Genomic DNA, 100,519 nt, shown 5'->3' with positions numbered 1-100,519 from the left:
CTAGGTGTGTGAGAAGCTTTTTCTTTGGTTATCTTAGGAAATTTATTAATCTTTATAAGAACATTTTAAGAAAATAAAAAAGCTTGTAGAGAAAAACACCCACTTTCTCTACAAGCTGAATAGATCTAAATAGTTTACACTATTTAGATCTATCGTTCTGTATTTTTTTGAGTCGGTCGAAATCGATCATATGCCTTTTTTAATTGGCACAAATAAATCGACCTTGCATTTCCCTTCCGGGTCATCCTCGGGATTGTTCATATTAAATTCAAGATTATATCTATCATAGTCTGCATCATAATCACTATTTGGCAGCCATTGTTCAAATATGAATTGATATGCAAGATTTAATTTTTCAGGTGTATCATAAAATTGATATAAAGCATACAGCCCACTATCTATCATTTTATATTGCATATCATTATGTTTCTTTTTATCAAAATCCTCAGGAATTGTAACACAAGCATCGTGACGACAATTGTAACCTTCCACTAATTTTGGATTGTCTAAAGATATTCCTATAAAACGTTGATTCGGCGGAAAAAGTCCATTATTTACTGCCCAATATATCAATTTCTCCCAATGTTCTTGTGGTTCAAAGTAACTTCCAACACGTCTAATAAATGCTACCTCGCATTCAGGTAACTCTCTTATTGAAATATTTATTTTTCTCAACTCCCCGAATAGATATAACCAATCATCATTTGCTATTCATGTTAATTCGCCATATATATTAAAATCCCTTCTAATCTTCCTTTTTCATATCACCAAAAATATTTTTAAGTACTTCTAAGATTCCTTTAGAATAATCTGATTGTGTCACCTTAGGATGTAAATTCTTAGCTTCTGCAGTTGCATTTGCTAATAAATAGCCATGTTGAACCGTTTTTAGCATGTCTACATCATTACCACTATCGCCAAAAGCAATTGTGTTAGTGATTGGAACTTTGTAATGGTTCATCATAAACTTTACTACCTCTTTTTTACCTGTATACTTAGGAATAAAGTCAACATCAAATGCATCTTCTGGGTCACCTGCATTTGGATTACAACGGTTTATATTTAATCCAATGCCATTTATTTTTGCTAAATGCCTAATTATATTTAAATCATGTTGAGTTTGTGTCTGGGAGCTCATATAGTAGTAATAGTTGAATTTGTAACGCTTTTGACCTAATTGTGTTTGCTCTACAAGTTTTATTCTAAATTGATGATTAAGTTCTCTCACTAACTCCGTTATCTTGTTGCTTGTAAAACTAGAATTCTGTAATCTGCTTACCCATTCTTTATTAGCAATTAATTGACCATTTTCTCTTACATCATAAACTTCAGTTCCTAGGTTACTTGCGATAAAATGAGGACTATAAACCATTTTTGTTCGATTCACTTTATGATCAATCTGATAAAGATCACTACCAGTTATCCATCCAATTTTGACGGCCTGTTCTTTGGAAAGTTTGTTTAGGTACTCCTCTAGCTCATATAAACTGTTCAGTTGCTCTTTTGTACAAGCATGAGGATAATACGTTTCATCAAAATCAAAAAAGATTAAATACTTGATCTCATTAGAAACAGAAAAAGATTTATTAAGTTTAAAATTCATCGTTAACACCCCTATCATTTACGTATTAAAAAGATAAATGATGGGAGCGGTCCCAGGTCAATATTTTTTTTCCGAGGTGCATAATGGTAACTATATATGATATCGCGCGATTAAGCGGTGTTTCAAAATCTACAGTTTCAAGAGTGCTTAATAACCATCCTTACGTTTCAACTGAAAATAGAATGAAGGTCGAAAAAGTTATTGAAGAGTTAAATTATGTACCTAATTCTATTGCTAAGCAATTTCGTCAAAAGCAAACAAAGTGTGTAGGAATCCTCGTCCCTGATATAAATCACCCCTATTTTAGCCAACTAGTTGGTTCCATTTCTTCGGAATGCAACAGAAGAGGATTTAAAACGGTAGTACATCAAACCTTTTTAAGCAAAAAATTAGAAAGAGAAGTCTATACCCAACTTCGGAATAGGGAGTTGGATGGGATTATTTTGACATCTTCGCTTTTTTCAGAAGAAGAGATTGTTGAATGTATACAGAAGGATTTACTTGTTGCTTGTAATGAAGATTTTTCAGGAAACTATTTTGACGTCTTTTGCTTGAACGAGGAAAACGTAACCTTTGAAGCCACTACATATCTTCTTAATAAAGGCTTAACAAAGGTAGGATTCTGCTCAGATAATATCGATACTCCTTCTCAACAAGCGAGATTAAGGGGTTTTATTCTTGCTCATGATAAAAAAGGTATAAATCACACTAAAGATTATCTATTTAATCAAATTTCAACTATAGAAAATGGAATCACATTAGGTGAACGACTTTTCAGAAATCGTTTAGAAATTGAGGGGATGATCGCTGGAAGTGATTTTGTAGCTGCAGGATTAATAAAATCTGCAGAAATACATGACATAAAAATACCACAAGATTTTTCAGTTATCGGTTTTGACAATCATCCTATATCATTGGCTACTACTCCACAAGTTTCTACTATCTGTAATCGCATAAAGGATATGTCTAAAGACTTAGTAGATCATATGGCAAATAAGATGAATGGTTTAAAACAAATTCCTGTCAAAAAAATCTATAACGGAAAAATTATTATTAGGGAATCTAATTAACAAATTGATTAAATTTGCAAGTAATAGATTTACAAATAAATTGGCAGCTACTATTGGAGCATTCATGTTTAATACACTCATAGTATTACATAAGTATATTTTCAACTTTACTTCCTACTTCTTTAACCGTCTACCCATGAAAAAGAGCGCTATTGGCTGCGCTCTTTTTGGAGCTTGCCTTCTATTACACCTAGCACTCTTTTTAACCATCATTATTTGGCAGCATCCTCTGTGAATGTTGTGTGTTCTAAATATTTTTTTCGATAATTCTTTCCCCACTCGTACATTGACTCTAAGATCGGCATTAAGGTCTTCCCTTGTTCGGTTAAAGAGTATTCCACTTTCGGAGGTACAACAGCGTATACTTCACGATGGACGATTAAGTCTTCTTCGAGTTCTCTTAACTGATTGACTAACATACGTTGAGTGATTCCTGGAATCAATGATTTTAATTGGTTGAAGCGCAGTGTTCCATCCTTTCCTAAATGCCACATGATCAGCATTTTCCACTTTCCGCCAATCACTTGTAAGGTTAGTTCTTTTTCACAATTAAATATCTTCTCATCAAAACGGCTCATGGGTTCCTCCTTCGTATACTCAATAGCAGTTAGTATACTTTTATATACTATATGATTTAAAAGTGCGTACTTTTAGTTTTGAACAATTCTAATATAATTGATACTGTAAGAAAACACAAACAGTCGAGGTTAAGGAGGAAATAAGATGAAACTACAACTAGCATTAGATTTAGTTAATATTGAAGAAGCAAAACAAGTGGTGAGTGAAGTTCAGGAATTTATAGATATTGTTGAAATTGGTACACCAGTCGTTATTAACGAAGGATTAAGAGCGGTAAAAGAAGTAAAAGAAGCATTTCCAGACCTTACAGTATTAGCAGATTTAAAGGTAATGGATGCCGGGGGCTATGAAGTGATGAAAGCTTCTGAAGCAGGTGCCGGAATTGTCACAATTCTTGGTGCTACAGATGATGCGACAATTAAAGGTGCGATTGAGGAAGCGAAAAAGCACGGAACAAAAATTCTCGTTGATATGATTAATGTAAAAGATATTGAACAACGTGCAAAAGAAATTGATGGTCTTGGTGTTGATTACATTTGTGTACATACCGGATATGATCTGCAGGCTGAGGGTGAGAATTCTTTTGAACAACTACGCACAATTAAACGCGTTGTATCCAATGCAAAGACTGCTGTAGCTGGCGGTATTAAATTAGAAACACTACCAGAAGTTATTGCAGCCGGGCCTGATTTAGTGATTGTTGGCGGCGGGATCACAGGGAAAGATGATAAGAAAGCTGTCGCATCTGAAATGCAAAAATTAGTAAAAGAAGCTACTTTAGTCTAATCGGGTCAGAATATGGAGACGTCTTATTATCTCTCAAAAGTAGTGGAAGAATTAAACCATTCTGTTCAATATATCACGGATGCTGATGCCGAGAGTTTAGTTCAAGCCATTAGATCCGCAAATAAAGTGTTTGTTGCCGGTGCTGGCCGTTCAGGTTTTATGGGGAAATCATTTGCCATGAGAATGATGCATATGGGGATCGATTCATATGTTGTCGGCGAAACAGTTACCGCTAATATTGCAGAAAATGATTTACTTATTATTGCATCTGGATCAGGAGAAACAAAAAGCTTAGTGTCGATGGCTGAGAAAGCAATAGGTTATGGAGCTAAAGTTTCTGTTGTTACTATCAATCCTGAATCCACTATTGGAAAACTAGCGGATATTGTTGTCAAAATGCCCGGTTCACCTAAAGACCAGGAAACGAGCGAGTATCAAACCATTCAACCAATGGCATCCCTTTTTGAACAAACTTTGTTACTGTTTTTCGATAGTTTAATATTAAGATATATGGAACTAGAAGGATTAACTTCTTCGTCTATGTTTAGTAAACATGCTAATCTCGAATAGCAGAATGTTTTTATAAGCAGAAAGGTAAAGATATCCTACCTTTCTGCACAAAAACATCCTCAATCAAAATGTCTCGCTTTTCTCCTTTTGGAAACAGGCATCTAGCAACTGTCGCTCTTTTTCACGCGATATCCCTGTTTTTCGTTTTGAATCTTGTCTCTCTCTTTCCCATTGATACACATCACGTATGGTTTCTTCAAGGGAACGGAAGGATAGCCCGGCGTCTAAAGCTTTTTTTATGCTAATACTCATTTTCCACGGTTCAGTTTCTCCTTCTAACGGGAAATGTTCTGGGATCCATAACGGCATTTCCGACCACGGTTGTACTTTGTGATCAGATGCAAATTGTTCATCTACCCAGACAAATTCAGCATCTCTGTTTGCCACCGCTTTACACGTGTTTAAAAGCTCTTCCATCGACAATTCATAATCAGGGCCAGTCACATTAAACGTTCCAGCTTTCTTTTTTTGCACCATATCGAACACCCATGTGGCAATATCTCTTACGTCGAGCAGTTGAATTGGACGTTCCGGTCTTCCCGGTACCACGATCTTTCCACCTTCTGCCACTCGCTGAACCCAGTACGGAAGCCTATCCGTATAGTCAAACGGTCCGACAAGCTGCCCTGCTCTGATATGCAACACACGCCCCGGCCAGTATTTCTCTGCCTCTGCTTCACACAGTACTTTTAACGCTCCGTAATGCTCATAAGGAGACATTCTCCCTTCCTCAACGTCTTTCAATATATCTTTCAATCGATCATGTGGGATGGACTGTAAATGATAGTCCTCCGATATATTAGACGGAACCCAATCTTTATAAACAGAGATGCTAGAAATATATGTATAATGGTCAATTGTTTTCCCTAGCACCGCTGCAATCTTTTTCATTTGGTGGGGAGCGAATCCACATGTATCCATAACGACATCCCATTTCCTGTTTTCGAGTTGTGATACATCTCCGTCTCTATCACCGATGAGCTGCTCCACTTCGGAAAACACCTCTTTATTGTTCCCGCGATTAAATAGAGTGATTTCATGCCCTCTTTTTAATCCTTCTTCTACCAATGCTTTTCCTAAAAAACGAGTTCCTCCTAATATAAGAACCTTCATCATTTCCCTCCATTCCTTTCATTGCCTAAAAAATATATTCGTTTTATCTAACGTTTATCCTTCTTATAAGGTTTTTTAAATAACGTTTTTTAGATTAAGGACTGAAATCTAAAGCACTCGCTTGCTGGGAATGCACAAAACATAGAATAAATAGAATCTTGTGACAATTAGCAATTAATGGTTAAATGGAAGTATCATCAATTTTTAATAAATCGACGCTTCATTGGGAGGGGAATCTATTTGAAATCTTTTGAAAAACTACATCCATTATTAAAAAGCTTTGTCGAAAAAGGTCCTGCCGGATGTGCCTGTTCCGTTACCTATCAAGGGCAAACAGTATTTGAAGATTATATTGGCTATGCTGACCTTGAAATGAAAAAACCAATTTTACCAGATACGATTTATAGAATTTATTCAAACACCAAAGTGGTCACATGTGTGGCTGCCCTTATTTTATATGAACGGGGGATGTTTTTGCTGAACGATCCTCTTGAAGAGTATCTTCCTGAATTCAAAGAACTAAAAGTTTACCATAGAAATCAGAACGGAGAGTTGGCTATCATTCCCTCTTCAAAATCAATCAGGATTAAAGATCTTTTCATGATGACCTCTGGTTTAACCTATGGAGGGGAAGGAAATGAAACCGAACGTCAGGTTACATTAGCACTTAATAACTATAACAACGACAAGGGGTCTGAGAATTTAGATGTAAGAACCCTCTCCAAAATACTAAGCGATATTCCACTATCCTTTGAACCGGGAACAAAATGGCACTATGGTTATAGTCATGACGTATTGGGAGCACTAATTGAAGTATTATCCGGTAAATCATTTGGAACGTTTTTAAAAGATGAAATTTTTGATCCCCTGGAAATGAAGGATACATTTTTCAAGGTTCCCGAGGAGAAAAAAGAACGTCTTAGCAGCCTTTATAATCGTAATGAAAATGGGGAGCTAACAATAAATTCTTTAATGGATGGGAATTATCAGCCAGAAGCCAAGTTTGAAAGCGGTGGCGGTGGTTTGCTGTCTACGTTAGGCGACTATAGTCGATTTGCCCATATGTTGGCAAACGGAGGTGAGCTTAACAATGTCAAGATTTTAAGTAGGAAGACGATTGAACTAATGTCCACCAATCATCTACAGCCAGAAGTGTTACCATCCTATAATTGGGACTATCTGAAGGGCTATGGGTATGGATTGGGTGTTAGAGTCATGATCGATCCGGCGTTAGCTGGCAGTAACAGTTCAATCGGAGAATTCGGATGGTGTGGTTTAGCTGGCACGTGGGTCATGATCGATCCAAAAGAAAAGCTTTCTGCTGTGTATATGCAGCAAATGCTCCCTAACTTTGAGGCTTACCATCATCCACGGCTTCGCTCGGTTATTTATAGTTCGATTTGAAAAAAAACGACTTCCCACACTTTTATTGATGAAAAATGAAAATTAACTCCATATGAAGGTGAAGAACGGGCCTCCAACTAAAATCGGAAGCCCGTGTATTTTTTAGGATTATTCTTTCTCCATAAATTTCCAATAATCCATATTCAATAAGTTGGTCTCCCCTTCTCCTTTAAAGATGAAGAAGATATTGCGTGTGCCGCTAACATGTTTGACATTTGTCTCCATCAATTGCCATTCCTGGTCTCCACCAGTCGGGTTAACGTCGAGCGTTCCGATCACCTCACCAACTGGGCTGTCTACGCGAATTTCAATTTCACCGCCGACAGTTGAGGCAATATTTGCTTCAAAAGAGGCAGCACCATTTTTACCGAAATCCGCTTGGGAGACTGCAACCCAATCTCCATTATGGATATCTGTTACATTAAGGTTAATGCTTTCAACCATACTGCCAGGTGCTTGGGATTTCTCAGTTTTAATACCTGCATTCCAGCCGATTGTTTCACCCTCGTTCCGCTTATACGGGTCAAGGTTGGCCACCTGGGATACACCTTTCATATCTGCTTTGACATCTTTCATCTTGCCATTCTCATCATATTCGACCTTATTAATATGAGGAGAACGATAACCTTTCGCTTTGTTCATGGCTTTAGCTACTGTTTGGGCATGGTATGTGATATACGTTTGACCCTTGAACTCAAAGAAATCTTGATGGTTATTTCCTCCGACACCGAAGAAAACCCATGGATTCCTAAGTGCTGTACCCTCATACGTCCACGGTCCCATTGGAGAATCACTTGTCATATACGCAATTTCACCTGTTCCCGGATCATCTTCCTGTCGCACACCAGAGAAGTTCGTACTATAAGAGTAATAGTATTGACCATTTTTCTTGTGCATACCTGATGCTTCGAACAAGAATGGGGCATCAATGACTTGTGGTTCCCCTACGGTATGAATCATGTCATCACTAAGTTTAATGACTCTTGCAGTTGCGGGGTGTTCGGCTTGCTCCTGTGTAGGCGGATTGCCTGGTACTCCTCCACCATAGTACAAATAAGCTTGACCATCGTCATCGACAAAGCCAGCCGGATCAAATAGCCAGGCAACACCTTGAGCTGCAGGATCATTCCGGCCGATTAACGGTTTGCCCAGCGGATCTGTCCAAGGTCCAATTGGGCTATCGGATGTAAGAACACCAATGCCTGATGCGTTATTTGAAAAGTAGAGGAAGAATTTATCTTTTCCATCAATCTCTTTATGTTCAGTGGATACTGCCCATGATTGGGTTGCCCACTTTGCCGCACCATTAGGACCTGCAACTGGAATCGCACCGTGGTCCGTCCAGTTAATCATATCATCAGAAGAGATGACATTAACCGTGTTGATTTTGCTATAAGTATTATCTATGAGATTTAAGTTTGCATCATATTCGAATTCATCGTTGGTCATATAAATATAAACTCGACCATCATAGACCATCGCATGTGGATCAGCACCAAATTTATGGCTCATCAGCGAATTGGCATAACCAGGAATTTTTGCAATCGCATCTGTATCCAATTGTTTCAACCCAATGTTGGCCACTGCTTCATCTACGGAATAGACAATATCCTTGCCATTTCTACTTTCGGCTGTAATAGAATTGGTTCGGATAACATCGGTCCGGTCGGATGTCACAAAATCTTTTACTTTTAATTTGATTGTTGCGAATAAATCTGACCCTTTATGCGCAAAACTCACATTCCCACCCTTAACTTGAAGATTTAAATTGTCCTTTGAATACGTATAAGAACTGGCTCCCCCCATAATGTTCTTCGAATTGAACTCTACCCCAGTAACAGTTAGACTATCAGGAATATGAAAAGATGCATGTAATGATGTGTATTTTCCTTTTGCCAGTTCATCTAATTTCACTTGAACTTCTAGTTCTATATTTGGTGCCCCAATGACTTCAGGAACATCATCCAACACAGCATTCATGATTTGTTCCGCTGAATTTGTACTTGCCAGCTTATTTTCAACATGACTTTCATTTTGCTGCGCCGATGCAATCGACCCATTACTTGGCACAACGTTTAATAGCATGGAAGAAGCCGCAGTAAGGGCTAACAATTTTTTATACACCATTATACATCTCCTTCATTAATATTTAAAAACCTTATCCATATAGCTGCGGTTGTATTTCAAACCGCTGTCAACTCCTGAGTCCCTTATATACTCATTTAACAATCTACCTTTTATCTTTGGGAACACCTCCTAAAAGTCAGCATATTGTAAAAGCAGTTGATTGCTGACTTGCCTTGTTTAGAAGAACAATTATTTACTTAATTTCTCTTGAAAAGACTTGAACACTTTAGAATTATAAAGCGTTTACATTTGAATAAAAATGGAAAATATTTAGAATAAACTATAAATTTCTTTGGATGAAATAAAGAATCTAGTAAGATAAGTAGAGAATATTTAGAAAAAATTGTGTTTTTTTATGCTTTATAAAATTCATCTTAACGGACAAGTTTAGTGATAAAAATAATTTATCTGGCAAAGCCACTGTTAAAGACTACAATTATTTAACTATAAAACATAAATAAAGTCTGGATCATTTAGTGAACCAGACTCTTTTTCATGTATGAACTTAAGTACTTTTATTTATCTCCTGTATGTGTTTTTAATTTGAATAACTTTTTTAAAAACAAAAATCAGCGCATGTATATTGGCGATCAATTCTTCTTTCTCTCCAGAATCTTTTCCACCATTTACTTGATTGATTACCATCATACAGGTTTCTAATTCTATAATAGATAGATTTATTTTGTTTTGATGTAAGTATTCATATGAACGTGAAACATGATGTTTTACTTGGTTTTGAATCTCGCTATTTTCTATTTTTTCCGCTAACGATGTGACATACTTACTATTTTCTACTAAATGATCAAACCCGAGCAATTCAATTTGAGAAAGAGAAGTTACATTTGATCCGGCATTATCAATGAGTTCAAATCGATAGTGTGAAAAAGCACCTGGATTTTCGATTGTAAAAGCTTTTGTGTATCTCCTCCATTTAAACTGAACATGTTCTTTTCTATCAAGAACTTCCCAATCTTCCCCATCATTTGAACCCAGTAACAACCAGCTTTTAGGGTCTTGATTTTCTTCCAGCCCGGATGTCAGGGTATATAGTAGAGCTTCCTTCTTTCCATCCTCAAATTCGTATTGTATCCAGGCTTTATTATGATTTATTTTCAATTGAGTAAGCGAGTTATTATCAAAGGCATTGAGTGCAGGACCAAGATCAGAATGATAGGCTTTCCCTTTCATACCATCTGTTAGATCGTTTAAACGAGTTGATGAGATAGAAGTTCCGTTAGTTGAAATTGGTGTTAAAGAAGCTGGTAAAGCATGAATACCCGATCCCCAATCAGATGGACAATCTCCCATTTCAAACTCTAATGTTGCTCCATTTGTAAGTATGTCATGATCGATTGTTACCTTATCATATGGAATTCCATTTACTTTAAGGCTTTGAATATATTTATTTTCATGACTGACATTAGGTGCAAGAATCGTTATTTTATGACCATTTTCAAGATGTATGATCATTTTTTTAAAATACGGTGCTCCGATCGTATAATATGGTGCGCCCATTTGTAATGGATAAAAACCGGCTGCACTAAATAAGTACCAGGCAGACATCTCACCATTATCTTCATCACCAGGATACCCTTGGCCGATTTCGCTTCCTATATACAATCTTGATAATACTTCCCGTAGTTTTTCCTGTGCTTTTGCTGGCTGCCCGACATAATTATACATATACAAAATATGATGGGAAGGTTGATTACTATGTGCATACATCCCCATCCTCATATCACGCGCCTCACGCATCTCATGGATAATTTGGGAATAATGCCCTTTGTATAAGCCTGTTTCAGGAATGGAGAATAAAGCATCCAGCTTTTTTGCTAATTCTTTTCGGCCACCATATAGATTTGCTAACCCTTGACCATCATGTGGTACATGAAAAGCCATATTCCATGCGTTTGTTTCCGTATAATCTCCACCCCATTCTTCAGAATGGAAGAAATCAGCAGAAGTACGCCATTCTCCGGAAGGTTTTTTCCCCATAAAAAACTTTACATCAGGGTGAAACATTTCCACATAATTTTGAGCTCGTTCTTTATAATAAATGGCATCTGTACAGTATTGGGAGTGCATTGGATCTTTTGGATCTGTTTGTAATGCCAACACATTTGCGAGATTTGCAATAGCAAAGTCATTGATATAACCATCCAACGCCCATGACAACCCTTCTTCAACGGAATTGTTAGTAAATCGGTCAAAAATGGATGTTGTTAACCCTTTTCTTCCAACACTTTCATCTTCACTTGCGACAGCTGCGTTTTTAATGGCGGATTCATAAAAAGCGGTCACATCAAAGTTGGATACTCCTTTTAAATAGGCATCTGCAAAGGCAACATCTGAACTTGTTCCGACCATTAAATTAGCATAGCCCGGAGAAGACCATCTTGATATCCAACCTCCGTCTTTATATTGTTGAATAAATCCATCGATCATTTCTCCAGCATGTGTTGGATTAAATAAAACGTATGCCGGCCACGCTGTTCGATATGTGTCCCAAAATCCGTTATTGATATAAGGTTTTCCTTCTAATAAATTTGCTCCAGTTTTTACAGGAGTATCTTTGCCTTTTGGTTTTGAAAAAGGACTTGCATACATAAATGTCGGAGCATCAACTGTACCTGTATTTTCATAGCCGACATTTGGGTACAAAAACAATCGATAAAGATTTGAATAAAGTGTTATTAATTCTTCTTCACTTGCGCCTTCCACCTCGATAATGGACAGTTTTTCTTCCCATGCATGTTTCGCTTTGTTTTTTACGATCTCAAATGTATCTTCTTGCTTTATCTCCTGATGCAAATTTCTTTTTGCTTGTTCAACACTAATTAAGGATGTAGCTATAGTCATCGTAACGGTTTTATCTGATCCCTCTGTATTAAAGGAAATAAAACCTGCAACATGATCCCTGTTTTCGCCGGTGAACTTGCCGCTTGTCATCATCTTTTTATCAAAAGTTGCATAAATAAACATTCTTGTTGCACCAACTGATAAGTTGCTTTTCACATCAGAATAGCCTGTAATGATGTTCTCTTCAGGTAGTATGGTTAACCCTCCAAGATCATTCACATTGTCGAAAATGAGACTTGATACATCATCCACAAACGTAAACCTAAACATTGCTGCACGGTTTGTAGGAGTAAATTCGGTCTTGATTCCATTTTCAAATACCACTTTATAATAATGAGGTTTTGCCACTTCATTTTTATGCTGAAACGGAAGTGCTCTTTGTTTTCGATTCACACTCGGACTACTGGATCCAGAAGGCATCACCTGAAATGTTTGTCGATCTCCCATCCATGGACTTGTTTGGTGACTTAATGAAAAAGCTTGTAATTCAGGTAAATTATCTGTGTTATTATGTTGTTGATATGAGTATAGCCAGCTTGTAGAACTAGCGTCTGTAACAGGCGTCCAAAAGTTAAATCCATGTGGTACGGATACAGCTGGAAAATTATTTCCTCTTGAGAAAGTAGAATTTGAATTTGTGCCTCTTAAAATGCTCACATAATCGATAGGGCTTTTAGAAACTTTTTCACCTGTATTCTCAGTGATACGAATATCATCTATACTCCCTCTAAAAATACCTGGCCCTTTTGGTTGGTCATATGCTACTAATATGCGCAGAATTTTTTTACCGCTTGCTACAAGACCGATTTTAGATCGTTTATAATTCCATTGATTCGGATATAACGTATTCGAATCACCTTGGGCAATTGGACTCAAACGATTTCCGTGCTGATCGACTGCTTCAAGATCACTTAAATAGGTTCCATCACTAAAAGCAAGATCAAGACTTACATACGTGCTTGAGTAATCTCTCTCTTCTTCATCAGCAAACTCCGGATGGATCAAATAAGAGAGTGTAGTAGCAGGAGTAACATCTATTTCCACTTCAAAAATTTTATTAAAGGAATAACCTCTGTTGCTTGAAACATGATGACCCGAGTAACTCAGTGCTTTTTGACCTGACCATCCCACATTTGTTTTACCTGTATAACTATTACAAGGTCCTGAGTCTACTTCCGTTTTCATCATACCGATTTCTACGTTTTGATCAGAATATACACCTGAAGATAATCTCGTGCCATTAACCTTTACTTCTACTGAATTTTCCCAATGCGGCTGTTCTTCTATCGTTTCAAATGAGGAAAAGAAATGAATCTTATCTCTATCATCTGAAACTTGAAGCACCTTTTTAATGTCAGCTGTTTTATCATTCATGAATGCTTATAACTCCCTAATTAATATTTATTTAAACACTCTGATTGAATGCAGATATGAAAATCCACATTCAACCAGGCATCAGATGCTTAATAACTCTCTATCTCATTTTCTGAATGTTTACGAAAACTCTAAAGCTCTGATATAAAATTACGTTCTTTTTCCTTTCTATCTTGACTCCCTGTTGATTCAACGGGAGCCAGCATTTTGATGAATAGCCCTCCAACAACCGAACGATTTTGAAAGTTCATTTGCTTTCCGGAAACTGTATCATACCAATCTGTAAAAGGAACACGGCTTTCTGTTTCATGTAAAAACCTCCAAAGAGGAGCGATCATTTTTTCAAAATCCTCTTTTTCATTTGCCATTGCAGCAGACCAAACAAGCCAATCGGCCTTTGTATATGTGTTTCTGTTATCAAGGGGTGTTCCATATTTATTTTGTTTTGAAAGATAATAAGGTATTTCCTTCTGAATAATTTCTTTTGAGAACAAATTCAACCCAAATAGGGTATCCCAAATTAAATTGTATTTTAAACTCCAAGTTTCATTTAAACTATCAAATGTTAGGTTGTAATGAGTATTGGCCGAAGCCATCTCTTCCCATTGCCGGGCCATTTCTTTAGCCGTTTGATAGTAGGTTTCGCCATTCTTTTCGTCTAGCATATTACACATAATTGAATACGCTCCAATTCCAAGGATGGCTTTTACAGATAAATTGGCATTATGTGCAAGATGTCCGGCAAAGTCATCTGTACACAGCTGGTTTTCCGGATCAAGCCCGTTTTCCATTAAATAAGTGGCCCATTTTGATAAATGTGTCCAATGATCACGTGCAAAATTTGTATCATTTTCATATAAACATATGGCTGCTGCCATAATAAGCATGTTTCCACATTCTTCAATCGGCATCTGGTATTCTAGTTTATTTTCTCCGTATACCTGACCATTTGCTTTCGGATAACATCCAACATCATGTGGAGCAAAGTCAAACTGCCATTCCTCACTTTCAGCATAACGAAAGATCGGGCGCATCATTCCTTTGACCATCTCAGGGTTGTAAAGCAGGAAAAGCGGAATGGATGGATAACTAACATCTACCGTCGCTATACAACCGTTGCTAAAGTTTTCTTTTGATAAAAATAATAGATGACCATCTTCATCAACAACTGTTTTATGTGCAGCAATTGCCTGCCTATATGCTAATGAAAGCAAATCTTTATATGTTTCCCCGCTTATATCCGTACTTTCGTTTATTAATAATTGATTAAATTGATCACAGCGTATTTGAATTTGATCATATTGATCAAAGGCTGTTGAAAGCATCTCTTCAAAGGACTGACCATCTTTACGCCAATAGGCTTTTAACTGCTCTCCAAAGTATTCAATAGAACGAATATCATCATAAGCAACAGCTAAAAAACAAGAAAATTGTTCCTCCCTAATTTCACCTATATCTATGACAGCTGCCATAACTGGCACATCTAAGCCATCCCCTTCACCACTCGATAAACTTCCAGTCTCTAAGAATCGTTTACGTACTTGATAGGATTGGATGCTCGTTGATAGGTTTTCAGATTGAGGAGCAGCTAAATAGCAATATCCCCAGTCAATTCTTGTATCATCACCAACACGTTTTAATATTGGTTGTTCCTTCGTTCCCATATGCATGGCAACTATTTTATTTTGTATATGTGTCGTAGCACCTTCAACATCTTGATCGAATGAGTGTACACATAATTCTTTTGACACATCAATGTATAATTTGACGCTATGGCTCGTTCCATCAATCGAACGTACTCCAAACGTTACATAGGAAACCGGTTTAGACAATAACTCGACATCATCGAGCAGTAAAGGCGTCGTAAATTTAACCTCTAATTCAATTCCTTCTCCTTCAAATAGATATGTAGTCGTTAAAGGTTCGACTTTCACGTTTTTTTGCTCTAGAAAATCAGGCTCATGATACGTAGTCGTGTCATCCAATTCAACTTTCCCCATAAACCTTCGCGGTTTGCCATCGACTAAAAGTAAGCCGACCATACTATTTCGTTTATTCGTCCAATGAACAGTATGTTCATCATATAAATGATCTGAAGGTGACCATACGCTGAAATATGGATCTACTGTAATAAGTGGTACTGATGGCGGTCTTAATGATTGAGTCATTATTTTACATCTCCTTTGGTTTTCGTTGACTAATTTGATCCTCTAAGAAAAGGGAGAGACGATGACTCTCCCTCTTTTATTTGTAAGTGTTCACTCTGTTTTTATGATCAATTTTAATTCGAAGTACGATATCTCATAAACTCTGTACCGTCTTTTGCTTGTTTCGCTATTTCATTATCAACCTCTTCAATCCCTGCACTTTTTAAGGCCTCCTGAGATTCTTTAATTAATTTCTTCGCTTCTTCTTCTGATTTAGAGTGAATAGCCTGCAGCACAACATCACCTAATGTATCGAAAATAGGTTGGATTTGTTCATAATTTGCGTGTTTTTGAAAAACAGTATAAGGGTCTTTCCCTTCAACCGGTGTAATACCATTTGGAGACATTATTTGTTTAAACTCTTCTTCTATTTTATATCTTGGATCGTATTGGTAACCAAACGAACCACCGGCTAATGAAACGGCACGATGCATTCCGGCTAAAGTTCCGTAAGAAGAGTCAATCCCTTCATTGACCAATGTTTTTGGGTCATCCTTTAATTTGTCTACCCATTCTTTTTTGGCCTGCACTTTGCCATCAACCTTGTCATAATGAACACCTTCAACTCCATATTTTGTTAATAAGAAGCCTTCATCAGACGCTAAATAATTCAACATTTCCATAATGGTATCTAATTTCTCTTTAGGAACTGATGTCGGTACAGCGATAAGCTGAGAACCTGTTACATTTACCTCTGTTCGATGTGGATCTCCTGTAGCATCATTTAATGGTCCCAGTGGAACGTATTTGTCTTGTAAACCAGCTTTTGATAATCCCGTCCATAATCCCGGGAATTGGTTAGGAACTACAGCATAACGCCCCTGCATCAACTTCTCCTCTGCAATTGCACCTGTTTGTGTATACGCTTCCGGATCTAGCAATCCATCATTCAGCAGTTTTTGCATGTATAAAATATAGTCTTCATATTCGCTTGTTAAAAAGTTTAATTTGGTTTCCCCATTGTCATCAATCATCCAGCTTGCAGAGCCCGCAACAGGAACGAACATTTCAGATAATATATCTAATGGCCATCCATTCCCATTTGCACCTAATGGAAAGACAGGATTTCCATTTGATTCAAGGTTCGCATCTTTAACTGCTGTTAGAAAATTGTATAGGTCATCAGGTGTATGAACAGATTGAGGATCAATTCCTACTTGATCGGCAATCTCCTTATTCACATATAAGCCATATAACCAGTTAATCACATCATCTTCAGTTGCCGGATACCCGGCATGCAGCATGAATTGACCACCCTGCTGTTGACTAATGATATTGTCATATAATGATGGAGAAATATTTTCTTTTTTTACTAGATTGGCAAGATTCGGATATTTCTCGATATACTCAGTCAAGTCATGTAGCTGACCTTCATTTGCAGCTTTTAGTAATGTTTCACTTTCTTTTCCCCAAGCAGGTCCTGTATATAAATCAGGAAATTCACCTGTTGAAAATACTTGAGTAATTTTTTCTACTTCACTTAAACCTGTTGGATAATCAAATGCCAGTTTTACCCCTGTTTCTTCTAAAATTTTCTTAGCAACAGGATTATTTTCAACATCTTTAGGTGCATTACCTTCAGATCCTGCCCAGTTATGAAGTACTTTAACGGTTATTTCACCGTTTTCCCCTTCTTGCGATTCACTGCCGGCTTCTTCATTATTCGTACAGGCTGCTAATAATGTAAGTGTAAGAACCAGCATCATTGTCAGGAATAGCTTAAACTTCTTTTGCATGTTAATCCCCCTTGTAGATTTGTTTTTATGTGATAAACTTCTTAAAGTAAGAAGAATCATCCCTTTACAGAACCAATCATGACACCTTTTACAAAGTATTTTTGCAAAAATGGATAAACAAAAAGAATAGGTAATGTTGCTACCATTAATGTTGCCATACGCAACGATTCAGGAGTTGTCTGTGCAATAGTTTGTAATCCCACTGAAGTACCTGATTGGGAAGCATTTTTCGCAGCATCTGCTTGTGCAATTGATTGATTTAACAGATCATTTAATAAGGTCTGTACTGGTAGTAAATCTTTGCTAGTTACGAAATACGTACCTGTGAACCAGTCATTCCAATGAAAAACTCCATTAAATAAGCCAATTGTGGCAAGTACTGGCATGGATAAAGGTAAAATAATTTTTATAAAGATTTTAAAGTCACCACAGCCATCCATTTTAGCTGATTCTTCAAGTGAACTCGGAATTTGCATGAAGAAAGTTCTCAGCACAATGATGTTGAAAAAATTATATAAAAACGGGATGACATATACCCAAAACGAATCAATCAACCCCAAATCTCGATACAAGACAAATGTTGGGATCATTCCTCCGCTAAATAGTGTGGGAATAAAGATGAAGAAGGTAAAAAAGCTCCTTCCCGGTAGGGTTTTTTTCGTTAATGCATAGGCAAATAACGCACATAAAAACACATGTAAGGCAGTACCAATTACCGTTCGAAGAATCGTAATCTTATAAGCATCTAAAAATTTCGTATCTTGGAATATTTGAATATAATTTTCAAACGTAAACCCTCTCGGAAAAAAATAGATTGGGTTTTTCATTGCCTCTACACCATCACTAAGTGAATACGCTAAAATGTAAATAAACGGGTAGAGAGTAGTGAAAGCGAATATAGCTAACACGGTATAGTTAACGATAGAAAACATCGACCATTTTTTTCTTTTCACTTGTGACTTCCCTCCTTACCATAAAGATGTATCATTCACTTTTTTACTCACCTGGTTAGCCGTAATGATGAGGATTAATCCAATGATTCCTTGAAATAAACCGACTGCCGTTGCATAACTAAATCGTCCTTGTTCTAAACCGGCTTGTATGACGTATACATCTAAAACTGTCCCGATCTTCGCTGTTGCTGGCGTATTTAATAGTAGTAACTGCTCATAACCTGCAGACATGATGCCACCACAAGCAAGAATAAATAACAGGACCATGACTCCTCTAATGGATGGTAATGTTACATGCCAAATTTGCCTAAAACGATTAGCTCCATCAATTTTTGCCGCTTCATATAGTTGCGGGTCAACGCCTGAAATGGCGGCTAAATAAATGATGGCTCCCCATCCTATCCCTTTCCAAATATCTGAAGCAATGATGACTTGGTAAAAATAATTGATATTTCCTAAGAACTGCACCTTGTCAACTCCTAATGTTGACAGAAGCTCATTGACCGGCCCCCCATATGGCGTTAACATTCTTTGCAAAAGTGTCACAACGACTACCCAAGAAATAAAATGAGGCAGATAGGAAATGGTTTGTACCGTTCTTTTGAATTTCGTTACCCTCACTTCATTTAACATTAATGCTAAAATAATCGGCATCGGAAACCCAATTAACAATTTCATCAAACTAATGATTAAGGTATTCCTTATAATTTCTCCTGCTTGATAATAATTAAAAAACTGTTCAAAGTATTTTAATCCTGCCCATGGACTCCCAAGAATTCCTTTCACAAAGTTAAAGTCTTTAAATGCAATCGTAATGCCGTACATCGGAATATACGCAAAGATAAAAAACCAAATAATACCCGGAAGTAAGAACAGATAAAACACCCTGTGCTGCCATATTCTAAACCAAATACTTTTTTTATTTGTCTTTATGATCAATTCTTGGTGGGAAGCTATCTTCACTTCAGAGTCACCTTTCATTTCCATCCACTCCCCTTAAATCGTGACATTCACTTAAAAAGTTCACGACCATTTCACTGAAATTTTCGTTGAATCTGTTGAACTATGAGAATATTGGACAAATATTGTTTTCGATTCTTCATGCCAATTCCATTCGATTGGTGTCCTTTTACGGCCAATGACAAGACTTGCTTGAACCGGCTTTTTAGGACAATATATACGGGCTACTGCCCTTATTTTTTCTGGACCTTTTACAACCATTTCAAATCCGGAATCATGATTTATGACATCTTCTATCCTTGATGAGGCTGCAATGACTTTCATCTCTGTTTCAGAAATGTCATCGTCTAAATCGTATAATAGAGTCATATCTTCAGGACCTAGTTGAAGTTGAGTGATAACTGGTAAAGCTGGATCAAATAAATCAACGAAATGTCCATTCAATTTCAACGGTGCAGCAGAAATTGATTCATCCATAACTGCCGCGATTCGATAAGGCCCTCTTTTAACCATAAAATAATTCTTCTCTTTCAACTCAACTTGGTGATTGTTCGTGTTCAAGCATGTCGTAATTAAGTCTCTATACATGTCTGAGCTTTTTCTGTTATTTGCACAATCCTCTGGAGAAATGTTCAAAAATCCCAGTACCCCTTTATCAATTTCATATATGCTTTGTTCCTTTTCATTTGATATTCCTAAGATTTCGAACAAATGTTCTCTTGTAACATCATATTTTATCTTTCCGGTATTCCACCATTCTCTTACATGATGGTATGGATCTTGATCATTCCCTACATAAATCAAAACTCCACCTTCTCTTACCCATTTAGCAAGTGCCATATGTAAATCAGGGTACTCCGGTTTTTGAAATTCATAGCTTAAAATTAAAAGGCAATAATCATTTAGGTAATTTGAAAACCGTCGAACATTATCAAATTGAACAGGTCTAACCATAATTCCCCTCTTTAATAGCGGTAGCGTTAATCCATAAAAATGAGAGAAATTTAAAAGGTCAATGTCATCTTCATTTGTCACCGTATTCGTGTCAGTGCCATCATAGCGTTCGGATGAATCCTTATCATCGGTATGGAAATTTTTACGTTGATACATCATAGAATCTGAAACAAGAACCCCGATTTTTTCTGCCATTCCGTATTCTTTAACATCATCTTGATTCATATCCCCGAGGGTGTGCATAATCGTTAACAATGTTGTCGCATAATCTTCAGGAATTGCCTCCTTACCTGTTCCCTCTTCATTTGGATACTTTCCATCAAAAATCCGTTTTGGCCATGGAGATATTTCGTATTGAGAAATTTCAGGGTGTAATAATGAAGCAACAACCGTTTTAAGGTAATTTTTTTTATAATCAGACCAAGTGTATCTAGGATTATCTTCAATAGGATCATGCAAAAACCACATGTTCCGATCTGTTCCGCTTACTAACTCCTGCATCATCCCATACTCTAATAAAGCGGTTTCAAACGTTCGTTCCTTTCTGACACCTTCATATACATTTTTGGTACGTGAGGTACCAGTCCAAATTTGTGCAATGTACCCATCAATAGCCGGCAGGTCAAGAAGCATCGATTCCGGACTTACAATTCGCCATTGTGTATAATTTATTAAGCTATGAGTCGGAACGTAAAATCGTAAAAAACGATTGTATTTTACAAGGGCGTATTCTTTTAACTCACTGCAAAGTCGATCTAAACTGCGTTTGTATAAATAAGCTTTTAGATGTGAAGCACGGTATTGGGCGTCAACCGAAACATGTGGCGGCTGCCATGGTTCTTTGTAATAGATTTGCCATTCTCTTTTAAAGCTTTCTGAATATCCTCCATCAACCCAAAACTCCGGTTCCTCTAAATGAATGGCTTCAACTCCAGCATCTACCGCAAGTTTAATGCGACTTGTCAAATACTGTGTAAAAGCAACCGTTGGGACCATGTAAGGAATATCTTTTCCATGAAGGATATGTGATCCTTGTTTATTTTTTTGAGCTTCATCCCAATGTTCGCGACCATCAAATTTTCCATATAAATAATCTTGATATTCTCCCCATGCTATCCCTGTCATTAAATGAACAACATACCCCTTGTTCTTCCATTCTTGAATTCGCCTTGGCATTGATTCATCTATGCCGTATACCATGACAAAATCGGATTGTAAATCATAGGTAGCCTTGTAAGGAGCTGACTCTTGGAAACCTGTCCTTTCTTCTTTGCGATCCCTTATGTTCATTTCTTTTTGAAGCCTCCCCTTTTTTCCTATTATTTGATTTGGATAGAACCTCTAAAATTTATTGAGGTTCTACCCTTTCATTTCATGCAGGAATCTTGATTATTTTTTCGGCAATCCGTTTGCTTCGCGGATTAAATCAAAGTATTGATCTCCTCGAACAACTTCATATTCAGGTCCTAAAGAATTCACAATTTCCTGAATATGGGATGGTGTGACAGACCAGGATAACATCCCCATTGATAAAAATAGTGGTGATTCTCCATCCCAATTTGCCGCTGCCTCTGCAATCGCTTCTTTCGTTTCATACACACTTCCAACACCTCTTAAAATAGATATCGGAAGTTTTCCATTCAAAATGGATGTTCCAGTATAATTTTCCCAACTATAAAGAATACCTCTAGGTTTGATATATTTGACATAATCATTCACTTCAGATTCAGTTAAAGGTACATTTTGTTCATTTACACGATTAAGCGCATAAATAATATCCATTCCTGTTAATTTCATATATTTGTTTGTTTGCTTTGCAAAAAGAGGAAACGTATCATCCGGCCAAGGTGTTGGATAAATATATCCAGCTCCTGATGGTCCGACAACTAATAAATCATTCTCTGTAGCGGTTTGTTGATAGAAACTAAGCATCGCCGGTGCTGCATCATAGAGTAATGGAGTCGTAGACCAGTTAATTGGAACAGACCCTCTCGCTTCATCATCCCAAAGCTGTCGTAATTTATGCTGATTATATTGGAGATTGTCTCCTTCACCTAATGTAAAGGTCACATAGATTTTATTTTCCAGTTTTGGTGCAGGAAGTGCAGCCTGTTTTTCCATTTTCCCTATCGTCCCGGAAAAGACGGTCATGTTATTGAACCAGTCAGCCGCAAGAACATAGACACTATGCTCTGAAGCCAGTTCAGTTGAACTAAATTCACCAGCAACATCATTGCTGAACCAACCTAAATATGGAGTATTTGGTTCAACATCAGATAATATTTGTTCAAATAATTCTTTTTCTTCAGGTACATTCGTTTCTAACCAAAAGACCATTGCTTTGTTTGCGACTGCATAATCTCGTAAAAATCCATATGGTTCTTTCACTTCTGAAGATAGAGGTTTCACATTTGATGCAGAAACTTTAAATTGATTCCACATATCAACCGAAACTTGTAAATCTTCTGTCCCGGCAGGTGGTGTAAACTTATAGACGAAGTAATTACCGTTATCTGCCCAACGGTGACCACCAAAACGATCATCCGAATTTGAATTATTACGATCATATAAATAAGGTTCTTCCTCACTTGTACCAGGTATAAACTGGGCAATGATTTCGCCATCAGCTTTAACAGTTACTTCATGAACAGCTGGACCCCACCCGTCATTCGTGAATGCATCTTGAAAACGTAGGTAAACATCACCTTCACCGAGATAGTTCGACAAATCGAGATCATAAATATCTTGATTAGAACTGTCTCTAATCTGTTGCTCCTCCTCTAGAATCGTATCAAAATCATCCCAGTTATCTTTTGGTAACTCCACGCTTTTGTTTGGGTTTAACCCAACCAGCATCCGGTGAGTTGTCTTTGGCCAAAGATGTTCAAATTGCCATTTATATGCCTCAAGTCCATTTTCAAATTTGCCTCGTAAATCTTCAATCACCTTAAAACCGTATGGTGCCTGTTTAAGCTTCTCAGCAAGCTCAGGACTTACTACTACTGCATTTTCCAACCCTGCCATTGTCGTGGCTACGTTTATGGTATCCTCTACTTCAGGGTCATAAATAATCATGCCGGATACGAATTTTTTGTACTTTTTCACTAAGTCCCAAGGATCGTCAATCATAGAATAAGGAACATTAATATCGTTTAACCACGTATAATTTCCTTCTTCATAATTAGATTCAATCAGATAGATCGAGTTTTTTTCTCGATTAACATTTCCTTGGAGTGTTGTAAGAAGAAGTTTTTCATCACCTGAACGATCTCTCAAATCAACTACATCAAGATGCTTTGCTTTCGGAAATGTTGGTAGTGCCTGATTTTTTGGCCATGTAACATTTCCATTTTTCACCTTATTTGAATCAAGATTTTTCGCACTAACAGATGTTACTGATAAAATAAGGGCCAGTGCTAAACAGATTTGAATTAGTTTTCGAACCACCATTATTCCTCCCTATAGTAGCTAATCGTTTTTCTTTGATTCAGACTTCTAAAAGGCCATGAAATATAAACAATTTAACTATGTATCTACTCAACTATCACCTCCTAAAATATCGTAGATTAGTAAATGTTAGCGCTTACTTTTTGTTTTTTAATGCAGTTAAATGTGAAAATTAGTTCGTTTCATTGCGCTCCAGACACTCCATGCGCCGGGGAGGAAGCTGAGCCTCCTCGGCTTCGCCTGTGGGGTCTCAGCCTTTCCTCACTTCCCGCAGGAGTCGAGTGTCTTCCGCTCCATTCCACTATGGATTTAAAATATTATTCAAAGCAACAATCTTTGCGAAAGCAGTCTTAAAAAAGAATAATGTGGCACTTTGTGAAAGTGTTTAGATTGGTGAATAGAGTTCTTAATTCTCGCTATCTGTTGATTGAGCGATGAAACAGTCTGTGCATAGCCTCTATACGGAAAACCGATTATTTACGTATAACGATTATGGCAAATACGTAATTCTTTTAGAAAAATTGATGAGTAAGGAAGTAATTATGTTATTTAAGTAGAAAGTAGTGTCAATCTTAGAAGGAATAAATATGGGTAAATATGCAGAAAGCAACATTTGATATATTTAATTATATTATATAATTCATTTATGTCAATAATGCTTTTTGAATTTTTTATACTTTTTAAGAGCGAACAACCTGAATGTATTTTATAGATTATTAACATAATTAAAGCCTGGATCATTAAATGATCCAGGCTCTTTAACCTTATCTCTTACTTAAGGTTTTGTTAAAACCCCAGTCGTTTCTTTTATGATTAGTTTAGGAGTAAGATTTACTTTTTGATACCCCGGGTTAATCGTATGAGTTTGTTGATTCGCAAGCAATTGAAGTAATATTTTTGCTGCTTCTTGACCCATCATGTATTCAGATTGCGAAATATGAGTGTACACCCCAAAATCATCATATCCAGATGAAGGATCGTCATAAGTGAGAATTGAAATATCCTCAGGGACTTTAAGTCCCAGTCTTTTTGATAAGCTTGATATATACAAGCCCAATTTTGCATTAAGTGTAATAAACGCAGTAGCAGATCTCTTTTCCATGAGTTGATATAAAGGGTGGTCCGGCTCAAATTTATCGTAATCCACTCTAAAATCCGAGAGAATGAGGGTTGGATCAATCATCGCCCCCTTCTCCTTCAACGCATCCATATAGCCTTTTATTCTCAGCTCAACAGAAACTGTCGGTAATGCTGAATCGGAGCATATCGCAATATTCCGATGTCCCAAATCCCAAAGATGAGAAACGGCAAGCTTTGCTCCGAGAACATTATCAGAATTCACATAATTCGTTTCAACGCCGGGTAAATACCGATCAATTAGAACAAAAGGAAAATGGCGAACCTTTAATTCCAAAATATCATCATTATATATTTCAGCATCAACCGGGAAAATAAGTAAGCCTTCAGCATACATGTTCATTAGTTCTCTAATGGCTTCACGCTCTTTTTCCTTTGAATTTTGACTAAGTAAAATAACCAGATAATACTCTGATTCTTGTAAAACTTTATTAATTCCATTGATTAATCGGATAGCAAAAAAATCATTAATACCAGGCATAATCAGTCCGATCATTTTACGTTTCTTTTGCCCTTCCATCACTAATTCAGTTGAGGTATGGGCCAGATCCTGATTTTGTACAGTAACATTTGTTAATTGATGAACATCCTCACTAACAAAACTCCCCTTGCCAGGCACACGGTATATCCATCCCTCTTTTGCTAATTCTGTTAAGGCATTTGCAACCGTTATCCTACTCACATTAAACATTTCCATTATTTCACGTTCTGTAGGAATTTTTTCATTTGGCGATAATCGTTTCGTTACTATTTCATTTTTAAAATAATCTTGAATTTGCAAATATAACGGAGACCTTGATTGATTTTGCATTCGAAAAACCCCTTCTTTAAACCTATATGTATTTATTATATCAAATATATCATTTAGTGCAATAAAAGGGTTTCTTAAAAACCATTAATTAAATGTGCAGGCTACTCATTTTGAATGTCATCATCACTTCTATATTCTAAAATATCTCCAGGCTGACAATCTAAAGCCTTACAAATTGCCTCTAATGTTGAAAATCTGACTGCTTTTGCCTTGCCATTTTTTAAGATCGAAAGGTTGGCCATCGTAATTCCAACTCTCTCCGATAGTTCTGTTACGCTCATTTTCCGCTTTGCCAACATCACATCAATATTAATTATAATAGCCATGTTTTCACCTCAGACCGTAAAGTCATTTTCTGATTTAATGTCAATCGCCACTTGCAAAAGCCTTTGGAGAACAGCCGCAAACACGGCAATGACCATTGAAGCAAAGATAATGACCAAACCAATGACAATAATTCCCGGGGCATCGTCTACTTCTGCCATTAAATAAAAGAGTGGCATCCCTGCTGCATAGAAGATACTGATCGTAAATGCACAAAGTTTTATCTTTTTTAAAGCATTTACAGAAATTTGTGAGAACGCATTGTTTCTGTCAATATAGTTCAAAAGTTTAAAAGCCTGATACAGCGCAAAGTAAAATGGTATCGCTGATGCATACAAATCGATTAAAACGAGATATTTGATATAACCAAAATCCGGAAACAATTCGGCTGCAAAATTTGCAATCTCAGGAACCAAAAATATGCAAATGGCGAAAACCGGGATTCCAATTAGAATAACAGCTATTTTTAAAAATAATGTTGTTCCGCGATTCATACATAGCACCTCTCCTCATTATTGTCAGTATGATTTTAACCTAAAATTTATTGTTTTTCAATAAATAATTATTAATAAAGGACATTTTTATGTTTTTCAATAAAAAAAGCATTTTTCCAATGAAAAAATGCTTTTTGTGATACTTGCTATGACTTACTCTTTATCAAACCAAAGCTTTTCTTTGTCATCTACATCACCGTTATAGTTAATGAGAATTTCATCTCCAGCTTTTATATCCGTGTATGCATAGAAATCAAATGTATGATTGTCAAAATTAATTTCGTATATAGCATTTGGTTCATAGGAATGATTGAATAACATTCCATACCCAAGAAGAATAGCTGTATGATTTATCCCGTACTCAAATGCGTAATCAGCAAGCAGGGTTTTCTCTATGTATTTATGTTCATCATTCGGATATGCAATAACAGGTGCTTCATGTAAAAGTTGTCCTTTTTTTATATCACTTGTAGCAAATACACCCCTATTAAATTCTCCATCGCTTAGTTGCGAATTTTTTACCTCAATCATATTAGTCGCCTTCTTACCTTTAAAGTTATTGTATTCACTATAACATTAATGTAAGCATTTAGCTCTACTTTCAAACGTTTTTCGCAAACTTTGATGTTTTTTGTTTTGATTGGTAAAGAAAACTACTTCTTACTCTTATAATTATCTATGTTGATCTATAAGAATGAGATTACCATCGGGATCTTTCATTGTAAGACTAGCAGGACCTTCGGTTGTTTCATCTGCTTCTGACGTTAAATTCATTCCATTTGCTTTAAGCTGTTTTTGGATATCTCGAATGTCAGTAAACGTATCGAGGTTTTCAGCATTTTGATTCCATCCCGGATTAAAGGTGAGAATATTTTCTTCAAACATTCCTTGAAAAAGACCAATTACACAGCTTTCATTCTTCATAATGAGCCAGTTTTGCGTCATATCTCCTCCCAAAACTTCAAATCCCAGTTTTTCGTAAAATGATTTTGATTTGTTAATATCTTTTACACTTAAACTTACAGAGAATGCTCCAAGTTTCATGTTTTTCCTCCTAAAAATTTTTTCCTATTTGTACGTCTTTGTCTTGAATGTTTATCCACTATACACCATATAAATTTATTGAAAGGTGGTGATTACGTGTATAAGACAATCACAAAAAAGACAAAAGCTGTTGTAAAGTATTGTCCACAATGTAACAAAGATAACCCTTATTCAATCAATTATGTATCCGGCTCTGTTTTCTGTGAAAAATGTGGATATTGCCATTCCTCACAACATTGATACTTACATAATAGAATCCATTTAGTTACGTTTCTTTCATTATTTTTCTATCAATCATTTTTGGTAACATATAATGAAAATAGAAGACTCTTCCGCTAGCGTTGAGCTATTAATAATTAATGGGACGGTTGATTGGTACTCCAATCAACCTATTAAATGTTTTTAGATATTATAAAAGTTCATACCTCACAAAAGCAATTTGTTTGCTATCTGGTGACCAGGAATTCACATTGATCGTCCCTTGTCCTCCAAACAGTTTAAGAAGCAAGCGGGATTCACCACCGGAACTTGACATGATGCGTAACTCAACATCCTTATTTGGGGGATGATCCCCGGGTTCCACGTCTCCTTTACGATAAGAAAGATAGACTACTTTTTCACCATTTGGTGACACGTCCGGAAACCAGTTATTGCTTTCTTCAAATGTCATTTGCGTCTGATCACTGCCCATAGCATTCATGCGCCAAATTTGCATAAGGCCTGAACGTGTTGAATTAAACCAGATATGCCTGCCGTCAGGAGAATATTCCGGACCATCATCAAGTCCTGGCAGATCTGTTAACTGTTTTTCAACCCCACCGCTTGTTGGGATAGTATAGATATCATACTGTCCGTTCCGTTCAGCACAGTAAGCCAATGTATTACCATCTTGAGACCAGCCGTGCAAATAAGAAGGTGCCATCGGTGTAATGAGAGTCGGATTACCACCGTTTATTGGCATAATATAGATGCGAGATTGACGATCTTCCACAGTATGATGACTAACCGCAATGTGAGATTCGTCCGGAGACAACACATGGTCGTTATTACAAAAACAAGCAAACCCCGAATCAATTACACTCCATTCAGTCGTATGAATGTCAAAGGAGTAAATCCGTCCCCCACTGTTATAAATAAGCCTGTTATCACGAGTCCAATTGGGTGCTTCTATCACTTGATCAAAGGTTGCCAGTGTTTCTCTTTCACCCGTTTCTACATGTATGATTTCAAGAAAACTTTTTGTATTTTCCCGTACTGGAAAATCAAATGGTTCTTTAAGTGTATCCATCTTTATTCTCCCCCTTTTTCAAAAAACTCCTATATAATGAAAAATCATTATATGCTTCACCTAATCTATTACATACTATTCACCTTTAAAGACATTAATCCTCCTTTAAAAATACAATAAACACTAATCCTTAAATAAAACTGTCCCCTTTGTAAAAAATATATTAAAAACCGCCAGCAATCTTTATATCAGCTGGTGATCATTCAAATAAGGTTCTTTAGTATCTCAACAAAATAGGTTTCGAATCACTTGCATAAGGGTAAAAATGATGGTGCCTCTCCTGTTGGCATGAGACGTAAACATTGAATTAGAGTAATGACCTTTGGGAAGGATACATTTACGTCATTACGTATTTAAAAGTGAGGAGGTGTGAGCGGTTTTGATAAAGTTCAATAATGTTTCGAAAACATTTCAGGATGGCTTTAAGGCGCTTACGGATATTTCATTTGAGGTAAAAGAAGGAGAACTACTTGTTCTTATCGGACCCAGTGGCTCTGGTAAAACAACAACAATGAGAATGATAAACCGTCTAATCGAACCAACAGGTGGCACAATTACAATTGAAGGAAAGGATATTTCAAAAGAGGATCCCGTAAAGCTACGAAGGACAATTGGATATGTGATTCAGCAAATAGGTTTGTTACCCCATATGACAATTAAAGAAAATGTCTCCCTAGTACCACGATTGTTAAAGTGGAATAAAGAAAAGTATGTTGACAAAGTAGATGAACTTATGAAAATGGTTGGATTAGATCCTAGTACATTTGGAGATCGCTATCCTACTGAGCTAAGTGGTGGACAGCAGCAGCGGATTGGGGTTATCCGAGCATTGGCAGCAGACCCTAAAATTATTCTCATGGATGAGCCCTTTAGTGCACTAGATCCTATTAGTCGTGAACAGCTTCAGGATGAATTGATTCGCCTGCAACAAGAGATTCACAAAACGATTGTATTCGTGACACACGATATGGATGAAGCCTTAAAAATTGCGGATCGAATTTGCATTATGAAAGATGGAGAGGTTGTACAAATTGATCGACCTGAGAACATCATTCGCCGTCCTGCAAATGAATTTGTTCGTAGTTTTATTGGAGAAGATCGACTACAGGATAATGAGGCTCTTTCGCTTCCAAGTTTAAAAAAGCTGATTGTTCCACCTGTTACGGGATATAGAACAAGAGGGCTTGCTGAATCGTTAAAGCTAATGAGAAGAAGACGAGTTGATAGCCTTGTAGTGGTTGATAACAAAGATACCTTCCTTGGTATTGCGACAGTTTGGGAAGTCCAAAGGCGCTATAAAGAAGAGGAATTAACTTTAGCAGATGTAATGGATACAGACGTATTAAGACTACATATCAACGACTCTGGAGAAACTGCATTTCAGCATGTAAATAACTCGAAATATGGGTTTGTTCCAGTGCTTGATGAACAAAATAAGGTTCTTGGAATTGTGACCCGTGCTAGCCTCGTTGAACATGTTGTCGATCAAATTATTGAATAGGAGGTGTAAAAGATGAACATTATCCAAAGTACGATAGATGTATTTGTAAACAGATGGCCAACGATTTGGAGTTTAATTTTAGAACATATGTATCTTTCTCTTATCTCGATTGCCATTGCCATCTTAATATCGGTTCCACTGGGTATCTATCTAACCCGCCATAGGAAAATAGCGGACACTATTATCGGAATTGCTGGTGTCTTTCAAACGATCCCCAGTTTAGCCTTACTTGTCTTTCTTGTTCCGTTTATTGGAACAGGACAGCTTCCAGCAATTATTGCGTTAACGGTATATGGCTTACTCCCTATTTTAAGAAACACGTACTTAGGAATTACAGGTGTTGAGCAATCTGCCATTAATGCAGGTGTTGGTATGGGTATGACGAATCGTCAAGTTTTGTGGATGGTTGAATTGCCATTATCTCTAAGTGTGATTATGGGGGGAATTCGTACCGCAACCGTTTTAATTATTGGAGTCGCCACTATTGCTGGTCTTATCGGAGCAGGTGGACTTGGTGATTTAATTTTTCGCGGATTACAAACATATAACACCGGTCTCATTTTAGCAGGTGCCATTCCTTCCGCCCTTTTAGCGATAATTTTTGACTATTTAATTAAATTACTTGAAACCGATGTAACACCTCGAGGCATTCAGGAGACGAAAACAAACCCAAACGTTTCCCGTGTTCGGAAATGGGTTGTTGTTGGATTAATTTTGCTGATCCCAATCTCAACATTTGTCTCCCAAATAGGCGCTGAAAATGGTGGCAAAAATACGATTACGATTACCGGGAAAAACTTTACAGAACAGGAAATCTTGGTTTATATTATGGGACATTTAATTGAAGAGCACACAGACCTAAATGTAGAATATGAATCATTTCTTGGTGGAACAGCTCCTGCTTTTGATGGACTGAATGGCGGAGATTATGATCTATACATGGAGTATACAGGAACAGGACTCTTAAGCATTTTAAAAGAAGAAATGGTAAGTGATCCAGATGAAGTTTATGACATTGTCAAAAAACGGTTTAAAGAAGAATATGATATTGTTTGGTTAGAACCATTTGGCTTTAACAACACGTATACGTTAACAGTCCGGGAAGAAGATGCTAAAAATTGGGGTGTTTCAACCATTTCCGATTTAAAAAAGAAAGCATCTGAACTAACACTCGGGTCAGAGCCAGAATTTTTAGAACGACCGGATGGATACCCAGGTCTTGTTGACACTTACAACATTCAATTTGGCGGAACTAAGGGTATGGATTCCGGAATCATGTATAGTGCGATAAAAAATGGTGAAGTAGATGTCATCGACGCCTTTTCAACTGATGGACGTATTCCCGCCTTTAATCTAAAAGTCCTAGAAGATGATAAGAACTTCTTTCCTCCCTATTATGCGACCCCAATCATTCGCGCAGATACATTGGAAAAATATCCTGAAATTGAAGAAGTACTTGGTATGCTAGTCGGTAAAATTGACAATGAAAAAATGCAAGAACTTAATGCCCGAGTAGATATTGATAAACAACAATATGAAGATGTAGCAATTGATTTCCTAAAAGAAGAAGGACTTATTGAGTAAGGGCATGGTAACATGCCCTTCAAACATTCACTTATAGTCTAGGTATTTCATGACCAATACTGCCGCAATTAATCAAAACGATTTTATGACACTATGTTATCGTCGATGCTGAGGAAGCGGCGGCTTGATCAGCCTTCACACAATCAATGGCTACAACTAATGCGATGATAATGTCGTCCATCTCTTCTTGCATAATTTGGACCCGATAGCTATCCCCCCAACTGAACCACTCCTTGCTCACATTACCGATCACTTCACCATTCTGTAAAACACAAAAATCCATATCCCACCAGTTTCCCTGTACCTCAATTCCTGCCGCATCAATCGTATAACGTGCTTTAAAGAACGAAAACTCTTTCTTAATCGTTAACACCTTACGACTATTCACCTCAACAAAGAACGTCGGTAAAAAGCTAAACACTTTTTTTGATATAAGCGCAACTTCTTCTCTTGCTGAATTCATAATGGAGAAAGTCTTTGGGATTTGCATAAAGCTTCCCTCCACATAATAAACATCATTCTCTTGCTGATCCTTCACCGTAAACTTTCCGCTTAGACTGAATACCTTTTGTTTTATATAGAGTTGTTTCATCCTACACCACCTTCTATCAATTTGGTAAATGTTCTTTTACGGAATTGCACCTTAATCTTCAAATAAGGCAAAGACGAAGGTAATAATCACTGAAAATATACCTGCCACAACTAGTAAGGTTAGTAAACGATCTTTCGTTTCTTCTTATTGGTTTTCATGATAAGTGAACCAAAACAAGATAAGAAAGGAAAGAATTAATATAATCAATAATATATTAATATGTTCAATTAACGACCTCCCCAACTAGGTTGATGGCAATGACATTAAATATTCCATATATAAGAAATACGTTCCGTGAAGGTGAAAGTTTCATATTTTATCTAAGGAAATAAAATCTTTGAAAGATACACGACCACCGTCACTGTGATCATACTCCCTATTGTTGACAGCAAGACTGTTTGGGCAGCATAGTCAGGGTGATTGTCATATTCCAAAGCAAGTAAAGAACTATTTCTGGAAGTCGGAAATGAACTTGCAATAAACAAAGCCTGTGCTGTAATTCCTTCCAAATGAAAAATAGAGATAAAGACGAAGGCTAGACAAGGAGATATGACCAGTCTACCGATTATGCTAAGAATCAATGGAAGTGATAGGTGGTTAATTTTTAAAAAGGCACTCTGCGCACCAAGTGTGATAAGAGCGATGGCCAAAAACGCATTGGAGACTGTTTCAATCGGAGTCCAAATGTACTCAGGCACTTTAATAGCTGTCACATGGAGTAACATTCCTAAGAAAAAGGCATAGATAACAGGATTTTTGAAGAACGCCTTCATGGCTTGTAATTTGCTACTGCCAACAGAAACGGAATTAAACAAACCATAAGTATATGTTAAGAGATTTTGAAAGACCATCACAACAATTTGGATAGATGCACCTAATGGGTTATGCTGAAACACAAGCTGGCTTACAGGTAAGCCGAAATTACCTGAATTAATTAATACCACACTGTTTTTAAAAGTGGATGATAACCGATTCTCGAATTTAAACACCTTTGAAATGACTGTTGTAATAATGATTAGACAAAGACTTTGTACCGCAAGAAAGCTTAGGATCTCAAGGAGTATGTCCCCTCCCATTTTACTTTCATAAACATTAGTAAACCCAACTGCAGGCAAAAGAAGATACGTATTTAATTTCGATAAAGTTCCCATATCAAAGGTAAATTTCCGATGTAGAAATGCACCAATACCTATTAACGTAAAAACTGGCAAAATAACTTGTAATAAAATAAGAAAAAAAACGTCCATATCATTAAACCTCCATTACCTTTTACAAAAAAGCCATTAACAACTCCTTTTGATACTCTGTATCTAAATTATAAGTTCAAAAAATAGTTTATTGAAATACAAATATTTTATCGAAAGGTATTCAAAAAACGAATAGTTCTAATTAGAAAAAATTGGCTTATCGCTATGTTTCTAAAAGTAAAAAAGTCATGGCAGGATAGCCATGACTTAAATATCAACCTTAAAATCAAGTTCTTTTACATAATCAACAAATTCCTTTACAACTTTCATCTCAAGAGATTCTTCATGGTAAAGCATCCATGTTTTTCTTATAAGAGGAAGGCCTTTTTCATTTTTTAAATGGATACAATAAAGATCCGGATGATTTTCAATAAGGACACTAGGGAGAATTCCATAACCCAATCCATTTAGTACCATTTCCTTACACGTGTCTGCTTTGTCCACTTCCATTCCAATGAATGGAGGTGAGGAAAAGGTTCCTGTCCACCAATTATCGATTAGTGTTTTCAATGTCATATCTGTTTCATATTGAATTCTCGGTAAAGAAGGCAAATCTTCAAGGTCAATTTTCTCTTTTGAGGCAATACAAATCGTTTCTTCAAAAAGCAGTTGTTTGGCATCTGCCCAATGATAGTCTCCCCGTACAATACCAATATGGACATCTTGGTTATAAACAAGGTGGTATACTTCATGACTCCAACCTGTTGTCACTTTGTAATTTACATTAGGAAATTGTTCACGAAATAGCTTTAAAAGCCCAGGTAATTTGTGTCTTGTCATATAATTCGATACCGCTAATCGTAACGTCCCGCCTACCTCATGAGACATATTTTGGACTGTTTCTTTCATTTCACATAAACGACTAAGCATTTCATCTGCACATTTTACTAGATATTCACCTTGTGGTGTAAAATGAACACCTTTTGCTCCCCGCGTAATGATCACCACTTCAAACTCTTTTTCTATTTGTTGAATTTTTTTAGTTAATGTTGGCTGTGAGATATATAAACTATGAGCCGCTTTCGTTATATTCTTTTTTTCATAAAGCACTTTTAAAATCAGCCAATCACGTTCGTCCATTTGTTTCCTCCAACGTTCAACTAGTTATTTAGTTTGTTTCTGTCTTTTGGTTAGATTGATTCTATTATACCTGTGTTTTACTTTTGGTTGCACGTTGTTTACGCACTTTAATAAACTGTTTTCGGATACATCGTTGTTTCTTATGTAGTGTATATGTGAAAATTAGACCGTTCCATTGCGCTCCATTCCACTATTAAGTTAAAATAGTTTGGCAAAGCAACAATCTTTGCAAAAACAATTCTGCCAATTAAAAGAGGTCTTAGTAGAAAACCAACTAAGACCTCTTGAAATCAATTATTTAATTTTCGTCATTTCCATAATGACATCTTGACCGCCTGTTACGGACGGATTGTTTTGTTTATTTTCAATCTTAAACTGGTCTCCATTTAGAAGAATGATCGGTGTGATGATATTTGTTCCAGTATTTGATACCTTTTGTATATCAAATTCCGCTATTGGATTTCCTTTTTTAACTTTGTCACCTTCCGCAACATGAACTTGAAATCCTTCGCCATTTAATTTCACTGTTTCTAGTCCCATGTGAATAAGAATCTCTGCGCCGGATTTTGAACGAATAGTTATCGCGTGTTTTGTTGGAAACACACTGACAACCTCACCGTCAACTGGTGAATATACTTGATTTTCTGTTGGTTCGATGGCCATTCCATCTCCCATCATTTTTTCCGAAAAAACAGGATCCGGAACTTGTTCCAGCGCAACTGCTTTTCCTGTTAAAGGAGCATGAATTGGTTCCTTTTTTTGTGTAAACAATTTGAACATATTGCTCTCTCCTTCGTTTTGATTAGATAGTAATCTCTACCCCATAATGATCTGATATAACCGGTTTATTTTCCCCGTTAAAAATTACAGAAGAGTATTGCACATGAACTGGAAAGTTGGAAAAAATATAATCAATACGCAAATCACGCTTGTTCTTGTCCCATCCGGCAATCTTGCCAGCAACCGTTATCCCGGAATCTTTCTCTTTAGATAATGAGTAAGAATCATAGAGGCCTTTGCTTAGCAAGTAATCATATCCTTCCCCTTTGATATGTGCGTCATTATTGAAGTCACCCATAAGAAAATACTTTTCCTTACCGTTCGCCTTATCACATAAAGCATCGATTTGTTGTTTAAACGGTTCTTCTTCATCGCCCCACCAACCAAGGTGACACGAATAAAAGCTAAACGTATCATCTTCTATATGAATGTCAGCTCCAACAATTTTTCTTGTTTTCCAATACTCCGTATTTTCTGACTGACTAATAAAAAAGGATGTTGTTTTCTCGATCGGATGTTTTGTTAATAGAGCAATCCCCTCTTCATATATGTCATATCCTATATGGGAAAAATCCCAAACAAATTGATAATCAGTATTTCCTAGTTTTTTTAATTCTTCAAGTAAAACTCTGGCAAAATTATCTTTTTTCACTTGTCCATCGATGATTTCCGACTTGATGGATTGACTTACTTCTTGAAGGGCAATCACATCATATGACTTTTCCTGAATGGTCTCAGCTAAAATCTTTATTTTCGCAAATTGATCATCTTCCTGCCAAGAATGGCAGTTAAGTGTTAATAATTTCATTCTTTAAACCCCTAAACGATCTTGTATATCTGATTTTAATACGTCAGCTTTTGGTCCATAAATGGCTTGAACACCTTTTCCTTTAAGGATTAAGCCCAGTGCTCCATTTTGTTTCCACTCTGTTTCAGTAGCAACCGCATTCATATCTTTTATCGTAACACGAAGTCTTGTCATACATGCATCAACGTCTTCGATATTATCTTTTCCACCTAATAATCCGATCACTGTTGTTGCAAGGGAATTGTCCTGATCACTTGTACCGCTTTGTGCAGTTGAAGGAGCTTCCTCTTCAATATAGTTCCCTAATCTTCCTGGAGTCGCGTATTTAAACTTTTTAATCATAAAATTCGCAACAAAGAAGTTCATTGCAAAAAATAGTAAACAAGCGACCACAAAATACACTAAATCCAACCATAATCCCGCTTTCATAATCATCGGTGTTCTTGTTAATAATTCGATGATTCCAAAGGAATGAATTCGGATATGAACAAGATCAACAATCGCAAAAGCTAGTCCTGTCATAACCGCATAAGCTACATAAAGGACTGGTGCAACAAACATAAACATAAATTCAATCGGTTCTGTAACACCTGTCAAAAATACCGCTAAACCTGCAGAAAAGAACATTGACTTATATTTTGTGCGTTTATCTTTATCCACATTTTTATACATTGCCAGCGCAATACCGATTAAGGATGCACATGATAAAATCATTTGACCTACTTTAAAACGAGCTGGTGTTACTTCATTTAATAATGCTTCATATCCAGCAGTATCACCTGCAGCTAGTAAATTATTTAAATCAGCAATCCATGCAAGCCATAAAGGGTCTTGACCTGAAACTGTTGTTCCTGCACTAGAACCTGTTAAAATCGTATAAGTTCCACCCAACTCTGTATAGTTCATAGGAACCGTTAACATATGGTGTAAACCGAACGGTAATAAAAGCCTTTCCAATGTTCCGAAAATAAACGGAGCAATAACCGGTGCTGTTTCTCGTGATGAAGCAATCCAGCGACCGAAATCATTTAGCAGACCTTGAATGAATGGCCATACTACTGAAAGAATAATAGCTGTAACAATAGAACCAACGATCACAACGAACGGTACAAAACGCTTTCCATTGAAAAAAGCAAGTGATTGTGGCAGCTTATTAAAGTTATAATATTTATTAAAAATGTTTGCTCCTAGGAAACCGGAAATGATCCCTACAAACACACCCATATTTAAGGCTGGCGCACCAAGAATCGATACGAAATAATCCTTAACAATTAATTCACTTCCAAAAAGGGATGTAACCGTCGCTTCCGGATCGTTTAACATCTCACTGTTAACACCGAAAATAGCACCCGTGATTCGGTTAATTAGGACGAACGCAATCAGCGCTGCAAATGCCCCACCGGCACGTTCTTTCGCCCATGACCCCCCAATTGCCACAGCAAATAGAATGTGGAGATTTCCAATAATTCCCCAACCGATTTCCTCCATTACTAAAGAAATCGTTTGTACCAACGCTATATCTCCACTAGCCATTCCGATCAGCTTTCCAAGTGAAATCATGATTCCGGCAGCAGGCATAACCGCTACAACAACAAGTAGAGCTTTTCCGAATTTTTGCCAAAATTCAAAGGATATAAATTTCATCTTTTTTCTCTCCCTATTAAGGCAACCGTTTCCACAAACGGTTGCAAAATATTATGTTAATCGATACACTCTTGCTTCAAAAGGTTTTAATACACCATTCATAACTGAAGTCTCAGAAACGTTATCATTTCCGATCAACATTTCGGCATGTTGATGTTGCCATTCAGCAGGTAGTTGGTAGGAAGCTTCTATATCGAAAAGATTGGTCATGATTAGGAATGTTTCATCTTTCCATATTCTTAAGTAAGCAAAAATTTGGTGATGATCTTCCAAAATAAGCTTAAAACTACCATACACAAGGGCTAAATGTTCTTTACGTAATTGAATCAATTTTTTATAGTAATTATAAATGGAATCCTGGTTATTCATTGCAGATTCTACATTTATTTCGGTAAAATTCGGATTTATTTTTAACCAAGGCTGCCCTGTCGTAAAACCAGCATTTTTATTTTTATTCCATTGCATCGGTGTTCTTGAATTATCTCGACCGTTTTTCCAAATAATCTCCATCAACTCTTTATGACTTTGACCATCTTCCATACCGTTTCGATACAAATTTTTAATCGCAACATCATTATAGTCGTCAATTGATGGGAACTTAACATTGGTCATTCCAATTTCTTGTCCCTGGTAAATAAACGGTGTTCCTTGCATGAGAAAATACATTGTCGCAAGACATTTAGCTGATTGATCCCAGTATTTCTCACTGTCTCCCCATGTCGAAACAGAACGAGGTTGATCATGATTTTCTAGAAACAATGCATTCCATCCTTTTTCATCAAGGGCTGTTTGCCATGCGTTAAACGTTTCTTTCAATCCTTTAAGATCAATTCCTCCAGATACGCTTTTCCCCCAGAGATCTAAATGTTCAAATTGAAAAATCATATTAAAAACGCCTTTTTCTTCTCCAACCCACTCTTCCGCCTGATTTGGCTTTACACCATTTGCTTCACCGACTGTCATAATGTCATATTTAGCAAACGTTTCCCGTTTCAGTTCCTGAAGAAATACATCAATTCCCTCTTGATTCATATGTCCTTCGAATGACGGAACATATTTAAGGTTCTTTGGGTTTGGTAAATCAGGGAAACCTGCAACTTTCTTAATATGTGATATTGCATCAACCCGAAAACCGTCAATTCCCTTATCAAGCCACCAATTGACCATCTCATATAAGTCTTTTCGGACATTTGGGTTTTCCCAGTTTAAATCCGGTTGTTTGCGGGAGAAAACATGCATAAAATATTCTTTTGTCTCCGGGTCATACTCCCAAGCAGAACCTCCAAAAATTGATTCCCAGTTATTAGGTTCCCCATTTTCACCAGGGTGCCATATATAATAATCCCGATACGGACTTTCTTTTGATGAACGAGATTCAATAAACCAAGGATGTTCATCAGAAGTATGGTTAATTACCAAATCCATGATTAATTTCATCCCTCGCTTATGAACCTCTTTTAAAAGCAGATCAAAATCGGACATCGTTCCGAAATCTTCCATAATTCCCTTATAATCGCTTATATCATACCCATTGTCATCGTTAGGTGATGTATAAATTGGACATATCCAAATCACATCAATTCCTAAATCCTGCAAATAATCAAGCTTGGACATAATCCCTTGCAAATCACCAATTCCATCACCATTAGCATCCATAAAGCTGCGAGGGTAGATCTGGTAAGCAACTGCTTCTTTCCACCATATTCTATTCATGATGCATTCCTCCTCGTAATCTAAAAACTAATATATCAGACTATGAGAATATGAGCAACCGTTTGCATTAAATTTTCATAGATTTTTTGTTAAGGTTTTCAATTAATTCTGTTTATACGACTAATTTTCCCTTTATAATTAATATGTTTCACTCTATTAGGCATAGATCCCAGTCTACTAGCATTATATTTTAGGGCAATCGTTTGCATAGATGATTGTGGATAATAAGATTTTATATATGTGCTCTTGAAGCAGTTAACAGAAAAAATGCATCCAGTAAAACAGATGCACTTTTTCCTTAAAACACTTTCCTTTTATAAATACGAATCGACAGCATCCATGAAATCATGTAAATGACCCCTACTGATATCATCATGTATAAATAAATCTGTACATTATTAAAAGATAAGAATGTTTTAGTTAATTCCCTTATTCTATCATTAAGATCTACAATAAAATGATTCAGAATAACCATATAGACGACAAATGCGAAAATTGATGCGATCATTAAGTACTGACTTTAATTTTTTGAGTTAGCTTTAAACTAATTGTTAACACCCATTCGGCCAAGAGGTCCATTTTCATCTATGATATCTTGAATCTCATAAACGGATATTGGAAACATTGGAAAACCAAATGCATATGGAGTAATGTCGTAAAGTTGAAAATAGATGACCAACGCTTTATCAGCCATGTAAAACTCCTGATCTGGCGAAATTGATGTAAAGCCATTAAGAATTGGAATATCACGCTCTTTTATTTGCGCCTGGATGATGCTTGAGAGAGTTTTGATATAATCAATACCAGGTTTAAATAAATCTTTGAGGTTACAAAATTTTCCTTTATTAAGATCAAATGTTAAAGACTTAATTATCGTCAATCCATGTGCCGCTTTTTCATGATACGTATAATTTGAAAGTGATAAGCTCAATACTTGACGCTGGTTGTTTTTGATCTCATATTCTCCAAGCATTTCTTCAACCGTACTTGGCATATTTCCAACTTGTTGATCGATGAGCTGCTGTGTTGTATATACAATGATCTGATTGATATATGTTTGCAAATGTTGATTTCGCATGCGAACAACTCTCGGATAAACGACTGTCTTTTTCGGCGCACTGCTAATCTTTACTGTTTTTGTGGCCACAGGTAATGAAAAGGACATACTTGTATCACCTTCTTATTTTTTACTCATTGTATTCTCAGCTTGAGTAATAATGAGTAAAAATCAACAGCATTACAAAAAGTCTATTTTGCTATTCTCCTGCGATAGATAAACAAAGTAACTCCATTTAATAGTAAGGTCACAATGAGCAGATAGGCACCAACGTATGCAACTGCACCAGCTGTGTCCATTAATGCTGACCAATCCTCAATTTGTACGAGATGATAACTATAGAAAATTTGGAAACATAGTGAAATAGCGCATGCACTTATACTCAAAACGGAGAGCATCATCCACTTCCTATTGTTCTGATTTTTAACCTGTACAATATTTACAATTGGAAGAATCCATGCAACAAGTCCAAGCACAAGGCTGCCAATATTAAGTAAACCAACCATTTTCAACCCCCTATTCTGTCAACACAAAGTTCTTGCAGCTTGCCAATCACTTCTTTATAGAAAGAAACTTCATGTGGCACAAATTTATCTCTGCTTACATGTTTACGAATGCTACATTTTTCACCTTCATCCGTTATTTCAAATCCACTGATTTCAATTTCATCTTTTTCCCCAAACCAAAGTTGAGCAAAATCAGTAAATTCAGCTCTTACAATACCTGCAACCTCTTCTACTTGAAGTGTGAAATCATCAAAGTTATACTCACTTTTATATAAAAAAACGTTTGCTAGTTCTTTATCAATAAAACCTTGCTTCGTCACACAATATCGAATTTCTCCCAAGTTTATTAATTCATCAAAATCGACACTTACACCTATTTCTTCTTCTATTTCTCTTACTCCATCCAAAACGGTTTCGTCAGCTAGTAAATGTCCGGCAGCCGTGATATCTAATAGATCGGGATAGTCTTTTTTACTTTTACTACGAAGCTGTAAATAGATATAATCTATACCCTCTTCATTTCTGATAAACCAACAATGAAATACTTCATGCCAAAGCCCAAGTTTATGTACATCACTCCGGGAAGCGACTCCTATAAGGTTTCGATGATCATCAAAAATCTTTAATTTTTCTTGTTCACTCATGATTTTTCTCCCTGAAATGTATTTTTTAGTATAAACAATCTGATATTACATTTATTAACTTTCCCTTACAAATGTAATGAAGTCAATACTAACAGGTTCCATTCCTTCTGCTCGAAGTTTTAAGTTGACCTGCCCGCGATGATAATGACCATGTAAAGCAACATGAGTTAAAATATCGATAAGTGATGATTGAAATTTCTCACCTTTGCTATTTTTGTACTGGACTAGGTCAATATGGTTCTCTTCTGATAAATTTGTTAGGATTTCAGAAAACCCTTTTTCATTTAGTTTTAAAAGTTTCTCACAGTCCTCTAATCCAATATCAGCCCAAATGGGTAAATTTGAGCTATCCTTTCCTTGAATTCTCGTTAACCATACTTGTTCTGCACAAAGAATATGTGAAAAGAACTGTCTAGCTTTGTGGCTGCCTCTAGGTTCGTTCGCTTTTAGAGTACTTAAAATCTGCTGATTAGCCCAATGTAAATGGTCAAACATGCTTTTGATCGTTTTCATTTTGACATCACCTCAACTATTAATCTCTATTATATCCACCCTTTTTCCTTCGCTACCGTCACAGCTTCCGTTCGGTTTTTCACTTCGAGTTTATTGAGTATTTCAGACATATAATTTCGGACAGTACCTGCTGATAAAAATAATTCTGAAGAGATGTCTTTAGAGGTTTTTCCTTCTGATGCTAATCGTAATACATCCTTTTCACGATCAGTCAGTGGGTTATCGTGCTTCATACTTCCAAAAATCAATTCCGGAGAAAATTCTCGTTTTCCTTTCATAACACTGCGAATCGACTCAGCAAGCTCGTCAATGGAACCGTCTTTTAACATATAGCCATTTACGCCAATTTTTACTGCCTGCTCAAAATATCCGGGACGCGCAAACGTTGTTAATATAATGATTTTACAGGTGAAAAATTGTTTTTTTGCCTCTTCTGCTACATCAAGGCCACTCATTAGAGGCATTTCAATATCCATTAAACATACATCAGGTTGAAGGGAGGTAATCATGTTTAATGCTTCCCTGCCATTTGATGCCTCCCCCACAATTTCAATATCATCCTCAAAATCTAGTAAAGAGCCTAATGCTCCCCTTAACATTCCTTGATCTTCTGCAATCATCACTCTTATCACGATCCAACACCGACCTTTTTATCCTTAACAATAATTGGAACAGTTATGATTAATTTTGTTCCTTTTTGTGAGATGATTTTCATCATTCCATCTATTAATCTCAAACGTTCACTAATACCTTTCAAACCGTTCCCATCTTCAACTGTTTCATTAAGACCTTTTCCGTCGTCTAAAATAGCTAATTCAATTTCTCCATCTCTTTTCACAAGCTGAACGACACAGTTTTTTGCCTGACTATGTTTGACCACATTTGTTACTCCTTCTTTAAGACACATGCTGAGGATATTCTGCGTGAGTAACGGAACATCTTCCAACTTTGAATCTCCTGTAAATTGAAAGGAAACTCCTGCTGCCTGTAAAAGAATCTCCGACTCAATCAGTTCTTCCGCCACCGTAATGGCTTTCATATCAGATACTAATTCTCTTACTTGCTTTAGTGCTGAACGGGAAGTTCGTTCGATCTCTTTTGTCTCCAATTTGGCTTTTTCAATATCCTTACTTATTAATTTATGCACGAGCTGACTTTTTAACGTAATGAGTGATAATGTATGACCTAAATGATCATGAAGATCTCTCGCAATACGCATTCTTTCATCTCGTTTGACCAATTCTTTAATTTGTTCATTTGCTTCATCCAGCTTTTTCTCCAATTCCATTCTGGTACTCATAGACCTGATACCGAATGGGGAGATGAACATAATGAGGATAAAAATACCATAATAGTATAGGTCTTGTACCTCCAAGGTCTCTCTTTGAACAATCAACGGTGATATAATGACGATCGCAAACATACCCAAAGCTTTGAAAAACGTTTTCTTACTCTTATACCATCCAATAAAATGTGCGGTAAAAAACCCTAGGAATATATTATAGAGATTAAATAAGATTGCTAGAATTAAAATGACAAAAACTTGTATGACGAGCCAATACGTATATGATTTCTTATCAAAAGAGTTATAGAGCTGCCGATATGTGATTAGAAACAACAGCAGCAACCCGATTCCAATTATTTGTTTCCACCCTTGTGCCATTGCGACATAATAGGCAGGCATGGCAAGATATATTAAAAACACATACGGAAAGAAACCATATCTAGCTGGAAAAACCCTAAACCCCTTTAACTTCTGCACCATTTAGCTCACACCGCCGCTTCTTGTTTTCTCCTAATATAACCTGATATTACCACAAATAGGAAGAGATACCCAATTAAAAGGATGAAATTAGCCCATTCCGGCTGTTCACTGCGAACAATTTGCCATGCACCATTACCAAAATGATAAGATGGAAGCCATTTCCCAATTGTTTGGACAAAATCCGGCATAATCTCAAGCGGCATCCACATACCACCTGCAATAGCAAGAATCATATACACCATATTTGAAATCCCTGCAGCTGTATCTACCCTTTTCATTGTTCCTACTAACGTTCCCAATGCAAGAAATGGCAAGGAACCAAACAATAGCCACACCCCACACAGTAACCATTCCACCACTGACATAGAAACCCCGTTAATCATTGCTCCAGCTGTAAAAATAACCACAATTGACAATATATGAATCATTGTTTGACCAACCATTTTTGCAAAGAAATAGGCATGATCAGATAAAGGAGTTATTCTCATAAAGGTAGACCACCCTTGAGCTTTTTCTTCAACCAGGCGGATACCAAGAGTCATGATCGCAGAGCCCATCAAACTAAAGGCTGTCATTGACATTAGATAATGCGCCTGCCATAGTTGTTGATCGTCCATTGCGGAGTTAAAAATTCTAGTAAACACAATATAAAAGGCAATAGGCATAAACAATGACCAAAACACGTAATAGGGATTCCGTAAAATCCTCAATACTTCCATCTTACATTGCATCAAAAGTCCGTTCATATTAAACAACCTCCCTTTTTTCCATTACTTGTTCAAACGCATCTTCAAGACGTCCCCGTTCAACTCCAATGTTACGTACTGGAATTTCTTTCGCAAATATAGCTTTAAGGACATCATCAGGTTGCTCTGTTAATACATATAATCGTCCATCTTTTTCATATATATCTGTTACAAAAGGAAGAGAGACTAATTCCTCATAATGAATGGTTGAATCTGCCGAGAATGTTACGGCTTGTTTTGTGAGCTTACTCTTAATATCCAAAGGAGTCCCATCGCCGACAATCTTTCCTTCATGAAAGAGTATCACCCGCTCAGCAATATCATCTGCCTCCTGTAAATAGTGTGTTGTAAAAATGATTGTTTTTCCCCGTTGTTTTAGATCCTTCACCGTATTCCAAAACACTTTTCTTGATGTCACATCCAAGCCAACTGTTGGTTCATCGAAAAATAACACATCAGGATCACCTGCCATCGCAATGGCGAAGCCAAGTCGTCTTTTCTGTCCTCCAGAAAGTTTATTTGCCCGTTTTTGACATTCATTCTGACTAAAACCAGTGATATCTACTAGCTCCTCAAAAGACAAGGGATTTGGATAATAGCTTTTAAAAAGGTGAATGACTTCTTTCACCTTTAAAGCATCAATTACACTTACCTCTTGAAGCATCGCACCGATTTTCTCCCTTACAAATTTATCTTTGGGCTGTTTTTTAAATAGTTGGATATTTCCCTCACTAGGCTTTAACAGCCCAAGCATCATATTCATTGTTGTTGTCTTGCCCGCTCCATTAGGACCCAGGATCGCAACAATTTCTCCTTTATGAATAGAAAATGAAATCTCATGAACAGCGGTTTTATTTTTATAAATTTTCGTTACTTTATTTAGCTCAATTATCGGTTCCATTTGTGACCTCCATTGTTTATAAGGTTATTTTACAATGGAGGAAGGATTTGGATTAGTAGAGTATGTCATGATGTGAGGTGACAATTGTCATATTGAGGTCAGTGACATCTTTAGAAATGGAACCTACAGTTATGAAAAACTAAAAACACCTACAAACAGTGGATACATTGTTTGTAGGTGTTTTTAGTGAAAACTCATTTATTCGCAAACCAACTAAGTGCTCTCTGTTCCATTTCCCTCACAAACGTTTTTTTGGCTGGACTATAGTCAGTTGTGGAATCGAACCGTTGAGCCAAACGTTCTTTAAACGAGCTATACGTTTCGACCTCCTTAGGATGAGAGCGCAGGTAATCTCGAAAGATAAGGTGACGGTCAATTTGAGGATTGTTCTTTTCATAAAAGTGAATATGATGGGTTCTATTTTCCCCACCTTTACGAAATAGCCTTCTGCCTGCGATGCCCCATTCCCCTGCAACATCATAACCAAGTGAAGTCATTTTGCTATTAAATAAATCAATCTTCTCTATATCTTTAACGATGCACATCATATCAATAACAGGTTTTGCTTTCATGCCTTGAACTGACGTACTCCCAAAATGTTCAAACTTGATGATTTCATCTCCAAAAATTGTTTTCAGAAATTGTGCCTCCGATTGAAACATTCGAGACCACTCTTCACTAAAGTTTGTAAACCGCACTTTCAAACCTAAATCCCCCTCCATTATCCTTACTCACTACAATTATATAAAAAAGTGCCAACTTCTATTGAAAGAAACCGGCACTCTTTGTGAGTTTTAACGCGATGCTTTTGGTGGTTGGCACACATCACATTTACGTTGATTATTGTTTTTAAATTTCGTGAAGGTTTTTTCAAAACTATTACCACACGCACACTTTAATTGTAACTTTTGAGAAAAGCCGTGATATTCTGTCGTTAGTAACGTACTTTCAGAATTTTTTTCAACAAAATCTTTAATTTTTCCGATTGTCCATCGTTTATTCATTCTTTACATCTCCTATTTTTTCACTGGGCGGAGGCTTTTGTAGGCATCCGGTTATGTTGATCAAAAACTTACAGTTTCTAAGCTTCTAATTATAACATGTGTGGACAAAGATAGAAATTAGGTACTGAAAATTCGTATATGTATTAACTATCTTAAGTCATTTTATGAGATATAAGGAACGCAATAAGGTTTCTATCAGTTTCTTCAGATGCTTTCCCTAACCAAATTAAATGCCCCCATGTGTCCAGTAATTGCAATTTGGAAGAAGGAATATTCTCATGAGCAAGATTTGGATGTTCCAATGGTACTGAAGCATCATTTTTACTATGCATAATAAATGTTGGACATTGTACAGCTTTTAAAGTGTCGATCGTAACTTCATTTATCTGAACTAGATCAAGTAGAAAACCATTACCAGATCGCTGACGATTGTTCATTTTTCTTATAGCCTCTATATCGTTTACATCTAATTTATCTTTTGCTTGTTTAAATGTGAGTGTACTAAATGATGGAAGCATTTGTTTGAATATAAACTGCGGGAAAACATTATTCATGATAGAGATGAGTTTCCATGTGAATCTTTCAGTTTTTGGGCGGAATATTATATTCGCAACCTTGTATTCTATGTCTTTTGGGGTAAGCCATTCTTTTGTAACGGCAGACTGTAATATAAGGGTATGTATGTTTTCCGGGTAGGTTGCAGCGAAAAAAATACCGCTTGGTCCACCTGCAGATATTGCGAGTACATGAACTTTATCTATGTTTAAATGATCTAGTAACCTTTTATAAAAATGACATGCTGATAAGAGGCTTGTTCCGATTTCATTAGAGGTTTCTCCATAACCTGGTCTTGAAGGAGTAATTAATGAGAAACCACGTTCAATTAATGCTTTATAACCAAATTCTTCATAACAGTTTGAGTGTCCACCATGGAATACGAGTATGGGCTCTCCTTCACCAATAATAGAATATTCCATCGTCACCCCTTCTATCTTCAATTTTTTAATTGTTCTAATCATTTACTAATCACCCATTCCTAAGGCTTTATCATTAATTTGATACAGATCTATAGATTGCAATTTCACCTTATAAATTTAACACAATATTCCAATCTAGTCTTTAAACATTTATACGCACAAAAAACAGGGTTGTCACAAAGACTGACCCTGTTGTAACAACCCCTCCTAATCGTATTATTCTTTTAAACTAAACCCTGCTCTGTTCATCTCTTCCAACACTTCCTCAACTTCTTCTGAAGAATGCCCTATCACTAGACCGATTATCTTGGTCACTTGATTGTTATCCGGAAAATATCTTGGGTCTAATACACTTAATGGTATAAAATGTTCCTTATCTAAGAATTTTTCGGCTATCGGAATGGCACTTTCAAAATTCTCATTCCAATCAAAATTACATAAACGCATGCACTTTTTGCCAAATCGTTCTTGAATTTCGTTGTATAACAGAAGTCCACATGTTGATGCATTAAAACGGACATTTAAATCAATAAAATAATATTGCCCGTTATATAAGAGAACATCGAAGCCGGCTACACCGACATATCCTTTATCCGAAATATTTTTCATTACTTCAAAACCGGTTTTCACGATATCTGCGATACTGTCATCATAATCAGTGGAAATCCAACTCCCGCAGAAATTACCATCTTCAGTTACAAGTTGTTCTGACTTTCCTAGAAATTGAATAACCCCATTTTTGTCTGCCATATAATGAACAGAAATGTTTTTCTCGTATGGGATTTGTTCCTCAACAATGATGGATGTTAAGTCACCAAAACTTTCATTTATTTCTTCAAGTTGTTTCTCTTCACTAATAAGTAAAACTCCATATCCACCTGAAGTCGGACGACCATCACCTGTTTTTAATACAAATGGCAGTTCCGGTTTTTCCTCCATAATTTGTTCCAGGCTCATCATTCTTCGCTTTGGTATATGTTCGGATGGAACGAGTTCAGGTATATTCCGCTTATCACAAAGATAGGCTAACACTTCCGGGCCAACCCTGTACAGTTCAGTTGACACCTTATCTTCAGGATGCGGATATTGAAAAATCACCTTTTTCCGTTGTTTTGATAAAAGCTTAAGAGTTTCGATATATTCTTCTTCATTTCGATACGTGTAAAGCTTTGATGGTAATTGAAGTCCTGCCTTTTTCAACAATTGTAATGCAGGTTTTGTTGCACATGCCTCATGACATACAACCGGTGTATTTCCAACAACACCAAGTTCCCTACCTGTTAACGCATTTAAGCTTAATAGATCTCCTGCAAAATGCTGATAATCTTCTGCATATAATTTCGGATTAAAAATGATTTCTTCACCGTAAATATCTTGAAGTGAATAAACCGGACGGAAATTTAATTGTTTATTTTGTGTAAATGTTAATTTTTTTGCTGCTTCTCCCATTTAAAAAACCTCCTAAAGTCCTTGTTTTAGTAAAATAATATTCTCTTTTATTTAAAAGATTTAAAAACTTACATTTCAGCACTCTAGTAATCTCTTTTGATTTCTATTACCTTTTTAATTCACAAAAAAGACAATCCTTAAACCTATTTTTTTTCATATTTCTACATTATTTTCATTTATTACTAGGAAACCAAATAGATAAATTATTATTTTAAAAAACAAAAAAGAACCGTTAACAAAGGGTTCATCACCCCATGTAACAGTTCTTGTTTACACAAACAATCTTGAAGGTTTTCATATGTCAATGATAGATCGTTACACTATACTTTCAGTGAATTCTACCTGTTTCTTCATTTAGAGTGTCCTTTACATAGAAACTCTTTTTGCAGATTTTGTCCCAAAGTTACCGAACAACATAATACCAATAACAAAAATAAACAAATCGAATAAAACGAAGATACCCAAAGAAGAAATAGTTAAAGTAATTGTCTTTAACTGCCCTTTGACACTAAAAATAGCAGTAAGGAACGAACCCAGCAATAGAATTAATAGTAGCAATAAATCCAGAGGTTCAGGTAAGGGATTTAATACTTGTTGGACAATAAAACATAAAATGATAAACGTAATGATCATGACCAATGAGATCAAACTAAGATCGTTTTTTTACTTATAAAACGTCCATTAGTTGTTTTTCATATACTTTTAAATTTTGATAAACAACATTCAGCCTTGGGGTATCAACATGACGTTCTTTTGCCAATTTTAATAAATATCCTTGTAAATGCTCACTTTCAATTGATAAACCTTTTTCCATATCACGCTGCATTGAAGTCTTGAAATCATAGGAAAGGTTTTCCACTGTCTTCATATGCACATCAACAATATTGTCAGGAATTGGAGCATGACAAGCTCTCATTATTATTGCTGCTTCTTCACATAAACTTCTAATAAAGTCTATCCCACCATCGCTTTCACAAATTGGACCCATTGGTGCTCGCATCAGTGTTGTGACACTTGACATAACGGTAATAAGTAAATACTTCTTCCAAATGTCTTGCATAATATGATGACTCAAAATAAAGTTGGCTCTTGTACCACTGAATGTAGCCGTAATTTGTTGAATTCTCTCTGACCTTGAATGATCTAGTTCGCCAAATACTAGTTGATCAAATCCGCTTGTATGTATTACTTCTCCCAACTCATTTAACGTTGTTTCTATAATACATAAGCCACCAACCACTTTTTCCTCTCCAAATGCCAGTTGTAATGGAGATAGGTGAGCTACTCCATTTAATAATGGAATAATGACTGTTTTCTCGCCGATGAAAGGGTTTAAATCATTTATTGTTTCCTCTAAATGATAAGCTTTTACCGAGAGTAATACGAGATCAAATGAATCTGACTGTTCATCTTTTGTCATTAATTTGGGTGAAAAAGTGTAATCACCTTTTACGCTGCGTATAACTAAGCCATTTTTTTCAATTTGTTGTTTTCGTCTATTACGGACCAGAAACGTTACGTCTTCACCTTTCTCAACTAATCGGCCTCCAAAATATCCTCCAATTCCTCCAGCTCCGACTACTAAAATACGCATATTTATTGCCTCCACTTAAATATTCTTCACAAATGAAATTCTTCTTACTGATTACAAATACTTCATTAACTGATATTGTTGCAACAACATCGTCTCTAAGACTAGTACTCTTATATTCCCCCTATTCTAAATTACACTTCTTCATATGTATTAAAATAACCTTTAATCCATTCAAAAATGCAACTCAATTTATGAAAGGTTTTTTTATTGATGATATTCATACCTGTTCGGGAACAACGGATACTCCTTTTTTCTTACGAGCATCCTCTTTTAGTCAAAATTTACAAGATGTAAAATATTTGACAAAAAATTCTATTTATGCTATAATTTACATTTATTATTACACGTATTATAATGTGATTCTCCTGGCCAGGGGAATCTCATTCTTTTATATAGGAGGAAAATGGAATGGAACATGATGAGTCCAGTTTAACTTCCTTGATAGCGGCTTTTGGTCGTGCATATCACAGTAAATATGACACTCCAAAAATTTTTGATGATTTTCTTGCAAACACTCTAATTTCCAAAGAAGAATTTTTGACTATTAGTAATAATATGGTTAACGGGATAGAATTTTTTAACAGAGATATTGGGCTACGATATAAAGATGATCCAAAAGAAATATTAAAATGGATTACACACGTACAGCTTTCTCCTACACCCTTAGCACGTTCTGCCTATTGTGAAAAAGTACTACTTAATGAGATTAAATTAGGTGTACAACAGTATGTCATACTTGGAGCTGGCTTAGATACATTTTGCTTCCGATATCCGGAATTGAAAAACAGACTAGAAATATTTGAAATTGATCACCCAACTACTCAAAAATTCAAAAAGAAAAAGTTAGCAAATGCTAAATTGGATATCCCTAATAACCTTCATTTTGTTCCTATGGACTTTACTGCTACATTTTCTTATCAAGAATTAATTGATGCTGGTTTCAATTATGATAATAAAAAAACATTCTTTAGCCTATTAGGTGTTTCTTATTATTTAAGTAAAAAGGAACATACAAACTTAATAAGTCACTTATTTGCTAACATGCCATCAGGCAGCTCTATTGTTTTAGATTATGCAGATGAAAACCTCTTTGAGGAAAAAGGGATGTTTAATAGAGTTGAAAACATGGTGAAAATGGCTACTGAAAGTGGAGAACCAATGAAATCAAGTTTTACTTATCATGAAATTGAGAATTTATTCGAAAGATCTGGTTTACTCATTTATGAACATTTAACACCAACTATGATCAATGAAAATTTCTTTAGAAATCGAACCGATTATTTATCAGCATATGAAACAATTCATTTTATCCACGCTGTAAAGAAGTAATTAAGATTATGTAATGCCTCTCAAAATTCGAGAGGCTTTTATTATCAAATACTATTTTTATCCTATTGGACTACCTTTAGATCGAACCATTTGATACCAAATGGCTTCATCAAAACAGCTGTCTATTAATATGCTATTCTCTCAATGCGTACTTATCCTAACTGACGTTTAAACGCTTTATTTGCGAAGAAATAAGCGATGATCATGATGCCGAGGCACCAGGCAAGTGCGGTCCAAATATCAGTACCAACATTCCCTTCATACAAGAGGGCACGAATAGCATTCACTATTGATGTCACGGGCTGGTTCTCAGCGAACGTACGGACAATTTTAGGCATGGTTTCGGTGGGAACAAAAGCCGAACTTATAAACGGCAGGAAAATCAACGGATACGAATATGCTGTCGCCCCTTCCATAGACTTCGCTGTTAATCCGGGAATGACTGCCAACCATGTAAGTGCCAGTGTAAAGAGAGCGAGTATCCCAGCTACCATGAAACAATCCAGGACATCAGCACTGGAACGGAAGCCCATCAATAGTGCGACTAGGATAACCACCATAACAGTAAGCGCATTGGAAACAAGCGAGGTCAATACATGAGCCCATAACACCGATGAGCGCTTGATGGGCATCGTAATAAAACGTGCCATCAGTCCACTCTTTACATCCGTAAACAGCCGCAATGAAGTGTAAGCTACTCCGGAAGCGATAGCCATCAACAAGATTCCCGGCAATAAATAATTGACGTAGTTATCTGTGCCTGTCTCTATGGCTCCGCCAAATACATAGACAAACAGCAGCATCATCATAATCGGCGTAATCGCCACCGTGATAATCGTATCTGGGCTGCGCATGATATTCCTCATTAAACGTCCTAGTAATACCCCTGTATTCCTATTCATTTACATCTCCTCCTTTTTACCAATAATAGATAGGAAAATTTCCTCCAATGTCGGCTGCTTCTCGACGTACTCTACTTTCGCTGGCGGGAACATCTCCTTAAGTTCGGTAAGAGTACCGGTCGTAATGATTTTTCCGCCATGCAGGATGGCAATACGGTCTGCAAGTTGTTCTGCTTCTTCCAGGTACTGGGTCGTCAGCATAATGGTTGTTCCTCCGTTGGCAAGCTCTTTGACGGCATTCCAGACTTCAATCCTCGCTTCGGGGTCAAGCCCTGTTGTGGGTTCGTCAAGAAAAATAACTGCTGGCGTCCCGATCAGACTCATGGCAATGTCTAGCCGGCGCTTCATCCCACCGGAATACTTATCGGCGCGGCGATTGGCCGCATCGTTGAGGCTGAATCTTGCTAGCAATTTGTCAGCGACTTGAGATGGATTGGAAACTCCCCGTAACTTGGCGATCAACATCAAGTTTTCCCTCCCGGTGAGCATGCCGTCCAAAGCTGCAAACTGCCCTGTCAGGCTGATGCTTTGACGAACATCATCAGGTTGACGCTGGACGTCATAACCACAAATACCTACTTCACCGCCATCGGGCTTCATCAACGTCGAGAGGATGTTAACCGTAGTTGTCTTGCCAGCTCCATTTGAGCCCAACAGTGCGAAAATTTCGCCGCGCTGCACTTCAAAATCTACCCCTTTTAAGACTTCCTTGTCTTTAAAGGATTTTTTTAGCTCTTTTACAGAAATCGCTGTATTGTTCATATTTTTTCCTCCTTATAAAAGTCCAGCAAGGCACAAGATTGCCTAAACTACCCTACTTAGCCTGACTGATAATCAGTATTACTTACTACCGAGTTAAAAATATAACTGAATAGTGAAGGCGGCCATCTAATTTGTAACCAGCTATTCAGTCAGAATTATCTATTGAATTTCCTATTTCCTAATCGATCTGATTCATATCTTCACGATACTTGTCGACATAGGTTTTAGCGTTTGCCGTAAGTAAGTTGGCAAAGGATATCAAGCCGAACCCAGTGATTTCCAAGAGTTGCCTTCCTTATTCCGCACCGGCATCGAACAACTCAATTTATTCAGTCCATTGAGCAGTTTAATTGAAGAAGGAATGAGTAATGTTCAAAAATTGTTTTTTATAGAAGTGATAAAAATAGGATTTTGTGGAATTAATAAAGTGAATAAAAACACAATATTATTAAAGTTCCTTCTATTTTTTCATAGTTTTAACGACTTTTTGATTGACCGATTCTTGATAGAGTTCAGCGTAAGTTATTGAATCTTCAATAAGCTCATCACAGAAAGCAGCAACGTTTGTTCCTGTGACTTCAAGAACACCTTTCCCAGCAGCTGCACCTTCTTCAAAGAAGCTGAGAATTTCAGAGAGCAGTCCGATACCTTCGTTTAGCTCAACAGGGCCGACTTTGAAGAGATATTTTTGGATCTCTTTATAGACAATTTGGTAATCTTGTGGAAGCGCTTTGACACGCGAAACATGGACTCTCCATTCTTTTTTGCCTTCGATGATTTTTTTGATACTCATTTTAGTCCTCCCAATTTTCTTGCTACGTTGTTGTTGAGTTGGTCACGCCATTTATCTCTATAAGTTTTTGCTCCTTCGTCACCAACAAGAGCTGCACAGAATCCTTTAATATCATCTCCTAGTACTTCTTCGATTCTCTGGCAGTCTCCTGATGTAACTTCAAGCAGTTCAAGAGCACTGTCAAGAATCGGCATCAGATTACGACCGGTGAAATCTCCGTGCATCCAGAGATTACTTATCATTTCTTTCCAAGCAGTTTGATATTCAGCTGGCAAGACTTTTACTCGCGCTTCAAAACCTTTCATTGCTTTAGTCATATCACTGCCGGTTATTTTTTCTAAAAAGTTCATTGTCGTCTCCTTTAAGATACTAAGCTGTTTTAGCAAAGTTCTATTATTTAATCGAATCGTTGAGTTTTTGACGCTGCTTATCAACCCACGATTTTGCATCAATGACAAGATCATCACAGAAGGCTGATACGTCATTGCCAGTAACTTCTTTAACTCGCTTACCATTTGCTGCGGCTTCTTCAAGAAGGTCGATGATGTGATTAAAGACGAATTTTGTTTCTTGCCAATCCATTACACCGCCAGTGTTCCAGAGATATTTTTGCATCGCTTTGTAGGCGTTGTAGTAGTCTTCAGGTAAGGATTTGGCGCGTTTTTCTATTTCATGCCATGCTTTTTTTTCGCTAAAATCGCCAAAGATTTTTTCAAAAATATTCATCATATTACTTCTCCTTTTGATTTTATGTTTGTTTTGAGTTCGTTAATTTTGCTTGATACGAATTCCCATTTTTTCCAAAAAATTTCAAGATGCTCTTGACCTGCTGCGTTGAGTGTGTAAAATTTTCTCGGCGGTCCCATAGTTGATGGCTTTTTCTCGATGTTCACCAGATTGTTTTTCTCAAGTCGCATGGTAATTGTATAAACTGTGCCTTCAACCACATCAGTGAAGCCAAGTTCTCGCAGCTGCTGCGTGATTTCGTAGCCGTAAGTTTCTCCACGGCTGATGATCTCAAGCACACAACCCTCAAGCACCCCTTTCAGCATTTCTGTAATATTTTCCAACTATTTTCCCTCACTTGTATTTCCTATTTTTTTGTTTTCAGTATCACAGGTATTATGTGCTACTGATATTTAGTATTACTTATTACTAGTATATAGTATTACATAATACCGTCACTTGTCAATAAAACTTTTAATCAATTAAGCCCAATTTTAATAACATCATACATGTTCTTTTCTAATTTAATATCTAAGAAGTTACTCCTACCTACTGAGTGCTTACATATAAAAAGACCAGGATAGTATCCATCCTGATCTTTTTGTACACATAGTATACAAGAAAAAATATTGTGACTTGCTTAACTGTAAACAAAACTATACACTTAATTTTTCAATCGTTTTTGCAAGTAATGCAGTAAATTTAGTGAATGTCTTTAAGTCCGTATACTCTTCCTTTTCACTATGAGAAAACTCCCCCATTGGACCCATTCCATCTACTGTTGGAATCCCTTCACTTGCTGTAAAAGATGCGTCCGACCCTCCACCGGAGCTTACCTCACGGATCGTTATGCCAAGATCATCTGCCGCTTCATGGATAACATTCATTAGCTGCTCAGTTTCACTTGTCTTCTGCATAGGAGGTCGACTAATATCTCCTTTAAGCTTAGTAAATGTACCCGAAACATGTTCCTCCTGTGAAATTTCTGTTATTTTCTTCACAATATCGGCCGCCTGTTGTTCATTGGTAAATCGTACATCGATGTCTGCTCTCGCAACCGAAGGAATTGTATTTGTCGAGGTTCCCCCTTGCACTAACCCAACGTTTACAGATATTCCTTCATCATAATTGTTCAGCTGTTGAAGTTTTATAATTTTATGGGAGATTTCCTCAATGGCACTTCTCCCCCGCTCAGGATCTACTCCGGAATGAGCACTTTTCCCTTTTACGTCAAGCGTGAATTGTCCAACCCCTTTGCGCTCAGTTACTAGTCCTCCATTTGGGCGTGAGCATTCCACAACAAGTGAATATTGTTTGTTTTCAGCAACCTGTTTGATTAATGGTTTTGAGGTAGGAGAACCGATTTCTTCGTCACTGTTAAAAATAATATGCACATTTTTATATGCATCAGATCCGGCTTCCTTCAACGCCTTCAGCGCGTATAAAACTTGAACATGACTCGCTTTTTCATCATTAACACCAGGACCAAATGCTTTGTCACCAATCACTTTAAATGGACGTTTTTCCGCTTCTCCCTTTGGAAAAACGGTGTCCATATGGGCAATGATTAGAATTTTAGGATCAAGATCTCTTGATGCTTTAATTTCCAAATGATTACCCAGCTTATCTTCATAATGAACTTTAACATTCATTCCTATCTCTTCAAATTTTTCTATTAAGATGTCACCAACCGCATCTACACCTTCTTTATCATATGTTCCGCTGTCTGTATTCACAATACGTTCCAAAAGTTCATACATTTCTTGTTCTTTTGTTTCTAAATAAGTTTCAATCATTTTTCTCTCCTTATGCTTGTTTGTAAGTTCATTACCCACTGTTTTCTGTGGGATAAACATATAATTAAGAACTATTCTTTTTTACTTACAGTTAAATCAGCACAAAAAAATACTCACAAAAACTAAATTGTGAGTATGATATCTATTCATATTTGTTGATAGTTACTTCTTTTTCAAAATGCACGGTCTGCCATTCATCAAACTCATCAAGTGTTTCGACAAAGCCTTTTTTTCTCCAAAAAGAAAGACCGCCTGGTAAAAATTTATGAGTATGTAGATACATCATTTTATATCCTGCTTTATTGCTATAGCGTTCAATTGCTTCATATAATAGTGTTCCAACACCTTGTCTTCGGGCATTTTTATCAACATAGCATTTAATGATTTCACATGTTTGGTCCAAGTCATAGCGATCTTTAAGTAATGATATCCTTCCATCATAAGGGCGTAAAGCGATGGTTCCTATTACTTCTCCTTTTGAAAATGCCGCGAGAATAGTTGCTTTACTCCTGTTTATATATAAAGATTCCATGTCCGTTAAATCTCTCAGTGACGCTTCTCCGATTTGAAATGGATAAACATCTCCCATCGTTTTTAATAAAAACTGTGAAACCTTTTCAACCTCACTTGTCCTTACCTCTCGAATATTCATAACATGTTTCCTCTCTATAATAGCTTCTTTTCTATCCATCTTACATGTTATCATAATCAAGTAAAACCATTTTTGGAGGAGATCATGAAAAAAATTGTGAAGGTTGTAGCGGCCATCATTGAAAATGACCGAAATGAAATTCTATGCGCACTAAGATCTCCAAACATGTCCATGGCAAATATGTGGGAGTTTCCAGGAGGTAAAGTAGAGAAGGACGAAGACATTTTTGCTGCCATAGTTCGAGAAATTAAAGAAGAACTCAACTGTACGATCGAAGTTACTGATCTTTTCCATGACCATACTCATGAATACGAAAGTGCTACCATTAACCTGATATGTATAACAGGTAAAATTGTAAGCGGTCAACCCGAAGCAAATGAGCATTCCGCCTTACTATGGTTAAAAAGAGAAAATCTCAAATCCCTAATATGGGCTCCTGCTGATATACCTGCAGTAGAACAATTAAGCGGACCATGGGGACAGGTTCCTCGTCCCAGTTAACTGGGACTGGAACCTAAACGAATAGTATATCCTTTATTTTTCAAGACTTTATGTATTTGTTCGATATGGTCATTGTTTTTTGTTTCGAGGGAAATCTCAAGTTGTGCAAATCCTGGATAAATATGTCTGCCTATATGTTGGAGATTGACATTTTGAATATTTGCATTCAGCTCAGTAAGATAGCGTAGAACCTTTTCAAGCTCTCCTGGTTTATCTTTTAATGTGAGTGAAAAATGTGCATACCTTCCTGCTTCTACAAGACCGCGTTCGATTATTTTTGAAATAAAATGTACATCCACGTTTCCTCCACTTAAAACAGCTGTTATTTTCTTTCCTTTTATATGTAATTTTTCATATAAAAGAGCTGCTACAGGGCTTGCTCCCGATCCTTCAACTAAAAGCTTATTTCTTTCCAATAACATTAACATTGATCGAGCGATTTCCATTTCATCCACACATACAATATCATCCACATATTGTTTAATAATGTCAAAATTTCGTTTGCCTGGTTTTTTTACGGCAATTCCGTCTGCCATTGTTGGAGTTGCTTCTACCATGACAGGTTTGTTTTGTAATAAAGATTGTTTCATACTTGGACAAGCAAGGGTTTGAACACCGTAAACAGATACGTTCGGATTCATCTGTTTCACCGTCATGGCAACGCCGGCTATAAGGCCCCCTCCACCAACAGGACAAATAATCGCATCGACTTCAGGAAGTTGTTCAAGTATTTCTAAACCAACTGTTCCTTGTCCAACAATCACTTCATCATCATCAAACGCATGAATAAACGTGCCATTTATTCGTTCACAATACTCTAATGCATATGCTAGAGCTTCATCAAACACCGATCCTTCTAAAATAACTTCTGCTCCATATTGCTTAGTTGCAAGGACCTTACTAAGCGGGGCTCCCTTTGGCATCACAATCGTACAAGGAATACCCAACATTTGACTTGAGTAAGCAACACCTTGAGCATGATTGCCAGCCGAAGCAGCAACAACTCCCTTACTTAAATCCTCCTTTGTTAAAGAAGTTAATTTATTATAAGACCCTCTTACTTTGAATGACCCCGTTTTCTGAAGATTTTCCAGCTTTAAATACACTTCATTTTGCGAAAGATGACTAAATGTATGTGAATAGTCAAGCGGTGTCGTATGAACAATGCCTTTCAACTTTTCCCTGGCAACTAATACATCATCTACATTCAACAAAAACTCCTCCTAAGCTTACATGCTCTTCTTAGGATGTTCAGTTGAGTGAAGCATTATGATTATTTAGCTCGTAATAAATAGAAAAACTTGGCTTATCGCCAAGTCCTAATTTTTATTCCCCATCCTCATCCATGACCTCAGGTTCAACGGTAACTTCCTCCAAGTTCTCTAAAATCCGCTTTGCCATCAGCTTATATCCGCTTGTATTTGGGTGGAAATGGTCATTAGATAATAACTCTTCATCAGAATTTATAAATAGATCTGAGATTGGAATATAATTCACATTTTCAAATTGTTCAGTTACCAATCGCCCAGAATCATTCCAATCGTTGATAATCATTTCTAATTCTTCTATTTCAGCTAAATAACGATCAAAGGGGTTATAAAAACCGATTAAATATATTTTGGTATCTGGATTTATTTCATTAATCCTTTGAAGAATAGCTGTTAATCTCTCAAGATATGTTATTTTTGCTTGATCAAAGAGATCTAATTGAAGATTCATAATATTATTTCTTACAATTTTCATAATATCATTGGCACCTATTGTTATTAATACAATATCTGCTTTTTTAATTGACGTTTCAATTTCTTTTTTTTCAAGACGTTTTAATAATTGATCTGTACGATTTCCTCGTTTGCCATAGTTTTCAATGGTAACACTAATATTATTTTCTTTGAACGTATTATTTAAGATCCCCACATAGCCGCCATTTTCTGTTTCATCTCCAACACCTTGAGTGAGAGAATCACCTATTGCGACAACTTTTAGATCTTTTTCAAATAATTTAATAACACCTTCTACTACTCCCTTAACCTTCTCTCTAAAGCCTTCCGTTTTTGTTTCTTCAGTCTCTCCGTCTACAACTTCTTCCTGTTCACTCTCAGCCATTTCGACTGTGACATCCTCAACCATTTCCGCATCCTCAGGATCAGATTCTTTTTCAGTTAAAGACTCATCTATTTTTTCATTAGAGTTTTTACTCACATTTACTGTTTCGACAATACCCTGTTTCGATTCTTCGGAGTCAGAAAGAAAGAAGTAAGCACTAAAACACACTACTAGCATACTAGCGATCAGCAGCCACACTTTCCGATTTTTCATGTTTAACAACACCTATCAATTTATAGTACGAATTCAACAGTTTATTTTAACATGATGTTAAAAATTCACAAACTTTAAGTAGTTTTAAAACCATTGTACTATAAATGTGTATAAACACTTCTGGAATTTTATACCCCTTCTAAAAGTCAGGCTTGTTGTTCTTCAATTTGTGACAGTGTACCTGTCCCTATGTCCCGCTTCACAATTTTTAGAGTTGCTACGATAAGAAAGCTAACGATGACAAGTAGTAGCCATGAGCTTACTTTTCCTAGGTGGACTAGACTCCATGCTTCTGTTTGGTTTGGGTATTCCCATGCTCCGAAAAATGTTGCGATGTTTTCGGCAATCCAAATAAAAAAGCCGATGAGGACAAAAGATAGCGCTAGTGGCATACGATACCGAGAACCATTTACTTCGTATATGACCATTGTTCGAAAAAAGACGATTATGACAAGTCCCGATAACCACCAGCGGATATCAATCCAGAAATGATGGGTGAAAAAATTCAAATAAATCGCAGCTGCAAGAGGAACAACGAGTATAAACGGCGGCCACTTTATCAGTTTAACCTTCAGCCTTCTCCACGCCTGGCAAAGATAACTCGCTACACTTGCGTACATGAAGCCACTGTACAATGGCACCCCAAACACTTTGGAAAATCCATCCTCCGGATAAGACCACGAACCCATATGTACTTTAAAAAGCTCAAGAGCAAGACCAATAATATGGAACAATGTAATTACCTTAAGTTCATCACGTGTTTCAAGTCCAGAACGCACCATCACCCACTGCATGAAAAGGCAAATAATAAGAAGCCAGTCATATCTTGGCAGAATAGGAAGAGGTATAAACTTTGTTATAGCCAAAGATGCAAAAATGACAACGGGAAATAAACATGATAAGGCTTGCTCCCACCCAAAATGAACAAGTTGTTTAAATGCTTTCATGATTTTTACCTCCAAAGGTTTTTTCCATATAAGAAGGGTTTACCATCGTTAGACTGGTTTTCCACATTAAAGAAATTGTTAACTTTCCTAAAAGTCCCTGCTTATATTTTCCTATTTAGAATTTAACATAAACTTTATTGTTTCTCAATAAAAAATTATTGCTTTTATTTTAATTGTTATTGTTATTGGATAAAACAAAAAAGCATCCCTCTACAAAAAGGAATGCTTGATTACGTATATAAAGTCTATTTTATAAAATATAAGGCGTGTTCAATTAAGCTTCGTGACTAAATTGCCATTGAATCTGATACTTATCAGTTAAACTACCATAACATTTACTCCACGGTGTCTCTTGCAACTCCATTTGTACAGAGCCATCAGCTTTCAACTTCTCAAATGCATCTCTGATGGCCGACTCATCACCGCTTACATAAGCGAGTGTAATATTATTACCTACATGATAAGGTGTTCCAGGAAAATTGTCAGAGAACATCAGCTTAGTACCAGCAATCTCTAAGTATGTATGCATAATTAAATCTTCTGTTCCTGGTGGTAGATGTTCGGAATGCATAGATCCGAATGTCATAAATTGAGGTTCCTCGTGTCCAAACACCTTTGCATAATATTGGACCACCTCTCGAGTATTTCCATCAAAAATTAAGTATGGATTCAATGCCATAAGATCACTCCTTAGATTGGATAGTTTTTACATTAATATCATACCATACAGGAACCACACAATCAAACATATGTTCTTAATTTTTCACAAAAAATAATACCCCTCTTTAGTGGGGTACTACAGATACCTGCAATTATATTTCTGACGGCATATTAACGTTGCAATACTACCTTTCAATTAATTGCCCTGCCATTAAAAACTCATCAACTTCTATCTTTGAATTCCATCCCATCTGTTGACACATTTTATAAATTCTTCGCATGTCTTGTCGTGCGACAATGCTTGAACATCCTACTTTTTCAGCTAGATTTGCGGCCCGACGCAGCAAATCAACTAAAGTATCAGCTTGTGCTTCCCTAAATCCAAAATCTAATAATACTAATTCCTCTTTATTTACACCAAAACGTGCATATCCCCAATACTCGTCTTCCTTTAATTGCCCTGAAAACAACTCTCTATCCTCAACAATTTTATTTGCTTTCAAGGGCTCTGTTAAATGCTGAATCCACTGACTTTCTGCACCATTTCCAGAAGGAATTTTGTCTAGTCCCCATTCTAATGATTCAGCTGCCAGTTTTTGTCTATCTTGTGAGCTTTGTATAATTGTCCACTCATGTAAAGGTATAGAGTGTAAATCAGGAACTTCAATTGAAATTTTCCATGATCGATATTCTGGAGTAATACCGACACCTTCTAATAAATCAGATATTTTTACTGGTTTTAATCCCCTATTCAGAGCGCGGCGTATTAGCTGTTTTAGTGCAACTGGAGTTTCTTTCGTAATATCATTGCTATGCAGAACGAGAATTGAACCATTATAAAGAAACACTGAGCCATTATCGACTATTTTTTGTGCAGGAAGACCTGCCCAATCACCTGTGTCATTTCCTGTAATGCTGTAATAACCCCATTTCGAAAGCCAACGTAGGTTTTCTTCATTAAAATTTAGATAAGGAAAACGGAAAAAGTTCGGGCTTGGCTGTCCTGTTGCTTCTTGATAGGCCAGTTCTGTTTCCTTTAATTCTTCCAAAAATACCTCTTCTGATAGTTCTGACATTCTGCGATGATAATAGGAATGCGATGCAAGTTCATGCCCCCGCGATATCAACATAGTTGCCTTATCAGGATGTTTGTCAATCCACTCACCTGTAAAAAAAAATGTTCCTGACACTGAAAATTGTTCAAGTGCGTCCAACCATGCTTCTAATGGTTGTTTACTAGGACCATCATCAAATGTGAATGCACATGCATTTATCGTTGGATTTCCTTTTTCTATCGATTTATATCCCATCTTTATTCCTCCATTTCCTACTCTTTGTATCTACTAAATTGAGGAAGAAATTCCTTATTTTCATTTAATATATCGCTAAAAACCCTTTTCGCTAATTCTGCAGACCCAACAAGAGGATGAATCGTTAATGCTTGCAATCCTGAATGATAATCGCCACGAACTGCTGCTTCAACGGTAAGTTCCTCATATGCTTTTACCATTTGTAATAAACCACGAATATGGGGAGGTAATGCTGTTTTTAACTGTAAAGGTGTTGCACCTTCAGCATCTATGACACAATTAACTTCTACTGAAACATCATTTGGAAGACATGAAAGAATTCCATTGTTTTTAACATTGACAATTTGGATGTCTTTTTTATTGTTATAAATGGATGTCATTAGGTTTACTGCAGCTTCCGAATAGTATGCCCCCCCGCGTTTTTCAAGCTGTGGCGGTTTACGATTTAAAAGAGGATCTTGATAAAGTACAAAGAGTTCTTCTTCCACCTTTTTCACTTCGTCCGCTCTTGTTCCTTTCGTCTCTAAATCTTGTAATTGCTTTTCTAGCATTAAATCTTTCATATAGTAATATCTTAAGTAACTGCATGGAATCATCCCTACTGATTGAATAAATTCAGGATCCCATTCTATGTCTGGGATATTCTTCACGGAAACACCTTTTGCACCAGATATGATATCTAGGACTTCACCTGTTTTTTCTATCCCTTCCACCCATATTTTTGTCGTCCAATTCAAATGGTTGATTCCTGCCGTTTCAATATCGACTTTTGAGACATCAACACCCATCATTTTTGCGACTAACATTTTGGTACCGATTGGTAGATTACATAATCCAATCGTTTTCACCTTTGTGTACTTCGTAACAGCTTCTGTTACAATTCCTGCCGGGTTGGTAAAATTTAATAAGAAGGCGTGTGGAGAAAGCTCCTCTATATCCTTACAAATATCCAAAATAACCGGGATTGTTCTTAACGCCTTAGCAAATCCGCCTGCACCAGTTGTTTCCTGACCCAAAAGACCATATCTTAACGGTATTTTTTCATCCCGGGATCTGGCATCAAGCATTCCAACACGTATTTGTGTTGTGACAAACGCTGAATCTTTGATGGCCTCCCTTCGATCAAACGTCATGTGGAGTTCAATTGGCAAACCAGCCTTCTCAATCATCCGTTCAGCCAATGCCCCAACTGTTTTTAACTTCTCACGTCCAGCTTCAATATCGACTAAATACAACTCATCAATAGGAAATTCCTGATAGCGTTTAATAAAACCTTCAATCAACTCAGGTGTATAGGAGGAGCCCCCACCGATTACGGCAACCTTCAATTTTTTTCGCAATTTTTTACGACCTCCTTCCATCTCTGAATTTTTGATACATTTCCTCCGTTGTTTTAATACTTAAGTGATCCATCGCGAGCAGAATGGACCCATATACAGGCTCAATGTCTGGTATAATGACTGAAATTGTATAATTTTCACTTTCGATTTTTGCTGACAATGATTGTATTAAATGTTGATTTCTCCCCTTTTGAAGAATAGAACCGATTAGTACAACAGGAATGTTATCGCTTTCAAAACCACCCAAGCTTTTTATAACAGCATTGGCTGCAATCCCTAATTCTTCACCCGTTTTCATCAAAAGTTGAATCGCGAGTTGGTCACCTTCTGCTGCTGCTTCATGTAAGACGATTGCTAATTCACCAGGTACTTCATAAATATCCTGATCTAAAAAATCATTAACAAGTTGATCCATCGTTTGAAAGCCAAAAAATCTTGAAACTTTTTTTGTTAGGATAGAAGGGATTTCTCGCTGCTCCCATGACCTTACGGCGGAACGAAATGTCTCACGTGCCAGATGTATTCCGCCTGCAGCATCTCCGTAAAGATATCCCATACCACCTATTTGTACGACTTTCCCTTCCTTATTTCTTCCGGCTGCATTTGTGCCGCTTCCACATACAAGGACAATCCCGACGTTATTTTCACTGCCAATTCTCAATCCTTCAAATGTGTCACATACAACATCCCACGATCTAAGGGGTAACGTACTCAGAGCCGGGCGTAAAATAGCAAAATCCTTTTCTCGATCAGCTCCGGCGAGTCCAAATTGTGTAAAGGATATATCCTCATAATGAAGACCAGCAGTCGCCAAAGCTATATCAATCGATTCTTTTATATTCTTCATTGCAAGCTGAATTCCTTCAACTTGATGATTTCCTCTTCCAGATAAACCTTCCCCTACTTTATTTCCATACTCATCCGTAATAACAGTGTATGTTTTACTGCCTCCCCCATCAACACCCATTAAATAGCGCATAAACTCTCCCCCTGATAATCGCGTATCTTATCATATATCATTATTCAACTAATCACGTACACATGACTAATTCTGGAACATGGGGACAGGTACCTTGACCCAATTACTTGTAACGGGGAACCTGTCCCCCCGACCCACTTTTTCTGTAATGTAGTGGAGCATAGCCGGTGATTGATTTGAATACTCTACCGAAGTGTGTGATGCTTCTGAAGCCTACTTTTTTGTAGATTGTATTGACTTTCATTGAGGAGTGTTCCAGTAGCTTTTTGGCTTCTTTGATTCTTACACTGTTCAGATATTCAATAAATGTGAAGCCTGTTGCTTCTTTAAAAAAACGGCTTAAGTAGTATGGACTTACATAGAATTTCTCTGCCACTATATTCAGTGACAAATCATTCATATAATGGTTGTTCATATAGCGGACAACTTCTGAGATTCTTTCATGCATTGGACTTGGGTATTCCAATGATTCTGTGCTGTTTTGTTTAACATGCCGGCAGCAAATAATGAGCAGTTGGAGCACTAAAGTCTGTGCGTACATCTCAAAGCCCGGCATCTCGTCTATAATTTCCTGACTAACATTCTGACAAAGAGATTCAATCCATAATCGCTCCTGAAGAGAACACCTTACAATGATGTACTCCTGTTCGAACAAAGGCTGAAATATTTCCTGAAAAGCTTGATTTACAGAACCCATAAAGTTCTCATGAATATTAACAATAAACCGCTCATGCTTCGGCATCTCGGTATTCGTTGTCCGATGGAGGATATTAGGTGAAATGATGATCACATCACCTTCGTGAACGACGAATGTCCGATCTTTTATAAAAAATTCCCGTTTGCCTGACAGTAAATAATACACTTCAAACGTACTGTGGAAATGATTCGTCGGCATATGATGACTTAGCGCTTCCCGGTATGATACTGTAAATGTTTCTTCATCATTTTTATATAAAAGATCTTTCAGATTGTATCCCTCCCTCGTATACCAATTCATTTTTTATATTACACATATGTATTTCATATCCTGCAAAATATAAGAAGTTTTTATAAAATACTGCAAAAAATGTACATTTTATTGTGCTACCCTATTGGTAAACATATGAAGGAGGAAAAATTAAGATGAGTACTTCAGAATCACGTACATATGAACCATCAAATAAGACATTAACTCCTATTCAATGGGCTGAAAAAGCATGTGACACATTAATGACTAAATTCGAACCGGAACTGCTTCCACCGGAGCGATTTCATTATCATCAAGGTGTATTTCTTTCTGGGATGGAAAAATGCTGGAGGCAAACAAATAAAAATAAATACTATGACTATATAAAACGATGGGTAGACAGCCATATCATTGCTGACGGAAGCATCATGAAATTTAATTCTGATGAACTCGATGATATACAGCCTGGAGTTCTTCTTTTTACCCTCTATGAGCAAACAAGAGATGAAAGGTATAAAAAGGCATTGTTCAACCTAGTACCTTTATTAAAATCATGGAAGACGAATCCATCAGGTGGTTTCTGGCACAAAGAGCATTATCCGAATCAAATGTGGCTGGACGGTTTATATATGGCAGGACCAATTGCTGTCCAATTCGGTAAAACTTTTGATCAAAGCGACTATTTTGATATGATGACCTATCAAGCCATTCTTATGGAGAAGCACACAAAAGATCCGGACACAGGCTTGCTGTACCACGGCTGGGACGAAACGAAAGAAGCAAATTGGGCTGATCCTATTACAGGCTTGGCACCTGAGTTCTGGGGTCGTGCGATTGGCTGGTACCCTGTAGCACTTTTAGAAATGTTTGATCATCTACCAGAGGATCATAAGGATAAACAAAAGCTTATAAGTATCCTTCAAGATCTGCTCATTGCATTAACAAAATACCAGGATTTTGAAACCGGATTATGGTATCAAGTCATTGACAAAGGTAATCTATCAGACAATTGGTTGGAAAATTCCTGTACATCACTGTTTGTTCAAGCGATTGCAAAAGCGGTTCGAAAGGGTTATCTTGATGCCAAGTATATGAAATATGCGTGGAAGGGCTATGATGGAGTCATTGATACATTAAAATATGATGAAAAAGGAAATCTTCTCATAGGCAATATTTGCATAGGTACAGGAATCGGTGACTATGCTCATTACATTGCACGACCTACTAGCGAGAATGATTTACACGGTGCAGGTGCATTTATTCTGATGTGTGTGGAAATGAGCCAGGCAAAAACAGTATAAAAACAAGTAAAAAACAGAGGCATAGGTCTCTGTTTTTTACTTGTTTTCCCTTAAACATTCTATCCAACTCCCAACATTACAAAATAAATCGTGAGATCAAAACATCAAATACTTCTTTCCCACGAAATCCATCTCGCATAGAGCACCTACTGTTAAAAATAAAAAGAGACATTCCGCCCAACACGAAAGCGTGTGGAGGAAATGTCTCTTTTTATTGCGTTCTTTAAATTCCTTGCTGAAATTGTTGCTTCACTTCCATCACATCTTGTTGTTCGGCTTGTGAAGCTGGTGTGTAATAATTACGTTGAACAGCTGCCTGGTATACTTCCCATTGCTTTTGTTCATCACTATTTCGAATTTGGATTAATGTATTTCGCAATTGTTGATTGTTACATTGAGCGATCATTTGTGCATAGCTTGCCAGACTGGAATTTAAATTTGATAAGTAGTCTGACACCATATCCTTTTCTTGTAACATGATTTGTCCCTCCTTATCCTAAAAATGACATTAATTGTTGTTTTGTTTGTCTAGCACTGTTTGCATGGTTTTGAAGCATTGATTTAATTTGTGGATCTTGACATTGCTGTGCATATGTATCAAGCTTTGTTGCACAAGTTTCATGACCACCGATTAAGTGACGAAGGTTCTGTAGCTCAAGTTCATTTAAATTCACGACTATTTCCCTCCCTTCCTCTTTTATAATTTGTGCCTCAATGTCCCTTTTCATGTAAATATAATTAAAATAAAAGTTCACAAAATACGGATAACGAATTACCAATCCATTGTTTTCAGATCCTTTATATGCTATAGTAAACTCAACTTATTAAAGATCTTTAAAAAGTAGTTTAAAAAGTTTTAGGCGGTGATATAGTGGATGAATTAATAGCTTCTCCAAAATCAATGAAGAAGATCATCCTTCGAGGTATTCGTAAAAACCTTTTAGAACTTGGCAGTGCAACAAAACTTGAATTAAGCAATTTATTAGAAGTTAGTCTACCGACAATCAGTAAGTTCCTGTCACAGATGGAAGAAGAAGGTGAAATTCACTTAGTCGGATTAGATGATTCCAGTGGTGGACGGCGAGCAAAAAGATATACATACAACCCAGAGTATTCAGTAGGTCTTGCGATTTTTTTGGAGAAATCAGATACGAATTATACCGTCTTCAATTGCATGGGTGAAATAAAAGCGCAAGGCAAAGCTCCGAGTGTATTAGTGGATGATGGTTTACATTCATTAACAACGTTCATTGAAAAAACAATGACAAATTTCCCCAAAATCAGTTCTATTGCAATTGGAGTTCCCGGTTCAGTTGAAAATGGAAAGATCTTTTATATACCAGGGTATGAGCAGTTTCAACATTTCGATTTAAAAACCTACTATGAGAAACATTTTTCTGTACCTGTAATAGTTGAGAACGATATGAATGCTGCTGTTCTTGGATATCACAATACACGAGGAATGAAAGACAAACAGTCTCTTATCTATTTGTATTCAGGTCAAAATGGTCCTGGAGCAGGGATTATGATTAATGGTGATGTCGTACGTGGGAGTACATTTTTCTCCGGAGAAGTTTCATTTGTCCCAATGTATGACAACCAAAATTTTAAACAAGCTTTAGATAATGGCAGCCACTCGGAAAAAATGATCAAAGAGGAATATGAAGTGGATGCAATTAGTAGATTGATAGCTTCATTTGTCGCAATTATCAACCCTCATACGATTATTTTTTGTAACAATGAAATGGATAAAATGAGTTTAGATAAAGTTGCTATCAGCTGCTCTACATACATACCTTCTGAACATCTCCCAAAACTTACCACAAGTAATTGGGAACAAGATTATTTAGATGGATTACAAAGTCTCGGACTTGATCTCATGCTAAATGGAACATCCATTTAAAAATATAAAAAGGCGAGGTTTAATTATGGCAACATTCCTTTTAGTCATTATTTATTTGGCTTTTATTAGCTTAGGTTTACCTGATTCACTATTAGGAGTCGCGTGGCCTGTGATGCAAACGGACTTATCCGCCCCACTTGAAACTGCCGGATACCTATTTATGGCGATTGCCGGAAGTACCATTATTTCAAGCTTAATTAGCGGAAGATTACTTAAACGATTTGGAACTGGAAATGTGACATTTGTCAGTTGCTTACTCACTGCATGTGCTTTGCTCGGATTTCATTTTTCTCCATCCGTTATTTGGTTATTCGTTTGTGCCATTCCGCTTGGACTAGGTGCAGGCGCAGTTGATGCTGGATTAAACGATTATGTAACAACACATTATAAAGCACATCATATGAGTTGGTTACATTGCTTTTGGGGAGTTGGAGCCACTCTGGGTCCTGTTATCATGGCCCAGTTTATTTCCGGTCAACATTCATGGAACAACGGCTATCTTGCCATCGCAGGTATGCAATTCTTACTGGTGATCATCTTATTACTTACTTTACCTTTATGGAACAAAGTAACTAAAAATAGTCATAAAAACGTAAACGAACAGCTTGGTGATCCAACTGATATTTCCATTCATCCTGCAGATGCTGTGAACGTAAAACCTTTACAAATTAAAGGTGTTAAATTGGCTATGCTATCCTTCCTCTTTTATTGTGGAGTTGAAGCCACAATGGGTCTATGGGGAAGCAGCTTTTTGGTGAATGTAAAGGAGTTAGATGCTGCAGTTGCTGCCCAATGGGTTTCCTTATACTATGGAGGAATTACAATTGGCCGATTTATAACAGGCTTTATTACGTTTAAAATGAATAATCTTACTCTTATTCGAGTTGGACAATTCATTTCCCTTGCAGGTGCTGTCCTTCTGTTTCTGCCATTTCCACCTGTTTTCTCGCTTATTGGCTTTATCATGGTTGGTTTAGGTTTAGCACCAATCTTTCCATGTATGCTCCATGAAACACCAGCACGATTTGGAAAAAAGCATTCGCAAACGATTATGGGCTATCAGATGGCCATTGCATATACAGGAAGTACCTTTATTCCACCACTTCTTGGGTTCATTGCATCGAAATCAAGCATTGGGATTTTCCCGTTCTGTATTGTCATTTTCGTTGTTATCATGCTTTTAAGTTCGGAAAAATTAAATCAATTAATGAAAAAGAAAGTGACGATAAATAAAGAGACAAGTTCGACAGTTAGTTCTTGATGTTTAGATCCTGTTCAAGTATTAGAAAGAAGGTCATACTATGAAAACTGAAAAAGAAAAAATGCTGGCGGGAGAAATGTATAACCCTGCTGACCCTTTATTAGTAAAGGAACGTGAGGAAGCAAGAAAAAAGGTAAGAATTTATAATCAAACATTAGAAACAGACGGAGAAAAACGCATAAAATTATTAAAAGAGTTACTCGGCTCTACTGGAGAAAACGTCTATATGGAGCCAAATATCCGTTTTGATTACGGTTATAACACATATGTTGGAGAAAACTTTTTTGCCAATTTCGATTGTACTATTTTAGATGTATGCGAAGTACGATTCGGGGAAAATTGCATGCTCGCACCTGGAGTACAAATCTATACAGCAACACATCCCCTCCATCCAATGGAGCGTAATTCCGGTAAAGAATTTGCAAAACCGATTACATTTGGAAACAATGTATGGATCGGAGGAAGTGCCATCATTAATCCGGGGGTTACAGTAGGAGACAATGTTGTTATCGCTTCAGGTGCGGTCGTGACGAAAGATGTACCGGATAATGTTGTGGTTGGTGGTAATCCTGCTAAGGTGATCAAACAAATTGAAATTAGCTAGGATTATTAAAAGGACCTCAAATTCATTGAGGTCCTTTCATTTTCTTTGCTAATAATACGGCCAACTTCCCTATCATTTTTTTAAAAAATTGAGCCTTGATTCAATCCAATCATGAAACAGATCATAAGCTCCATCTATGTCTTTGGCAGTAGAAAGCTTTTTCCCCTCATAGCTTGGCCAGGAACAGCATGTAATAATACATGTACCTTTTGGTCTTGAATTCCTGACATCAGCATTGGAGCCAGAATAGATGCTCTGGTTCCTAAAATGGTATTCAATATCGACTTGTCTCCTTATTCTTCATGAATACTTTTGTATAATTGCTAGCCATCAGTTAGCTGAGTTTTGAGCAATAGATTTACAGTAATATTTTACCATTAATTTGTTGGACACATAGAATCTTATCAAGTAAATTACAAATTTATGCTCTTTATTTCTTAAAATGTGTTCCTACATTTTTTCTATTTAATAGGTTTGCTTTTGTAACAAAATAAAAAGCACATGATATTCAATGTGCCATTTAAAGGTCAATTTGGTTTATTTTTCGGTTCTCTTTCAATTGATAAAGAAGCTTCATAAATGCTTCACCTAATTCCTTTTCTTCAAATTGACCGATTTCTTGATCACAGATCTTCATATCCTCGTTTGTTATATACGCATAAAAATAAGTATGATCTAGTCTTCTTAATTCAAGCCATTCCCCTTCCCCTACCCTAAAAGCAAGTCGTACACCCATTTTTATCGATCCTTCCTAGCAGAGCTACTTATATACGAAATAAAGGACAATCCCCAATATTTTTACTATACGCTATAATTTTTCCCTAATACAACATTAGTATATGTTGATACCGTTTGATTGTCACCTTTATTTATCAAAAAGCTCTTATATTCAACGCTTTTTAGGATTATTATTAATAGCCTTTAAAAAATCTTGCTTCTTTTTACATAACATTTTTCTAAACCTGCTGTCATATGATATATCAATTACCTTACCGGAGGAAGAGCTATGTCCCTTTTGCCTATCCTTATTTCCTCAATTTGTACAACCATCGGAGCAATTCCAGTATTATTTATAAAAAACCTTTCTCATAAAGGAAAAGATGTAACATTAGCTTTTACAGCGGGTATCATGGTTGCCGCTTCATCATATGGATTAATTCCGTCTGCCTTAAAACTCTCAAGTTTGACGACTCTGGTTATCGGCATATTAATCGGTACTTTTGTTCTTACATGTATAGAGAGTATCATTCCTCACACAGATCTGGATCACGCTAATCATCCGGTAGGACATGCCCAAGTGATATTATTTATGATCGCTATGTCCATACATAATTTTCCTGAAGGACTGTCTGTTGGGATTTCGAATGTAGGTCAAAACCTGGAGGTTGGGTCTCTCGTTGCGTTTGCCATTGGATTACAAAACATTCCTGAAGGATTTTTAGTTGCTTTATTCTTAGTTACACAGGGCGTTAATCGGTTAAAGGCAATCTTGTATTCAGCGGTAACGGGATTAATAGAGTTAATCGCAGGGATTTTCGGTTATTTTTTCGGTGAATTTTTCCAGAATATTGTTCCATATGGATTAGCTTTTGCTGCAGGATCTATGTTATTTGTTGTCTATAAAGAGCTAATTCCAGAGAGTCATGGGGATGGTCATGAGAGAGCTTCCACTATTACATTTATCTTTGGATTTATGACGATGATTTGTATAACAGAGTTTTTTAGATAAAATCTTAGTTCATTATGCCTACCATAAATAATTGACCCCCCAAACAAGGTTTGAGGGTTACTTTCGTTATAAAGACATGTGTTCACCCTTACTATTTATAAATGTAGGGTTGCCGATTACTTTCAGCTTTCTCTCAACAATATCCAATATCCCTCTTGCCGATTCTTCAGGTGTCCCAGGCGCTTTATCTCCCCCCATGTCCGTTTTGATCCAACCGGGGTGAACAGCAAAAACAGACACTTTAGCATCAGCGAGATATTTTTTTAATTGTTGTGAGAACATATTTAACGCACTTTTCGATAGAGCATATGGAAAGTCACCGCCATAGGCATTTTGAAAACTTCCCGCTTCGGAAGAAATGTTAATAATTGATGCATCAGGTCCTTTATTCAGATATGGCAGAAAGTATTTGACAACTCGCATTGGACCGAAAAGATTAATATTGAAACTATGCTCTACCTTATCAATATCCAGTTCTTCAATTGTTTTTGATCGTTCATTTAAGATTGCTGCGTTGTTTATGATTACATCCAGTGTAATGTTTTCTGATGCTAATGTTTTCGAAGACTCCTGACAAGTTGCTTCCTCGGCAACATCTAATGAGAGAAGCTGAACTTGGTGAGGAAAAAGTGAACGGAGATGGTGTAACTGATCTGTTCCTTTTACCAAGTTTCTCACACCGGCAATAACAGTGTGCCCTCTCTTTACTGCTTCAGTTGTTAGAGCTAAACCTAGTCCCCGGTTTGCACCTGTAATGAGTATGTTCATAGAAACCTCCTTGACTCATTTCTTCGTTTTATTTCTCATATACCCAACATTTAGCCAAGTTGAAGCAATACGACTTACTCCATACTCTTCTTTATGTATAAGAGAATATCATTCTATCTTTAAAAGATTAAGATTTTTGACCACTCCCCCGTTATTTATCATTTTCTAAAAGCTCTAGCATAATCTTTAAATCTTTGAAAGTGTCCATATAGGCATATCGCCCACCTGTATATTCCCCTTTTTGGACTAAAGGCATATTTTTCGATTCCATTACTGTCACTTTTTCTTTCATTCCATTGATGACAAAAGCAATATGGTGTGGCCCCTCTCCATGTTGGTCCAAGTGATTTCTCCATGTACTCGGATGCTCATCCGGCTCAATTAATTCCAACTGTAGGGAACCCATATCAAAAAACGCCAGCTTAGAACGAGCTTCAGAGGAAACACCTTCGAACTCTGTTTGAGCCACATCGACTGTATCTGTCCAGTTCCACTTTGGTTTTTCCACGCCGAAAAAATCCGCATATGCTTGGGAAACAGTTTCAATATCATGAACCAAAATACCGATTTGAGCTATAACGTTTGTTCCTAAAACACTGTTTTGAGCTTGAGTTTCATTCGCCATTTTATTTCCTCTCCTCATATAAACTTTATTTTCACATCTGAATTGGTTTAAGTTCTCTTTGTACACCTCTTCTTCACCTATGTGTACGCGCGTTCATTAATAATTATAATACAAACTCACATTATTGTTAATGCATACATTTCGATATATTCTAAAAGTTTAAGTTATTAGAGGTTGATGAAATAAACGACTTAATTTTTTGCCTTACCTACTATTACTGGAATATATATTACTATTTTTTGCTATAACTAAAAATTACAACAAAATTTCATACCATATTCTTTTGTATGTCCTCAAAACATAAAGAAAACCCACCTTTTATTGAAAAATCTCTACTATCCTGAGATTAATAAACAACAACTATGGTAGGTTTTCTTCTATTATAATATCTGTTATTAAGGGGTCATCAATAAAATTTCACAAACGGTGTCGCGATATCTTCTGATCTATAATCATCCGGATCGATCTTCCATTGGTCTTCACCATGCTTCACCATTTGAATTTCAACGATGACTTCTTCAGCAGTTGTAACGTTTTTAAATTCGTTCCCCATTTTTTCAAAAACAAAGTTTAATGCTTCTGCCTCAGTAGCATTCGGGTTTGACGTAATAAATTTTTCCATTTCTTGTTCCAAGATAGGTTGTAATGAAGGAACATCTAACGGTTTTCCTTTTAGCTCAACAATCGCTTCTTTACCATTGCTTGTTTTTGTGATGGTTGTTGCTCCTACTTTTTCTTTAAAAGCGGCTTTCATCGAATTTACCAAGCTGACCACAACTTTTTGATCAAGTTGGTCTTCAGACATGTATGTTGCACTTGAAAACCCTTCGATAATCGCAGCATCAAATTCTTCTAAGAGTGTTTCTTTCTTTTCACCTGTTAACTTTTCAAATCTTGGATTATCAACATTATAAAATAAAATATCTAAGTAAGCAGATAAAGCTTTTGCCGGATCCTGTAATTTATCGGCTGTTTTTAATAGCTTTTCGTCAGCTCCATCAATTTCGATTTCAATTGGGTCTTCCTCTTTGTCACCATATGCTAAAGGAGTGTAGACAAGTTGATATTGTTCACCTTTATCAACGATGTAAAATAAACTGCCTTTTATTTTTTTACCTTCAGTAAGTCGAGTATATTCTAACTTCTGCTTATAATCCTCCGGCTCACCTTCAGTTGCTTTTGTGTCACCTTGGTACAAAGCAAAACTAGGTGGTTCGATATCAATTGTTTCTTTTCGTTTATTTGTCATTTCAACATCAATCTTGAGCACAAGTTGATCCTCGGACACATTATCATATTCAGATGGAAGAGTATACTCTGCATTGTCCACCTTAATTTCAACAGACGAGTTTTCATTCTTTCCCGTTTCTTTTTCTTTCTCTTCTTTACTTGTCGTTGAAGATGAACAAGCAGCAGCAAGCATGATCACAACAAGCATTGATAATACAAGGCTAATTCTTTTTTTAATCATTATTCTCCTCCTAGATGTAATTCGTGTTAAAAAACACAACATCCATTATTCTAAAGAGATATTCCTTTATTTGGAATAGTTATTTATTACCTATTATAAATGCAAAATAGGTCAAAATACTCCTAATCTCAATATTGGTAATAAACTAAAAATCATTTTAATTGGATATGAAAAAATCACTTAAAAACACTCGTAATAACAGAATGTAACAATCAATACCGCTAAAATATATTCCATTTATCCTAGAAGCGCATTCACCAAAACCACGACTTTCCTAATATTCAAATCTATCCTTTTACCTATTTTCCCCTCTGCAAGACGCTGGCAATTGCATAATTTTTCCTACTAACCAACAACCATTAATTTTTTGGGTTCAACAAACCTTAGATAACCATTCTATATTATTTCTGGAAAAATCATCTCAATTTGATATTTGTTTAATATCAAATTGAGATATATAATAAAATTAAGAAATCGGAAAAACGTTTACAACAAACAAAAAATAAATTGCTTCTGATATTTTAAGGGGGAGTAAGCATGAGCCAATTAGCGAGAGAAACCAAAGTCAAGGCATTATTAGCTAAGCAAAAATTCAATGAAAAAGAGATCTCAGACATGTCAGATGCACAAATTGAATATTATCACTGGCTCTATTTCGAAGATTCTGTTTACGATTATATGTAAATCTAAAAACCTTATATAAATTAACTAAGCTTTTGTACCTGGTGCAAAAGCTTTTTTGTTTGGAACAAAGAAATATTTCTCATTGAAGAATGATTTTACATTTGATACAATTTAATTGTACGCAATATACAGACTGATTGTTTCCAAGGAGGAAGATGTATGAAAACCGTATATGACTTCACTGTAAGAAAACCAAATGGCGAGGAAAAATCGTTAAAAGAATATGAAGGTAAACCTTTATTAATTGTAAACACAGCGAGTAAATGTGGACTAACGAAGCAATTTAGCGGACTTCAAGAACTCTATGATAAATTTAAAGACGATGGTCTTGAAATTTTAGGATTTCCTTGTAGCCAGTTTAATAACCAAGAATTCGATAATATTAATGAAACAACAGAGTTTTGTCAGTTGAATTACGGTGTCTCCTTCCCTATGTTTGCCAAAATTGATGTAAATGGTGAAAACGCCGAACCTCTTTTTTCATACCTGAAAGAACAAAAGAAAGGTGTTTTATCAAAAGACATTAAATGGAATTTCACTAAGTTTCTGATTGATAAAAATGGTCAAGTGGTAAAAAGATATGCTCCAACGACAGAACCTGCGAAAATAGAAAAAGATATTACAGATCAATTCTAATATCTTCTAACAAAGAGGCAGAGAAAACATTCTCTGCCTCTTTCCGTTACTCACAACAAGCACTAAAAATAATATTACGCAACTTTCTAGTTAGCGGAGTTGTACCTGAATCTTTCTTCTGCATCATAAATAAAAAGGTTAGTTCTTCTTTTGGACAGTTAATGAAATAACAACCAAGCCAACCGTCCCAGCCATATTCGCCAAGGCTTCCTATACTTGCTGATTGACTTGGATCTGTTAATACACGCATAAAGTTTCCGTAACTGTATCCCTGTTGCCCCCATAAGTCAAAGCCTTTTTGCTGCTCTGTGTTTAGTGTAGCCGAAGTTAAAAAGCTGACTGTTTTCGGACGTAATAGTTGAGTCCCCTCCAATGTTCCTTGGTTCATCAGCATTTTCGCAAATTTTGCATAATCATCGACTGTTGAAACTAAGCCTGCTCCACCAGATTCAAAGGCGGGATTTCGATCCATATGATGAATAATTCCTAAGTGATTGCCCGTATATAGCTCTAAACCTCCCTCTCCTGAATTTGTATACGTTTTCACAAGACGACTTCTTTTTTCTTCAGGAAGCCAAAATCCTGTATCATTCATTTGGAGAGGATCAAATAATTCCTTCCTCAAGAATTCGCCAAATTTTTGCCCGCTTACGACTTCGATCACTGCACCTAATACATCTGATGAGGTTCCGTATTGCCAGGAAGAACCAGGCTGGAATGCTAGTGGTACTTTTCCTAATTTGTTCATTGCTTCAACAGTACCTAATGGTGAATCACCTAAAAGCTTACGATCTATTTCTTCAAATACAGCTGCTGTTCCTTGTCCTGCTTGATCATCTCCACCATAGACTAATCCTGACGTCATGCTGAGTAAATCATGGAGAGTAACTTCGCGATCGACTTGTATAAGCTTTCCATTCTCTACAACGATTTGATGCTTAAATCCATCCAAAAATTGACTAACAGGCTCATGTAAATCAATCTCTCCCCGTTCGACCAGAATCATAGCCGCAGCTGCAGTGACCGGCTTTGTCATCGAGTATAGACGAAAAATAGAGTCTCTTAGAATAGGCTTGTTCGCTTCTATATCAGCAAAACCATCTTCATGGTAAAAAATTTCTTCTCCCTTTTTTAGCACAAGAAGGTTTGCACCTGCGATGTCCTGATTATCTAAGCTTTTTCTTAAAGCTTTTTTGATCTGATTACTACTGTTTTTATCTATCAACCCAATCTTCTCCTCTATGAAACGATTTTATGTATAGTTAAATTTACACAGTAAAAAGAAGGGAAAGATTCCCTTCCATATGTTAAAAGTACAGAGGCTTTTGTGCGAGGTTTTGGTGTCTCGCTCCAGGCGCCTTTCGCTTTTCCTATTTCATATACCGATATTCCATTAAACTATTTAATATAGAAATCTCCTGCAATAATTCTTCTCCAACATTTGTCTCCAATACCTTTTTCCGCTCTAATTCTTTATCAACGATTCTTTTAACAGATAATACATCTGTTCCATTTAGTAATACATCGTCTTTTGAATTGAAATGTTTATGTGCAACGAGCTGCATGCCGTAGGAATTATACAATAATGTGTATCCGGCAATTCCAGTAGTAGATTGATAAGCTTTAGAAAAACCACCATCTATTACAATCATTTTACCGTTTGCTTTGATCGGATTTTCTCCTTCAATCTCTTTTACAGGGGTATGTCCATTTATGATATGACCTTGATCTGGATTAAGATTGAATTCTACTAGAATTTTTCGGCAGATTTCTTCATTTTCACGTAAATAATAATATGGATTTTTCTGCTCTTTATGTGTGGACTTATCTTTAATAAAGTAACGTTCAAATGTTGTCATCGCTCGTTTCCCAAAGAGTGAGGAATATTCTCCCGTCCATAAATACCACACCATATCTGTCGCTAGGTCATCCGTTTTTTCAGGATGTGCAAAGGAATACCGTAAATAATGCTCAAACACATCGAGTAATTCACGGCCTGCATATGTTTTCCCTTCAATGACCATTCCTTCCATTTTCCCGTCTTCATCTAAAGGAATACAGCCATGTATCAATAAATTCCCATTATATTTCAAATAAAGGCTGCCTTTTTTCATCAGAAAATTCATATGTCGAGCCAATTTTTCCGAATGCTGAACAGAGAATAGGAGCTTGTCTATTACTTGCTTTTCTTCCTCTAATAATTGATCGGGCTGCTCAGGATTAACAGTTGAAAAACACGTATTTTCCAATGGATATGTTTTTCCGCGTATAGTTATTTCATTTTGTTCAAAGTCAATTTCCTCGAGTAAAAGTCTTTCTGACATATTAAAACCGGGACGTCTTTTAATGATAGGACTTTCAAGCTTGAATTGAATCATAGCAATGGCTTGATGGATTTTAGTAATTTGCAGTTTTTCTTCATCTGAAACATGAACGTCAGGTTGGATTTTCGGTCTGAAAGCCGGATTGTCTTTATAATATTTATCTGCTAGATTCATAAGCGGTCGCAGATTAATTCCATATACATCTTCGATTATGTCAAGATTGTTATAGCGTGCACATATTCGAATAATATTAGCAAGACAAACCTTAGAGCCTGCAAAAGCACCGATCCATAAAACATCATGATTTCCCCACTGAATATCAACAGAATGATAGTTAATGAGGGCTTCCATTATTTTATCTGGCTCCGGTCCTCGATCATAAATATCCCCAACAACATGGAGATGATCCACAACTAAACGCTGAGTCGTATATGCCAGGCCGATAATAAGTTTATCAGCTTGTCCAAGCGTAATAATTTGTTCAACAATGCTTGTATAGTAAGGTTCTTTAAAATTCGTGAACTCATCAGTTTTGTATAAGAGTTCCTCTATAATATATACAAATTGACTAGGCAAAGCTTTTCGTAATTTTGAACGTGTATATTTGGAAGAGGCATAGGAAATCAGTTTGATCATCCGCTCAATGATAACTGTGTACCATTGGTATAATTCTTCTTCATTGCTAAAATGATTTTTCATTAGTTTGATTTTATCTTCAGGGTAATACACTAGTGTCGCAAACTCTTTTATTTCTTTTTCAGTTAACACCTTTTTATAGATGTCTTCTATTTTCTCTCTTACCTTCCCTGAGCCATTTCGCAAAACATGTTGAAAAGCCTGAAACTCTCCATGTAAATCACTGACAAAATGCTCTGTACCCTTCGGAAGATTCAAGATCGCTTCAAGATTAATAATCTCAGTAACTACCTTTTCCTCACGATCATACTTCTGCGCTAATAAATCCAAGTGTTTTGTATGCAAATCATGTATCCCCTTTCACTACTCTCTCTTTATTATACAAAAAGGTGGGTCGGAGGGACAGGTTCCTTGTCCCAATTTCACCGTATTCTTAGAATTTTATTATATAAGATTAAGAAAATTTGGATTATTTTTATTTTAGAGGTCATTTTGCAGGGGGTCAATAGAAAAAGCAATGTGGTTGGTCCATCGGGACAGTGAACCTGTCCCTCTGACCCATTATGAAAACAGTTCCTTTAGGCGTGCCCAGAATCCTGTTTTTTCTTTTGTTGTTTTTTCTGGTTTTTCTTGTTCTTCTTTTTTAATGCTTTCTGTTTTTATGACAAATTGAACGGAATTTATTTGTTGGTTTTTAGGCGATAAGAAGGATACGACTTCAAAGTCGGACTTGTCATAGTCTGCGATCATCTGATCCACTTCTTGTTTCATTTGTACAGGTAAATCACTTGTCGATTCATACAGTTCATCTGTTCCGTCATGAAGCTTGCCTACACCGTTTTCCAGTTCATCTGTTCCATTTGAAAGTTCATTAATACCAGTGTGCAACTTAGTATAGGAGTTTGACAATTGATTTACTCCTCCTGAATACTCTACAAGACCTGTGTGGAATGCACCATAATTGGAAGCAAGCTGATTAATTCCTTCTTGTAACTGCGCAAATGATTCTGCAACATCCATTTGTTCAAGTGAGGATGAAATTCCATTTGCCATTGTATCAAGATTGTCAGCCATTTCTGTTAAGGCACCATTAATTTGACTTATTGTCACATCTACTGCGTCAAATGCTTCTTTTACAGCCGAATAAGTTCCCTTTGCCGTACGGGCGGCAGCATAAGTTTCCAGTAATTGATTCAGTACTTGTTGATCTGCTCCGCTATTGTATAACGCTTGAGTTTTTTCTTCTGTTATTTCGTATTCTGGAATAGCTTCCATTGCTTTATTTAACTCATTGTATGCTTTGGCATAGTTTTCATTAAATGTCATTAAACCATCAGACGTTTCTCTTAGCCCGCCTGAAATTTGACTGAGCCCATCTTCAAGCTTTTTAAAATCACCAAGACCCATATCCTCTGAACCGCTGCCGCTAAGAGATGCATTCAATGTTTCAAGTGCCTGCTGAATGTTTTTGGAAGCATTGATCAGTTCAGTTGACGAACCATCTATTTTTGACATTCCTTCTTTAAATTGAGATGAACCGTTGCCCAATTCATGTACGCCGTTATTGAGTTCCGATACTCCTTCCTTTAAGTCACCAACACCATTGTTAATGTCCTTTATAGCATCTGTTAAAATTTGCATATCACCTGTCATGTCATCAATATTAGGTGCATCGATTGGCATGGAAGATGGAATAGCTGTGATATCAATGCCACCCAGTTCAAAATGAAGAGCATCTGCTTCAACAGTAAGTTTTTCCTCTTTTTCAGGCATGACGGTAAATGTAACTTGTTTGTTTTTTCCTGCATTCGCCAGCATCCCGTCAGGTGCCTTAATATGGCTATGTTTATCGGTATCAAGGGAAAGTGATATTTGTAACAAGTAGTTTTCAAAAAATACCGGATCTACTTGTTCATTCGCTGATGTACGAATCTCAATTTGTACATGTCCCTTTTTTCCAGCCAGTTCATCAGGGTTTATTTGCTTTCCATCTAGTATATAAGAAATGGAAATATCCCATGGCAAAGGTTCTCCCTTCATATTTCCTTGATAATAAAATTTCCCCTTTGAATCAGCTGTTACTCGAACGGTATTGTTTTTTTGCTCCAGCTCTGTTAGGTCTGTTAAATTTTTCAAGCTTGTATACGGCCCATAATCAACTATTTCACCTGGCTTTTCAATATCTAAGATGTTGACCACATATGCCTCCTGTCTTTCTCCGGTCGAACTTAGCTTTGCATAGACAACTTCATCTTTAGATGAAATTTCTCCTGTTCCTCGGGAAGGATCACCATTTGATTTGTTGTCATCTGAAACAGCGGTAACATGTAATGAAGGAATCACGAAAATTGTTGTTGTCAAGACAAGTAGAATTTTACTTATACTTTTTTTCATCATTTCTTCTCCTTATAAAAATGTGTTTTTAACGTTGTTTTTGCAATTAGCTTATCGAAGACAATGAACATAGCCGGCATGAAGATCACAACCATAATAAAGGCAAGTAATGCCCCTCTTCCCAGCAGTAACCCGATAGAAGATACAATTGGGTTTGAGGATGTAACCCATAAAATAAACCCTACACTTGATAAAATGGCACCTGAAATGCCAATCGAGAAGATCTTCTCATCCAGTGTTTTTTTCATTGCTTCCAGTGCTGTCATTTCTTCACGATATTCTTTATAAGCATCTGTTAAAAGGATCGCATAATCAACTGTTGCTGCAAGTTGAATAATACTAATCAACAGGTAGCCGACATAAACTAATGCAGAATCTGTAAAATATGGAACCGAAAGATTGATCCAAACAGATGTCTGAATCGTCAAGAGTAGCACGATTGGAATCGAAATCGATTTAAACGTTACGATCAGGACAATTGCAATCGTAATGACGGTCAAAAGATTTACCAATGTATTGTCTTTTTGAACCGTATTTTTTATATCATATAATGTCACGCTTTCCCCAACCGAATAGACATCATCATAATATTGTTTTGCCGTACTGTTAACTTGTTCAATTAATTGAAATGCCTCTTCTCCCTCGTTTTTTGTTTCAGTTTGAAGAATCAACCGACTATAATTCTCTGAATAAAACGGTTCTGTCACAGATGGATCCAAATACTCCGGAGGAATCGCCGAACTTACCGTATTCACATAGGCAAGAACACTCGATACATGTTCAATGTTCTCTAACTCTTGGACAAGCTCATCTTCTTTGGCAATGTCTCCTTTAGGAACAAGCAGGACAAGCGGTGTACTTTCCCCAAACTGTTCTTTTATTTTTACGATATCACTTCCTACTCTTGTATCTTCAGGCTGATCACCGACACCGTAAATGAAATTTGTCTGACTTTGTGCCAAATATGCCGGTATGATTAGTAATAAAACTATAAGCAAGCTTGGAATTTTCATCTTCACCAATCCATTGCCTTTGTTTTTAATACTTGGCAGCAACGGTTTATGCAGTGTCTTGTCGATCCATTTATAAAATACCAGCGTTAATGCTGGTAGGAACACCATTACACTTATAAAACTTAGTAAAATTCCTTTTACAAGGTTGACCCCTAAATCAGAACCAATTTCAAAGTTCATAAACGATAGTGCGATAAACCCAAAGAAAGTTGTTGACGCACTAGCCGTTATCGCCGAAAAGGACTTTTTCATTGCAAGCTGCATGGCTTCCTGTGGATCTGTTGTTTTCCTGCGATAATTAGAAAAACTATGTAGCAGAAAAATCGCATAATCAAGTGAAACAGCAAGCTGTAAGATTGGGGCAACAGACTGGGTCACAAAGGATACTTCTCCAAGAAACATATTCGTACCCATATTAATTAAAATAGACACACCAATTGCGGTTAAAAATAATACCGGCTCTACCCAGGAAGTTGTTGAAACAACTAAAATAATAATAATAATTGGAACTAATAAAGCTGCAGCATACATGGATTCTGTCCCGGCCATCTTTTGTTGTGTGGCCGTATTAAGAGATTCCCCAGCCATTGCATTTTTTTCCCCGATAAGTTCATAGATTTCATCAGTTATAGCGACTTCATCACCATCACGGATACTAAATGAAAGCAATGCTTTTTCGTCCTTATAATACGTTTCTACTACCTCTTCATCCGCCATTTCGAGCGGCGCTTTTATATCGATCGCATCATCTAACCATGTCACATCTGACACACCATCAATGGCAGCTAATTCTTTTTTAAAAGCAAGAGCTTCCTGAATGGTCACATCATTGATCATCACACGGTTAGACGGTACACTTCCCTCAAACTCCTGCTCCATTATGTCCATTGCTTTCGTTGACTGTGCATCTTCCGGCAGGTAATCTGTCATATCATAGTTTACCGATACAGTTAATGATGCTAAGGAACAAATGATCGTCAGGACCATAAATGTGATCACAACTGCTTTTTTGTGTTTAATAATTCGTGCTGCGATATTTATAAGATTTCACCCTCTCTTGCCATTTTTTCATGTACACCCTATCATTATATGGACACGGTGTTGGCTATTCAACAATCAGTTATGTAACATCCGTTAGTTGAACAACACATATTCAAAATGTGTTGGATAATGTATAAGAAAAGGTGATTTTCATGTTTAGTTCTAAGCTGGATCGACGGAAAAAATATACTCAGATGGTCTTAAAGGATAGTTTAATGAGGCTCTTAAAGGAGAAACAAATTTCTTCCATAACAGTTAAGGAAATTTGTGAACATGCTGATATTAATCGTTCGACATTTTATTCCCATTACAGTGACCAATTTGATCTTCTTGATAAAATAGAAGATGAAATCATTGAAGATTTAACCGGCTATTTAAATCAATGTCATTTTGAAAATGATGAAGACGATCTGCAGATGATCGAAAAGCTACTAGAATACTTTGCTTCAAAGCATGAAGTGTGCCAAACACTCCTTAACGAAAGTAGAGATACGACATTTCAAAAGAAAGTAATGGTTTTCGCTCAAGATTTCTTTATGAATCATTGGAAGGCTGAAAAACAACTCAGTGAAGAACTTTCAATGTATGTCAGTACGTTTATTATAAGCGGAAGTATATATGCAACGAAAACCTGGCTAAATAACGGAATGGACAAATCACCAAAAGAAATGGCTGAACTAATTAATCATGTCATTAAGTACGGTCTATATGGAAAGTAGTGTGGATCACTGAACCGTAGTTCCCTTAAATTTCTCCGAAGTCTCTGGCCAATTTTCATATAAAACAATCATTCTATGTATAAATGACATTTCTATATTAGTTTTGGCGAAATCATATCAAATTGATATTTGTTTTATCTCAGTTTGAGATATATAATAAATACAAGAAGTTAAGGAAAGCGATTACAATATTACAACAACAAAAGATTTATTCTTGGTTTATACATAGGGAGGATTTTAAAAATGAGCAAAGTAGCCAGAGATTATAAAGCAAATAAATTATTAGACAAACAAAAATTTAGTGAAAAACAAATTTCTGAAATGTCAGATGCACAAATTGAATATTTCCACTGGCTCTATTTTGAGGATTCTGTTTACGATTATATGTAAATATTAAACGATCGATATATAAGAAAGCGAACATCTATGATGATGTTCGCTTTTGTGTTTATCCCCAAATTTCTTTAGATATGTCAACGATATATTTTAACTTCTCCCATTGTTCCTCTTCCGTAAGAATATTTCCATGATGTGTGGAAGCAAAGCCGCATTGTGGGCTGATACAGATTTGCTCTAGCGGTACATATTTTGTTGCTTCTTCCACACGGGCTTTAATGTTTTCTTTATCCTCTAACTTGCCATGCTTTGATGTGAATACACCGAGAACAACTTGTGGTCCTCCATTTGGGATGTGTTCTAATGGCGCAAAATCTCCAGAACGATCATCATCATATTCTAAGAAAAACCCGTTTACTTTTTCTTTTGCAAATAATGTTGGTGCAATCTTAGCATAACTGCCTTCAAATGCCCAGGTAGAACGGTAATTTCCACGGCAAAGATGTGTTGTGATCATAAGGTCTTCCGGTTTATCTTCTAAAACACCATTTGCCACGCGTAATGCTAAGTCAATTAATTCTTCACGGGAATACCCACTATCATTAAATGGAATTTCCGGTGCGTTTAGCCCGGCAATGTATACATCGTCAAGTTGAAGATAACGGCACCCGGCATCATAAAAAGCTTTTATCGCATCACGGTAAGTTTGAATCACATCATTTGTGTATTCTTCAAGGTCAGGGTAAATATCCAGATTACGGATCCCGGCATTAAATAATTGGTTTGGACTAGGAATCGTTTGTTTTGCAACAGCTCGGTCTCCAACGATTTCCTTAAATTCAATAAACTCTTTTACATGTGGATGGTCCTGATTAAAGGAGATTTTCCCCGTTACTCGTACATCATATCTTTCTGTTTCTTCTCCATTAAATTTGAAACCATGTCCCGGTACATACCCTTCAACGCCATGTAAATGTTCTAAAAAGTCTGTATGCCAAAATCTACGGCGGAATTCACCATCTGTTACTGCTTGCAAACCTACTTCAATTTGCTTGTCCACAATTTTTTTAATTTCTTCTGTTTCAATAGTATGTAATTGTTGTGCAGTAATCGTTCCTTCTTGAAAATCCTTTCTTGCATGATGAATTCTCTCAGGGCGCAACAAACTTCCTACGTGGTCTGCTCTAAATGGTGCTTTTACTAATGTTTTTGTCATATCTATATCTCTCCTTTTTGGTGATGTTCATACCCGCAGCATAACTGTCAGATAACATAAAAAACCCTCTTCAAAAAAATAAAAAGAGGGGGCAGTTAGCATCATTATACCTTGCTCCTCTTATCTCTATAGCTACACGCTACTGGAATTGGCACAGTACTTTTGAAAGTCCGCTGCCGAGGTTTCAAAGGGCCAGTCCCTCCACCTCTCTTGATAAGAAAATATCAAAATATTAAGTTATTATCATTACTATATAGTTATTACTCATCCATTGTCAATCGTTTGAGGTGAATTTTTCCAAATCCCGACTTTTCACTAACGCCCTATCAGCCTGTTTTGCTTGGAAAAGGAGAAGCTTTCACTTTATGCAGACTGTTGCTTACCAACAATCGTTTTACTAAAAGATGAAACATGAGCAATGAAAAACCGACTGCCACTGCACTTACTATAAACAAGATTTGATAGCTCGAATGTTGGGAAACCCAGCCCAACATTATGGCACCCAGACCAATTCCAAGATCAGTCGCAGTTGTAAAGGAAGCATTTGCTACACCTGTTCGTTCTGGTTGAACGAGGCGAATGGTGGCAGCTTGTAAAGCAGGTTGAGCAGCACCAAATCCAATACCGTAAAGTATTGCAGCTAAAAGAACACCAAACAATCCGTTCGAAAATCCTAAAACAGCCAGTGCGATCATTGTGATGACGAGGGATGGACCTATGACAAACGATTCTCCGTATCGATCTGATAGCTTTCCAGCAATCGGCCGAATAAGAACAAGAGTAACAGCATAAACGAGAAAAAATGTTCCTGAATTAACGTCAATGGAACTAGCAAACAATGGGACGAACGTGGTGACTCCACCATATGCGATAAATAGAAAGAAGAAGGTAATCGTGACAGGTAAAACTGATTTTTCGAAGAATTCTATTTTCCTTGAACTTGGTTTCGGTTGAACTGGCACTTTTGCTCCTAAGATTAAGAGCAAGGCAATGACCGACAGAAGAAAAGTGAATAGGAATAAAGAATGATAGGAATGGTTTTCCGTAACCCAAATTCCAAACATCGGACCGATGGCCATCGCAAGCGTCATAGCCATACCAGACCAGCCTAACCCTTCACCTCTGCGACCTGATGGAATCAAATCCGTGATCGCTGTAAGAATTGAAGTTGTGGAAACGGCCCAGCTCATCCCATGTAAAATTCTCAGTCCCATCAACACAACAATTCCACCAACCCAGTTATAAAGGTACATTGATATAGAAAAAAGAAGTAAACCACAAAGTATAAACGGCAGTCTTCCGAACCGGTCCAGCAGGCCACCTACTATTGGACGAAAAATAACCGCAGAAAGCATAAACGCACCCATCACAAGTCCGACCTGTGATTCATTACCACCGATATCTTTAATAAACAATGGTAGTGTAGGATACAACATATAAAATGCGGTAAACAAAAACAACATGCTTATCAGCATATTAATATATGACTTCGTCCATAGTCGTTCCACTTTTTTTCCTCCTTTATAGGAAATTCGTTCGTATTTTTCGGGTATCAATTCTTTCTATATGCTAAATTTCTAATTTTCAAACAGGGCAGGTTTTCTTCTGTTATTTACTGCTTGGCTTCTCGTATATGAATATTAATGGTGTGTAGAGCTTCATAAGCATCAACTCCATGTACTGTTATTAGAAATTGACAACCGGGATACAGTTTTAGATCCATCAGCTCCATTAATGACTGTGCTGAATTTTGCAAATTAACTTTATTCCCTTGGTACTCAAGTACGATCTTGGAACTGAACCTGCTTGAAACAATGACCAACATTGCTGATAACCGGGCAATTCCTGTATTTGGTTTCATTTTAAATTGTTTAGTAATCACCTTCTTCCCTCCTCAAACGCTAGTTATCCCTATAGAGAAAAGTGTTATAGTCTCATTATCCAACAGAAGTTAGCATACCTGATATCTCATTCCTATCAAATGTTTGCCTATTCCTCTCACGCTATCTTACAGATTTCCTTAAATTGCTGTAAAATAAAGTGAGATATTTACCCTTGATAAAGAGAGGAGAATGACAAATGTCTGAACAAATGTACTTGCAGCAGACTGAACTTGCCAACATCATTAAACGAAAGACAGATCAAAATGGTGTTTCCCTTACTGATATTCCTTCTTTATTTTTCATCAATAGAACGAGTGTGACAGAGCCTTTTCACGGAGTTTACAAACCATCTTTTTGCTTGATTATTCAAGGTGAAAAAGAGGTATTCCTGGCGAAGGAACGATATGTGTACAGTCCTGCCGATTATCTTGTAGCCTCAGTCAATGTACCTGTTACAGGACAAGTAATAAAAGCTTCTACTGAAACTCCTTACATAGCATTAAAACTTGAATTTACACCAAGCCAAATTTTAGAGATATTAGATGAAACGAAGATACAAGTCGGATTAGAAAAGAAATCGAGCCGCGCTATTTTTGTCAGCAAAGTGGAAGAGTCATTGTTGGATGCAGTTGTCAGGTTAGTGAGATTAGTAGACACTCCTAACGACATTTCAATTCTTGCTCCAATTTTCAAAAAGGAAATTTTATATAGAATTCTTCAAGGACCTCATGGAAGTGCCCTGAAACAAATGGCTATTGAAGGTAGTGAAACATATCGAATTAGAGAAGTTATGAGTTATATTATGAACAACTTTGAAAAGTCATTTCGAATTGATGAGCTTGCTGAATTAGCAAAAATGAGTGTGTCATCTCTACATAGACACTTTAAAGAAATATCCGCAATGAGTCCGATTCAGTTTCAAAAGCAGTTAAGATTACAAGAGGCAAGACGCTTGTTACTTTTAGAATCAACTGATGCTGCTGAGGTTTCTTTTCGGGTAGGTTATGAAAGTCCTTCACAATTCAGCCGTGAATATTCCCGTATGTTTGGCCTTCCACCTAGAGAAGATATGAAGCGTATGAGAAAGAATCATGATTATAAAATTAATGCTTAACATGTTAAAAGCTACCCAATTTGCAACATGCAGGGTAGCTTTTTCCTTCTATTTCTTTTCTACTGCATGTCCACCAAACTCATTTCTTAATGCTGCAACCACTTTACCAGTAAACGTATCGGTTTCAAGAGAACGGTATCTCATCATTAATGAAAGAGCAATAACAGGTGTTGCCGCCTGGAGATCTAACGCTTCCTCTACTGTCCACTTTCCTTCTCCGGATGAGTGCATTATCCCTTTAATTCCATCCAACTTCGCATCTTTAGCAAAAGCATTCTCAGTTAATTCCATTAACCACGAGCGAATAACTGATCCATTACTCCATACTCTTGCTACTTGTTCATAATCATAATCAAATCGGCTTTTTTCCAGAACCTCGAAACCTTCAGCAATTGCTGCCATCATTCCATATTCAATCCCGTTGTGAACCATTTTTAAATAGTGACCACTCCCTGATTTACCTGTATACACGTATCCTTTTTCAACAGATGTATCCCGGAAGATCGGTTCCACAATTCCAAAAGCCTCTTGGTCTCCACCAATCATGTAGTTTGCACCATTACGGGCACCTTCCATTCCTCCTGATGTACCAACATCAAGGTAGCTAACACCAACTTCTTTAAACTCTTCATATCTGCGCATTGACTCTTTGTAATGGGAATTTCCCGCCTCAATGACAATATCACCGTCAGCTAGTAATGGTTTTATGTCCTGAATCACTTGATCAACGACTTTATGCGGGACCATAATCCAGACAATTCTTGGATGTTCTAGGGTTTGCACCAATTCATTTAGATTTGTCGTTCCATGTGCACCATATTGTTTGATTTCATCTATTGCTTGTTCATTAATATCAAACGCAACAACTTCATGATGGTGATCAATTAAGTTTTTGCTAATATTTAGTCCCATTTTTCCTAAACCAATTAATCCAACTTTCACCAAAATCACTCCTATTGATGTAGTCTATGATCTGTACTAAGATGTTCGTTTGCTGGCACTATATAATGCTTCATTTCTCCATTGTCAACTATATCTTCTTTTTCGTTTTTATTGTCAATTGACCACCAAAAGAATCCGTCTTCTTCAAGTAATATGTGAGCGGCTTTTGGACCATATGATCCAGATGGGTACTCATGTAAAGGGACTAAATTTTCCTTAAAAGCCTCTAAGATCGGCTGAACAAGCAGCCAAGATAATTCAACTTCTTTCCAATGAGCGAAAAAAGTGGCATCACCTTCTAATGCATCTACTAATATGTTCTCATATGCCTCCGGAATATCCCTCTGTTCTGGTGTAAAATCAACATGTATAGGTTCAATTGCCCCTTCTTTCAAAGGATTTCGGCTATTTAACTGTAAAGACACTTCACTTTCCGGGTTAATTCCGATTTCCAATAGATTAGGCTCTGTTTTTTTATTGTATTTTGTCAAAGGATTTTTAAATTCGATCACGATCCTTGTTGATTTTTCCTTCATACGTTTTCCTGTGCGAATATAAAATGGAACACCTTTCCATAATGAATCATCAATCCAAAGGCGGGCTGCGATGAATGTATCATTTGTTGAAGACGAATCCACCCCCGTTTCCTTCTTATAACCAATTACTTGTTCATCATTTATCTCCCCTGGTCCGTATTGACCTCTAATAACTTCTTTGAATACATCCTCTTTTTTTATCGGACGAACAGCCTCCATGACCTTTCTTTTTTCTTGACGAATGTTTTTCGCAGAAAAACCATTTGGAAAATGCATGCTGAACATCATAAGCAATTGAAGTAAATGATTTTGAAACATATCACGAATTGCCCCTGCTTTTTCATAATACGCAGCCCGCTTCTCGACTCCAACTATTTCACTAGCTGTAATTTGGACATTTGCAATATGCTCATTGTTCCAAAGAGTCTGCAGAACAGGGTTCGCAAATTCCAATGTTTCCAAATTTTGAACCATTGGTTTTCCTAAGTAATGATCTATTCTGTAAATTTCTTTTTCTTCAAAAACACATGAAAATTTTTCATTCAATTCTCTTGCAGAAGTCACATCATGTCCAAATGGTTTTTCAATAAGAAGTCGCTTCCACCCATTTGTTTGAACGATTTTAGTCTCTTGTAACTTTTTAACAATTACATCAAAAAACTGAGGAGCTACCGAAAGATAATACAGTCTGTTTTCCGGAATATGTAATTTTGCTTCTTGCTCTTTGATTAACGATAATAATCTTTCATACTCTAATCCTTTTGTCACATCAACCTTACAATATCGGATGAGATGCAGAAATTCACTTAGTTTTGAATCACTTGATGAATGATGTGAGAAAGAATCGATCGATGATTTTACATAATTGTGAAACTCATCATCGGTATATTCAGTAATACTTGAACCTATAATTGAAATTCGGGTTGGCAGCTTTTGACTAAGAAATAATTCGAATAAGGCCGGAATAATTTTTCTTTTAGCTAAATCTCCAGTAGCTCCAAATAAGACAAATGTTGAACAATCCATTTTCCGCCTCCATAAAAACTCACCTTTTACCTTGTAGTCTGTCCAGTTTATTCCGTTTTATCTAAATATTTTTGACCACACAAAAAAATCCTTCATGCCTGCACACAAAGGATTAACATTCATAATGAATACCATTTATAAGCCTTGAAAAATCAATCGAACCCCGACAACAACCAGGACAAGTCTTAAAATGACAATAACCGTTCCATCTTTTAGTCGAAGATTAATAAAAGCACCGGCTTTCGCACCAATCCAAGCTCCTGGTGCTAACACAAGAATCCATAGCCACTCAACATTCCCAAGCTGAATATGCGCAATTGATCCAACAATCGAAGACAAAAACACCATAAACATCGAAGTTGCCACCGCAATGGAGGCAGGAAACCTGAATAATAAAAGCATCGTGGGTACCATTAAGGAACCACCGCCAATTCCAAATAAACCGGACAAAACACCAACGATAAAAGCAATCAAAACTGCAAGGACAGATTGAAATTGTAAGAAGTGCTCATTACCCTGTTTATCTATAAACGTATAAGTAGAACCAACTTGATTTGTATTCGGCTTCAAATACTTTTGAACACTTAGGAGAAGAGAAATGAAAATGACAAAAGTCCCAAAGAATATGTAGAAAAGATGTAAATCAATTGTTTTATTAATCAATGCTCCCACAAAAGCTCCAGGACCGCTTCCGATAAAAAAAATTATTCCTGCCTTAAAGTAAACTGTTTTTTGCTTCATATAACTTAATGTTGAAGAAAGTCCTGTAACAATTAAGATGATCATTGAGGTCCCAACAGCAAGCTGTGGTGTTATGGACGGCAATAGACTTGTATAGTTTCCAATAAACAATAAAGCAGGTACGATAATAATTCCTCCGCCTAATCCGACAAGGCTACCGAGAATTCCTCCTGCAAGACCAATAAAGAATAGTAAAACCAACAGCATATATAAATCTCCCTTTAAGATTTCAACTTTTTACCAACTATGTAACCCGCATAAAATATGACAAGTGTGTAACCCAAAACCAGCAAAATTGATGTAGGAATGGACTTAGCAAACGAAATAAGGACAGCAGATAACTTTATTAGTTGTGGAAGCAATTGATCAATAGTCGATAAATAATATACATGAACAATGAGCAAACAAAAAACAATGATAAAAATCGGACGTAATAACTTAATAATAGTCCTTTCTTTATTGCCTTTTTTAGTTGCAGTTTTTCTCACCACAGCCACAACCCTGCACCTCTTTCTATCATTCTACTGATTCTAGTATGAAGGATTGATATATCTTAAGCAAGAAGAACAAAATTGACCTGTATGAAAAAAGAAACTTAAAATAGAAGCGACCCCTTATAAAAGAGTCGCAACCTAAGTAATGATTATCCTAATGGGATTCTATTCTTCCGCTGCCATCGCTTCAGCTTTGGTAGTATGAACTGTACCAAATGGATGGTTCGGAGGGGCATAGATAGAGTAAAGCTTTAATGGAGTATTTCCTGTATTTATGACATTATGCCATGTTCCTGCCGGTATCAAGATAGCGAAATCATCATAAACATTTCGTTCAAAGCTTAAATTATTTTTACTTTTTCCCATTCGAACAAGTCCCTGCCCTTGTTCTACACGTAAAAATTGGTCAACATTTGGATGCATTTCCAATCCAATATCCTCACCGGCATTGATATTCATTAATGTAAGCTGTAAATGTGTTCCAGTCCACAGAGCTGTACGAAACGTATTGTTTTGCTTCGTTGCTTCATTAATATTCACAACATAAGGTTTAGCACCATAATCTGCTATCGCCACTCTTTGATTGGAAAATTGGTGCGAATTTCTCACATTGGCTTCTTCAGGTACATTTGGGTATGTCCAATAGACAGACTGTCTTCCATAAGACGGCATTGGTGAAGGAACATAGTATGAATATGGATTTTGATATGCATAAGGAACAAAGTACATTGATTCTACCCCTTTCCTAGGTTCTAACCTATCCTATGCAATCGAAGGGAAAATGTACTTTAAATTACTCTTACTAATCTAATCTGTCAAAACTATTTATTTTCTTTACAATATACTCCGCATCATATCCAACCCCTTGTAATAAAGCCGAACCACGGCGATATTGCCAAGGAAGACCGATAAAATATAACCCTTTAATATTTGTTACACCACGGGTATGTATAACATTTCCTTTTTCATTTATTACTTGATTTATTTTCAACCAAGAAAAATCAGTTTTAAACCCTGTAGCCCAAATGATATTTTGAATTTCGAGTTCTGTTGAGTCTTCGAAAACCACTTTATGTTGATTTCCATCAGTTGCACGGGTTTTTAACTTGATGGTACCTTGCTTTATCGCTTCTTTTAATTCAAGTCCAAAAATAGGATCCCCTCTTTTTTGGATAAGCTGTCCGATTAATGATGTATGTGATGCTTTTAAAATACCGATTTTATCAAACCACCAGAAGATACTTTTATTCCTAAGTAGTAAGGGTAAGTAATTTAAATTCCTGCTAACAGATAAAAATGTCTCTCTATCTTTCGATAACTCAACAGCGATCTGTGCACCACTGTTTCCGCCACCAACCACAAGAACATTTCCATCTACCAGTTGTTTAGAATTTCTGTATTGAGAAGAGTGAAGTTGATTGTTGTTTACTTTCTTAGACAATGCAGGCAATGATGGTATCTGAAAAGGACCTGTTGCGATGACAAGATTTTCTGCTGAAAATACATCATTTTTTGTCTTAATGATAAAATGACCTTCCTTTTCTGTAACACTCACAACTTCTGATTGAAAACGAATCGGTATATGAAATTTCACTACATATGACTGTAAGTAATCCGCAACTTCATCTTTTGTTGGAAAACCGTGTGATTCTCCATGAAACTTCATACCTGGTAAGGCACTGTACATGCGAGGAGTAAATAATAGTAAAGAATCATATCTTTCTTTCCAACTTTCTCCGACCTCATTCCCTTTGTCTAAAATGAGAAAGCTTTTGTTGAATTGTTTTAAGTAATACCCAACGGCAAGCCCGGCTTGACCAGCTCCTATTATGATTGTGTTGTACAATGCCTACACCTCTTTTATATGAATAAATGCTCACATAAACATAATAACAGATATATTTGGTTTTTCAATCGTTTTGTTCTATGTAAAATATATAGAATTCCGTCGAATGTCGTCTAATCGAAAATAAATTAGTAGAATCGTACAATATTTGGCGAAAATTGCTAATATTCTACTATAATCGTAAATAAACTATGTCATTGGTCAATTTCTATTTCCTTTGGAAAAACCGGTGATTATAAAACAAGTTAAAAAGGCAACAGCTGTAACAAAAGAGGCAAAAAATAGACCAATAAATCTCATAAACGTATCTTCACCAGGATATTGAGGCTCTATCGTCATCATCATATAGATAAAAACGATTGTTAATAGTAAGTAAAAACTACTGCCAACAGCTCCAAGTTTCAGTCTGTTACCTTTTGTTCCTTCCCAAGTTTTGTTGATCACAATCCAAACATAAACACTTATGATAACAGCTAAAAACATAATCACTAAATGTAAATACGGAATCATGAGAAACATAAGACTATACAACAAACCTCCTGTAAGGAGAAATAAACCGGCGTTTATCCCAAATAAACATAAACCCGCTAACCAATGATACTGAAACCACCTCACCTTTCCCAATCTTTCAACAAATGAATGGTTTTCAGGTATTAATCCTCTTAACCGATTCTTAAAAATAATGGTCAATAGTAGAACCAAAAAGCCATAAAACAAAATTGAAGTCATTTACTCCATTCCTTTCCACTTTCTTTGCTTGATATATTCCTAGCTTAATTTATATTTTATTGTTTTTCAATAAAAATAAGTTATTTATCAATATTTTTTTAGCGATTATTAACAACACCAAACGAAAACACGATCTCAACTGTATATTCTTTTTGAAAATTATCATAATAAGGAATGCAAACAAAACATTATGTAGTCGAAAAGGCGGTGTATGAACAATGAAAAAAGGTCTGCAAAATTCTAGTCTTGAGCAACAAAGAAATGATCATGAAACAGAATCAGCTTTTAAAAATGAGGGTGCAAAACAAAAAAATAAAGGTTCAAAAAAATAAAATTCAGATCAGTTTAAATCTCCAATACAAAAAAAGCACTCGGTTGACGAAGTGCTTTTTTAATTATTCGTTTACTTCAACCCACTTGATTCTCCCATGCCGCTACTTCCTCACGAACTCTTGGTGCAACTTCTTTTCCTAATAATTCAATCGCTCTCATGACATCTTCATGTGGCATTGACCCCACTGGAACATGGAGCATAAATCGTGTAATACCTACGTTTTTGCGAAGGTGGATAATTTTCTCTGCAACAGTATTCGGATCTCCAACATATAGAGCGCCATCAAAGCTTCGTGCTGCATCAAAGCTTTTCCTGTCATAATGACCCCATCCACGTTCTTTCCCAAGCTGATTCATCACTTGTTGTGTAGAAGGGAAAAATTTATCTGCTGCTTTTTCAGTTGTTTCGGCAATAAAACCGTGTGAATGGGATGCAACAGTTAGTTTTGAGATGTCATGCCCCGCATGAGCAACTGCTTTTTTATATAACTGAACCAATGGTTCAAACTGGATCGGACTTCCTCCGATAATAGCCAATACTAATGGTAAGCCAAGAATACCTGCCCGGACTACCGATTCAGAATTTCCTCCACTCCCTATCCATACTGGAAGCGGATCTTGAACTGGTCTTGGATATACACCTCTGTTTTGAATAGCCGGCCGGTGGCCACCTCTCCATGTTACTTTCTCAGAGTCTCTTATTTTAAGTAACAGTTCGAGTTTTTCTTCAAATAATTCATCATAGTCTTTTAAGTCGTAGCCAAACAAAGGGAAAGATTCAATGAATGAACCTCTTCCTGCCATAATTTCTGCTCGTCCATTCGATATCCCATCAAGTGTTGCAAAATCCTGAAACACCCGAACCGGGTCAGCTGACGAAAGCACTGTTACAGCACTTGTTAAGCGAATATTTTTTGTTTGAGGTGCTGCTGCGGCTAAAATGATTGCAGGATTTGAGGCAGCAAAATCTTCACGATGGTGCTCACCAACTCCAAACACATCTAACCCTACCTGATCAGCTAAAATGATTTCCTCCACTACTTCCCGGATTCTCTGTGCATGACTTACAACTTCACCGGATTCTACATCTGGTGTTGTTTCTACAAATGTACTTATGCCTATTTCCATATTATTTTCTCCCTTGTCATTAGCTAGTATGTAAAACAAATAGGTACTTTTAACTACTATATTTTAATATTTTTTTTCATTTCTTTGTAGTAAAACAACTTAAAGGAACATCCTCTCCTAAAAGTGAATGTTCCTATGAGTTATTTTGTTTCGAGTATTCGTTTAATCATCTGTAAGTCTTTATTATTTGCCTTTTTCATCATAGTTGACATAAATGGCGTAAAAAGTTTAGAAAATCCAGTTGGAATTCCCTTATTTCTAAGAATCATCCGTGTTCGTCCCGGATCTTCTTCCTGCCAAGTATACGTAGTTTCCATTGGAAATGGTCCAGTTGCAGTTTTCATGACTAATTTTCTTTGTGGTTCATATTCGATAATTTCGTATACGTATGCGAGTTCCCGTCCCAGGAAATTGGCTTTAAAAGCAATTTGACTTCCTATAGCGAGAGGTTTTGGTGTTTTCCACTCAGCAGCATGAATATTTACATACCATTCAGGAGCATGATCAGGATCTGTTGCATAATTTGAAACGACTTCAATAGGTTGATTAATTACTATTTCAGTTACAACATCCACCATTTTTTGTTCCTCCCCCCCTGTATCTACGCTTTATTTTCTACGTATTTTTTCAATAATGTTCCTAGAAGATATTCCCAACCCTGTTTATGATCCTGCTCCCAATTTTCTTCAATGACTCCTGAAGCAGTATGGGAAAGCTGAAGGACTGTTCCACCATCTTTGTCAATAAGTTTATAGGTGTACGCACTGTTTACGGCTCCTTGCATTCCTAAATGACCTTGAACTCGTATTTCTTCGGGTGCATTGACATAATAAACTGTACCCCAAACAGCTCCTGCATGATCTCCCCATGTTTCCAAAAATTGTCCTCCGGGTACAGGTTCGAATGTAAATTGAGAGGATAGATGTTTAGGAGCTAAGCGGAATTCCCACCAATCTTCAACATTTTCCGTTAGTGCTTTAAATACTTGTTCACGACTACCATCTATAAATATCTCTTGTTCAATATGAAAAGATTTATTTGTTTCCGTCATTTTTTGACCATCTCCTTTTTTCTCTACAACTGATCTAAGATTTATTAAAGAATTTACGGTTGGCTGCATATACTTTCCAACCCATCGGTTATACATTTCTTGTAGTGGGACTGCATTTAAATAATTGAGTTTGTATTTCCCTTTTCGCCTAGTAACAATCAGATTTCCTTCTTCTAAAATCGTCAAATGCTTCATAATGGCATATCGAGTGACTTCAGGAAACGACTCATTAAGTTCACCTGTTGTTTTCGGTGATTGTTTAAGTATATCCAGTATGTTTCTACGGATTGGGTGGCCCAATGCTTTAAAAACATTTGAAAGCATCTCTTCCATTTCACCCCTCCTCAGTTAATTCTTCATTGTTGCTTATGTTACCAAGCGGTCACTCATCTTTCATGTGACCTTATAGTAACATGTTAATGATATTTTGGTCAAGCCTTTAAATGGATAAGCTAAAACACTGTAATAAGTGTTTTAGCACTTTGGTAGAATTAGATTAAACAGATGGAGTTTGGTTTAAGGAGGTTGCTAATTTCTCTTGTGATTTTACCCTCCATAAAATAAGAAGAGAAACACCTAAAATCATGAGACAAACCCAATTAACAATGCGAAAACCGGCATACTGAGCGATCATACCCCCACCCAAGCTTCCAAGCAATCTTCCAATAGTAGATCCGTTCGAATAGATGGTCGCTGACATTCCAGGTGAATTTGGTAGTAGATCAGAGAAATAGCTTAATCCATTTCCCATGATAATTGCCACATACGTTGCCTGTAAAAGCTGAGCTACAATGAGTTGCCATGGATGAGTGGAAAAACTTAAGATGGAGAAATACAAAATACCGATAACACAACCGCTAACCATTAGAGTTTGGTTTGATATTTTTTGTGCAAAGGCCCCTAGCAGAAGCATAATTGGAATCTCAAGTCCCGCACAAATCCCTACTACCAACCCAACATCTCTATGTGTACCTTGCAGAACATTCACAATAAACAACGGTGTATTAATCATGTTACTAGCATTGACCGCAAACAGGAGGATAAACGCAATGAAGGGCATTCTAATCATCTTTTTAACTAAAGGATTTTTCATATTTGAAGGTCTTACTTTATTGATTGAGCGTTTTT

At 36.6% G+C, this 100,519-nt stretch carries 99 protein-coding genes, 1 pseudogene and 1 riboswitch (1 of these 101 only partly in view); of the genes and pseudogenes, 19 read left to right on the top strand and 81 right to left on the bottom strand.

Annotation, left to right across the window (positions count from 1 at the left end; all coding sequences use genetic code 11):
* Nucleotides 1-186: 186 nt before the first annotated feature.
* Together LC095_RS07590 and LC095_RS07585 are read right to left on the bottom strand one after the other, a co-directional pair.
* Nucleotides 187-666, bottom strand: coding sequence for an AraC family transcriptional regulator (locus LC095_RS07590; protein WP_226527606.1), 480 nt, complete (start codon nucleotides 664-666; stop codon nucleotides 187-189).
* Between the two features lie 79 nt (nucleotides 667-745).
* Complete coding sequence (locus tag LC095_RS07585; protein ID WP_226527589.1) at nucleotides 746-1,603, bottom strand: HAD-IIB family hydrolase; 858 nt, start codon at nucleotides 1,601-1,603, stop codon at nucleotides 746-748.
* An 83-nt stretch (nucleotides 1,604-1,686) separates the two neighbouring features.
* On the opposite strand from LC095_RS07585, the gene LC095_RS07580 reads away from it, so the two are divergent.
* The gene (locus LC095_RS07580) at nucleotides 1,687-2,673 is read left to right on the top strand and encodes a LacI family DNA-binding transcriptional regulator (RefSeq protein WP_226527588.1); all 987 of its coding nucleotides are present in this window, start codon (nucleotides 1,687-1,689) and stop codon (nucleotides 2,671-2,673) included.
* 212 nt (nucleotides 2,674-2,885) lie between these two features.
* On the opposite strand, the gene LC095_RS07575 is transcribed toward LC095_RS07580, so the two are convergent.
* Nucleotides 2,886-3,251, bottom strand: a complete 366-nt coding sequence (locus tag LC095_RS07575; RefSeq protein WP_078431043.1) for a winged helix-turn-helix transcriptional regulator — start codon at nucleotides 3,249-3,251, stop codon at nucleotides 2,886-2,888.
* Nucleotides 3,252-3,396: 145 nt separating this feature from the next.
* Here LC095_RS07575 and hxlA point away from each other — a divergent pair, with 145 nt between their 5' ends.
* Both hxlA and hxlB read left to right on the top strand, forming a co-directional pair.
* The gene (gene hxlA / locus LC095_RS07570; protein ID WP_226527587.1) at nucleotides 3,397-4,038 is read left to right on the top strand and encodes a 3-hexulose-6-phosphate synthase; all 642 of its coding nucleotides are present in this window, start codon (nucleotides 3,397-3,399) and stop codon (nucleotides 4,036-4,038) included.
* Between the two features lie 12 nt (nucleotides 4,039-4,050).
* Entirely contained in the window at nucleotides 4,051-4,608 is a 558-nt protein-coding gene (gene hxlB, locus LC095_RS07565) for a 6-phospho-3-hexuloisomerase (protein WP_226527586.1), read from the top strand.
* A 63-nt stretch (nucleotides 4,609-4,671) separates the two neighbouring features.
* Here hxlB and LC095_RS07560 read toward each other — a convergent pair whose 3' ends face one another.
* Complete coding sequence (locus tag LC095_RS07560) at nucleotides 4,672-5,721, bottom strand: NAD-dependent epimerase/dehydratase family protein (RefSeq protein WP_226527585.1); 1,050 nt, start codon at nucleotides 5,719-5,721, stop codon at nucleotides 4,672-4,674.
* 240 nt (nucleotides 5,722-5,961) lie between these two features.
* Between LC095_RS07560 and LC095_RS07555 the strand changes: the two genes are divergently transcribed.
* The gene (locus LC095_RS07555; RefSeq protein ID WP_226527584.1) at nucleotides 5,962-7,125 is read left to right on the top strand and encodes a serine hydrolase domain-containing protein; all 1,164 of its coding nucleotides are present in this window, start codon (nucleotides 5,962-5,964) and stop codon (nucleotides 7,123-7,125) included.
* Nucleotides 7,126-7,233: 108 nt separating this feature from the next.
* On the opposite strand, the gene LC095_RS07550 is transcribed toward LC095_RS07555, so the two are convergent.
* The 14 genes from LC095_RS07550 to LC095_RS07485 form a co-directional block, all read right to left on the bottom strand.
* Nucleotides 7,234-9,252: a glycoside hydrolase family 43 protein gene (locus tag LC095_RS07550; RefSeq protein WP_226527583.1), complete on the bottom strand. Its 2,019-nt coding sequence runs from the start codon at nucleotides 9,250-9,252 to the stop codon at nucleotides 7,234-7,236.
* 519 nt (nucleotides 9,253-9,771) lie between these two features.
* A complete protein-coding gene (locus LC095_RS07545; protein ID WP_226527582.1) occupies nucleotides 9,772-13,485 on the bottom strand; it encodes a GH92 family glycosyl hydrolase in 3,714 nt (1,237 codons plus the stop codon).
* A 131-nt stretch (nucleotides 13,486-13,616) separates the two neighbouring features.
* A complete protein-coding gene (locus LC095_RS07540) occupies nucleotides 13,617-15,653 on the bottom strand; it encodes a glutaminase family protein (protein ID WP_226527581.1) in 2,037 nt (678 codons plus the stop codon).
* A 113-nt stretch (nucleotides 15,654-15,766) separates the two neighbouring features.
* Nucleotides 15,767-17,428, bottom strand: coding sequence for an extracellular solute-binding protein (locus LC095_RS07535; protein WP_226527580.1), 1,662 nt, complete (start codon nucleotides 17,426-17,428; stop codon nucleotides 15,767-15,769).
* Nucleotides 17,429-17,484: 56 nt separating this feature from the next.
* Nucleotides 17,485-18,381 (bottom strand): carbohydrate ABC transporter permease, encoded by an 897-nt coding sequence (locus LC095_RS07530; protein WP_319005776.1) that lies wholly within the window; start codon nucleotides 18,379-18,381, stop codon nucleotides 17,485-17,487.
* Between the two features lie 15 nt (nucleotides 18,382-18,396).
* Entirely contained in the window at nucleotides 18,397-19,368 is a 972-nt protein-coding gene (locus tag LC095_RS07525) for an ABC transporter permease (RefSeq protein ID WP_226527579.1), read from the bottom strand.
* Nucleotides 19,369-19,404: 36 nt separating this feature from the next.
* Complete coding sequence (locus tag LC095_RS07520) at nucleotides 19,405-21,585, bottom strand: hypothetical protein (RefSeq protein WP_226527578.1); 2,181 nt, start codon at nucleotides 21,583-21,585, stop codon at nucleotides 19,405-19,407.
* A 99-nt stretch (nucleotides 21,586-21,684) separates the two neighbouring features.
* Nucleotides 21,685-23,742, bottom strand: coding sequence for a GxGYxYP domain-containing protein (locus LC095_RS07515; RefSeq protein WP_226527577.1), 2,058 nt, complete (start codon nucleotides 23,740-23,742; stop codon nucleotides 21,685-21,687).
* 775 nt (nucleotides 23,743-24,517) lie between these two features.
* The gene (locus LC095_RS07510; RefSeq protein ID WP_226527576.1) at nucleotides 24,518-25,690 is read right to left on the bottom strand and encodes a GntR family transcriptional regulator; all 1,173 of its coding nucleotides are present in this window, start codon (nucleotides 25,688-25,690) and stop codon (nucleotides 24,518-24,520) included.
* A gap of 101 nt (nucleotides 25,691-25,791) precedes the next feature.
* Nucleotides 25,792-26,016, bottom strand: coding sequence for a helix-turn-helix domain-containing protein (locus LC095_RS07505; RefSeq protein WP_226527575.1), 225 nt, complete (start codon nucleotides 26,014-26,016; stop codon nucleotides 25,792-25,794).
* Nucleotides 26,017-26,025: 9 nt separating this feature from the next.
* Nucleotides 26,026-26,508 carry a DUF2975 domain-containing protein gene (locus tag LC095_RS07500; protein ID WP_226527574.1) on the bottom strand — a complete coding sequence of 161 codons (483 nt, stop codon included), beginning with the start codon at nucleotides 26,506-26,508 and terminating at the stop codon, nucleotides 26,026-26,028.
* A gap of 153 nt (nucleotides 26,509-26,661) precedes the next feature.
* Entirely contained in the window at nucleotides 26,662-27,039 is a 378-nt protein-coding gene (locus tag LC095_RS07495; RefSeq protein WP_226527573.1) for an SET domain-containing protein, read from the bottom strand.
* A gap of 141 nt (nucleotides 27,040-27,180) precedes the next feature.
* Nucleotides 27,181-27,552, bottom strand: coding sequence for a VOC family protein (locus tag LC095_RS07490; protein WP_226527572.1), 372 nt, complete (start codon nucleotides 27,550-27,552; stop codon nucleotides 27,181-27,183).
* A gap of 409 nt (nucleotides 27,553-27,961) precedes the next feature.
* Nucleotides 27,962-28,840 (bottom strand): TolB family protein, encoded by an 879-nt coding sequence (locus LC095_RS07485; RefSeq protein ID WP_226527571.1) that lies wholly within the window; start codon nucleotides 28,838-28,840, stop codon nucleotides 27,962-27,964.
* 379 nt (nucleotides 28,841-29,219) lie between these two features.
* Between LC095_RS07485 and LC095_RS07480 the strand changes: the two genes are divergently transcribed.
* The gene (locus LC095_RS07480) at nucleotides 29,220-30,341 is read left to right on the top strand and encodes an ABC transporter ATP-binding protein (RefSeq protein ID WP_226527570.1); all 1,122 of its coding nucleotides are present in this window, start codon (nucleotides 29,220-29,222) and stop codon (nucleotides 30,339-30,341) included.
* 12 nt (nucleotides 30,342-30,353) lie between these two features.
* Nucleotides 30,354-31,925, top strand: coding sequence for a glycine betaine ABC transporter substrate-binding protein (locus tag LC095_RS07475; RefSeq protein ID WP_226527569.1), 1,572 nt, complete (start codon nucleotides 30,354-30,356; stop codon nucleotides 31,923-31,925).
* Nucleotides 31,926-32,016: 91 nt separating this feature from the next.
* Here LC095_RS07475 and LC095_RS07470 read toward each other — a convergent pair whose 3' ends face one another.
* The 21 genes from LC095_RS07470 to panE form a co-directional block, all read right to left on the bottom strand.
* A complete protein-coding gene (locus LC095_RS07470) occupies nucleotides 32,017-32,517 on the bottom strand; it encodes an LURP-one-related/scramblase family protein (protein WP_226527568.1) in 501 nt (166 codons plus the stop codon).
* A 320-nt stretch (nucleotides 32,518-32,837) separates the two neighbouring features.
* Nucleotides 32,838-33,764, bottom strand: coding sequence for an AEC family transporter (locus tag LC095_RS07465; RefSeq protein ID WP_226527567.1), 927 nt, complete (start codon nucleotides 33,762-33,764; stop codon nucleotides 32,838-32,840).
* Nucleotides 33,765-33,971: 207 nt separating this feature from the next.
* Nucleotides 33,972-34,844, bottom strand: a complete 873-nt coding sequence (locus LC095_RS07460) for a LysR family transcriptional regulator (protein ID WP_226527566.1) — start codon at nucleotides 34,842-34,844, stop codon at nucleotides 33,972-33,974.
* 294 nt (nucleotides 34,845-35,138) lie between these two features.
* Nucleotides 35,139-35,624 carry a PTS glucose transporter subunit IIA gene (locus tag LC095_RS07455; protein WP_226527565.1) on the bottom strand — a complete coding sequence of 162 codons (486 nt, stop codon included), beginning with the start codon at nucleotides 35,622-35,624 and terminating at the stop codon, nucleotides 35,139-35,141.
* Between the two features lie 22 nt (nucleotides 35,625-35,646).
* Entirely contained in the window at nucleotides 35,647-36,432 is a 786-nt protein-coding gene (locus LC095_RS07450) for an endonuclease/exonuclease/phosphatase family protein (protein WP_226527564.1), read from the bottom strand.
* A 3-nt stretch (nucleotides 36,433-36,435) separates the two neighbouring features.
* Entirely contained in the window at nucleotides 36,436-38,076 is a 1,641-nt protein-coding gene (locus tag LC095_RS07445) for a PTS transporter subunit IIBC (protein ID WP_226527563.1), read from the bottom strand.
* Between the two features lie 51 nt (nucleotides 38,077-38,127).
* Nucleotides 38,128-39,789 (bottom strand): glycoside hydrolase family 13 protein, encoded by a 1,662-nt coding sequence (locus tag LC095_RS07440; RefSeq protein ID WP_226527562.1) that lies wholly within the window; start codon nucleotides 39,787-39,789, stop codon nucleotides 38,128-38,130.
* 544 nt (nucleotides 39,790-40,333) lie between these two features.
* The gene (locus LC095_RS07435) at nucleotides 40,334-40,954 is read right to left on the bottom strand and encodes an RsiV family protein (protein ID WP_226527561.1); all 621 of its coding nucleotides are present in this window, start codon (nucleotides 40,952-40,954) and stop codon (nucleotides 40,334-40,336) included.
* Between the two features lie 83 nt (nucleotides 40,955-41,037).
* Nucleotides 41,038-41,352, bottom strand: coding sequence for a hypothetical protein (locus LC095_RS07430; RefSeq protein WP_226527560.1), 315 nt, complete (start codon nucleotides 41,350-41,352; stop codon nucleotides 41,038-41,040).
* A gap of 2 nt (nucleotides 41,353-41,354) precedes the next feature.
* On the bottom strand, nucleotides 41,355-41,996 hold the full coding sequence (locus tag LC095_RS07425) for an NUDIX hydrolase (protein WP_226527559.1): 642 nt from the start codon (nucleotides 41,994-41,996) through the stop codon (nucleotides 41,355-41,357).
* Nucleotides 41,997-42,050: 54 nt separating this feature from the next.
* The gene (locus LC095_RS07420; RefSeq protein WP_226527558.1) at nucleotides 42,051-42,509 is read right to left on the bottom strand and encodes a DinB family protein; all 459 of its coding nucleotides are present in this window, start codon (nucleotides 42,507-42,509) and stop codon (nucleotides 42,051-42,053) included.
* A gap of 29 nt (nucleotides 42,510-42,538) precedes the next feature.
* Nucleotides 42,539-43,141: a response regulator transcription factor gene (locus tag LC095_RS07415; protein WP_226527557.1), complete on the bottom strand. Its 603-nt coding sequence runs from the start codon at nucleotides 43,139-43,141 to the stop codon at nucleotides 42,539-42,541.
* Entirely contained in the window at nucleotides 43,138-44,274 is a 1,137-nt protein-coding gene (locus LC095_RS07410) for a sensor histidine kinase (protein WP_226527556.1), read from the bottom strand. Before LC095_RS07410 ends, LC095_RS07415 begins: the two co-directional genes overlap by 4 nt.
* 5 nt (nucleotides 44,275-44,279) lie before the next feature.
* Entirely contained in the window at nucleotides 44,280-45,020 is a 741-nt protein-coding gene (locus LC095_RS07405; RefSeq protein WP_226527555.1) for an ABC transporter permease, read from the bottom strand.
* Between the two features lies 1 nt (nucleotide 45,021).
* Entirely contained in the window at nucleotides 45,022-45,921 is a 900-nt protein-coding gene (locus LC095_RS07400) for an ABC transporter ATP-binding protein (RefSeq protein ID WP_226527554.1), read from the bottom strand.
* Between the two features lie 194 nt (nucleotides 45,922-46,115).
* Nucleotides 46,116-46,625 carry a GrpB family protein gene (locus tag LC095_RS07395; protein ID WP_226527553.1) on the bottom strand — a complete coding sequence of 170 codons (510 nt, stop codon included), beginning with the start codon at nucleotides 46,623-46,625 and terminating at the stop codon, nucleotides 46,116-46,118.
* A 90-nt stretch (nucleotides 46,626-46,715) separates the two neighbouring features.
* On the bottom strand, nucleotides 46,716-46,925 hold the full coding sequence (locus tag LC095_RS07390) for a hypothetical protein (RefSeq protein WP_226527552.1): 210 nt from the start codon (nucleotides 46,923-46,925) through the stop codon (nucleotides 46,716-46,718).
* A 152-nt stretch (nucleotides 46,926-47,077) separates the two neighbouring features.
* Nucleotides 47,078-47,944: an alpha/beta fold hydrolase gene (locus LC095_RS07385; protein WP_226527551.1), complete on the bottom strand. Its 867-nt coding sequence runs from the start codon at nucleotides 47,942-47,944 to the stop codon at nucleotides 47,078-47,080.
* 174 nt (nucleotides 47,945-48,118) lie between these two features.
* Nucleotides 48,119-49,351 (bottom strand): ATP-grasp domain-containing protein, encoded by a 1,233-nt coding sequence (locus LC095_RS07380; RefSeq protein WP_226527550.1) that lies wholly within the window; start codon nucleotides 49,349-49,351, stop codon nucleotides 48,119-48,121.
* A gap of 366 nt (nucleotides 49,352-49,717) precedes the next feature.
* Nucleotides 49,718-49,984 (bottom strand): histidine kinase, encoded by a 267-nt coding sequence (locus LC095_RS07375; RefSeq protein WP_226527549.1) that lies wholly within the window; start codon nucleotides 49,982-49,984, stop codon nucleotides 49,718-49,720.
* A gap of 34 nt (nucleotides 49,985-50,018) precedes the next feature.
* A complete protein-coding gene (panE, locus tag LC095_RS07370; RefSeq protein ID WP_226527548.1) occupies nucleotides 50,019-50,945 on the bottom strand; it encodes a 2-dehydropantoate 2-reductase in 927 nt (308 codons plus the stop codon).
* A gap of 408 nt (nucleotides 50,946-51,353) precedes the next feature.
* Between panE and LC095_RS07365 the strand changes: the two genes are divergently transcribed.
* On the top strand, nucleotides 51,354-52,274 hold the full coding sequence (locus tag LC095_RS07365; protein ID WP_226527547.1) for a class I SAM-dependent methyltransferase: 921 nt from the start codon (nucleotides 51,354-51,356) through the stop codon (nucleotides 52,272-52,274).
* A 152-nt stretch (nucleotides 52,275-52,426) separates the two neighbouring features.
* Here the strand turns inward: LC095_RS07365 and LC095_RS07360 are convergent, their stop codons facing one another.
* The 9 genes and pseudogenes from LC095_RS07360 to LC095_RS07320 all read right to left on the bottom strand — a co-directional run bounded on the left by LC095_RS07360 (nucleotide 52,427) and on the right by LC095_RS07320 (nucleotide 57,905).
* The gene (locus LC095_RS07360) at nucleotides 52,427-53,176 is read right to left on the bottom strand and encodes an ABC transporter permease (RefSeq protein WP_226527546.1); all 750 of its coding nucleotides are present in this window, start codon (nucleotides 53,174-53,176) and stop codon (nucleotides 52,427-52,429) included.
* Nucleotides 53,177-53,938, bottom strand: a complete 762-nt coding sequence (locus LC095_RS07355) for an ABC transporter ATP-binding protein (protein WP_226527545.1) — start codon at nucleotides 53,936-53,938, stop codon at nucleotides 53,177-53,179.
* Between the two features lie 178 nt (nucleotides 53,939-54,116).
* A pseudogene (locus LC095_RS07350) lies at nucleotides 54,117-54,263 on the bottom strand (DUF1048 domain-containing protein); the annotation flags it as partial.
* Between the two features lie 135 nt (nucleotides 54,264-54,398).
* The gene (locus LC095_RS07345; RefSeq protein WP_226527544.1) at nucleotides 54,399-54,731 is read right to left on the bottom strand and encodes a DUF1048 domain-containing protein; all 333 of its coding nucleotides are present in this window, start codon (nucleotides 54,729-54,731) and stop codon (nucleotides 54,399-54,401) included.
* A complete protein-coding gene (locus LC095_RS07340; RefSeq protein ID WP_226527543.1) occupies nucleotides 54,728-55,081 on the bottom strand; it encodes a DUF1048 domain-containing protein in 354 nt (117 codons plus the stop codon). The genes LC095_RS07345 and LC095_RS07340 overlap by 4 nt, the downstream gene beginning before the upstream one ends.
* A gap of 43 nt (nucleotides 55,082-55,124) precedes the next feature.
* On the bottom strand, nucleotides 55,125-55,457 hold the full coding sequence (locus LC095_RS07335; RefSeq protein ID WP_226527542.1) for a DUF1048 domain-containing protein: 333 nt from the start codon (nucleotides 55,455-55,457) through the stop codon (nucleotides 55,125-55,127).
* Nucleotides 55,457-55,801 carry a PadR family transcriptional regulator gene (locus tag LC095_RS07330; protein WP_226527541.1) on the bottom strand — a complete coding sequence of 115 codons (345 nt, stop codon included), beginning with the start codon at nucleotides 55,799-55,801 and terminating at the stop codon, nucleotides 55,457-55,459. The genes LC095_RS07335 and LC095_RS07330 overlap by 1 nt, the downstream gene beginning before the upstream one ends.
* 312 nt (nucleotides 55,802-56,113) lie before the next feature.
* Nucleotides 56,114-57,253 (bottom strand): M20 family metallopeptidase, encoded by a 1,140-nt coding sequence (locus LC095_RS07325; RefSeq protein WP_264195953.1) that lies wholly within the window; start codon nucleotides 57,251-57,253, stop codon nucleotides 56,114-56,116.
* A gap of 142 nt (nucleotides 57,254-57,395) precedes the next feature.
* The gene (locus LC095_RS07320) at nucleotides 57,396-57,905 is read right to left on the bottom strand and encodes a GNAT family N-acetyltransferase (RefSeq protein ID WP_226527540.1); all 510 of its coding nucleotides are present in this window, start codon (nucleotides 57,903-57,905) and stop codon (nucleotides 57,396-57,398) included.
* Between the two features lie 84 nt (nucleotides 57,906-57,989).
* On the opposite strand from LC095_RS07320, the gene LC095_RS07315 reads away from it, so the two are divergent.
* The gene (locus LC095_RS07315) at nucleotides 57,990-58,406 is read left to right on the top strand and encodes a (deoxy)nucleoside triphosphate pyrophosphohydrolase (RefSeq protein ID WP_226527539.1); all 417 of its coding nucleotides are present in this window, start codon (nucleotides 57,990-57,992) and stop codon (nucleotides 58,404-58,406) included.
* Here the strand turns inward: LC095_RS07315 and ilvA are convergent.
* The 8 genes from ilvA to LC095_RS07275 form a co-directional block, all read right to left on the bottom strand.
* Nucleotides 58,403-59,620 carry a threonine ammonia-lyase gene (ilvA, locus tag LC095_RS07310; protein ID WP_226527538.1) on the bottom strand — a complete coding sequence of 406 codons (1,218 nt, stop codon included), beginning with the start codon at nucleotides 59,618-59,620 and terminating at the stop codon, nucleotides 58,403-58,405. The two genes, LC095_RS07315 and ilvA, sit on opposite strands and share 4 nt — an antisense overlap.
* A 112-nt stretch (nucleotides 59,621-59,732) precedes the next feature.
* Nucleotides 59,733-60,725, bottom strand: a complete 993-nt coding sequence (locus tag LC095_RS07305) for an SGNH/GDSL hydrolase family protein (protein WP_226527537.1) — start codon at nucleotides 60,723-60,725, stop codon at nucleotides 59,733-59,735.
* A gap of 146 nt (nucleotides 60,726-60,871) precedes the next feature.
* A complete protein-coding gene (locus tag LC095_RS07300) occupies nucleotides 60,872-61,672 on the bottom strand; it encodes a DUF817 domain-containing protein (protein ID WP_226527536.1) in 801 nt (266 codons plus the stop codon).
* A gap of 274 nt (nucleotides 61,673-61,946) precedes the next feature.
* Nucleotides 61,947-62,351, bottom strand: coding sequence for a VOC family protein (locus LC095_RS07295; RefSeq protein ID WP_226527535.1), 405 nt, complete (start codon nucleotides 62,349-62,351; stop codon nucleotides 61,947-61,949).
* A 166-nt stretch (nucleotides 62,352-62,517) separates the two neighbouring features.
* Nucleotides 62,518-63,642 (bottom strand): polysaccharide deacetylase family protein, encoded by a 1,125-nt coding sequence (locus LC095_RS07290; RefSeq protein ID WP_226527534.1) that lies wholly within the window; start codon nucleotides 63,640-63,642, stop codon nucleotides 62,518-62,520.
* Nucleotides 63,643-63,659: 17 nt separating this feature from the next.
* Complete coding sequence (locus LC095_RS07285) at nucleotides 63,660-64,982, bottom strand: 6-phospho-beta-glucosidase (RefSeq protein ID WP_226527533.1); 1,323 nt, start codon at nucleotides 64,980-64,982, stop codon at nucleotides 63,660-63,662.
* A gap of 4 nt (nucleotides 64,983-64,986) precedes the next feature.
* Nucleotides 64,987-65,961 carry an N-acetylglucosamine kinase gene (locus tag LC095_RS07280; protein ID WP_226527532.1) on the bottom strand — a complete coding sequence of 325 codons (975 nt, stop codon included), beginning with the start codon at nucleotides 65,959-65,961 and terminating at the stop codon, nucleotides 64,987-64,989.
* A gap of 103 nt (nucleotides 65,962-66,064) precedes the next feature.
* Nucleotides 66,065-66,958, bottom strand: a complete 894-nt coding sequence (locus LC095_RS07275; protein ID WP_319005772.1) for an AraC family transcriptional regulator — start codon at nucleotides 66,956-66,958, stop codon at nucleotides 66,065-66,067.
* A 125-nt stretch (nucleotides 66,959-67,083) separates the two neighbouring features.
* Between LC095_RS07275 and LC095_RS07270 the strand changes: the two genes are divergently transcribed.
* Nucleotides 67,084-68,208, top strand: coding sequence for a glycoside hydrolase family 105 protein (locus tag LC095_RS07270; RefSeq protein WP_226527531.1), 1,125 nt, complete (start codon nucleotides 67,084-67,086; stop codon nucleotides 68,206-68,208).
* A gap of 223 nt (nucleotides 68,209-68,431) precedes the next feature.
* Here the strand turns inward: LC095_RS07270 and LC095_RS07265 are convergent, their stop codons facing one another.
* Nucleotides 68,432-68,686 (bottom strand): spore coat protein, encoded by a 255-nt coding sequence (locus LC095_RS07265; RefSeq protein WP_226527530.1) that lies wholly within the window; start codon nucleotides 68,684-68,686, stop codon nucleotides 68,432-68,434.
* A gap of 13 nt (nucleotides 68,687-68,699) precedes the next feature.
* Complete coding sequence (locus LC095_RS07260) at nucleotides 68,700-68,882, bottom strand: hypothetical protein (RefSeq protein ID WP_413467467.1); 183 nt, start codon at nucleotides 68,880-68,882, stop codon at nucleotides 68,700-68,702.
* Between the two features lie 197 nt (nucleotides 68,883-69,079).
* On the opposite strand from LC095_RS07260, the gene LC095_RS07255 reads away from it, so the two are divergent.
* The 3 genes from LC095_RS07255 to LC095_RS07245 are packed head-to-tail and all read left to right on the top strand — an operon-like array spanning nucleotide 69,080 to nucleotide 71,976.
* A complete protein-coding gene (locus tag LC095_RS07255; RefSeq protein ID WP_413467466.1) occupies nucleotides 69,080-70,111 on the top strand; it encodes an ROK family protein in 1,032 nt (343 codons plus the stop codon).
* A gap of 25 nt (nucleotides 70,112-70,136) precedes the next feature.
* Nucleotides 70,137-71,372 carry an MFS transporter gene (locus LC095_RS07250; RefSeq protein ID WP_226527529.1) on the top strand — a complete coding sequence of 412 codons (1,236 nt, stop codon included), beginning with the start codon at nucleotides 70,137-70,139 and terminating at the stop codon, nucleotides 71,370-71,372.
* 40 nt (nucleotides 71,373-71,412) lie between these two features.
* Complete coding sequence (locus LC095_RS07245; RefSeq protein ID WP_226527528.1) at nucleotides 71,413-71,976, top strand: sugar O-acetyltransferase; 564 nt, start codon at nucleotides 71,413-71,415, stop codon at nucleotides 71,974-71,976.
* A gap of 134 nt (nucleotides 71,977-72,110) precedes the next feature.
* Here LC095_RS07245 and LC095_RS07240 read toward each other — a convergent pair whose 3' ends face one another.
* The gene (locus LC095_RS07240) at nucleotides 72,111-72,254 is read right to left on the bottom strand and encodes a hypothetical protein (protein WP_226527527.1); all 144 of its coding nucleotides are present in this window, start codon (nucleotides 72,252-72,254) and stop codon (nucleotides 72,111-72,113) included.
* A 242-nt stretch (nucleotides 72,255-72,496) separates the two neighbouring features.
* Nucleotides 72,497-72,712: a hypothetical protein gene (locus tag LC095_RS07235; protein ID WP_226527526.1), complete on the bottom strand. Its 216-nt coding sequence runs from the start codon at nucleotides 72,710-72,712 to the stop codon at nucleotides 72,497-72,499.
* Between the two features lie 270 nt (nucleotides 72,713-72,982).
* Here LC095_RS07235 and LC095_RS07230 point away from each other — a divergent pair, with 270 nt between their 5' ends.
* Nucleotides 72,983-73,705, top strand: a complete 723-nt coding sequence (locus tag LC095_RS07230) for a ZIP family metal transporter (RefSeq protein ID WP_226527525.1) — start codon at nucleotides 72,983-72,985, stop codon at nucleotides 73,703-73,705.
* Nucleotides 73,706-73,771: 66 nt separating this feature from the next.
* On the opposite strand, the gene LC095_RS07225 is transcribed toward LC095_RS07230, so the two are convergent.
* From LC095_RS07225 to LC095_RS07215, 3 genes are all read right to left on the bottom strand, one after another.
* Nucleotides 73,772-74,473, bottom strand: a complete 702-nt coding sequence (locus LC095_RS07225) for an SDR family oxidoreductase (RefSeq protein ID WP_226527524.1) — start codon at nucleotides 74,471-74,473, stop codon at nucleotides 73,772-73,774.
* A gap of 151 nt (nucleotides 74,474-74,624) precedes the next feature.
* A complete protein-coding gene (locus tag LC095_RS07220) occupies nucleotides 74,625-75,098 on the bottom strand; it encodes a VOC family protein (RefSeq protein ID WP_226527523.1) in 474 nt (157 codons plus the stop codon).
* Between the two features lie 406 nt (nucleotides 75,099-75,504).
* On the bottom strand, nucleotides 75,505-76,569 hold the full coding sequence (locus LC095_RS07215; protein ID WP_226527522.1) for a DUF5105 domain-containing protein: 1,065 nt from the start codon (nucleotides 76,567-76,569) through the stop codon (nucleotides 75,505-75,507).
* Between the two features lie 537 nt (nucleotides 76,570-77,106).
* Between LC095_RS07215 and LC095_RS07210 the strand changes: the two genes are divergently transcribed.
* Nucleotides 77,107-77,253, top strand: coding sequence for a BH0509 family protein (locus tag LC095_RS07210; RefSeq protein ID WP_156931934.1), 147 nt, complete (start codon nucleotides 77,107-77,109; stop codon nucleotides 77,251-77,253).
* Nucleotides 77,254-77,412: 159 nt separating this feature from the next.
* A complete protein-coding gene (locus LC095_RS07205; protein WP_226527521.1) occupies nucleotides 77,413-77,889 on the top strand; it encodes a glutathione peroxidase in 477 nt (158 codons plus the stop codon).
* Between the two features lie 46 nt (nucleotides 77,890-77,935).
* Here the strand turns inward: LC095_RS07205 and LC095_RS07200 are convergent, their stop codons facing one another.
* The 4 genes from LC095_RS07200 to LC095_RS07185 form a co-directional block, all read right to left on the bottom strand.
* Nucleotides 77,936-79,114, bottom strand: a complete 1,179-nt coding sequence (locus LC095_RS07200; protein WP_226527520.1) for a serine hydrolase domain-containing protein — start codon at nucleotides 79,112-79,114, stop codon at nucleotides 77,936-77,938.
* A gap of 145 nt (nucleotides 79,115-79,259) precedes the next feature.
* A complete protein-coding gene (gene fbp, locus LC095_RS07195; RefSeq protein ID WP_226527519.1) occupies nucleotides 79,260-81,194 on the bottom strand; it encodes a fructose-1,6-bisphosphatase in 1,935 nt (644 codons plus the stop codon).
* 216 nt (nucleotides 81,195-81,410) lie between these two features.
* The gene (locus LC095_RS07190) at nucleotides 81,411-83,243 is read right to left on the bottom strand and encodes a YhgE/Pip domain-containing protein (protein ID WP_226527518.1); all 1,833 of its coding nucleotides are present in this window, start codon (nucleotides 83,241-83,243) and stop codon (nucleotides 81,411-81,413) included.
* Nucleotides 83,243-85,243, bottom strand: a complete 2,001-nt coding sequence (locus tag LC095_RS07185; protein WP_226527600.1) for an efflux RND transporter permease subunit — start codon at nucleotides 85,241-85,243, stop codon at nucleotides 83,243-83,245. The genes LC095_RS07190 and LC095_RS07185 overlap by 1 nt, the downstream gene beginning before the upstream one ends.
* Before the next feature lie 206 nt (nucleotides 85,244-85,449).
* On the opposite strand from LC095_RS07185, the gene LC095_RS07180 reads away from it, so the two are divergent.
* Together LC095_RS07180 and LC095_RS07175 are read left to right on the top strand one after the other, a co-directional pair.
* Nucleotides 85,450-86,016, top strand: coding sequence for a TetR/AcrR family transcriptional regulator (locus LC095_RS07180; protein ID WP_226527517.1), 567 nt, complete (start codon nucleotides 85,450-85,452; stop codon nucleotides 86,014-86,016).
* Between the two features lie 243 nt (nucleotides 86,017-86,259).
* Nucleotides 86,260-86,406, top strand: a complete 147-nt coding sequence (locus tag LC095_RS07175; RefSeq protein ID WP_226527516.1) for a hypothetical protein — start codon at nucleotides 86,260-86,262, stop codon at nucleotides 86,404-86,406.
* A 58-nt stretch (nucleotides 86,407-86,464) separates the two neighbouring features.
* Here the strand turns inward: LC095_RS07175 and LC095_RS07170 are convergent, their stop codons facing one another.
* The 3 genes from LC095_RS07170 to LC095_RS07160 all read right to left on the bottom strand — a co-directional run bounded on the left by LC095_RS07170 (nucleotide 86,465) and on the right by LC095_RS07160 (nucleotide 89,450).
* On the bottom strand, nucleotides 86,465-87,568 hold the full coding sequence (locus LC095_RS07170) for a 5-methyltetrahydropteroyltriglutamate--homocysteine S-methyltransferase (RefSeq protein ID WP_226527515.1): 1,104 nt from the start codon (nucleotides 87,566-87,568) through the stop codon (nucleotides 86,465-86,467).
* A gap of 117 nt (nucleotides 87,569-87,685) precedes the next feature.
* A riboswitch (SAM riboswitch) is annotated at nucleotides 87,686-87,788 on the bottom strand.
* 106 nt (nucleotides 87,789-87,894) lie between these two features.
* Nucleotides 87,895-89,076, bottom strand: a complete 1,182-nt coding sequence (locus LC095_RS07165) for an MFS transporter (protein WP_226527514.1) — start codon at nucleotides 89,074-89,076, stop codon at nucleotides 87,895-87,897.
* A 104-nt stretch (nucleotides 89,077-89,180) separates the two neighbouring features.
* The gene (locus tag LC095_RS07160) at nucleotides 89,181-89,450 is read right to left on the bottom strand and encodes an HPr family phosphocarrier protein (protein WP_226527513.1); all 270 of its coding nucleotides are present in this window, start codon (nucleotides 89,448-89,450) and stop codon (nucleotides 89,181-89,183) included.
* A 197-nt stretch (nucleotides 89,451-89,647) separates the two neighbouring features.
* On the opposite strand from LC095_RS07160, the gene LC095_RS07155 reads away from it, so the two are divergent.
* A complete protein-coding gene (locus LC095_RS07155) occupies nucleotides 89,648-90,565 on the top strand; it encodes an AraC family transcriptional regulator (RefSeq protein ID WP_226527512.1) in 918 nt (305 codons plus the stop codon).
* A gap of 48 nt (nucleotides 90,566-90,613) precedes the next feature.
* Here LC095_RS07155 and gnd read toward each other — a convergent pair whose 3' ends face one another.
* The 7 genes from gnd to LC095_RS07120 all read right to left on the bottom strand — a co-directional run bounded on the left by gnd (nucleotide 90,614) and on the right by LC095_RS07120 (nucleotide 96,879).
* Nucleotides 90,614-91,507 (bottom strand): phosphogluconate dehydrogenase (NAD(+)-dependent, decarboxylating), encoded by an 894-nt coding sequence (gene gnd, locus LC095_RS07150; RefSeq protein ID WP_226527511.1) that lies wholly within the window; start codon nucleotides 91,505-91,507, stop codon nucleotides 90,614-90,616.
* 11 nt (nucleotides 91,508-91,518) lie between these two features.
* Entirely contained in the window at nucleotides 91,519-93,069 is a 1,551-nt protein-coding gene (gene zwf / locus LC095_RS07145) for a glucose-6-phosphate dehydrogenase (protein ID WP_226527510.1), read from the bottom strand.
* A gap of 135 nt (nucleotides 93,070-93,204) precedes the next feature.
* Nucleotides 93,205-94,017 (bottom strand): sulfite exporter TauE/SafE family protein, encoded by an 813-nt coding sequence (locus LC095_RS07140; RefSeq protein ID WP_226527509.1) that lies wholly within the window; start codon nucleotides 94,015-94,017, stop codon nucleotides 93,205-93,207.
* A 14-nt stretch (nucleotides 94,018-94,031) separates the two neighbouring features.
* A complete protein-coding gene (locus LC095_RS07135; RefSeq protein WP_226527508.1) occupies nucleotides 94,032-94,307 on the bottom strand; it encodes a hypothetical protein in 276 nt (91 codons plus the stop codon).
* A 162-nt stretch (nucleotides 94,308-94,469) separates the two neighbouring features.
* On the bottom strand, nucleotides 94,470-95,033 hold the full coding sequence (locus LC095_RS07130; protein ID WP_226527507.1) for a cupin domain-containing protein: 564 nt from the start codon (nucleotides 95,031-95,033) through the stop codon (nucleotides 94,470-94,472).
* Nucleotides 95,034-95,106: 73 nt separating this feature from the next.
* On the bottom strand, nucleotides 95,107-96,150 hold the full coding sequence (locus LC095_RS07125) for a flavin-containing monooxygenase (RefSeq protein ID WP_226527506.1): 1,044 nt from the start codon (nucleotides 96,148-96,150) through the stop codon (nucleotides 95,107-95,109).
* A 201-nt stretch (nucleotides 96,151-96,351) separates the two neighbouring features.
* Complete coding sequence (locus tag LC095_RS07120; RefSeq protein ID WP_226527505.1) at nucleotides 96,352-96,879, bottom strand: hypothetical protein; 528 nt, start codon at nucleotides 96,877-96,879, stop codon at nucleotides 96,352-96,354.
* Nucleotides 96,880-97,097: 218 nt separating this feature from the next.
* Between LC095_RS07120 and LC095_RS07115 the strand changes: the two genes are divergently transcribed.
* Nucleotides 97,098-97,211, top strand: coding sequence for a hypothetical protein (locus LC095_RS07115; protein ID WP_026560055.1), 114 nt, complete (start codon nucleotides 97,098-97,100; stop codon nucleotides 97,209-97,211).
* A gap of 76 nt (nucleotides 97,212-97,287) precedes the next feature.
* Here the strand turns inward: LC095_RS07115 and LC095_RS07110 are convergent, their stop codons facing one another.
* The 4 genes from LC095_RS07110 to LC095_RS07095 form a co-directional block, all read right to left on the bottom strand.
* Nucleotides 97,288-98,340 carry an LLM class flavin-dependent oxidoreductase gene (locus LC095_RS07110; RefSeq protein ID WP_226527504.1) on the bottom strand — a complete coding sequence of 351 codons (1,053 nt, stop codon included), beginning with the start codon at nucleotides 98,338-98,340 and terminating at the stop codon, nucleotides 97,288-97,290.
* 140 nt (nucleotides 98,341-98,480) lie between these two features.
* Entirely contained in the window at nucleotides 98,481-98,918 is a 438-nt protein-coding gene (locus tag LC095_RS07105; protein ID WP_226527503.1) for an SRPBCC family protein, read from the bottom strand.
* A gap of 23 nt (nucleotides 98,919-98,941) precedes the next feature.
* Nucleotides 98,942-99,724 (bottom strand): SRPBCC domain-containing protein, encoded by a 783-nt coding sequence (locus LC095_RS07100; RefSeq protein ID WP_226527502.1) that lies wholly within the window; start codon nucleotides 99,722-99,724, stop codon nucleotides 98,942-98,944.
* A 163-nt stretch (nucleotides 99,725-99,887) separates the two neighbouring features.
* Nucleotides 99,888-100,519, bottom strand: the 3' portion of a protein-coding gene (locus LC095_RS07095; RefSeq protein ID WP_226527501.1) for a sugar efflux transporter. 577 nt of this gene lie beyond the right edge of the window; only the last 632 of its 1,209 coding nucleotides appear in the window; its start codon lies off the right edge, out of view; it ends in the stop codon at nucleotides 99,888-99,890.

This window comes from Metabacillus niabensis (genome assembly GCF_020524345.1).
In the GTDB taxonomy this organism is placed as follows: domain Bacteria; phylum Bacillota; class Bacilli; order Bacillales; family Bacillaceae; genus Metabacillus; species Metabacillus niabensis_B.
Note: the sequence above shows the minus strand (reverse complement) of the source record. Positions and strands in the feature narration are given on the sequence as shown.

Coding starts and splice junctions, on each gene's coding strand:
- LC095_RS07575 (WP_078431043.1), bottom strand. CDS start 3,251: ATGAGCCGTTTTGATGAGAAGATATTTAATTGTGAAAAAGAACTAACC.
- LC095_RS07305 (WP_226527537.1), bottom strand. CDS start 60,725: ATGAAAAATCGGAAAGTGTGGCTGCTGATCGCTAGTATGCTAGTAGTG.
- LC095_RS07275 (WP_319005772.1), bottom strand. CDS start 66,958: ATGAATTGGTATACGAGGGAGGGATACAATCTGAAAGATCTTTTATAT.
- LC095_RS07490 (WP_226527572.1), bottom strand. CDS start 27,552: ATGAAACTTGGAGCATTCTCTGTAAGTTTAAGTGTAAAAGATATTAAC.
- LC095_RS07105 (WP_226527503.1), bottom strand. CDS start 98,918: ATGGTGGATGTTGTAACTGAAATAGTAATTAATCAACCTATTGAAGTC.
- LC095_RS07320 (WP_226527540.1), bottom strand. CDS start 57,905: ATGAATATTCGAGAGGTAAGGACAAGTGAGGTTGAAAAGGTTTCACAG.
- LC095_RS07385 (WP_226527551.1), bottom strand. CDS start 47,944: ATGATTAGAACAATTAAAAAATTGAAGATAGAAGGGGTGACGATGGAA.
- LC095_RS07440 (WP_226527562.1), bottom strand. CDS start 39,789: ATGAATAGAATATGGTGGAAAGAAGCAGTTGCTTACCAGATCTACCCT.
- LC095_RS07120 (WP_226527505.1), bottom strand. CDS start 96,879: ATGACTTCAATTTTGTTTTATGGCTTTTTGGTTCTACTATTGACCATT.
- LC095_RS07580 (WP_226527588.1), top strand. CDS start 1,687: ATGGTAACTATATATGATATCGCGCGATTAAGCGGTGTTTCAAAATCT.
- LC095_RS07450 (WP_226527564.1), bottom strand. CDS start 36,432: ATGAAATTATTAACACTTAACTGCCATTCTTGGCAGGAAGATGATCAA.
- LC095_RS07420 (WP_226527558.1), bottom strand. CDS start 42,509: ATGAAAACGATCAAAAGCATGTTTGACCATTTACATTGGGCTAATCAG.
- LC095_RS07550 (WP_226527583.1), bottom strand. CDS start 9,252: ATGGTGTATAAAAAATTGTTAGCCCTTACTGCGGCTTCTTCCATGCTA.
- hxlB (WP_226527586.1), top strand. CDS start 4,051: ATGGAGACGTCTTATTATCTCTCAAAAGTAGTGGAAGAATTAAACCAT.
- LC095_RS07340 (WP_226527543.1), bottom strand. CDS start 55,081: ATGAACTTTTTAGAAAAAATAACCGGCAGTGATATGACTAAAGCAATG.
- LC095_RS07265 (WP_226527530.1), bottom strand. CDS start 68,686: ATGTTACAAGAAAAGGATATGGTGTCAGACTACTTATCAAATTTAAAT.
- LC095_RS07295 (WP_226527535.1), bottom strand. CDS start 62,351: ATGGCATTGAATCCATACTTAATTTTTGATGGAAATACTCGAGAGGTG.
- LC095_RS07170 (WP_226527515.1), bottom strand. CDS start 87,568: ATGACAAAAACATTAGTAAAAGCACCATTTAGAGCAGACCACGTAGGA.
- LC095_RS07375 (WP_226527549.1), bottom strand. CDS start 49,984: ATGATCATTACGTTTATCATTTTATGTTTTATTGTCCAACAAGTATTA.
- LC095_RS07205 (WP_226527521.1), top strand. CDS start 77,413: ATGAAAACCGTATATGACTTCACTGTAAGAAAACCAAATGGCGAGGAA.
- LC095_RS07235 (WP_226527526.1), bottom strand. CDS start 72,712: ATGGGTGTACGACTTGCTTTTAGGGTAGGGGAAGGGGAATGGCTTGAA.
- LC095_RS07500 (WP_226527574.1), bottom strand. CDS start 26,508: ATGAATCGCGGAACAACATTATTTTTAAAAATAGCTGTTATTCTAATT.
- LC095_RS07180 (WP_226527517.1), top strand. CDS start 85,450: ATGTTTAGTTCTAAGCTGGATCGACGGAAAAAATATACTCAGATGGTC.
- LC095_RS07110 (WP_226527504.1), bottom strand. CDS start 98,340: ATGGAAATAGGCATAAGTACATTTGTAGAAACAACACCAGATGTAGAA.
- LC095_RS07485 (WP_226527571.1), bottom strand. CDS start 28,840: ATGGATACACTTAAAGAACCATTTGATTTTCCAGTACGGGAAAATACA.
- LC095_RS07520 (WP_226527578.1), bottom strand. CDS start 21,585: ATGAACATAAGGGATCGCAAAGAAGAAAGGACAGGTTTCCAAGAGTCA.
- LC095_RS07140 (WP_226527509.1), bottom strand. CDS start 94,017: ATGCTGTTGGTTTTACTATTCTTTATTGGTCTTGCAGGAGGAATTCTC.
- LC095_RS07455 (WP_226527565.1), bottom strand. CDS start 35,624: ATGTTCAAATTGTTTACACAAAAAAAGGAACCAATTCATGCTCCTTTA.
- LC095_RS07430 (WP_226527560.1), bottom strand. CDS start 41,352: ATGGTTGGTTTACTTAATATTGGCAGCCTTGTGCTTGGACTTGTTGCA.
- LC095_RS07245 (WP_226527528.1), top strand. CDS start 71,413: ATGAAAACTGAAAAAGAAAAAATGCTGGCGGGAGAAATGTATAACCCT.
- LC095_RS07585 (WP_226527589.1), bottom strand. CDS start 1,603: ATGAATTTTAAACTTAATAAATCTTTTTCTGTTTCTAATGAGATCAAG.
- LC095_RS07100 (WP_226527502.1), bottom strand. CDS start 99,724: ATGGAAGAGATGCTTTCAAATGTTTTTAAAGCATTGGGCCACCCAATC.
- LC095_RS07445 (WP_226527563.1), bottom strand. CDS start 38,076: ATGAAATTTATATCCTTTGAATTTTGGCAAAAATTCGGAAAAGCTCTA.
- LC095_RS07325 (WP_264195953.1), bottom strand. CDS start 57,253: ATGATTGAAACTTATTTAGAAACAAAAGAACAAGAAATGTATGAACTT.
- LC095_RS07475 (WP_226527569.1), top strand. CDS start 30,354: ATGAACATTATCCAAAGTACGATAGATGTATTTGTAAACAGATGGCCA.
- LC095_RS07495 (WP_226527573.1), bottom strand. CDS start 27,039: ATGATTGAGGTAAAAAATTCGCAACTAAGCGATGGAGAATTTAATAGG.
- LC095_RS07280 (WP_226527532.1), bottom strand. CDS start 65,961: ATGCGCTATTTAATGGGTGTTGATGGGGGAGGCAGTAAAACATACACT.
- LC095_RS07315 (WP_226527539.1), top strand. CDS start 57,990: ATGAAAAAAATTGTGAAGGTTGTAGCGGCCATCATTGAAAATGACCGA.
- LC095_RS07460 (WP_226527566.1), bottom strand. CDS start 34,844: ATGGACGAACGTGATTGGCTGATTTTAAAAGTGCTTTATGAAAAAAAG.
- LC095_RS07425 (WP_226527559.1), bottom strand. CDS start 41,996: ATGAGTGAACAAGAAAAATTAAAGATTTTTGATGATCATCGAAACCTT.
- LC095_RS07185 (WP_226527600.1), bottom strand. CDS start 85,243: ATGGTCCTGACGATCATTTGTTCCTTAGCATCATTAACTGTATCGGTA.
- LC095_RS07175 (WP_226527516.1), top strand. CDS start 86,260: ATGAGCAAAGTAGCCAGAGATTATAAAGCAAATAAATTATTAGACAAA.
- LC095_RS07230 (WP_226527525.1), top strand. CDS start 72,983: ATGTCCCTTTTGCCTATCCTTATTTCCTCAATTTGTACAACCATCGGA.
- zwf (WP_226527510.1), bottom strand. CDS start 93,069: ATGGATTGTTCAACATTTGTCTTATTTGGAGCTACTGGAGATTTAGCT.
- LC095_RS07435 (WP_226527561.1), bottom strand. CDS start 40,954: ATGTCCTTTTCATTACCTGTGGCCACAAAAACAGTAAAGATTAGCAGT.
- LC095_RS07560 (WP_226527585.1), bottom strand. CDS start 5,721: ATGAAGGTTCTTATATTAGGAGGAACTCGTTTTTTAGGAAAAGCATTG.
- LC095_RS07220 (WP_226527523.1), bottom strand. CDS start 75,098: ATGGCGAATGAAACTCAAGCTCAAAACAGTGTTTTAGGAACAAACGTT.
- LC095_RS07405 (WP_226527555.1), bottom strand. CDS start 45,020: ATGAACGGACTTTTGATGCAATGTAAGATGGAAGTATTGAGGATTTTA.
- LC095_RS07355 (WP_226527545.1), bottom strand. CDS start 53,938: ATGAACAATACAGCGATTTCTGTAAAAGAGCTAAAAAAATCCTTTAAA.
- LC095_RS07270 (WP_226527531.1), top strand. CDS start 67,084: ATGAGTACTTCAGAATCACGTACATATGAACCATCAAATAAGACATTA.
- LC095_RS07390 (WP_226527552.1), bottom strand. CDS start 46,925: ATGAATAAACGATGGACAATCGGAAAAATTAAAGATTTTGTTGAAAAA.
- LC095_RS07365 (WP_226527547.1), top strand. CDS start 51,354: ATGGAACATGATGAGTCCAGTTTAACTTCCTTGATAGCGGCTTTTGGT.
- LC095_RS07380 (WP_226527550.1), bottom strand. CDS start 49,351: ATGGGAGAAGCAGCAAAAAAATTAACATTTACACAAAATAAACAATTA.
- LC095_RS07505 (WP_226527575.1), bottom strand. CDS start 26,016: ATGGCTATTATAATTAATATTGATGTGATGTTGGCAAAGCGGAAAATG.
- LC095_RS07345 (WP_226527544.1), bottom strand. CDS start 54,731: ATGAGTATCAAAAAAATCATCGAAGGCAAAAAAGAATGGAGAGTCCAT.
- LC095_RS07360 (WP_226527546.1), bottom strand. CDS start 53,176: ATGAATAGGAATACAGGGGTATTACTAGGACGTTTAATGAGGAATATC.
- LC095_RS07130 (WP_226527507.1), bottom strand. CDS start 95,033: ATGTACTTTGTTCCTTATGCATATCAAAATCCATATTCATACTATGTT.
- LC095_RS07540 (WP_226527581.1), bottom strand. CDS start 15,653: ATGACTCAATCATTAAGACCGCCATCAGTACCACTTATTACAGTAGAT.
- LC095_RS07155 (WP_226527512.1), top strand. CDS start 89,648: ATGTCTGAACAAATGTACTTGCAGCAGACTGAACTTGCCAACATCATT.
- LC095_RS07300 (WP_226527536.1), bottom strand. CDS start 61,672: ATGAAAGCATTTAAACAACTTGTTCATTTTGGGTGGGAGCAAGCCTTA.
- LC095_RS07400 (WP_226527554.1), bottom strand. CDS start 45,921: ATGGAACCGATAATTGAGCTAAATAAAGTAACGAAAATTTATAAAAAT.
- LC095_RS07525 (WP_226527579.1), bottom strand. CDS start 19,368: ATGGAAATGAAAGGTGACTCTGAAGTGAAGATAGCTTCCCACCAAGAA.
- panE (WP_226527548.1), bottom strand. CDS start 50,945: ATGCGTATTTTAGTAGTCGGAGCTGGAGGAATTGGAGGATATTTTGGA.
- LC095_RS07290 (WP_226527534.1), bottom strand. CDS start 63,642: ATGGGATATAAATCGATAGAAAAAGGAAATCCAACGATAAATGCATGT.
- LC095_RS07410 (WP_226527556.1), bottom strand. CDS start 44,274: ATGGTGCAGAAGTTAAAGGGGTTTAGGGTTTTTCCAGCTAGATATGGT.
- LC095_RS07210 (WP_156931934.1), top strand. CDS start 77,107: ATGAGCCAATTAGCGAGAGAAACCAAAGTCAAGGCATTATTAGCTAAG.
- LC095_RS07115 (WP_026560055.1), top strand. CDS start 97,098: ATGAAAAAAGGTCTGCAAAATTCTAGTCTTGAGCAACAAAGAAATGAT.
- LC095_RS07465 (WP_226527567.1), bottom strand. CDS start 33,764: ATGGACGTTTTTTTTCTTATTTTATTACAAGTTATTTTGCCAGTTTTT.
- hxlA (WP_226527587.1), top strand. CDS start 3,397: ATGAAACTACAACTAGCATTAGATTTAGTTAATATTGAAGAAGCAAAA.
- LC095_RS07545 (WP_226527582.1), bottom strand. CDS start 13,485: ATGAATGATAAAACAGCTGACATTAAAAAGGTGCTTCAAGTTTCAGAT.
- LC095_RS07215 (WP_226527522.1), bottom strand. CDS start 76,569: ATGATTAAAAAAAGAATTAGCCTTGTATTATCAATGCTTGTTGTGATC.
- LC095_RS07535 (WP_226527580.1), bottom strand. CDS start 17,428: ATGCAAAAGAAGTTTAAGCTATTCCTGACAATGATGCTGGTTCTTACA.
- LC095_RS07190 (WP_226527518.1), bottom strand. CDS start 83,243: ATGAAAAAAAGTATAAGTAAAATTCTACTTGTCTTGACAACAACAATT.
- LC095_RS07335 (WP_226527542.1), bottom strand. CDS start 55,457: ATGAATATTTTTGAAAAAATCTTTGGCGATTTTAGCGAAAAAAAAGCA.
- LC095_RS07250 (WP_226527529.1), top strand. CDS start 70,137: ATGGCAACATTCCTTTTAGTCATTATTTATTTGGCTTTTATTAGCTTA.
- LC095_RS07225 (WP_226527524.1), bottom strand. CDS start 74,473: ATGAACATACTCATTACAGGTGCAAACCGGGGACTAGGTTTAGCTCTA.
- LC095_RS07470 (WP_226527568.1), bottom strand. CDS start 32,517: ATGAAACAACTCTATATAAAACAAAAGGTATTCAGTCTAAGCGGAAAG.
- LC095_RS07510 (WP_226527576.1), bottom strand. CDS start 25,690: ATGCAAAATCAATCAAGGTCTCCGTTATATTTGCAAATTCAAGATTAT.